This window comes from Enemella dayhoffiae, assembly GCF_002250625.1.
Lineage (GTDB): Bacteria > Actinomycetota > Actinomycetes > Propionibacteriales > Propionibacteriaceae > Enemella > Enemella dayhoffiae.
Genome location: NZ_NMVQ01000005.1, coordinates 1 through 113,257, shown reverse-complemented (window position 1 = coordinate 113,257; position 113,257 = coordinate 1). Strand labels below are relative to the sequence as shown.

Genomic DNA, 113,257 nt, shown 5'->3' with positions numbered 1-113,257 from the left:
CGGTGGTGTTCGGCCAGCGCGTTCAGGTCGCCGATCGCGGACAGGTCCGGTTGGTCCTCCCCCTCGATAGCAGCCAGCCACGGCCCCTTCGCCAGCACGAGGTTCCGCAACAACTGCCACAAAGTTTCCTCCGGCCCGTCCCAGGCCAAGCAGACGGCCCCCGGCAGACGTACCTGATGGAGTTGCGTTGCCGACAGGGATTGCGCCACCGACATCAGCGCACTCACATCCTCGCAGTCCTGACGGATCAGGATGCCGAGCACCGGATCACCCGCACCGCCCCCGGCCGCAGCGTCGACGTAGAGGGCCGTCGGCGAGTGGAAGTGGATCCCGTTCGGTGCGGACAGCCAGTGCCCGCGGCTGCTCGCGGGCGGCGTCTCGCTGGGGGCGAACCCGAACGCGCGCCGGTACGCCCGGGAGAATCCGTTCACGCTGTCGTAGCCGGCTCCGAACGCAGTCTCGGTGACGTTGGCGCCGCGCTGCAGCAGCCAGGCCGCGCGTTCGAGCTCGACCCGGCGACGCAGGGCCATCGGCGCCTCGCCGGCCAACCGGGTGACCTGGCGGCCGAAGTGGAAGGGCGAGGAGTGCGCCGCCGCGGCCATCTCGGTCAGGGAGGGCTCCGCATCGAGCACGGCGTCCAGGAGTTCTCGAAGGCGATCACGGCCGGTCATGTCAGCAAGTATCGGCTCCCGCGGGCTGTCCGCGCCCGACCGAAATTGCTCACCTGGCGCTGTGCCGCGCCGGCCGACCTCCGCTGGAGCGGTGCGTGCGCAGCAACTCCCGGGCGGTGAGTTCGTCGATCACCAGGTCGGTGGCGACGCGGGCGCGCAGCGCGGCGAGGGTGGCGCGTACCTTGTGCCCACCCGACACCACGCACACCCGGCGCGGAATACGTTGCAGCTCCGCCGGCGTCGGCCCAGACGCGCGGTCGTTGATGGCCAGGTCGGCGTACGACCCGTCGGCGCGCAGCAGCACGGTACACACGTCGCCCACCACACCGGCCGCCGCCAGTTCGGTCATGGTCACCTCGTCGAGATAGCCCGAGGTGTAGACGTGGCTGGCCTGCCGCCCGCCGAAGCTGCCCACCCCGAACAGCGCCAGGTCGCAGGACTGCTGACGCGCCAGCACTCCGGCGATGCTGCGCTCGCGCCACAGCGCCTGCTTGGTGCTGGCGAAGTCGAAGAAGGCCGGCACCGGAAACCAGTGCACCTCAGCGTCGAACGCCTCCGCGGCGGTGGCCAGAATGCTTTCGGAATAGGGAATCCCCGAGGTGGTCGAGTTGGCCGAGCCGTTCAGCTGGACGATCGCCGAGCCCGCCGCAGGCGTACGCCTCAGTCGTTGCGCCACCGCCGCCACCGTGGTGCCCCACGCCACGCCCAGACTGCCACCGGGGTGGACCAGCGACTCCACCAACCTGGCCGCTGCCGTGGCGATGTGGTCCAGCCGCTGCTCGGCCCCCGCGTTGGCGCGGGTCGGGACCAGGTGGGGGCGTACCCCGAACTCGCGACGCAGGCTGCCCGCCAGCTCGGAGTCGTCCCCGGGGCGGGGGGCCAGCGTGATCCGCACCCACCCCTCGTCCCGGGCGGTCGCCAGCAATCGGGACACCGTGGAACGGGACACGCCCAGCCGTGCGGCGATCGCCTCCATTGTCTCGTCCTGCAGGTAGTAGAGCTCGGCCGCCAGGTAGGCCTGATCCTCACGATCGCCCACGTCACCACCTCCCTTCTGCACGTTTGTGCAGAAGGCTTGCCCATTCGTGCATCATCGCACACGATGGTAACGGCAAAACCTGAGGAGGAGTAGTGGAGTCGACGAGCTTGAACCCGAAGTCCCGGCTGGCGGCACTGGCCGCCATGTCCGACGAGGAGGGCCTGGACGTGCTGGTGGTTGGCGGCGGGGTCACCGGCGCCGGTATCGCCCTCGACGCCGCGACCCGTGGCCTGCGCACCGGAATCGTGGAGATGCAGGACTGGGCCCAGGGCACCTCCTCGCGCTCCAGCAAGCTGGTGCACGGCGGGCTGCGCTACCTCTACAACCTCGACTTCGCGCTCGTGCATGAAGCTCTCCGGGAACGTGGTCTGCTGCTGTCGACCACCGCCCCGCACCTGGTCAAGGAGCAGCCTTTTCTGTGGCCGTTGAAGATGCCGGTGATCGAGCGTTCCTATTCTGCGGTCGGTGTCGGTCTCTATGACGTGATGGCGCGGGCGGGCGCGCAGGGGCATCCGGTTCCGGTGCAGCGGCACTACACCAGAAAGGGTGCCCTGGAAGCTTTTCCGGACATCCGCCCCGACCAGCTGACCGGCGCGATCCGCTATTTCGACGCCAGGGTTGACGATGCCCGCCTGGTGCTGGGACTGGTCCGCACGGCCGTCGGCTATGGGGCGTACGCCGCCTCCCGCACCCAGGTGGTGGATTTCCCCCGCAACGACCGCGGCCGGGTGACCGGGGCGGTGGTCCGCGACCTGGAGACCGGCACCGAGCACACGATCCGCGCCAGCCGAGTGATCAACTCCACCGGCGTGTGGACCGAGGACTCCGAGGAGCTCGCCAGCCGCGACCACACCCAGTCCGGCGAGGGGCTGAAAGTCCTGGCCAGCAAGGGAATCCACCTGGTCTTCCCGAAGGAGCGGATCAACGGAAGCACAGGGCTGTTCCTGCGCACCGAGAAGTCGGTGTTGTTCATCATCCCGTGGCAGCGCTATTGGATCGTTGGCACCACCGACACCGCCTGGCACCACTCGCGTCAATATCCGGTGGCCACCACCGCCGACATCGACTATATCCTCGAGCACGCCAACAAGGTGCTCTCCAGCAACCTGACCCGCGAGGACGTCATCGGCACCTACGCCGGGCTGCGTCCCCTGGTCCAACCCACCGAGGACACCGCAGGGGACGGGGAGACCAGCTCCACCAAGGTGTCCCGCGAGCACACCGTGGCCGAGGTCGCCCCGGGGCTGGTGGTGATCGCCGGCGGCAAGCTGACCACCTATCGCGCGATGGCCGAGGACGCCGTCGACTATGCCCTCGGCAGCCAGATGGCCAAGGCGCTCCCGTCGGTCACCGCCCGCACCCCGCTCGTCGGCGCCGCCGGCCTTGAGGCCGCCAGCCGCCGATTCGCCAACCAGGCTGGCGAATTCGGCTGGACCGAGGACCGTGTGGAGCACCTGCTCGGTCGCTACGGCACCGAGGTCGCGGTGCTGCTGGAGTTGATCGCTGAGCATCCCGAGTGGGCCGAGCCGCTGCCGAGCGCCCCGGCGTACCTCAAGGTGGAGGCCGCGTTCGCCGTGCTGCACGAGGGTGCGCTGCACCTGGCCGACATTCTCAACCACCGGATCCGGCTCGGCTTCGAGACCCGCGACCGGGGGGTCTCCGCGCTCGAGGACCTGTCCGAGGTGGTGGCCCCGCTGCTCGGCTGGGACGTCGAGACCGTCCAGCAGGAGCAACAGGCGTACGCCGCAGCAGCCGCGGCCGAGGCCGCGGCGGAGGCCCAACCCGACGACGCCAGCGCCGAGGCCGCCCGGCTGCGCGCACTTCCGGTCGCGGTCGGCTGATCCTCCGCCCGTGGACGAGTGTCCCGGAACAATCCGGATCCCCTCCCGAGGCGAACCCCACCCGTCGTAGGGTGCCGAAGGGCCCCGGAGCAAACCGATGAGCCTGCTCGAGCTGCCCCCACCCCTCGTCGCCTCTCTGAACAGTACCGGCCAGCAGCGGCCGGAGGGTGACGAGGCTGCCGCCTTCGGCTATGGCCAACGCTGGATGCACATGGGCGGCAAGGTCGGCCAGGCCACCGAGGAGGGCAGCGCGGCCTCCAAGCAGGTCACCGGCGAGAACGCGGGCAAGGCCGCGGATGCGTTCACCGACAAGGTGGGCGCCAAGGCCGGACTAGCCCTTCGACAGGCTCAGGGACCCTTCGACAGGCTCAGGGGTCTTCAGCCGGCCAGCGCCAGGGCGAACGGGAGCACCGCGGGGGCGCCGGCCAGGCGTACCTCCCGCGCGGCCACCGTCATGGTCCACCGCGAGTCGACCAGGTCGTCGACCAGCAGCACCGGCCCGCTCAGCCCGGCCAGCGCCGACCGTTGCTCGGCCGATAACTCGAACCGCTGCCACAGCGAGGCCAGCCGATAGGCGCTGTTGCCAGGACCCGGTTGCGGCAACTCCGGGCGTACCGCCAGTGTCCCCAGATCCGTCAACCGGCCCACCCGGGCCAGCCCCTCGGCCAGCGAGCGGACCAACCGGGGTCGCGACAGGGACCCGATCGAGAGCACCGCCACCGGCCGCTCGCCCCACCCCCACTCGCGCAGCACCTCGACGCAGGCCCGGGCCAGGTTGGCCGGCACCTCGGCGTCCACCGGGTTGCCCTGGTCGTCGTTGACGAACAGCGAACGCAGCGCGGCGCCGTGGCCGAGGTCGGTCAACCGGGCCACCGCGCGTCCCTCGGCGTACGCCTCCTCGGCCGGGATCCTGCCCTTCACCGGCACCGACAGCCGATCCATCCCGGACGGCCACTGGACCCTGGGCTCGATCGGTACACCGACCCGCGCCAGCCCGGCCTCGGCCTTCTCCACCCAGTCGGCCGGCACGTCGGCGGAGAACCAGACCGGCTCTCCGGCGGCCCGCTGACAGTTGTCGCAGCGTCCGCAGGCGGCGGCGGTGGGGTCGTCGAGTTGTCGGGTGAGGAACTCCATCCGGCAGGCCGAGCCGCTCTCATAGTCGAGCATCGCCTGCTGCTCGCGCTGGCGAGCCTCCTCGATCCGGCCGTAGCGTTCCTCGTCATAGCTCCAGTCGGTGCCGGTGCGCTGCCAGCCGCCGCCCACCTTCTCGACCGCCCCGTCGACGGCGAGCACCTTCAGCAGCAGTTCCAGCGGGGAGCGGCGCAGGTCGACCCGGGCCTCCAGCGCGCCGACGCTGAGCGGTTTGTCGGCCTGCTCGAGCGCGGTCAGCACCTGCCCCACCTTGTGCGGGGTGGGCATGGACACGGTGGCGAAGTAGTGCCAGATGTCGCGGTCCTCCACCCCGGGCAGCAGCAGCACGTCGGCCCGGTCGGTGGCGCGACCCGCGCGCCCCACCTGCTGGTAGTAGGCGACCGGTGAGCTCGGCGCGCCCAGGTGCACCACGAACCCGAGATCGGGTTTGTCGAACCCCATGCCGAGCGCACTGGTCGCCACCAGCGCCTTGACCCGGTTGTCCTGCAACGCCTGCTCGGCGGCCTCGCGCTCGGCCGGGTCGGTGCGTCCGGTGTAGGCCTTGACCGGAAGCCCTGCGTCGGCGAGCAGTCGGGCCGTGTCCTCGGCCGCGGACACGGTGAGCGCGTAGATGATGCCCGAACCCGGCAGCTCAGCCAGGTGGGCGAGCAGCCAGCCCAGCCGTTGCCGCGAGGTCTGCAGGGTGAGCACACCGAGCCGGAGTGAGTCGCGGGCGAGCGGACCGCGCAGGGTGAGCACTCGGTGCCCGCCGCCGCCGAGCTGTTCGGCGACGTCGGTGACCACCCGCTCGTTCGCGGTGGCGGTGGTGGCGAGCACCGGTACATCCGCAGCCAGGTCGGCGATCAGCTCCCGGATCCGGCGATAGTCGGGCCGGAAGTCGTGGCCCCAGTCGGAGATGCAGTGCGCCTCGTCGACCACCAGCAGCCCGAGCCGGTCGAGCAGGGCGGGCAGCACCGTGTCCCGGAAGCGCGGGTTGGTCAGCCGCTCGGGGGAGACCAGCAGCAGGTCGAGCTCGTCGGCGCGCAGCCGGTCGATCACCTCGTCCCACTCGGTCACGTTGGCGGAGTTGATCGCGGCGGTGCGTACGCCGGCCCGTTCGGCCGCGGCGACCTGGTCGCGCATCAGCGCCAGCAACGGGGAGACGATCAGCGTCGGCCCGGACCCGCGCTGGCGGCGCAGCAGGGAGGCGACGAAATAGACCGCCGACTTGCCCCAACCGGTGCGTTGCACCACCAGCACCCGCTGTCGCTGCTCGACCAGCGCCTTGATCGCCTCCAGCTGGCCGTCGCGGAAGGTGGCGTCGGGTCGGCCGGTGAGCCGGCGCAGCACCGTCAGGGCGTCGTCGTCGAGGTGGGGGGTGTCAGCCGTCATGGGTCCCAGTCAACCGGCCGGCACTGACATCGCCCCACGCACCCCGTCGGTTGTGGCAGCATCTGCACCATGATCGGGCCACGAATCCGCCAGGCCGGCGCCGCGGACGCGCTCCTGGTGGGGGCCCTCACGATCCAGGCTGCCCGCGCGGAGGGGCTGGACCCGGGACCGGGTTTCCTGGACCGATTCGCCGACGCGTGGCTGGAGTATCGCGATCAGCACCCGGCCTGGTGGGCCGAGCTCGACGGCCGGCACGCCGGACTGCTGCTGACCGCCCGCACCCGGCCGCTGCCGTGGCCCGGGCGTACCGGAGGGGGAGCGCTGCGCGCCGAGCGACTCTTCGTCCCCGCCGACCTGACCGGTCGCGGGGTGGACGAATCGCTGCGGGCCGCCGCCCGGGAGTGGGCGACGACCCGCGGCATGGACTGGGTCGACCTCGACGACTGAGCGCCCCGGTCAGCGCCGGTACGCCACCTCGCTGCCCTTCCAGCCCGCCAGCAGCACCGTGCCGATCGCCACCCAGATGAATGCCTGGGCACCCCAGACGAACGAACCAGCGGCGTTCAACGGGGTGAAGTTCAGGATCAGGTTGGTCAGGTGCAACCCCGCGTGTACGCCGATCGCGGGCCACAGCGAACCCAGCCGCAGCGCCATCGCCCCACCGCAGAACGCGAATGCCATCGCCATCACGACGTAGACGATCCGATCGACCACGGTTTCCTGGCCACCGTTGGAGATGATGTGCAGGGCGCCGAACATCACGGCCGAGACGACCAGGGCGAGGCGGGGGCGGGTGCGCAGGCAGTTCATCAACCAGCCGCGCCACACCAGCTCCTCCGGGATTCCCTGCAGCGCCACGCCGGCCATCGTCTGGCCGACGACGGCGGCGATCACCGTGCCCGCGGTCATGCTCTGCCACTGCGCCGGGGGAATCGGGGTGTGCTGGGCCAGATTGGCCATGGGAAGCAGCACCGTCGGCAGGACGACCGCGACCAGGCTGGCGGCCCAACCCAGGCCGAACAACCACCACGAGTCGCGGCTGGTCAGCCACCCGACGTCGCGGAGCCGCCCGCGCAGCACGAATCGGGTGGCCAACCACACCAGCAGCACGGCCGTGGCCAGAGTGAGCAGGGAACCCACCGACCGCAGGACAACCTGTCCGACGATCGATTTCTGGGCCATCCGCTCGACGCCGGGGATCAGCGTCACCGGAACGGCGATCACATAGTTGGCGAACATCATCACCGTCGCGAGCAGGACACAGACTGCGAACGGAAGACGACGGTGCAGAGCGCCGCGCTTCGTGGTCGGTTGGTCGGAGGCGAGTGATGGTTCGGCGATCGTCATGGTCTCAGTGTGGCCGCGCCGCAGGCGCCGGCGGACCTGTCCTCGGTCACCATTTCCGTGGTGGAGTGGTGACTCCAGTCATGACCGTGTCGAGTCTCCAGCCCCGTACGCTGGTGGGCATGGGCCTGTCGCGTCGAATGCTGGTGCTGCTCGATGTGCTGGTCGGGGTGCTGTCCCTGATCAACCTGCTGTCGGTTCTCTCCGCCACGGCACCGACGCGGTGGACCACCCCGGCCGGGGTGGCCGGCAGCCTGCTCACCGCCGGCTGCTGGCTGAGCTGGCGGCTGCGGCCGAGGCATCTCTGGTTGCAGTTGCTGGTCGTCGCCGCCGCGCTGGCCGCATTGGGCGGCGGCGGTGCGGTTCCGTTGCTGCTGACCCTCCTGGCGATCTGTCTCGTGGTGGCGGACGCGGGCCTGGGGCAGGGGGTGGTCGGCCTGCTGTTCTTCGCTGCGGTCGGGGCAGTGGCGATGTACCTGTGGGGTCGGGACTGGGAGAGCATCCTGCTCGAGTCGGTGGCGGCGGCAGTACTTGGCGGTCTGGGGTTGGTGCTCGGCCAACTGCTGCGGGAGTTGGAGTCCGAGCGCCGGACCAACCTGCGTCTGGTGACCGAACTGCGGGCCCGCCACGATGTGGAGAAGGAGCTGATGCTCGCCGACGAACGGTCTCGATCCGCCCGCGAGCTGCACGACGGGCTCGGTCACCGGCTGACCCTGATCGGGATGAGCCTCGAGTACGCCGAGCGCGTCCGGGAATCCGCTCCCGAGCAGGCGTTCGCCGAGGTGGGGCGGGCGCGCCAGCAGGCGAGCGAGGCGCTGGCGTACATGCGTCGCTGGGTGCGCGCGCTGAATCCGCCTCGTGAGACCGACCTGTCCGGAATCGCAGCCTTCGAAGCGATTGCGGACAGCTTCCGGGGGACGGGGCTGACGGTTCGGATCCGGCAGACCGGCAGCGAGTGCCCTCTCGGCCGGGAGGCGTCGCTGTTCGCCTACCGGCTGGTGCAGGAGGGGCTGACCAACGTGTTGCGGCACTCGGGCGCCGACGAGGTGGAGATCACCGTGCACTGGCAGCAGGAGGGGATCCGAATCGAACTGGAGGACAACGGTGCGGAGAGCGGAGCCCCCGAACTGTCCGGGGCGGAGCCCGGTTTCGGGTTGCGGTCGCTGGCCGAGAGGGCAGAGCAGTTGGGTGGCGGATTCTCTGCACGCGTGGCAGAACGGGGGGTACGCCTCAGCGGCGTCGTCCCGGCGGGGGCGGGGCGGTGACCCGCCTGCTCGTGGTCGATGATCAGCAGTTGCTGCGTCGCGGCCTGCGAATGCTGCTGGAGACGGCCGAGGGGCTCGAGGTGGTGGGGGAGGCATCGGACGGCCGTGAGGCGCTGGCCATGCTCCCACGCTGTTCCCCCGATGTCGTGCTCACCGACGCGCGGATGCCGGGGATGGACGGGTTGGAGCTGGTGTCGGCACTGCACACCAGCCACCCCGAGTTGCCGGTGCTGGTGCTGACCACCTTTGACGACGAGGAGATCGTGCTCGGCTCGCTCGGCGCCGGGGCGGCGGGATTCCTGCTCAAGGACGTGTCCACCGACCGGCTGGCCGAGGCCATTCGCGAGGTGGCCGACGGCGGCCTGGTGATCGATCCGCGGGTGGCCCGGATCGCCTTGTCCGGCGGCGATTCCGCTGCTCCAGAGGATCCGCTGGCGGTGCTCACCAGGGCCGAGCGGCTGGTTGGCGAGCGGGTCGCCAAAGGCATGACGAATGTCGAGATCGCAACCGATCTGGTGCTGGCCGAGGGCACGGTCAAGAACCACGTGTCCAATCTGCTGCGCAAGATGCAGCAGCGCGACCGGACTGGGTTGGCTCTCGCGCTCTATCGCGCCTTCAACGGATAGGACTCAGATTGGCAGTTTCTTGAAGATCGGCCGCGGGATGTGCTGCAGCACCAGCATCACCAGCTGGAACGGGGCCGGCGCCCAGGCGATCGCCTTCTTCTTCCGGGTGCCCTCGACGGCGATGGAGGCGACCTCGCTCTTGTCGACGGTCAGCGGGGCTTCCTTGAGGTGGTTGGACATCCGGGTGCGCACCTGACCGGGGCGGATCACCAGCACGCGCGGGCCGAACGGTTCGAGCGCCTCACCGAGGTTGGTGTAGAACCCGTCCAAGCCGGCCTTGGTGGAGCCGTAGACGAAGTTGGAGCGGCGCACCCGCATCCCGGCGGCCGAGCTCATGGCGATGATCTGGCCGAAGCCCTGGTCCTTCATCTTCTGCCCGAGCAGGACGCCGACCGAGACCGCTCCGGTGTAGTTGAGGTGGCAGGCGAAGACCGCCTTGGCCTGGTCCTGCCACAGCTCCTCGGGATCGCCGAGCATGCCGAAGGCGACGATGGCGACGTCGACGTCGCCACCGGCCCACGCCTGCTCGATCGTCGCCGGGTGGGAGGAGAAGTCGACCGCGTCGAAGTCGAGCCAGGTCACCTCGGAGGCGCCGGCGGCCCGCAGTTCGTTGATCGCGGCATCGCGCTGCGGGTCGTTGGCGAGCCCGGCGAGCACCACCTTGGCCGGCTGGCGGCCGAGGAATTCGGCACAGATGGCGAGCCCGATCTCCGAGCTGCCTCCGAGCAGCAGGATCTTCTGCGGGTTGCCGACGGCGTCGATCATGGGTTTCCTTTCGTCAGATCAGCTCGAGGCGACGAGCCATGTCGGAGGCGAAGACGGCGGTGGGGTCGACCTGGCGGCGTACCGTCACCCATTCGTCGGTGCGCGGGTACATCCGGCGGAAGTTCTGCGCCGACACCCGGGAATCCTTGGCGGTGTAGACACGTCCGCCGAACTCCATGATCTGCCGGTCGAGCTGGTTGCAGAACTCGCCGAGTCCCTTCTTGATCGGGAAGTCGACACACACGTTCCACCCCTCCATCGGGAAGGACAGCGGCGCCCGGTTGCCCGGCCCGAACAGCTTGAACACGTTCAGGAACGAATAGTGCCCCGAGGACTGGATGTCGCGGATCACCTGTTTGAACGGCTCGACCGCGTCGGTCGGCACCAATGTCTGATATTGCAGGAATCCCGCCGGACCCATCGCCCGGTTCCACTCTCCGAAGAGGTCGAGCATGTGATAGAACTGCGTCAAATTCTTGATCTTGTTCCGGTGGGTTCCGCCCATCCGGTAGTAGGCCTCACCGACCATCGAGAAGGTCAGCTTGTTGGCCAGCCCGTTGGGGAAGATGTCGGGGAAGGTGAGCAGGGTCGGCGCGTTGAACGCGAGCGGGTCCTTGGCCAGCTTCGGGGCAAACTCCTTCAGCTGATCCAGGGTGGCCAGGCTGCCGCGGGAGATCGCGGCCCGGCCGAGCTTCGGCGGCGCGGAGATCGCGTCGAACCAGGCCGAGGAATAGGTGTATTTCGACTCCGAACCGTCGCTGTGCAGCGCGATCGTCTCGTCCAGGGTGTGCGTCTGGTCGTCGTCGGCGAGAAAGTACGCCGTCTCGGTACGCGTCATCCGGAGCTTGGCGCGCAGGATGATGCCGGTCAGCCCCATCCCGCCGATCGTGGCCCAGAACAGGTCGGCGGTCGGGTCATCGGGTGAACCGTCGGGGGACAGCGTGAGCACCCGGCCGTCGGCGACCAGCAGCGACAACTCGGTGACGTGGTTGCCGAAGGAGCCCGCCGAGTGGTGGTTCTTGCCGTGGATGTCGTTGCCGATCGCGCCGCCGATGGTGACCTGCCGCGTACCCGGAAGGACCGGCACCCACAACCCGAACGGAAGAGCCGCCTTCATCAGCGTCTCCAGGTCGACGCCGGCGTCGAGGTCGACGATCGCCGTCGACCCGTCGATCGAGTGGATCCGGTTGACCGGGGTCATGTCGATCACCAGGCCACCCGAGTTCTGGGCGACGTCCCCATAGGAACGTCCCAGCCCGCGGGCGATCACGCCACGGCGCAGGTGGGACGGCTTGTCGGCGTTGGCGTCGGCGACCTGGGCAACGGCCGACGCGATCAACTCGACGTCGGGGGTCGACAGGACTTGGGCGGTGGTGGGGGCGGTGCGCCCCCAGCCCCACAGCGTGCGGGCCTCGGTGGGCAGGTTCATCGTGGACATCACCGACGAGGCTACTCCTTCGGCGCCGCCGGTTCAGACCGGCGCTCCAGACGCTGGTGAGGAACGGGCGTACGCCTCAGCGCAGGTCGACCCGCTCCGGGTGCCGGAAGTTCTTGCGCTCCAGCTCCTTGGTCTTGGCGTCCGCGGTGGCGCGCGCGATCGAGCCCTTGATCGTCTCGATGGTGGTCTGCGCCTGTTCGATCGTCCGCTCCGGGCCCTTCACCTTCTGGAGCTGGCCCTTGCCGACCAGCGCCAGGATGCCGGCGATGACGAACACCACCACGGCCATGATCACGAACCCCAGCGCGATCCAACCGGTCGGCGCCTTGAACAGCGCGGCGATGCCCAGCGCGCCGGCGATGAACAGCAGCGAGAGGCCGTTCATCGCGAAGTAGCCCGCGCCACCGAACAGTCCGGCGCCGACACCGGCGTGCTTCGCCGAGGGGACCAGCTCCGCCTTGGCGAGCGCGATCTCTCCCTGGACCAGCGCCTTGACATCCTCGCTGATCAGTTTTGCGACATCCGAGAGGCCATGCTGGGGCTGCGGCTCGTCGACATTCCGCGCGTTGTGTGGGTACGCCATGGCAGGAGACTATCAGCGCGGATGCACCCCCGCAGGGAGGTCTTCAGCCTCAGGAGTCCTGCTGCAGGGCAACGCGATGCGCCGTACGCCGACGCAGTCCGATCGCGGCCAGCACGCCGGCGATCGCCGAGGCGATCAGCACGGCGGCCTTGGCCTCCGACACCAGGTGTTCGTCGCCCACGAACGCCAGCTCGGAGACGAAGATCGCCACGGTGAAGCCGACCCCGGCCAGCATGCTCACCGAGAACACCTCCAGCCAGCGCAGGTCCGGGGCCAGGGTCGCCCGGGTGAAGCGGGCGGTCAGGTAGGCCCCGCCGAAGACGCCGATCGGCTTGCCGAGCACCAGGCCGAGCACGATGCCCAACCCCACCGGGGTGGTGAACACCTCGCGCAGGGCCGGCAGATTCACCGAGACGCCTGCGGACAGCAGTGCGAACATCGGTACCACGGCTCCCGCCGAGATCGGGTGCCAGAAGTGCTGCCAACGATCCGCCGGGTCGTGCGGATCCTCCGCTGTCGACCGGGTCAGCAGGCCGAAGAGCACCCCGGCGATGGTCGCGTGGACGCCCGAGGAGAGCATGCACCACCAACCGAGCACGAACAGCGGGACATACACCCAGCCCAGGTCGACCCGGCGGCGTTGCAGGAACCACCACACCCCGGCGCAGCCCAGCGCACCGGCGAGCCAGGCCAGGCTCACCCCCGAGGTGAACACGACCGCGATCACGATGATCGCGCCCAGGTCGTCGACGATGGCCAGGGTGAGCAGAAACGCCCGCAGGCTGGTCGGCAGCCGGGAGCCGACCGCGGCCAGGATGGCCAGCGCAAAGGCGATATCGGTGGCCATCGGGATCGCCCACCCGGTGGGTTTCCCGTCGCGGCCGACCAGGTTGGTGACCAGATAGATCCCCGCCGGGACGACCATCCCGGCGATGGCGGCCACCACCGGCACCAGCGCATCCCGCGGCCGGGACAACGACCCCGACACGAACTCCCGCTTCAGCTCCAATCCGGCGACGAAGAAGAAGACCGTCAACAGCCCGTCGGCCGCCCAGTGCTGCAGGTTCAGCGGCCCGAGGTAGGTGTGGCGTAAGCCCTCGTAGGACTCCGGCCCGAGGTTGGCCCACAACAGCGCGGCCACGGTCGCCGCCAGCATCAGCGCGCCGCCCACCGTCTCGCCGCGAAGCAACTCCGGCAGCACCCGCAGGTCGTCGGCCCCCAGCGCGCCGAACGTGAACAGGCGGGGGAGGCGGTCTCGGCGTGGCCGGTCGGGACGGTGCTGGTTCATGGGGCTCCAGAGCGAGTTCGAGGAGGGTCGTGAAGGGACTGCCGACCAGACTTCCCGGCGCACCGAGGGGCTACTCTACCGGCTGGCTATGGGGCGTACCAAGCGCGCGCGGCGGCCTTGACGCCGGTCACGTAGCGTGGGGGCGGTGAGTGGATCCGAGGTGCGGCCGAACCGGTCGAGGAGCCCTCACCGCCCCGAGATCCACGGTCTGCGGGGGTTCGCGATCGCGCTGGTGGTGATCTATCACATCTGGGGCTCCGGCCGGGTCTCCGGCGGGGTGGACGTGTTCCTGATGATCTCGGCCTACCTGCTGACCGGGTCGTTGCTGCGTCGCGGCCGGTCGTTCTCCTATCTGGACCACCTGCTGCGGCGGTTCCGGCGACTGGTGCCGTCGGCCGCCCTGGTGATCGTGGCGACCCTGCTGGGGGGCTGGCTGCTGCTGCCGCCCACCCGGTGGTGGGACCTGCTGGCGCAGGCGGAGGCGTCGCTGTTCTATCTGCAGAACTGGTTCCTGATCGCGGTGGCCACCGACTACACCGCCGGCAACCACGAGTGCGGCCCGCCGTGGCCACGGTGCTGGGCTGGGTCGGGCTGGTCGCGGTGGTGGTCGGCGGTCTGGTGGTCGGGCGGGCGGCGTTTCCCGGGCCGGCCGCGCTGTGACCGCTGCTGGCGGCCAGCCTGGTCCTGCTGGCGGGGCCAGCGACCACGCGCTGGCAGGCGGCGTCCCTGCTCGGCACCCGCGGGCGGCTATGCGCCCGGGGACACCAGGGTCAGCAACGACTGGCCGCCGCCGCTGGACCCCTGCGGTCCCGACATCACCGACCGCGTTCCGCTGTCGCAGTGCGGCCAGATCCGCAGCGAGCAGCCGACCCGGCGGGTGGCCGTGGTCGGCGACTCGCACGCGGCCCAGTGGAACACGGTGCTGATCGAGATGGCGCGGGAGCACCGCTGGGACCTGCTGGTGGTCGGTCGGCCGCGCTGCCGGATCGGAGTGCAGGCCGACTTCATCGATGCCGACTGTCGGTTGTACAACGAGCAGGTCAGTCGCTGGGTGCTGGAGGAGCGACCCGACGTGGTGTTCACCGTCGGCAGCCGGGCGCAGCCGGACGGGCCGGAGCTGGAGTCGGAAACCCTGGACGCTGCCGTCGAACCGTGGCTCGAGGCAGGGCTGCCGGTGCTGCTGATCCGGGACAATCCGCGCTGGGCGTTCAACATGCCCGAATGCGTGCAGCGTCACGGGACAGCAGCGTGCGCGACACCGGTGTGGGAGAAGCTCGGCCCGGCGTACCCGATCACCGATCGCGCCCGCGATGCGGGCGTACGCCTGATGGACCTGATCCCCTCGATCTGCCCCGGCGGGGAGTGCGCCGGGGTGATCGGTGGGGTGTACGTCTACATGGACGACAACCACCTCACCCGCGCGTACACCCAAACCATGCGGGAACGCTTCGAGGAGCAGTGGAACGACGCGCTCGGCTGGTGACCCTTACGGTCCCAGAGCCAGTCGAAGGGACGTGGCTTCGTACGGTCCCTGAGCCTGTCGAAGGGACGTGGCTTCGACAGGCTCAGCCAACGACAGGCTCAGCCAACGACAGGCTCAGCCAACGACAGGCTCAGCCAACGACAGGCTCAGCCAACATCGACCTACTTCTTGTCCAGATCCGCCTTGATCGTGTTCATCACCGACGAGTCGGTCAGCGTGGTGACGTCGCCGACCTCGCGGCCCTCGGCGATGTCGCGGAGCAGACGCCGCATGATCTTGCCGGAGCGGGTCTTCGGCAGTTCGTCCACGATCAGGATCTGCCGCGGCTTGGCGATCGGGCCGATGTCGTTGCCCACGTGGGTACGCAGTTCCTGCACCAGTTCCTCACCGCTGCCCTCGGCGCCGGACCGCAGGATGACGAACGCGACGATCGCCTGACCGGTGGTCTCATCGATGGCGCCCACCACGGCCGCCTCGGCGACCTTCGGGTGCCCGACCAGGGAGGACTCGATCTCTGCGGTGGACATCCGGTGGCCGGACACGTTCATCACGTCGTCGACGCGGCCGAGCAGCCAGATGTCGCCGTCGGCGTCCTTCTTGGCCCCATCGCCGGCGAAGTAGTAGCCCTGGTCGGCGAACCGCGCCCAGTAGGTGTCGACGTAACGCTGCTCCTCGTTCCACAGCGTCCGCATCATCGCCGGCCACGGCTTGGTCACGACCAGCAACCCGGTCTGATCGTCGCCGAGCGGTTTGCCCTCGTCGTCGACCACGTCCACCGAGATGCCGGGGACCGGGGTCATCGCCGCGCCGGGCTTGCCGGTGGCGACACCGGGCATTGGAGCGATCATGTGCATGCCGGTCTCGGTCTGCCACCAGGTGTCGGCGACCGGGCAGTTGTCGTGGCCGATGTGCTCGCGATACCAGTTGTACGCCTCGGGGTTGATCGGCTCGCCGACCGAACCCAGCATGCGCAGGCTGGACAGGTCGAACTTCTCGGGGATGTCGGCGCCCCACTTCATGAACGTGCGGATCGCGGTCGGCGCGGTGTAGAGGATGCTCACCTTGAACTTGTCGATGATCTCCCAGAACCGCCCCTTGTGCGGGGTGTCGGGGGTGCCCTCGTACATCACGCTGGTCGCGCCGTTGGCGAGCGGGCCATAGACGAGGTAGGAGTGTCCGGTCACCCAGCCGATGTCGGCGGCGCACCAATAGACGTCGGTCTCCGGCTTCAGGTCGAACGTGCCCCAGTGCGTGTACGCCGTGCCGACCAGGTAGCCGCCGGTGGTGTGCAGGATGCCCTTGGGCTTACCGGTCGAGCCGGAGGTGTACATGATGTAGAGCGGCTGTTCGGCGGGGAACATCTCGGCGGTGTGCTCGGTGGACTCCTGGCTCACCACGTCGTCCCACCACACGTCGCGGCCCTCGGTCATCTCGGTGTCCTGGCCGGTGCGCTTGACGACCAGGACGGAGCGGACGTCGGGGCACTTCTCCAGCGCCTTGTCGACGGCCGGTTTGAGGGCGGAGGGGGCGCCGCGGCGATAGCCGCCGTCGGCGGTGATCACCACCTCGACCCCGCAGTCGAGGATGCGGGTGGACAGGGCGTCGGCGGAGAACCCGCCGAACACGACGGTGTGCGGAGCGCCGAGCCGGGCGCACGCGAGCATGGCGACGACGGCCTCGGGGATCATCGGGAGATAGATGGCGACCCGATCGCCGGCCTTGACGCCGAGCTTGGTCAGCGCGTTGGCGGCGCGGCACACCTCGTCCTGCAACTCGGCGAAGGTGACCGAGCGGGTGTCGTCGGTGGGCTCACCCTGCCAGTGGATCGCCACCCGGTCGCCGTTGCCCGCGGCCACGTGCCGATCGACGCAGTTGACGGCGGCATTCAGGGTGCCGTCGGCGAACCACTTGGCGAACGGCGGGTTGGACCAGTCGAGGGTCTCGGTGGGTTCGGTGCCCCAGTCCAGCCGCTTCGCCTGCTCGGCCCAGAACGCCTCCGGGTCGGCCCACGACTTCTCCAGGGTCTCGGCGGTGACGTTCGCGTTCGCGGCCAGCTCGGCCGGCGGAGGGTAGCGGCGGTCGGTGTGGTCGGTCTCGGTCGCGTCGTTGCTCACCTGAACTCCTTGCTTCGGGGCAGAACTCCTGGCGGACCCGTGTTACGGGGGTCACACCTCTGGTTCGTCAGCCTACCCCCGAGCCCTCGGGCGCGCGCGGCGCGGTTGCCCACGCTGGCTGAGCGAGCGTCAGCGTCGAAGCCACTCGCGTTGTTCGAACCAGCCGTCAGGGTGGTGAGTTGTTGGTGGGTCCGCGGTAGCGGTGCAGCCGTTCGCGTCCGGTGTGGGCGGCGTCGAACAGCATCGCCCGGATCTTCTTTGTCGTCTCAGTGGGGTCATTCACCACATGTCAGGGCGGCGGTTTCCGCCAGGTCCCGTGGCAGCTGGCCCAGGCTTGTTGTCCGGCGGGGGTCATCCAGTGCAGGAGTCCGTTCTTGATCTGTTCGACCCGGAATCCGGCGTGGGTTTTCGCTCGGTGGGGGTGCGGGTGAACGGGGCGAGGTTGGTCTGGTGGGTGGGTCCTTCGGGCCATTCCCTGGTGTGGTGTTCACCACCTCCCCCGTGGGTGTGACCGCGGCGCCGTCGAACAGCGACGGGGACAGCAGCCGGCGGGCCCGGTCCGGGTGCGCGAGATGCCCGAGCGCATCGGCGCGCAGCGCTTCCCGCGAATCGGTCGCCCCGCCGGCGCGGAGGACGTCGGCAACCTTGTTCAGCGTGGCATCCAACTGCGCCGCGGCACCCGTGTCGAGGGTGCCTTCACCATGGGTGATGCCGGGGGTGCGGGACGGATGGAAGCTCACCCGCCGGCCAGCGAGGGAGGCTTGGCGGTGTTCTTCGGCGTCAAGCGGCAACGCGGCCCGGGTTTCGGTGACGTTGCTGATCTTCCCCGGTGTCCATCCCGGCAGCTTCGGCCCAAACTCGGAGTCGAACTGCCGCGCTTGTGGGAAGGACAGGTGCCGACAGGTGTGCTGCCACAGCACCGGATGCCGATGCCGCAGGTTCAACACCTCCGCGACCCCTCCAGCCTGATGATCGTCCCTGAGGGCGGGTTCCCCTCGACCCGTCCGGCATTGCTCCGCAGGCTCCGCATTGCCGGCCTGCTCGGGGAACGTAGGAGGCTTCGACTCGCAGGCTCGCTCAGCCAACGGAGGGCTGGGAACTGGAGGTTGGGCGCTGAGGTGGTGGAGGCGGAAAGGGCGTCGGGGCGTGGTCGGGCGTACCGAGCTGAAGCCCAGACCGGCGGCAGCGCAAACCCAGACCGCCAGCGAGGTGGGCGGGACGCCCTTTCCGCCGCAACCACCGGACGCAACCACAACCAGCAGGCTTCGACAGGCTCAGCCAACGTGGGGTGGCTTCGACAGGCTCAGCCAGCGTGGCGTTTCGACAGGTTCAGCCACCGTACGCCTCAGCCACCGCAGGAACCCGAGTGTCCGGGCGTCCGCCTAGGGTTGGGGGCATGGGGCAGCGGTGGTCGGTTGATCGGGTGGTGGCCACGGCGCCCGATTCGGCTTCCGAGGTCGCCGGCCGCAAGCTCGCCAACCCGGGCCCATGGTCCGAGGTCGGTCACGAGGGGGCGGTGCTGTGGGGTCAGTGCCGCGGGTCGGCGCGTACCCCGTATCGGGTGGTGGTGGACACCGACGCCCCGCGCTATGAGTGCAGCTGCCCCTCAACGAAGTTCCCCTGCAAACACGCCCTCGCCCTGCTCTTCCTGTGGGCCCAGGACCGACTGCCCGACGACGAGGCGGCGCCCCAGGCGTACGCCCGCAACTTCCTGGAACCGAGAAGCCCGGCCGAGCCCGCCGCCAAGGATCCCGAGGAGGTTCGCCGGGCCGCCGCCGAGCGCGCCCGTCAACGGGACGAACGGGTCGCCGTGGGGCTCGCCGAACTGCAGCAGTGGTTGGCCGACCAGGTGCGCACCGGTCTCTCCCGACTCGCCTCCAGTCCGGCCGAGTTCGATCAGCTGGCTGCCCGGATGGTGGACGCCCAGGCGCCCGGGGTGGCGCGCTGGATCCGTTCCCTGGAGACGATTCCGGCCACCGGCATGGGCTGGCCGGAACGGCTTTTGGCCGAGCTCGGCCAGCTCTGGTGGCTCGCCGAGGCGATGCGCAACCGAGCACACGCCACCGAACCCGAGTTGACCATGCTCCGCACCCATCTCGGCTATCCCGTGGCCAGCGCAGAGGTCCTCGCCGAGCCGGGGGTGCGCGACGACTGGGTGGTGTTCGGGTTGCACGACGCCGATGACGACGACCGGGTGCAGACCCGCCGGGTCTGGCTGCTCGGCCAACGCACCGGCCGCTATGCGCTGGTGCTGTTCTTCTCCGTCAACGGTGCCCCGTTCGAGATGACGATGGCGCCGGGGATGCTCCTCGACGCCGAGCTGCACTTCCACAACACGGCGCTGCCGCTGCGGGCCCTGGTGGGCAGGCGTTTCGACGACCCATTGCCCGCGGTGTCCAGCTGGCCGATGCTGGCGCACGACGTCGCCGGTCTCCGGGAGGCGTACGCCGCAGCGCTGGCGGTCGACCCGTGGCTGCGGCTGTGGCCAACGGCCATCCGCGGGCGGCTGGTCCACCTCGACGACGACTTCGCGCTGGTTGGGGATGACGGTTCCGCGGTCACCGTGGTCGGCCCGGAAACCTTGCTCTGGAGGGGATTGGTGGTGGTCGCGGGCGCCCCAGCCAACTGGCTCGGCGAGTGGGACGGCGCCGGGTTCAACCCGCTGGCTGTGGTCGACAACACCGCCACCGACGGCAGGCTGGTGGTCCTGTGAACGGGTTGCCGGGGCTGGTCGCAGCCGCCGTCGTCGGGACCGGGCGCCGAACCGTCGACTGGACGTCGGTCCCGCCGGCGTTGCGTGCGGGTGATGCCGCCGACGGCGATCCCGCCGTCGAGGTGCTCCGGGTCGCCGGGCGGGCCGCGGTGGCGCAACGAGTGACCGGCGGCTTGGTCGAGGCCACCAACATTCCGGCGGCACCCCCAGCGGAAACCCGCGCGGCACCGCCGTCCCGGTTCGTCCGACTGCTCGACGAGTCAATCGGCTCGCGTCGGGTCGAAGTGGTCGCCGAAGGGCTGACCCTGCTCGCGGACAATGCTCTGCGGCTCCCGATTGGCGCCCTGGTCGGCGTGCTCGAACTGGCTCGCTCACGCCGTGAGCTACGGCCACTGCTTCCGCCCGTGCTCGGCGAACGAGGAAGCTGGATGGCGCAGCAGAACCCGGCGTGGCGCTTCCTCGAGGTCACCCGGGCCGACCCAAACGACGATCAGGTGTGGAGCGAGGGAACCCTGGCCGAGCGCGTCACCTGGCTCACCGGACTGCGGTGTACCAACCCCGGCCGGGTCCGCGAACTGCTCGCCTCCGACTTCGCCGCCGAGCCCGCCGAGGCCCGCGCCGCCTTGCTCCGAGTCCTCTCCAGCGACACCCGGCCCGCCGACGAACAGCTGCTGGAGAAGGCTCTCGAGGACCGCAGTCAGACCGTGCGTACGCTGGCCCGCGAGCTGCTCCCACGAATCGTGGAATCCGCCTACGTGCAGCGAATCCGCAAGAGCGTGCGCCGCCGGCTGCGGCCCGGCGAAGACGGCTGGCGGGTCGACCTGAACGACTTCGACGCCGCCGAGCAGCGCGACGGGCTGACCGTCAACGGGCGCGACGGGGAAAAGTCGGCGATGGCGATCCTGATCGGTGCGCTACCCATCACCGACTGGCCCGAGCTGCTCGACACACCAGCCACCGACCTGGTCACCGCCGAGGTGACCGGTGGCCCGGGATTCGAAGCGGGGTTGACGATCGCGGCACTCCGTGAGGGCGACCCAGCGCTCGCGCTGGCGCTGCTGGGAGCCACCGATCGGCCCGACCCGGACCTCTTTGGGCTGGTGGGGCAGGCCGAGGCTGATCAGCTGATGGCTGGTTGGCTGAACGAGGATTCGCAACTGTGGCTGGATTGTCTGGCGGTGCGGGGCTGGTCGCCGGAGTTGAGTGAGCGAATCGCGCGGTGGCTGGAACGCGACACCTCGGCCAATGCCCGACTGCACGTCGTGCAGCTGTGCGCCACCCACACCCACCTGACCAGGGCCGCCGAGATGGCCGGTCACCTGCGTGGCCTGGCCCGCAGCGGCTGGACTGGCGCCCTGCAGAACAGAGCGCTGACTACGGCGCTGACGCTGGAGCTGCGCCGTGGATTGTTCGAAGCCTTGGAGCAGAGCACCAACGAGAGGGAGCGACGATGACCCAGACCGAGCCGATCGCCGAGGCCGAGCTGCTGCGCCCGCACGCCGAGCAGCAGTACGCCACCGAGCTGGCACACCTCGCCGAGGTCGACGACCGGCCGCGACCGGCGAACTGGCGGCTGTCCCCGTGGGCGGTGGTCACCTATCTGCTCGGTGGCGAGCTCAAGGACGGCACCGTGCTCACCCCGAAATACGTCGGCAGCAGACGGCTGATGGAGATCGCGGTGGCGACGTTGGCCACCGACCGCGCGCTGCTGCTGCTCGGCGTACCCGGCACCGCCAAGTCGTGGGTCTCCGAACACCTGGCCGCCGCCATCTCGGGCGAATCCACCCTGCTGGTGCAGGGAACCGCGGGCACGGTCGAGGAGGCGGTCCGCTATGGCTGGAACTATGCCCGGTTGCTCGCCGAGGGGCCGAGCGCCGCCGCCATGGTCGCCTCCCCGGTGATGACCGCCATGCGCACCGGCGCGATCGCCCGGATCGAGGAGCTGACGCGCATCCCGTCTGAGGTGCAGGACGGGCTGATCACCATCCTGTCCGAGAAGACGCTGCCGATCCCCGAGCTGGGTGAGCAGGTGCAGGCGGTGCACGGGTTCAACGTGATCGCCACCGCCAATGATCGCGACCGCGGGATCAACGACCTGTCCTCGGCGCTGCGGCGACGATTCAACACGGTGGTGCTGCCGCTGCCCGCCTCCGCCGAGGAGGAGGTGACCATCGTGACCCGCCGCGTCGCCGAGCTCGGCCGCAGCCTGGAGCTGCCGCCGATCGACGACGCCGCCACCGAGATCCGGCGGGTGGTGACCATCTTCCGCGAGCTGCGCGGCGGGGTCAGCGAGGACGGCCGCACCTCCCTGAAGGTCCCCTCGGGCACCCTGTCCACGGCCGAGGCCATTTCGGTGGTCACCAACGGGCTGGCACTGGCCGCCCACTTCGGTGACGGGGTGCTGCGGGCCGGTGACGTCGCCTCCGGAATCGTCGGCTCGGTGGTGAAGGATCCGGTCGCGGATTCCGTGGCCTGGCAGGAATACCTGGAGACCGTGGTACGCCGTCGCGACGGCTGGAAGGACTTCTATCGCGCCTGCCGGGAGGTCTGAGCGTGACCGCCGAACAGGTACGGGTGCTGGGCATCCGCCATCACGGACCGGGTTCGGCCCGCGCCGTCGTGCGGGCCCTCGACGCGCAGCAACCCGAGGTGGTGCTGATCGAGGGTCCGCCCGAGGCGGACGCGCTGGTCAGCCTGGTCGCCGAGCAGGACCTGACCCCTCCGGTCGCGCTGATGGCGTACGCGCCCGACGATCCCGGTCGCTCGGCGTTCTGGCCGCTGGCGGTGTTCTCCCCCGAGTGGCAGGCGCTGCGCTGGGCGGTACGCCGCCGCGTGCCGGTGCGGTTCATGGACCTGCCCGCGGCCACCGTGCTCGCTGCGGGCGACGAACCGGAACCCGAACCCGACCTGCTCACCTCCCGCGACGACGATGACGAGGCCGATTCCGCGGTGACCCACGGCGACCCGGTGCGCGACGATCCGATCGCCGTGCTCGCCCGGACCGCCGGCTATGACGACCCCGAGCGCTGGTGGGACGACGTGATGGAGCTGCGGGACGGCGAGGCGATCGACCCGTTCGACGCCGTCACCGAGGCGATGGCCGCGCTGCGTGAGGACCATCGCCCCCGTAGCGCCCGTGCCACCCGCGAGGAGGAGCGTCGCGAGGCGCACATGCGCAAGGTGCTGCGCGCCGAGCTGAGGGCCGGCCGGGAACGGATCGCCGTGGTCTGCGGCGCCTGGCACGCCCCGACGCTGACCGGGACCCTGCCCGCGGCGACTGCCGACAACAAGATCCTGCGCGGGCTGCCGAAACGCAAGGTGACGATGACCTGGGTGCCGTGGACCCATTCGCGGCTCAGCTTCACCTCCGGCTATGGCGCCGGGGTGGAGTCACCCGGTTGGTATCACCACCTGTTCACCGCCGGCGATGAGGTGGTCCCGCGCTGGCTCACCAAGGTGGCTGGGGTGTTGCGTGAGCACGACCTTCCCGTGTCATCAGCACACGTGATCGAGGCGGTACGCCTGGCCGAAACCTTGGCGGTGCTGAGGAATCGACCGCTGCCCGGGTTGAGCGAGGTCACCGACGCGACCCTGTCGGTGCTCTGCGACGGCAACCGGTTGGCGCTCGATCTGGTCACCCGGCGAGCGGTGGTGGGGGAGCGCCTCGGCACCGTGCCGGAGTCCGCCCCCGGCGTACCCCTGGACGCCGACCTGCGCCGGACCGCCCGCAGCCTGCGGCTGAAGTTCGAGGCCGAACCGCGGGAACTCACGCTCGACCTGCGCAAGGACAACGATCGCGCGCGTTCGCTGCTGCTGCACCGATTGCACGTGCTCGACATCGACTGGGCCGAACGGATCGAGGTCGGCACCACCGGCACCTTCAAGGAGGGTTGGGAGCTGTGCTGGCGTCCCGAGCTGTCGGTACGCCTGGTCGAGGCCTCGGTGTGGGGGACCACGGTCCCGGTGGCGGCCACCGCGCGTTTGCTGTCCCGCAAGGGTTCGCTGGCGCAGGTCACCGACGGGCTGGAGCAGGCGCTGCGGGCGGATCTGCCGGACGCGCTCGCTCCGCTGGTTCGGGCGCTCGACGAACGGGCCGCCGGAGACACCGACGTGAACCACCTGCTGGACGCGTTGCCGGCCCTCGCCCGGGCGCAACGCTACGGCGACGTGCGCGGCACCGACACCAGTGCGCTGACCGCCGTGGCCCAGGCCCTGCTGCAGCGCGTCTGCGCCGGACTGGGGCCGGTGGCCGGCGGCCTGGCCGAGGACGCGGCCCGGGAGCTGGCGCAGCGGATCGAGGCTGTGCACCAGGTGCTGGGTCTGCTGCCCCGCGGTCCCGGACACGACCTCTGGCCGGAATCCCTGCTGGCGTTGGTGGAGCGGGCCGACGTGCACGGGGTGCTGGCCGGCCGGCTGGTCCGGCTGCTCACCGACGCCGGCGAACTCTCCGCCGACGAGGCGGGGGACTGGCTGTCGCGTGCCCTCTCCCGGTCGGTGGCGGCGGTCGACAAGGCCGCCTGGGTGGAGGGTTTCCTGGGCGGCGGGGCGACCCTGCTGATCCACGACCGCCAACTGCTCGAGCTGCTGGACGACTGGGTGGGCCGACTCGAACCCGAGGAGTTCGACGACGTGCTGCCGCTGCTGCGGCGAACCTTCGGCGACTTCGCCCCGCCAGAACGCCGCGCCATCGCGCAACAGGCCTCCGAACTGGGCCGCACCGGACCGCGGCAGGAAACCGTAGCGGCCTTCGGAGACCTGGAGCTGGCCCACGCGGTCCTGGCCCGGCTCGACGCGCTGACCGGAGTCGCGCGATGACCGAGGAGCGGGCAAGGCGCTGGAGACTGTTGCTGGGTAGCGATCCCGAGGACGGCGACGGGACCGGCCTGTCCGGGCAGGACCAGGCACTGGACCGGGCGCTGGGCGCCCTCTATGACCGCACCCAGGCCAGCGACGGGTCCACCCGGCGCAGCGGGGGGCTCGGATCCTCGGCCCCGCGGATCACCAAGTGGCTCGGCGACATCCGCGGCCTGTTCCCCAACACGGTGGTCCAGGTGCTGCAGCGCGACGCGATGGAGCGGCTCGACCTGGCCACGCTGCTCCGCGACCCCGAGCTGATCGAGTCGATCGAACCGGACATCCACCTCGCCAGCACCCTGGCACAGCTCGGGTCGGTGCTGCCCGGGCAGGCACGGGCCGCCGCCCGGCGGGTCGTGCAGCGGGTGGTGGAGGACCTCGAACGACGGCTCGCCGAACCGACCCGGGCCGCCGCCCTCGGCGCGATCCGCCGCGGGACACGCACCCGCCGACCCAGACCGGCCGACATCGACTGGAACCGCACCATCGCGGCGAACCTCAAGCACTACCTGCCCGAGCACCGCACCGTGGTGCCACACCGGCTGATCGGGCACGGTCGGCAGACCGTCGGTGTGCAACGCGAGGTGGTGATCGCCCTCGACCAGTCCGGCTCGATGGCCGAGTCGGTCGTGTACGCCTCCATCTTCGCCGCGGTGCTGTCCACGGTCCGATCGTTGCAGACCTCGCTGGTCGCCTTCGACACCTCGGTGGTGGATCTCACCGACCGGCTCTCCGACCCGGTGGAGGTGATCTTCGGCGCCCAGCTCGGCGGCGGGACCGACATCAACCAGGCGATCGCCTATTGCGCCGAGCTGATCACCCGGCCGACGGAAACCCTGCTGGTGTTGATCAGCGACCTGTTCGAGGGCGGCAACGCGACCGATCTGGTACGCCGATTGCGCCAGCTGCGCGAGTCAGGGGTGACCGCGGTCTGCCTGCTCGCACTGGACGACTCCGGCAGCCCAGCCTACGACCACGACCTGGCCGGAATCCTGGCCCAGCTGGGAATCCCGTCGTTCGCCTGCACGCCGGATGTGTTCCCCGAGCTGCTCGAGGCGGCGTTGAGCGGGGCCGAGGTCGACCAGTGGGTGAGTCGGCACCTGGCCGAGCGAGCCACTCGGCCGGGTGCGGATCAGACGTAGGGCTGGCGCGGGTCGGTCTTCGACGAGCCGATCTGGTGCGTCCGGTGGAAATAGAACCGGTTCAGCAGCAGGGTGAGGATGCTCAACCCGACGCCGACCGCCATCAGGATGCCGGCCACCCAATAGTCCTTGGTCGCCCGGCCGGACAACGGGCTCGCCAGATAGGCGCACAGGATCGCGCCGAGGATCGGCAGCACCAGCGGGGTCTTGAAGTGATCGCGCTTGGTCGGCTCCTTGAACCGCAGGATCACCACGGCCACGTTGACCAACGTGAACACGCACAACAGCAGCAACGAGGTGGTGCCGCCGAGGGCGGACAGGTCGGCGAAGGCGATCAGCCCGAAGGCGAGCAGGGTGGTGAAGATGATCGCCACATGCGGGGTACGCCGACGCTTCAGCACCCGCCCCAGGGGGCCGGGGAGCACCTTCTCCCGCGACATGCCATAGAGCAGCCGCGAGGCCATCATCATGTTGATCAGCGCCGAGTTGGCCACCGCGAACATCGTGATCCAGGCGAAGACGGCGATCGGGAAGCCGGGCGCGCCGGCCTGCACCACCTTGAGCAGCGGGGTCTCCCCCTCACCCAGCTCCCTGGGCGGGACCAGGGTGACCGCCGAGATCGCAACCAGCACATAGATCACGCCGGTGATGCCCAGACCGATGAGCATGGTGCGCGGAAAGACCCGGACCGGGTCCTTGGTCTCCTCGGCCATGTTCACCGAGTCCTCAAAACCCACCATGGCGAAGAACGCGAGCGCCGTCGCGGCGGTGACGGCGCCGAAGGCGCTGCTGCCCTCGGGTGCGTGGAAGTCGGTCAGCATCGCCGGGTTGCCGAGCCCCTTGGTCAGGGCGAACAGCCCGACCCCGATCACGATCAGCAGTCCGGTCAGCTCGATCAGCGTGAGCACCACGTTGAGCTTGACCGACTCGCCCACCCCGCGCAGGTTGATCAGCGCGATCAGCGTCATGAACCCCAGTGCGACCAGCAGCACCATCCAGCCGGTCTTCTGGGTCACGCCCAGTGCGGCGAACAGGTTGCCGGCGAACGCCTTCGCCGCGCTCGAGGCGGAGGTGAGCCCGGACGCCATCACCGCGAAGGTGACCAGGAAGGTGATGAACTGGATGTTGAACGCCTTGTGCGTATAGACCGCCGCACCGCCCGCCTGCGGATACTTGGTGACCAGCTCCAGATAGCCGAAGGCGGTCAGCACCGCGACCAGAAAGGCGCACAGGAACGGCAACCACACCGCACCCCCGACCTGGGCCGCGACCTTGCCGGTCAGGGCGTAGATGCCCGTGCCGAGGATGTCGCCGACCACGAAGAGCAGCAACAGTCCGGGGCCGAGCACCCGGTTGAGCTCGGTCTTGTCCTCGGTGACAGGTTCTTTCGCCGTGGTGCTCATCTCGCTCCTGTTCGCCGGGGTCGTGTCCCATTTTGAACACGTCCGGCCGCGCGCGTACAGGGCCGATGCGGAACCGAGACCCTGTCGCACGGCGGCTCAGGACTCAGTGGGAGCCGTCGGCCGCGTCGCACGGCACGGGCGGCCAGTTCTGGTTCTGCAAAGACTCGTCCTTGCGCAGGTATGCCGCAGACACCCAGGTGCCGTCCTGCAGGTGCAGCCACATGTCGTTTCCGTTGACGTTGTCGCCGCGCACCTGGCACCGCGCCATCACCTGATGATTCGGGGGAAGCTCGGTCAACTGCGCGTCGCGGCTGGTGGGCCCGTTGCGCACGCTGAGCGGCGCGGTGGTCAGCCCGATACCGAACTCGGTGTCCGTGTTCGGGCAGGTCGCGGGTGCCTGGCCGACGCTGTCGACGTGGCGGGCCGAGACCCAGCCGTTGCCCTCGCTGAGGGCGTACCAGAGGTCGTTGCCGTCAATGGGGGTGCCCTTGGCCTGGCAGACCAGGGTGACGCGACTGCCTTCGGTGCGGTGGCCGATCTCGGCGGCGTGCGGGCTCGGGGCCTGACGCACGTTCACGCCCCAGGCGCCGACGACGACGCCCTCCGGGACCTCCGCCGCGTGGGCAGGGGTGCCGGCCAGCAGACCCCCCGCGGACGCGGCGGCGAGGCCAACCGCGGCGAGGGTCCGGCGTGCGTTGCTGGTGAACATGATCCAACTCCTTCGTGTTGGGGCTTCCTACTCAGGAGATCACCCGGGCAACGAAAAAGTTGCCTCAAAGGTGCAAACCCCGTCGAGAATCGTGCCTCTCCAAGAATCGAGTGCGCGGAGAATCCAGCGTGCGAACCCTCAGAATCGCATCGAGATGCGTAACCCCTCGGTCTCCATCGGCATGGTGAACTCGCTCTGGTCCACGAGGGCCCTGCGGCAGGTGGCCTGGAACGGCAGCAGCAGCGGTTCCGGCGGTCGGGCGGCGTCGTCATAGAGGGCCGCGACCCGGCCCAGCAGCTCGCTCAACCGGTCCTCGGGCAGCGCCGCCAGCGCCGGCCTCGATCGCACCATGCGCAGCAGTCCCTGCCGGTCGATCGGGATCCAGTTGCGGAACGACTTGACCTCGATCTGCGGGAAATAGGGCGAGCGCTCGAGCTCGGCGATGGTGTCGGTGCCGTATTCGCCCTGCATGGCGGTCGGGTCGTGTTCCTGCAGCAGGCGGGCGAACCGCTTCACCCAGGGCACGGTGTCGTCACGGCTGTTGAACACCACCGCCAGGTGGCCATCGGGTCGCAGCACCCGAGCGAACTCCGCCAGGGCGAGCCCGGGGGCGAAGCGGGTCAGCGATTCCTGCACCGTCACCACGTCGAAGCTGCCGGAGGCGAAGGGCAGCGATTCGGCCTGGGCGACCACGTGCATCCCACCGGGCAACCGGTCCGCGATGCGGCGTACCCGCTCTGGATTGCTGTCCACACAGCAGACCCGATGCCCGGCCCGGGCGATCATCGCGGCGAAGGAGCCGTTGCCGGACCCCACGTCCAGCACCCGTCGCTGATCCCCCGGCACCATCCAGTCGATGGCCGGTCCGGGATAGATCGTGCGACGCGGCTGCATGGGGCACACTCTATGAGGTGAGTGACCCCCTTGCAGATCTGGCGCGGCTGGAGGGCGTGCCGTCCGCGGTGGCCGCGGCCCGCGACGCCGTGGACGCCGTGCTGCGCGACCGTGGTCGGCGCGCCGTGCCCGCCGAGGACTCGGCCCGCGCCCTGCTCGCCGGGTCGCGGGCCAGCGCCGAGCTCGAGTCGGCCAAGCCGGAGGGGGACGTCTGGGCCCCCGGGTCGGTGCGGCTGTCGACCGAACTGGTCGAGTTGGCGACTTCGGTACGCCGCGCCCCCGGCCAGGTGCTGGCCCGGGCGCATTCCCTGCTCGCAAAGGGGGTGCTGCCCGACGATCGACTGGGTCGGGCCACCGCCGCCGAGCCGCTGAGCGACCTGTTCGGTCTGCTGACCCGGCCGACGAAGGCGCCGGCGGTGGTGCAGGCCGCGATCGCGCACGCCGAGGTGGCGCGGATCGCCCCCTTCGGCGGCGGTGACGGGGTGATCGCGCGGGCGGTGGAGCACATGGTGCTGATCGACGCCGGGGTGGATCCGCGGGCGGCGCTGGTGCCCGAGGTGGGGCACCTGGCCGCCGGGGCGGCGTACCAGCAGGGGTTGCGGCGCTATACCGAGGGTGGGGCCGGGGTCCGCGACTGGATCCTGCACTGCTGCCGGGCCCTCACCCGCGGCGCCGAAGAGTCCCCGCTCGGGGCGGCGCGACGGTTCCGCGACGACCGGATCTGACCGGGAAAGCTGCACTGTCCGGACATGGAAGTGGCACCTGCATGCGCGCAGGTGCCACATCCCACCTCAGTCCAGGTGACCAAGCGTGCACACTCTGTGTTGGCCCGATCAACGTCGGGTCGCAACAACCCACGAGATGGTTTGGTCGACGCGTGGGTACCTGGCTGCTGTGCAAGGATTCCTTGAATCATTTGTACGCCGGCCGCGGCGAAAAGGGAAGACCCCTGGCAGAGAATTGTTCCGAGCTGTGGCCGGGATCTGACAGCATTGTTGAAAACTTGTCGATCAGTCCGGCCGGGACGCGATCAGCAGCTGGCGCAGTGGGCCGCCGAGCTGCAGCTGCCGATCCTGTGCAGACACGAAACCCGCCGCCTGCATCAGCCGCAGGAGCTCGGCGACCGGGCGTACCCGGAAGCCGTGCTCGACGAACGGCATGGCCTCCATGGCGGCGGGGTCGGCGATGGCGACCACCAGTCGTCCGCCAGATCGAAGAACCCGATGGAGTTCGACGAACGCCTGGCCCAGGTCATCGACGAAATAGACCGTGTTGGCCGTGATCACCGCGTCGAAGGTCCCGTCCGGGACGGGCAGGTCGGCGAGTTCACCCTGCTCGACCAGCAGGCGTCCGGCCGAGACGTCTGTGGCGTACGCCCTGCGAGCACTGGCGATCATGGACCGCGAGATCTCGTACCCGTGCACCCGACCGGTCGGCCCGACCGCTGACAGCAGCAGGGGCAGCCCGACCCCACCCCCGAAACCGACGTCGGCGGCCACCTGACCCGGGCCGAGCCCGGCCGCCTCGATCGCGGACGCCACCATCGGTCGGTTGCCCTCGTTGAGGCGGTTCGCCGTGACCTTCCCGAGCACGCCCCGCGGGTGGGCGAGCTGGCTGGCCACGAGGCGATACCAGCGGTTCTCCAGACTCATGGGTGCATGGTCGCACCAGTCGGGCTCGATGGTGGCCTGCGGGAGGTTGTCCACAGGACCGGCGCAGGGGGGAGTTCTCCACAATCGGGCGGGCGCGGGTGCACGATTCGGCTGACTCCCGAGCACGGTGTGGACATGGCAACCACCCAGCGACCCCTGGTCGCGACGACCAACCCGCGGGTCCGCGACGCCGTGCTGTCCGCCATCGCCGCCGCCGGGCTCGAGGCCGACGTGGCCGAGGACGCCGACGCGCTGAAGGCGGCGGCCGACCCGACGGTGCTGGTGCTCGGGGTCGACCTGGCTCCGGCCGCTGCCCGGCTCGAGCTCCTCCGCCGGACTCGGGTGCGGTTGGTCGGTGAGACCGGCGACAGCGAACGGATGTGCGCCTGGTCCGCCGCCCTCGGTGCGGCGGTCATCACGCTGCCGGAGGGGTTGCGCTGGCTGACCGGCGCGCTGGCCGAGGCGCCACCGGGGGAGCGCGGCCGGGTGGTCGCGGTGCTCGGCGGGTCGGGGGGTGTTGGCACCTCCACGTTGACCGTCGACCTGGCCTGGCAGCTGGCGCGGCGCGGTCGCCGCGTGGCCGTGGTCGAGCTGGACCCGGGCGGGCCCGGTCTGGATCTGCTGCTGGGGCTGGAACGTGAACCGGGTTGGCGGTGGCCGGCGCTCGCCTCCGCCGCCGGGTTTCTCGGTGACCTGGCCGACCGGCTGCCGGGGGTGGACGGGGTCGCCGTCCTCGCCCGCGCCCGCGGTCACCATGCCGAGCCGGGCACGGCCGCGGTGCGCGCGGTGCTGCAGTCGTTGGCCCGGCAGCACCAGGTGGTGCTGCTCGATCTGGGGCGAGCCGTCGGCGGTCTCGCGGCCGAGGCGCTGGAGCACTGTGACGGTGGGTTGCTGCTGTGTCGCGGCACGGTGCCGGCCCTGGGGGCGGCGGTGGACCTGCTCGATCGGCTGGACACCCCGGTGCCGTTGGCGGCGGTGCTGCGCGGGTCTGCCGGGGACCGGTCCACGGTCGGTGAACTGCTGGGGATTCCTTTGCTGACAGCGCTTCCGGAGGATCACCGGGTGGCTTCGGCGGCCGATCTGGGCGAGGTGCCGGTGCGCGTTGCGGGCCGCGGCTGGCGGCGGGCGACGGCCACCCTGGTGGCGGAGCTGGCACCCGCGGAGGGGGAGCGATGAGCCCCGAGGAACTGGAACTGGTGCGCACCGAGCTGGTCCGGTTGGGCCGCTCACCGCTGCCGCCGGACGTGGCCGCGGTGATGCACCGGCTGGGGCTGCCGGTCAGTGACGCCGCCCTGGTGGACACGGTGGCCGCGCTGCGTCGCGACGCGGTGGGGGCCGGCCGGCTGGAGCCGCTGCTGCGGCTGCCGGGGGTGACCGACGTGCTGGTGAACGGGGCCGGCCAAGTGTTCATCGACCGGGGCGAGGGGCTGGAGCTGACCGAGGTGCGCTTCGACGGCGAGGACGAGGTACGCCGGCTGGCGGCGCGGATGGCCGCGGCGGTGGGCCGTCGCCTCGACGACGGGGTGCCGTTCGTCGACGCCCGGATGGCCGATGGGACCAGGCTGCACGCGGTGCTGGCGCCGTTGGCGCACCCCGGCACCTGCCTGTCGTTGCGGGTGCCGGCCGGGCGCCGGTTCCGGTTGGCCGACTGGGTGGCGGCCGGTTCCATCCCGGCGGCGGGGGCCGAGGTGCTGGCCGGGCTGGTGCGGGCCCGGGTGGCGTTCCTGGTCTCCGGTGGCACCGGAACCGGCAAGACCACGTTGCTGGCGTCGATGCTCGCCGAGGTACCGGCCGACGAGCGGTTGCTGGTGGTGGAGGATTCGCGGGAGTTGCAGCCCGATCATCCGCACTGCGTACGCCTGGAGGCGCGGGCGCCGAACGCCGAGGGGGCCGGAGCGATCCCGCTGAGTGACCTGGTTCGGCAGGCGCTGCGGATGCGCCCGGATCGGATCGTGCTGGGTGAGGTCCGCGGCGCCGAGTTGTGTGACCTGCTCACCGCGCTGAACACAGGTCACGAGGGCGGCTGCGGCACGGTACACGCGAACTCGGCTTCGGATGTACCGGCCAGGCTGGCCGCCCTGGCGGCCCTCGGCGGGATGGGTGCCGAGGCACTCCGGGCCCAGGCGGCCGCTGCCCTCGACGTGGTCGTGCACGTGCTCCGCGAGCGCGGCGCCGCGGGCCGGCCGGGGCGGCGCCGGGTGGCGACGATCCAGGTGCTCCAGGGGGACGGGCAGGGGCTGCGGATGCTGCCGGCCCTGGACTTCACCCCCGATGGTGAGCTGCGTACCGGTCGCGGATTTTCTGCGCTGCAGGAGTTGTGCGCCCGATGACCGATCCGCTGTCGGCGCTGGCGCTGCTGCTCGCGGCGCTGGCGGCGTGGGCACTGGTCGGACCCCGGGTACGCCGCGCCGAGGCCGTGCAACCGGACACCGGTCCGGTCCGCCACCGGTCTTCGCGACTGATCCTGACCGTCGCCGGTGCGGTGCTGCTGGTGCCGATCAGCTGGCTGATCGCCGGCGGCACGGTCGGCGTACTCGTCGGGGTCGCCGTGACCCTGGCCGGCACCGCCGCGGTGGTGACGCGCGGGCGGCTGCGCGAGCGGCGCCTGCTCCGAAGCCGGGTGGGCGTGGCGCGCGCAGCCGAACTGCTCGCCGGCGAGCTGACCCTGGGCAAGGTGCCCGCGGTGGCGCTGGCCGCCGCGGCCGAGGACGCCCCGGTGCTGCGCCGCGCGGCCGCAGCGGCCGGGGTGGGGGCCGAGGTGCCGGCGGTCTGGTTGGAGCAGGCGAGCGAACCGGGCAACGGCGACCTGCTCGGGCTGGCGCAGGCGTGGCAGGTGGCGACCCGCACGGGCGCCCCGTTGGGGCCAAGCCTGGCCCGGGTCGCCTCGGCGCTGCGCGAGGACGAGGACGTCCGCCGCACGGCCGCCGGTGAGCTGGCCGCGCCGCGGATGACCGGGGTGGTGCTGGCGCTGCTGCCGTTGGCGGGGATCGCGCTCGGCTATCTGATCGGCGGTGACCCGCTGGCGTTCCTGTTCGGGTCGCTGTGGGGGCAGCTGTGCCTGCTCACCGGCACCGTGCTCGCCGGGGCCGGACTGATCTGGACCGAACGACTCGGCGCGATCAAGGACGGCTGAGATGAGCACCCTCGCGATCTGGTTGGCGGCGATGGCGGCCGCCCTGCTGATCGGCCCGCAACCCTCCCGCCGGTTGCGCGCCTCGCGCAGCCCCGCTCGCGGTCCGACCTGGCTGCGGCCGCGGCCCGGAGCGCCGACGGCGCGAACCCGTTGGTCCCTCGGGATCGGGGCGGCCGTCGCCGTGGGCGTGCTGCTGCCGGGGTGGTGGGGGCTGTTGGTCGGGCCGCTGGTGATGACGGGTGTGGCCGTGCTGCTGGGTCGGCTGGAACCACCCACGGTGGCCAGGGCTCGGGAGCGGCGGATCAACGAACTGCCGCAACTGCTCGATCTGGTGGCCGGTTGTCTGGCCGCGGGCCTGCCGTTGCGGGGCGCGATCGGGGTGGTCGCCGAGACCCAGCAGGGACCGCTGGCCGAGGATCTGGCGGCGGTGCTGGCCAGCCTCGAGGTGGGGCGTTCGGAGTCGGAGGCGTGGACCCAGCTGGAAGCGGTGCCGGGGTGGCGCCTGGTGGCGCGCGACATCGCGCGGGCTGCCGGGGCGGGGACCGAGCTGGTGCAGGTGCTGCAGCGCCACGCCGATCGGGCGCGTCGGGATCGGGCCGCGCTCGCCCATCAGCGGGCGCGCACCCTCGGCGTACGCGGGGTGTTCCCGATGGCCGTCTGCTTCCTGCCGGCGTTCGTGCTGATCGGGATGGTGCCGATCGTCGGCTCCATCGTGTTCCGCGTGCTCGGCTGACGGTTTTCCACAGCCACTCGGCGATCCCGAGCGTTGTCCACAACCGGCCACCAGGCGGCGAACGATCACCGAGATTTCGCCCATGGTGCAGATGTCCGCGCAGCGGGCATCGGCCTCCCGCAGGGTTGGCCGCCGGGAAATCAAACCATCGAAGGGAAAACCCCATGTCCCAGAGCAATGTCGGCACCGAGCTCACCACCCTCGAGCCCATGCCGGAACTGACCCACGCGAACCGCCGCCGGCGGCGGCGCGACGAGCGCGGTGCGGCTGCCGTGGAATACGCGGTCGTCACCGTGGCCGCCGCCAGCATCGGCGGGGTGCTGATCAAGATCCTCACCGATCCGGCCATCCGCGACATCCTGCTGCGCCTGCTCATGGCGCTGATCGAGCACTTCATGAAGCTCGGCTGAACGACTCGCCCGAACCGACTCGCCCGAACCGAATCGCCCGAACCGAATCGCCTGAACCGAACCGAGTGTGCGACCGGGGGTGCGCGGCGGAGGATTCCCGCGTACCCCCGGGCCCACTCGACCCAGGAAAGACAACGACAGAAAGGAAATCCCATGTCTCAGGTGCAGATCAGACAGCATGACGAGCGCAGCGCGGCAGCGGTGGAGTACGCCGTCGTCACCGTGGCGGCGACCTCCATCGGCGGAGTGCTGCTGGGTTTGGTTCCCATCTACTATCCGCGTTTCCTGGAGTTCTTCGAGCGTCTGATCCTGGAACTGTTCAAGTGGTTCGGGCTCCTGTGACCGTCCGCCCCGCACGAGCCGAGCACTCCGAGCACGGCAGCTCGACCGTCGAGCTGGCGGTCGGTCTGATCGCGATCCTGTTGGGCGCGGCGGCCGGGGTGTGGCTGGTTCTCGTTGTGGTGCTGCAGATCCGCGTGGTCGACACCGCCGCCGAGATCGCCCGGCAGGAGGCCCGCGGCGATCGGGCGGCGGTGTCCCGGGCGGAGGCGGGCGCCCCTTCGGGGGCGTCGATCAGCCGCGGCCGCCAGGACGGCTTGGCGACGGTCACGGTACGCCTGGCAGTCAGGCCGCTGGCCGCGCTGCCGGCGGTCCCGTTGAGCAGCACCGCACGGGTGCTGCTGGAGCCGGGGGAGTGAACATGCACCGCGACCGAGGAGTCAGCAGCCTGCTGGTCTCGGCCGTCGTGCTGGTCGTCCTGGTGCTCGCCGGCGCCGGGAGCCTGATCGCCGGTTATGCGGTGAGCGCCCACCGCGCCCGCGGGGCCGCCGACCTGGCCGCAGTGAGTGCGGCCGGCCGGCACTCGAGCGGCGGCGAGGGGTGCCCGGCCGCCCGTCGGGTCGCTGAGGCACACGGTGCCAGCGTGCGCCGCTGCACCGAGGTGGGCGACCGGATCGACTTCGTGATCAGCGTCGAGGTGGCCGTGCCCGTCAGGGCACCGGCACCGGGTCTGCCGACCGAGGCCGTGGCTCGCGCCCACGCGGGGCGGCTGAACTGAGCGGGGCCGAGTCGAGCGGTGCCACTGAGCAGAACAGGCGCGCCAGCTCCAACGCGCCGCCGCGATCCAGGCCGCGATTGCCGTCGGGGCAGCGCGTGGCCAGCACACACCGGGGACACCCGGTGCCGCACTGGCAACGGCTCAGCCGATCGAGCACCGCCGCCAGCCACTGGTCGGCCAGCTCGGCACCCGCCGCCGACAACCCCGAACCGCCCGGCACCAGCTCGTGCAGCCCGATCCGCCAGGCGCCGGTCCCGGTGGGAGTCTCGGTCCACCCAGAGAGCGCCCGCGGATCACCGCGCAGCACGGTGCCGAGCAACCCGGTCAGGGCGTGTTCCAGCGCGTGCGCCGCCGCCCTGGCCCGGGCCGGGGTCCACTCGGGCACGGCCGAGGCCGGCAGTTCGAACCACACCGCGGTGGTGTCCAACCGCCGCTCTGGCATGGTCAGCGGGGTCTCGTCCCAGACCTGCCCGGTCACCTCGTCGAGCCGCAGAAATCCGGTCACCCGGCTGAGCACCCGGGCCGGGCCGTGTGCCACCACTCCGGCCCCCAGCGGCCGCTCCCGGCCGTGCAGCTCGGTCACCCGACTCTCGCTGCGGGCCACGGTCAGATAGCCCGGGCGGGCGGGGGCGGCGTACACCAGATCGTCAGCCGCCGCATCCTCGCTGACCAACCAGGTCTCCCCCTGGTGTCGATAGACCGCACCCGGATGCAGTTCGCGGTCGGCACGGGAGGTGTCCAGGGTGCCGATCACCCGTCCCGTCGCCGGCTCACACACCTCGACCTGCTGACCGCAGCTGCGCAGGTCGATCGAGTCCACGGCCCGATCCGGGCGGGTCCAGAACCAACCCGCCGCACGGCGTCGCAGCACGCCCCCGGCGGCCAGTCGATCGGCCAGGCCCACGCAACGCGCGCCGAACCATCGCTCGTCGTCCGCGGTCAACGGTTGCTCCTGGGCGGCGGCCGCCAACTGCGGCGCCAGCACCCGATCGGTGGGAGACGCCGGCGGGGGCGCGCCGGTCGCGCTCAGCAACTCATCGGGATGATCGCACCACCACGCATCCAGCGGGTTGTCCCCGGCCACCAGCACCGCCAGCCCCGGGCGCTCCCGCCGCCCCGCCCGCCCGATCCGCTGCCACAGCGCAGTCGGGTCACCCGGGTGACCGTCCAACAGCACCGCGTCCAGGCCGCCGACATCCACCCCGAGCTCCAGCGCGCTGGTGCTGGCGATTGCCAGCAGCCGCCGCTCGGCCAGCGCCCGCTCCAGGTCGCGTCGCTCGTGCGGCAGCAGACCGGCCCGATAGGCGGCCGCGCCGACCCCGGCGCGCCGGGCGTCCGCGGCGAGTTGCTCGGCGCGGGACCGCGACCCGACGAAGGCGCAGGTCTGCACCCCCTCGGTGGCCAGCCGTCCGAACAGCTCACCGACCGCCGACCGGGGATCCTCGGGCCGGCAGACCAGCAGTCGGGTCTCCGGCCGCGGGGCTCCGGACACGGTGACGCTGGCGACGGCCCCTCGATCCACCCCGGTCAGGGCCGACAGGGTCCCCGCCGGGTCGGCCAGCGTGGCGGACGCGCCGATCACCACCGGATCGGCGCCCAGGGCCCGACACAGCCGCCGCAGCCGCCGCAGCACCAACGACACCTGCATCCCGAACACACCCTGGTAGTGGTGCGCCTCGTCGATCACGACATAGCGCAGCGACTTCAGGAATCCCTGCCAGCGTTGGTGTCCGGGCAGGACCGAGCGGTGCAGCAGGTCGGGGTTGGTGAGCAGGAAGGTGGCGTGGTCGCGGGCCCAGGCCCGCTGCTCGGGGCTGGAGTCGCCGTCGAGGTCGGCGAACCGCCACGAGTCGATCCCCAACTCACCGCACACCCGCGCCTGGTCGTGCGCCAGCGCCTTGGTCGGGGCCAGATAGAGCGCCGTGTGTTCGCGTTTCAACAGCGCCTTCGGCGTACGCCGTCCGGGCAGGTCGGGCGAGGGCGGGGCCGAGGTCGGCGTACCACCCCAGGTGGCGGCCAGCACCGGCAGCAGGTAGGCCAGCGACTTGCCCGAGGCGGTGGGGGTGGCAACCATCGTCGGGCGCCCGGAATGGGCGTACGCCGCCGCCTCGGCCTGGTGCCGCCAGGGCCGCTCGAGACCGGCGCGCCGCAGTGCGGAGATCACCGGTTCCGGAGCCCAGTCGGGCCAGTCCACCGCCGCACCGGCCGACCCTGGACGGACCAGGGTGGCCCGCAGGTCGGGGTGCTCGGCGAGCCACGCGGGGATCATTCGTCCAATCTAGGCGGCGGCTCCGACACCGGCCGGTGATTCACGCCGATACCCCGGTTCTACCGGTGGTCGGCATGACATACTCCGGGGCAAACGTGACGGCCGTGGTCCGACCACGCCCCAGTCTGGAGGATCAATGGAGTCCCTCGAGGTACAGCTCGCCGGCGGCAACCTGACCATCGTCATCGTCATCGCGGCCATCGCAGCCGTGGCCATCGCGATGTCGATGGTCTTCCGGTCAGAGGTGTTGAAGGCCAACGACGGCACGGACAACATGCGCAGCATCGGCGTCGCCGTCCAGGAGGGCGCCGCGGCCTATCTGGGACGCCAGTTCCGCAGCCTGGGGATCTTCGCGGCGATCGCCTTCTTCCTGCTGCTCCTGCTGCCGGCCCACTCCGACTCCGGCACCAACCCGTGGCTGCTCCGTGGTGCCCGTTCCGTGGCCTTCCTGGTCGGTGCGGGCTTTTCGGCGCTGATCGGCTATCTCGGCATGTGGCTGGCGGTGCGCGCCAACGTGCGGGTCGCCGCCGCGGCCCGCGACCAGGGCCGTGACCCGGCGATGAAGATCGCCTTCCGCACCGGCGCGGCGGTCGGCATGGCCACCATCGGTTTCGGTCTGCTGGGTGCGGCGATCGTGGTGCTGATCTTCCGCGGTGACGCCCCGACCGTGCTCGAGGGATTCGGCTTCGGTGCCGCCATGCTGGCCATGTTCATGCGCGTGGGTGGAGGCATCTTCACCAAGGCCGCCGACGTGGGCGCGGACCTGGTCGGCAAAGTGGAGCAGAACATCCCCGAGGACGACCCGCGCAACGCGGCGACCATCGCCGACAACGTGGGCGACAACGTCGGTGACTGCGCCGGCATGGCCGCCGACCTGTTCGAGTCCTATGCGGTGACCCTGGTCGCCTCGCTGATCCTCGGCAAGGCCGCCTTCGGCAGTGCCGGGCTGGTCTTCCCGCTGCTGGTGCCGGCGATCGGTGTGATCACCGCCCTGATCGGGGTCTACATCACCCGGCCGCGGCGCGGGGAGAACGGGCTGCGCACGATCAACCGCTCCTTCTATTCCTCGGCGATCATCTCCGCGGTGCTGTGCAGCATCGCGGCCTTCGTCTTCCTGCCCGGCAGCTTCGCCGAGCTGGGCGGCACCGCCCAGTTCAGCGGCCCGATCGACGACCCGCGGATCGTCGCCCTCGGCTCGGTGCTGATCGGGATCGTGCTGGCCGCGATCATCCTGGCGCTGACCGGTTACTACACCGGCACCGAGGACCGACCCGTGCAGGACGTCGGGCGCACCTCGCTGACCGGTGCGGCGACCGTCGTGCTGTCGGGCATGTCGCTCGGCCTGTCCTCGGCCGTCTATACCGCCCTGGTGATCGCCGCCGCGGTGTTCGGCGCCTTCCTGCTCGGCGGAGCCGGAGTGGTCGGGCTGTTCGCGATCGCGCTGGCCGGTTGTGGACTGCTCACCACGGTCGGCGTGATCGTGGCGATGGACACCTTCGGCCCGGTCTCCGACAACGCCCAGGGCATCGCCGAGATGTCCGGTGACGTCGACGGTGAGGGCGCGCAGATCCTGACCGAGCTGGATGCGGTCGGCAACACCACCAAGGCGATCACCAAGGGCATCGCCATCGCGACCGCGGTGCTCGCGGCGACGGCGCTGTTCGGCTCCTACACCGACGCCATTGCCGGGGTGCTCAAGGAGGGCTACCAGACCTTCGTCAACCAGGCCGTCGTCTTCGACCCGGGCGTGCTGGTCGGTCTGATCATCGGTGCCTCGGTGGTGTTCCTGTTCTCCGGTCTGGCCATCTCGGCGGTGGGCCGCGCCGCCGGCGCGGTCGTGTTCGAGGTACGCCGCCAGTTCCGCGAGATCCCCGGGATCATGGAGGGCACCGGCCGTCCCGAATACGGCAAGGTCGTCGACATCTGCACCCGGGACTCGCTGCGTGAGCTGGCCACCCCGGGCATCCTCGCCATCTTCGCCCCGATCGCGGTCGGTTTCGGGCTCGGTGCCCCGGCCCTGGCCGGCTATCTGGCGGGTGCCATCGCCTGCGGCACGCTGATGGCGGTCTTCCTGGCCAACGCCGGCGGCGCCTGGGACAACGCAAAGAAGCTCGTCGAGGACGGTCACCACGGCGGCAAGGGCTCCGACGCGCACGAGGCCACGGTGATCGGTGACACCGTCGGCGACCCGTTCAAGGACACCGCCGGTCCGGCGATCAACCCGCTGATCAAGGTGATGAACCTGGTCGCCGTGCTGATCGCTCCGGCCGCGGTGTCGATGAGCCCGCTCAGCCAGTCCAGCTCCCCGATCCGCTACGCGATCGCCCTGGTCGCCGCCGCCATCGTGGTGGTCGCCGTGGTGATCTCGGCTCGCCGTGACATCGCCATCGCCGACAACGAGGAGCACCCCGGACTGGACGGTCTGCCCGGCAACCCCGACTGGGACTCGGCGGGTCACCGCGCCGCCGACCGCAGTGGTCCGTTCGAGGAGCTCAAGGCGGAGCACGAGGAGTATCAGTCGCACCCGCACTCCCACCTGCCGCACCGCGGTGAGGGCGGGTCCACCCGGGCCCAGCAGGAGGACTGACGCCCGGGAGCGCGGCGGCACCGGTTCGGCTTCGCCCCGCCCGGAGCATCGCGCTCGGCGGCGCTGCCCTCGGCGGGGCTGCCCAGCTCGCCCTGTTGCAGGGGATCTGGGCACCCGACCCGGGTGCCCTGGTGGCCGGGGTGGTGCACCTGACCGTGCTGCTGAGCCTGCTCGGCCGTCACGCGCCGCCGGTGCTGGGGCCCGCCGACGCCGTGACCCTGGTCCGGGCGGTGCTGGCCGGGGCGGTGCTGGCCCTGGTGATCGGTCACGGCCCGGTCTGGGCGATCGCGATCTGGGCCGGTGTCGCCCTGCTGCTCGACCTGGTTGACGGGCTGACGGCCCGACGTACCCGAACGGTGAGTGAGTTCGGCGCGCGTTTCGACCTGGAGTGCGACGCGTTCCTGGTGGCGGTGCTCAGCGTGGCCGCGGCCACGGCCGTCGGTCCGTGGGTGTTGGCCTGCGGAGCCCTGCGTTACCTGTGGTGGCTGGCCTCGCTGCGGTACGCCTGGCTGCGGGCTCCGCTTCCGGAGAGCCGGGCGCGCAAGCTGGTGGCGGCCGGCCAGGGCGTGGGCCTGCTCGCCGTGGCCACCCTGCCGCTGCCGACCCCCGCCGCGATCGCGGTGGCGGCGACCGCCCTGGGTCTGCTCTGCTGGTCCTTCGGCCGCGATCTCGGCTGGCAGCTGCGCCGATCGCGAGCGTGACTTCGGCGGCCGATCGACCTTGCCGGCCCGTAGGCTTGAGCGACTCCCGGCCGGGAGTCTCGTCAGACAGGAAGTGATTCATGCGTACCATCTCGCTCTCCCTCGCCGCTCTGCTCACCGCTGGACTGACCGGCTGCGGCGGGTCGACCCCGTCGACCTCGCAGGCGCCGACCACGCAGGCGCCGCCGCCGCAGACCAGCCAGGCCCCGACCAGCCAGGCGCCCACCACCCAGGCGACCTCGTCGACCCCGACGTCGCGGGCACCCAGCTCGGCCCCCGCGACGACCGGCAATCCCGGCGGCAACAGCTCCGCCGGCGGCAAGGACACCCCGGAGGCGAGCGCGGAGGCGTTCCTGCGCGGCTTCGGTAACAAGGACGGCAAGGCCATCTGTGACGTGATGGCGGTCCAGGGCCGACCGATGAACTCGATCGGGGCCGGGGAGATGTGCGCCAACCAGATGAACTCCACCATCAGCGGGATGGGAGCCGGTGGTGACCAGCTGAAGCAGGCGAAGGTGACCAACGTGCCCGTCAGCGGTGATACCGCCGACTACAGCAAGGCGACCTTCAGTCCGCAGCTGGGCAAGAGCATCCTGCAGACCTACAAGGGGCAGAAGATCGACGGGAAGTGGTACGTCGCGTTGGGCTGAGGCGTACGCCTGATTGTGCGTTCGTCCCCGCGCGGTGTCGCTTCTGGCTAGGCTGGCGCTGCAGCCACCACAGCGATCAGGAGCGCACCGATGGGCACCTACGCAGAGCAGTATCAGCGATCCCTCGACGACCCCGCCGGGTATTGGGGCGAGCAGGCGCAACGGGTGGACTGGATCCGCCGCCCGCGCGCGGTGCTCGACCGGGATTCCGGGCCGATCCAGCGGTGGTATCCCGATGCCACGTTGAACACCTGCTTCAACGCCCTCGATCGGCACGTGATCGCCGGGCGCGCCGATCAGGACGCGCTGGTGTTCCACTCCGCCATCACCGACACCCGGCGCAGCTATTCCTATGCGCAGTTGCTGGACCACGTGTCCCGGCTCGGCGGAGCGCTGCAGGGGATGGGGGTTGGCCCCGGTGACCGAGTGGTGATCTATCTGCCGATGATCCCCGAGGCGGTGATGGCGATGCTCGCCTGCGCGAGGATCGGGGCCGTGCACTCGGTGGTGTTCGGCGGCTTCGCCCCGGCCGAACTGGCGGTGCGGATCGACGACGCCAAACCCAAGGTGATCATCTCCGCCTCCTGTGGCCTCGAGGGGGCCCGGGTGATCGAATACAAGCCGATGCTGGACCGGGCGATCGACCGGGCCGAGCACAAGCCGGACGCGGTCATCATCGTGCAGCGCGAGCAGGCGACCGCGGAGCTGGTCGAGGGGCGTGACGTCGACTTCCGCACCGTGATGAAACCGGGAGCGTTCGAGCCCGCAGCGGCGGTCGAGGTGAAGGCGACCGATCCGCTGTACATCCTCTACACCTCCGGCACCACGGGAAAGCCGAAGGGCATCGTCCGCGACAACGGTGGTCATGCGGTGGCGTTGTGCTTCGCGATGAGCGAGATCTATGACGTGGGGCCGGGGGAGACCATGTTCACCGCCTCCGATGTGGGGTGGGTGGTCGGTCACTCGTTCATCGTCTACGGGCCCCTGCTGGCGGGGGCGACAACGGTGCTGTTCGAGGGAAAGCCTGTGGGTACGCCGGATGCGGGCACTTTCTGGCGGGTGGTGGCCGAGCACGGCGTCAAGGCGATGTTCACCGCCCCCACGGCGATGCGGGCGATCCGCAAGGTTGATCCCGAGGGTGCATTCATCGCCGAGCTGGACACCTCCAGCCTGAAGACCCTCTTCCTGGCCGGGGAGAGACTCGACCCGGAGATGTACGCCTGGGCGAGCGAGAAGCTGGGCGTACCCGTGGTGGACAACTGGTGGCAGACCGAGACCGGCTGGCCGATCGCGGCCAACCTGCGCGGGATGGAGCCGATGCCGATCAAGCCGGGCTCACCCACGGTGCCGGTGCCGGGCTATGACGTGCAGATCCTCGACGGGTCGGGGGAGCGGCTGCCCGCCGGCGAGGACGGGGCGATCGTGATCAAGTTGCCGATGCCGCCGGGCACCCTGGCCGGCATCTGGGGCGACGAGCAGCGCTTCGTCAGCTCCTATCTGTCGGCCTACCCGGGTTACTACCTCTCCGGCGACGGCGGCTGTCTGGACTCCGACGGCTATGTGTTCGTGATGGGGCGTACCGACGACGTGATCAACGTGGCCGGGCATCGACTCTCCACCGGCTCGATGGAGGCCGTGCTGGCGGCGCACCCGGCGGTCGCCGAGTGCGCGGTGATCGGGGTGGCCGACGCCCTGAAGGGGCAGCAACCGCGCGGGTTCGTGGTGCTCAAGGAGGGCGTCACCAAGTCCCCGGTCGAGGTGGTCAAGGAGTTGGTGCAGGCGGTCCGCGACGAGATCGGGGCCGTGGCGGCGCTGCGCCGGATCGACGTGGTGGCGGCACTTCCGAAGACCCGCTCGGGCAAGATCCTGCGCAAGACGATGCGCGAGATCGCCGACGGAAAACCCGGGTCGGTGCCCTCCACCATCGAGGATCCGCAGGTGGTCGAGGACCTGCGCGGGGTGCTGATGGCCACCGAGTGAGGGTCTCAGCAGCCGGACCGCGTCCGCCGACGTGGGAGGGTTGCGGAGGATTGGCGTACGCCTGCAAGGAGTACGCCGATGACGACGTTGCCGCTGATCGACCTGACCCGACTGGAACGGGGGCCCGCCGAGGCCGCCGCGCTGCGCGGCAACCTGCTCGCGGCCACCCACGAGTGGGGGTTCTTCCAGTTGACCGGGCACGGGATCGCCCCCGCCCGGATGACCGAACTGTTCGACCTGGCCCGATCCTTCTTCGCGCTGCCGGAGCAGCAGAAGCTGGAGATCGAGATGCTCAAGAGCGCACACTTCCGCGGCTACACCCGCACCGGGGGTGAGCTTACCGGCGGGCGGGTGGACTGGCGCGAACAGCTCGACGTGGCCGCCGAGCGCGAACCCGTCAGCGGAGGCCCGGCGTACCGGCGCCTGGAGGGTCCCAACCAGTGGCCGTCGGCCCTGCCGCAGCTGCGGGAGCATGTGGAGAGCTGGTCGGATTCGCTGTCCGCGCTCGGATTGCGGCTGCTCCACGAGTGGGCCGAGGCGCTCGGCGCGCGCCGTGACCTCTTCGATCCCGCCTTCGCCCACGACCCGAGCACGTTGATCAAGCTGGTCCGCTATCCGGGCCGTTCCGACGCGCAGCCGCGTCAGGGGGTGGGCGGTCACAAGGATCCGGGGGTGTTGACGCTGTTGCTGATCGATCCCGCCCCCACGCCCGGCTCGGGGCGGGTCAGCACCGGTCTTCAGGTGGAGCACGACGGTCGTTGGATCGACGTGGATCCGGTGCCGGGCGCCTTCGTGGTCAACATCGGCGAGCTGATGGAGGTGGCTACCAACGGCTATCTCAAGGCGACGATGCACCGGGTGGTGTCCCCGCCGGCCGGCTCAGTGCGGTTGTCGGTTCCGTTCTTCCTCAATCCGGCGCTGGACTCGAACATCCCGGTGATCGACCTGCCGCCGGAGCTCGCCGCCGCGGCGCCCGGGATCACCCAGGACCCGGCGAATCTGATCTCGGGGGTCTTCGGCGACAACGTGCTCAAGGCGCGGTTGCGGGCCCACCCGGACGTCGCGGCCCGACATCATCCCGATCTGGTCCGATGACGACGGTACGCCGGATCCCCAAGGAAAAAGGGAATCCGGCGTACCCGTGACGTTCGTTCAGTTGGCCTTCTCCTCGGCGATGGCGACCTCGCGCTTGACCTCGGAGTGCTTCTGCGGGACGACCGCGCACATCACGGCACCGAACAGGGCCACCCCGGCGAACACCCAGAAGGCGATCTTGCCGGCACCCGACGGGTCGGCGGCCGAGGCGAAGGCGCCGACGATGGCGCCGCCGATCACCGGGCCGAAGATGCCGCCGAGGCGACCGAAGCCGGCACACCAGGCCACGCCGGCGGCGCGGACGTTGGTCGCATAAAAGTTCGACACCTTGCCATAGATCAGCACCTGGGTGCCCAGGGTGCCGGTACCGGCGATGAAGATGAACGCGAACAGCACCGGATCCGGGAAGCGGAAGGTCATCCCGAACAGGGTGAGCGCGGCCAGCACGAAGGTGACCACGATCGTCTTCTGCGGGCCGAGATACTTGTCGGCCAGCCAGGCGGCGAGCAGCCCGCCGAGCACCGCGCCGGTGTTCAGCAGCAGCAGGAACAGCAGGGAATACTGCGACCCCTTGCCATAGCCCTGCATGATCCTCGGCAACCAGGTGTTCAGGCCGTAGGTCAGCAGCAGCCCGGAGAACGACATCATGCCTAGCAGGATGGTCGGCAGGGCGTACCGGCTGCCGAACAGCCCGGCGAAGCCGACCTTCTCCGTCTTCTGCTCGGTGTGGAGCTGGGCGTGGACACCCTCCAGCGCCACGCCGGTGCGCTCGGCGACCTTCTCGGCCTCGGCGTGCCGACCGCGCGCCTCGAGCCACTTGGGCGACTCGGGGATGAAGAAGAAGGCCAGCGGCAGCAGGGTGACCAGCGGGATGGCGCCGATCCAGAACAGGCCGCGCCAGCCGATCGGGGCGAGCAGGGCGAGCGCGATGACCGAGGCGAGCACGCCGCCGGTGGGGATGCCGGAATAGACGATCGCGTTGAACTGGTTCTTTCGGTCGGTCGGGGCGAACTCGGCCACCAGGGCGCCGAGGACGGCGAGCAGGGCGCCGAGGCCGATGCCGGTGGCGAGGCGCGCCACCGAGAAGAGCGCCAGGTTCGGCGACATCGCGGTGAGGCCCATCCCGATGGAGAACCAGGCGATGCTGCCCAGGACCAGGCGGCGGCGGCCGAGGTAGTCGCCGATGGCGCCGGCGGCCAGGGCGCCGATCATCACTCCGACCAGCGCATAGGAGCCGACGGTGCCGGCCTGGGCGGCGGTGATCGCCGTCTCGCCGATCTGGGACGGATCTTTCAGCCAGCCGGACACGATGGTGCCGAAGACGACGATGTCATAGCCGTCGAAGATGAGTGCGCCGCAGGCGATCGCGAGGATCGCATAGACGGCGCGGAGCTGACGCGGTGTGCGAGCGGCACTGGTGCCGGGGACGGCCGTGGCGGTCGGCACGGCTCCGCGGTGAACCGAGTTGTCGATGGACATGGTCTCCCTCAATGGGTCGTTGTGCCTGCGTTGGCACCCTGCCCACGAGGGTGACAGCGAACGAACCCAGGGGACCCGGGGCAATGCCCAGTACCCACCCCGGCCCCCCTTGGATGTGCCGTACGCCGGCACGTTGGCTGAGCGAGCGCAGCGAGTCGAAGACCCTAGGCGACGATTCCCTTGCCGGGGTTGAGGATGTTGTGCGGATCGAGCGCCCTCTTCACCGCGCGGTAGAGGGCGAGCACCTCGGGGGCCTGTTCGGCGGCCAGGCCGTCGAGCTTGAGCAGGCCGACCCCGTGCTCGCCGGTGACCGTGCCGCCCAGCTCGATCGCGGCGGCGATGATCTCGTCGAAGGCCGCCAGGGAACGCCGCTTCTGGTCCTCATCACCCTGGGCGGTCAGCATCATCGGGTGCAGGTTGCCGTCGCCGGCGTGGGCCAGGGTGGCGATCAGCACGTCGTGCCTGCGGCCGATCTCCTCGATCCTTCCGAGCATGGTCGGCACCTGGAACTTGGGGACGCAGACGTCCTCGGTGAGCAGGGGACCGAGCCGCTCCAGCGCCGGGTACGCCATCCTGCGCGCCGCGAACAGTGCGTCCCCCTCGGCGGAGTCCTCCGAGCGGACGGCGTAGGTCGCGCCGGCGTCGGTGAAGCACTGCACCATCTGCTCGGCCTCGGCGAGACCGGTGTCGCCCGGGGCGTCGGTACGCCCCAGCAGCACGACGTTCGCGTCAACGCTGAGCCCCATGTTGCGCCAGTCGTCGACGGCTTTCAGACAGTTGCGGTCCACCAGTTCCAGGGCCGATGGGGTGAGGCCGGCGGCGGCCACCGCCTCGACCGCCTTGCCCGCATCCACCATGGTGTCGAAGAAGCCGGCGACCGTGATCTCTTCGGCGCGCAGCGGGCGCAGGCGTACGGTGATCTCGGTCGCGATGCCGAGAGTGCCCTCGGAGCCGACCATCAGGCCGGTCAGGTCATAGCCGGCCACGCCCTTGGCCGTACGTCGCCCGATCCGGACCAGCTCGCCGGTGCCGGTCACCAGTTGCATGCCGAGCACGTATTCGCGAGTGACGCCGTATTTCACGCAGCACATGCCGCCCGCGTTGGTGGCCAGATTGCCGCCGATGGTGGACCACGGTGAACTGGCCGGGTCCGGCGGATACCAGAGGCCACTCTCGGCGACGTGATCGCGCAGGTGATCGTTGACCACCCCGGGCTGAACCACCGCGAGCCGCTCCAGCGGGTTGACCTCGAGCACCTTGTTCATCCGCTCGAGGGAGAGGATGACGCACCCGTCGATCGCGTTGGCCGCCCCGGACAGCCCGGTCCCGGCGCCGCGGGCGATCAGCGGGGTCTGGTGCTCGATGCACACCTGCACCACCGCCTGCACGTCCTCGGCGGTCCTGGCTCGGACCACCACCGCGGGCTTGCCGTAGGGCGCCCACTCGGCCTCGTCGTGGGCGAAGCTCTCCATCACGTCGGTGTCGGTGACGAGGCAGTCGTCCCCGACCCGGCGGCGCAGGTCGTCGAGCAGCATTGGTCCCTCCCGTGGTCGTGGGGTGAGCCTAATCCTTCGCCAGGTGGAGCGATATCGTTCCTGGATGCGCGAGACGGCGGCACGCCTGGCAGATCGGTTTCGGGAACTCGACTACACAGTCGATCCGGTGCTCTCCCGGATCGGCGCGGCGGGGCAGGCCGGTCTCGGGCGAAACTCGACGGTGGCGGCCGATCGCGCCCTGGCCGGTGCCGATGACGGGTTGGCGGCACTGGTCCGGTTGTTCCTGCTGCAGCAGGAGATCCCGGTTAGGGCTGCTCGGCAGGTGTTCGGTGGGGTTCTGGAAAACCTGTACGAGCAGGATTTCCTGGCCAGCATTGGGGACAGTTGTCGGGCTCGGGTGGACATCCGTCCGTACGCCAGCGAGGACGACGGTGCCTCGGGCTGGGTGGTCTCTGATCTGGCCAACGGGTTGGACTCGATCGCCGGGCCGCAGCACGGGGCGTACGTGCTGGGGGTCTCGCCGGCGTCCACCTCGCTGGCCCAGCTCGCCATCCGGGAGCCGGTGCGCTCGGCCCTCGACCTGGGTGCCGGCTGCGGCGTACAGAGTCTGCACCTGGCCCGGCACAGCGAACGGGTCGTCGCCACCGACCTCAACCCGCGGGCCAACCGGCTGGCCGAGTGGACGTTCGCGCTGAGTGGGGTGGCGGTGGAGCAGCGGCTCGGTTCGCTGTGGGAGCCGGTCGTGGGCGAGCGGTTCGACCTGATCGTCACCAACCCGCCCTACGTGATGAGCCCGCCGAGCGGTGAGCGACTCGTCTATCGCGAGGGATCGATGCCGGGCGACGGTCTGGTCGAGACGATCGTGCGGGGCGCCGTGGACCACCTCACCCCCGGGGGATCTCTGCAGGTGCTGGGAAACTGGGCGATCCTCGACCCGGACCACTGGGCCGACCGTCTGCAGGGCTGGATTCCCACGGGTTGCGACGCGCTGGTAATCGAGCGGGAACGGCTGGATCCTTTCGAGTACGCCGAAATTTGGCTGGCGGACGCGGGGCTGCTCGGGCGCGCGGACTATCTGCCGCGCTATCGCGAGTGGCTCGACTATTTCGACCGGCTCGGAATCACCGGGGTCGGGATGGGCTGGCTGCAGGTCACCAACAGTGGCAGCGCCGACCCGCAGGTGCGGATCGAGTCCTGGCCGCACGCGGTTCAGCAGCCGGTCGGCCCGGCGCTCGGGCAGTTCCGCGAGGCAGCGGCGTACGCCCGGCTCGGCGACGACGAGGTGCTGGCGACCAACTGGCGACTCGCCGAGGGGATCGACCAGGAAACCATCGGGGTGCCCGGCGCCCCCGACCCGCGGCACGTGGTGCTGCGCTCGACCCGCGGGCTGCGGCGGGCGGTCGAGGTGGACACCGCCCTCGGCGGAGTGCTCGGCGCGTGCGACGGCGACCTGTCGCTCGGCACCATCATCGACGCCGTCGCCGGGCTGCTGGAGGCCGACGCGACCAGCCTGCGCCGCGAGGTGCTGGCCCGGGTGCGCGAGTTGTTGATCACAGGGATGCTGGTTCGCTGACACCGTGGCGGGCACCGTTCATTGCGGGCCACGGACCGGGGCCGAGTGGTGCATCAGTCCGAACGCCGCCCACCCCTGCTCGACACGGGCCAACGAGCCATCGTCCGCTCCGGGTCGATCGTGGCCAGGCTGGCCACCACCGACTGCGCCATCGCCATCGCCCCGGTCAACGAGGCGAAGAAGGACGTGCCCTTGACAGTCGACGGCCATCGAGAATCGGCCGTGGGGCCGCGGGCCGTCCGCGAGGTTTCGCGGGCTGACTGGTGCGAACGCGCCGAGCATGTACGCTTCCGGGCGTACCGTCCCCGGTCCAGAAAGGCAATCGTGGCATCCCAGGCAGGTCTCCGTCGTCTCGTCATCGTCGAGTCGCCGACCAAGGCGTCCAAGATCGCGAGTTACCTCGGCGCGGGCTACGTCGTCGAGTCGAGCCGGGGCCACGTGCGCGACCTGCCGGAGGGCTCGGCCGACGTGCCGGCGAAGTACAAGGGTCAGCCGTGGGCGCGTACCGGGGTCGACATCGACAACGATTTCGAGCCGCTCTATGTGGTGACCGCCGACAAAAAGGCCACCATCCGCTCGCTCAAGTCCGCGCTGGCCGACGCCGACGAACTCCTGCTCGCCACCGACGGTGACCGCGAGGGGGAGGCGATCGCCTGGCACCTGCTGCAGGAGCTCAAGCCCAGGGTGCCGGCCCGCCGGATGGTGTTCCACGAGATCACCGAGCAGGCGATCCAGGAGGCGGTGGCCAACCCGCGCGAACTGGACATCGATCTGGTCGACGCCCAGGAGGCACGCCGAATCCTCGACCGGCTCTATGGCTATGAGGTGTCCCCGGTGCTGTGGCGCAAGGTCAAGCCGCGACTGTCGGCCGGGCGCGTGCAGTCGGTGGCCACCCGGCTGGTCGTCGATCGCGAGCGGGAGCGGATCGCGTTCCGCTCCGCCGGCTATTGGGATCTCGACGCGGTGCTCGACGCCGGCAGCGAGGCCGAGCCGCCCACCTTCTCCGCCCGACTCACCCAGGTCGGTGAGAAGCGGGTCGCGCAGGGCCGCGACTTCGACTCCCGTGGCAACCTGACCGGCAAGAACCTGGTGCACCTGGACGAGACCAACGCCCGCGCGCTGGCCGACGCGCTGCCGCAGGCGTCCTGGTCGGTGACCAGTGTCGAGTCCAGGCCCTACACCCGCAAGCCGTACGCCCCGTTCCGCACCACCACCCTGCAGCAGGAGGCCGGCCGCAAGCTCGGTTTCACCGCGCAGCGCGCGATGTCGGTGGCCCAGGACCTCTACGAGCGCGGCTTCATCACCTACATGCGTACCGACTCGGTCGCCCTTTCCAGTCAGGCGATCACCGCCGCGCGCAACCAGGTGCAGCAGCTGTTCGGCGCCAATTATCTGCCCGCCCAGCCGCGGGTGTACGCCTCCAAGGTGAAGAACGCGCAGGAGGCGCACGAGGCGATCCGCCCTTCGGGTGAGGTGTTCCAGACCCCCGCCCAGACCGGGCTCAGCGGGGACCACTTCCGGCTCTATGAGCTGATCTGGATGCGCACGATCGCCTCCCAGATGAAGGACGCCGAGGGTCAGACGGTGACCGTGCGCATCGAAGCGCGCGGGGCTTCGACAGGCTCAGCCAACGGTTCGACAGGCTCAGCCAACGGTTTGGGCTCCCTGCCCGAGGGTGCCGACTCGTGCACGTTCACCGCCTCGGGGCGAACGATCACCTTCCACGGCTTCCTGAAGGCCTACGTCGAGGCGATCGACGAGTCCCGCGAGGGCAGCACCTCCGACGACGCCCAGTCGCGGCTGCCGCAGCTGAGCCAGGGCCAGTCGCTGGCGGCCGAGGAGGTCACCGCCAACGGGCACGAGACCAAGCCGCCGGCCCGCTACACCGAGCCGTCGCTGGTCGCCAAGCTCGAGGAACTGGAGATCGGCCGGCCCTCGACCTATGCGTCGATCATCCGCACCATCACCAGCCGCGACTATGTGTTCAAGCGGGGTTCGGCGCTGGTTCCGACGTGGCTGGCGTTCGCCGTGACCCGGCTGCTGGAGGAGCACTTTCCGAAGCTGATCGACTATCGGTTCACCGCGACCATGGAGTCCGATCTCGACGAAGTGGCCCGCGGTGACATGGCGCGGCTGCAGGTGCTCAAGGACTTCTGGTTCGGCGCCGGGGACGCGGCCGGGCTGCACGCCCTGGTCAGCGAACTCGGGGAGATCGACGCCCGCAAGCTGTCCACCTTTGAGCTCGGTGACCTCGACTCCGGCATCGTGGTGCGGGTTGGGCGCTACGGCACCTATGTGGAGGGGGCGGAGGAGAAGCGGGCCAACGTCCCCGACGACCTGCCGCCGGATGAGCTCACGGTCGAGTACGCCAAGGAACTGCTCGCCAGGCCGATGGGTGAGGAGCGCGAGCTCGGCACCGATCCGGACAGCGGAAACGCTGTGGTGGCACGAAACGGGCGCTTCGGTCCCTATGTCACCGAGGTGCTCGGCGAGGACGCGCCCAAGTCGGCGAAGCCGCGTACCGGTTCGCTGTTCCGCAGCATGGACCTCGACACCGTCACCCTGGAGCAGGCGCTGCGGCTGATGAGCCTGCCGCGGGTGGTCGGCAAGGACGCCGAGGGCACCGAGATCACCGCCCAGAACGGTCGCTATGGCCCCTATCTGAAGAAGGGCACGGATTCCCGCTCCCTGGAGACCGAGGACCACATCTTCTCGATCACTCTGGAGCAGGCCGAGGCGATCTATGCCCAGCCCAAGCAGCGCGGCCGCGCCGCGGCCAAGCCGCCGCTCAAGGAGCTCGGCAACGACCCGGTCTCGGGCCGCCCGATGGTGGTCAAGGACGGCCGCTTCGGCCCCTATGTGACCGACGGGGAGACCAACGCCACCCTGCGCCGCGACGACTCGGTGGAGGCGATCACCCCCGAGCGCGGGGCCGAACTGCTGGCCGAGAAGCGGGCCAAGGGGCCGGCCAAGAAGGCCACCCGCAAGAAGGCGACCGCCAAGAAGGCTCCGGCCAGGAAGACGGCGGCGAAGAAGACCACCGCCAAGAAGGCTCCGGCGAAGAAGGCGGCGACCAAGAAGGCCCCGGCCAGAAAGACCGCCGCCAAGCAGAGCGACTGAGTCGGCGTACGCCTCAGCGGGCGCGCCGGGCGAACAGGCCCAGCAGCACCGCCAGAGCACCGGCGCCGGCCGTCAGGAACAGGGCTTGGTCCAGTCGCGCGCCGACCGCTGCGCCCAACGCCACCCCGACCACCGTCGCGGTCGCCATCGCGGTCATCGCCGTGGTCAGCGACTGCCGCGGTGCGGCCCGTTCGACCAGCGTGAATCCGCTGACCAGCAGCGGCCCGACGCCGACCCCGACGACCAGCGCCCCGAGGGCCAGCAGCGGCAGCGCTGAGGCGTACGCCATGGTGAGCGCCCCGCAGGTCAGGATCGCGCCGCCAGCCAGCATCCGCGGCCACAACGGACCCGGCAACCGACCCGCCAGCAGGGAGGCGACCGCGCTGCCCACCCCGACCAGGGCGTACACCGCCCCGGTCAGGCCGGGCCGCCCGGTCGCCTCGAAGTGCGCCGTCAGGCCGGTCTGGGTGGCGCCGAAGGCGGTGCCGACCGCAAGGCCGGCCGTCAGCGGCAACAGCATCCGTGACCACGGCAGCGGCCCGCGGCCCGAGGTGCCCGCCAGGGTCGGGTTGCGGAGCAGGAAAACCGCGAACGCACCCTGGCCCAGCACGGTGATCGCGATCACCGCGAGCAGCCCGGGCCGGGCGCCGAGCCCGCCGATCAGCGCGCCGCCCACCGCCGGGCCGAGCACGAAGCTCACCTCGTCCATCGCCGACTCGTAACCGAGCGCGCGGCCCATCAGCCGATCGGCACCCGCGCCGGTGCCGCGGTCGCGCACCAGCCGGGTCCAACGGCTGCGGGCCACCGCCGCCACCTGCGGGTTGGCCGCGCCGAGCAGGGCCGCGAGCAGCAACGTCGGGAGCTGATGACCGACGACCCGGATCAGCGCAACCATGCAGGCCACCTGGATCGCCGTGCAGCCGAGCAGGATCCGCAGCGGGCCGAACCTGTCCACCAGCCGCCCGACCAGCGGGGCACCGATCGCCGAGCCCACCCCGAGGGCGGCCACGGTGAGCCCCGCCAGGGCCAGACCGCCACCGGAACGGGTGACGAACAACAGCATGCCGAGCTGGATCATCGCCGCGGGCATCCGCCCGACGGCGGCCGTGAACAGGAAGGGTACGCCACCGATGCGGACCAGGCCGGTCGGCGGGCGCACATGAAGGTCGGTACTCATGGGATCTCCGGAAACGACTCAGGAGCACGCTCCCGACCTCGCCGCGTGCTCGTGTGACCCCTGGTATTGCCTCAAGTCTAACCGACGGCACCAGTGCACTAGTTTGGTGGCTGGCCGAGCAGGACTGGACGGAGCGGGTGATGGGCGAAACCGACGAGGTGCGATTCTTCGAGGTGCCCTGGCACGCCCAGGTCGGACGCCTGGTGAATCCCGAGCTCGGTCTGCGCAGCGTCGCCCTGCGCGGCGGGGAGAACGCCCCCTATGACCTGGATGTCACCGCGCTGGACGCCCCGGATCACCGGCTCGTCCGGGCCGGGATCTGGCTGGCGCACCGGGTGCTCGACGGCCGCGGCGAGTGGTATCTGGCGGCCGAGGGTTGGGAGCCGCACCTGCCGGCCGAGACGATCCAGCAGATGGGCCACGCCGACCTGCCCGACGAACTGGCCGACCTGGTCCGCCCGTTTCGCCGCGGCGCGGCGCTGGGACCGGTCGCCGCCCTGGCCTATCGCCGTGAGGAATACGCCCTGCGCGGCCCGGACACCGCCCTGGTCGCGGTGCTGCGCAACGAACAGGTGCAGATCCGCACCGGTGGGGTGACCACGGCCCGCTATCGACAGCTCACCCTGCGCGGCCAGCACGGTCGGCTGACCGGACGTCAGGTGGCCTGGCTGACCGGGACGCTGAGCGCGGTCGGTGCGATCCGGGTGGCGGAGTTCCCGTCGCTGGCGCAACGGCTGGGTGCCCCGGCGACCGGGTTGAGCGACCTGCCCGGACCGCGCAGCCGGAGCGCGGAGGATTCGCTGGAGAGCTATGTCGCGAGCCTGCTCACCGCCCGGCTGCGCCGCCTCACCCAGGCCGACCTGGCGGTCCGCGCCGGCCAGCCCGGGGCGGCCTCGGAGCTGATGGCCGAGCTGGTTGCGGTCCGCTCCCACCTGCTCGGGCTGGTGCCGCTGCTCGACCCCGGCTGGGTGGGCGATCTGGTCGGCGAGCTGGAGTGGGCCTCGCGGTTCCTGTCCGACCACACCGAGCTGACCGCCCGACCGGCCGAGTTGTCCGGGGAGCGCTATCTGCGGCTGCTCGACCGGCTGGTCCAGGCCGGCCGCGCCCCCGCGCTGGGGGATTCCGGGACCGAACCAGCCGGTCCCGTGCTCACCGCCACCCTGCGCCGCCGGTTGCGGGATCTGCGGCTGAGCCTGAAGGGGATCCGGGCCGAGGGTCCCGACCTGGTCTGGCTGCAGGCGCTGCAGGCCGCCGAACGACTGGTGGACTGCTGCGGCGTACAGGCCGATCAGGTGCGGGCGGTGAAACAGCTCCGCCGCCGGGCAAGCCGGCTCGCCGCGGCCCTCGCCGATTGCCTGGAGGCCCACCACGAGCGCGCCACCATCGACCTGGCGCCGATGACGCCCCAGCAGGCGTTCGAGGCCGGCCGGGCGTACGAACGGGTCGCGATGGCCGAGCACGACGCCCGGCTCGACGTGATCGACGAGTGGCCGGAGCTGGAGCGCAGGCTGCGCCGGCTCGGCAAGGAGCTGTGAATGACCGGCTGGTTCGTGGTGTTCGAGGGCGGGGACGGTGCCGGGAAGTCGACCCAGGTACGCCGACTGGTCGACTGGCTGACCGAACAGGGCCATGAGGTGGTGCTCACCCGCGAACCCGGCGACACCGAGCTCGGCCAGCAGGTGCGCGGAATCGTGCTCGACCCCAGCACCGGTGAGGTGGACCTGCGGGCCGAAGCCCTGCTGATCGCGGCCGACAAGGCGCAGCACCTGTTCCAGGTGGTACGCCCGGCGCTCGAGCGCGGCGCGGTGGTGGTGTGCGACCGCTATGTGGACTCGATGATCGCCTATCAGGGAGCGGGTCGGGGGCTGGGCACCGAACGGGTCCGTGAACTCGCCGACTGGGCGACCGACGGGTTGCGACCGGACCTGACCGTGCTGCTCGACGTCGACCCCGACGAGGCGGTGCACCGCAAGGAGGTGAAGGACCGGCTCGAGGGGCTGGGCGTCGAATTCCACACCAGGGTTCGAAATGCGTTCGTCGAGCTGGCCGCCGCCGAGCCGGATCGCTATCTGGTGCTGCCCGCCCGGCGCAGCCGCGACGAGATCTCCGCCGCCGTGACCACGCGGGTGGACGAGCTGGTGTCGGTGCCACCTGCGACGCTGGGCCGATGACGGACACCGCGACCACCGCCACCACCGCGCCGACCGGGGTCTGGGCCGACCTGGTCGGGCAGCAGCCCGCGATCGAGGTGCTGCGGCGCGCCGTCGCCGGGGCCAGGAACGCGATGAGCCACGCCTGGCTGATCACCGGGCCGCCGGGTTCGGGTCGCTCCAACGCTGGCCGGGCGTTCGCCGCCGCCCTGCAGTGCGAGCGCGGGGGCTGCGGGGAGTGCACGGCCTGCCGGACCGCCATGTCCGGGGCGCACCCCGACGTGACCCTGGTCCGCACCGAGATGTTGTCGATCGGGGTCGAGGAGGTCCGCGACCTCGTCCGGCGCGCGTCGATGAGCCCCACCCTGGGGCGGCGTCAGGTGCTGGTCGTCGAGGACGCCGATCGGGTCACCGAACGCGGCGCCGACGCCCTGCTGAAGGCGATCGAGGAGCCGGCCGCGCGGACGGTGTGGATCCTGTGTGCGCCCACCCCCGACGACGTGGTCGCCACCATCCGGTCGCGGTGCCGGCTGCTCACCCTGACCACCCCCAACCCGGCAGCGATCGCCGACCTGCTGATCCGCCGCGACGGGGTCGACGCGGCCATGGCGGCGTACGCGGCCCGCGCCTCGGGCGGTCACGTCGGGCGCGCCCGGGCACTGGCCCGCAACGAGGGGGCGCGGAACCGGCGACGCGAGGTGCTGCGGATCCCCAACTCGCTGACCGGATTGGCGGCCTGCCTGGAGGCCGCCGCCAACCTGGTCGAGGCGACCAACGAGGAGGCGGCCGCGGCGACGGCAGAGCTGGACTCCCGCGAGCGGGCGGCGTTGGAGGAGGCGCTCGGTTTCGGTACCAAGGGGGCCCGGCCGCGGCAGGCCACGGCCGCGCTCAAAGACCTGGAGGAGCAGCAGAAGGCCCGGGCCAAGCGGTTGCAGCGCGACGCCCTGGACCGGGCGCTGACCGAGTTGACCGGCTATTACCGCGATGTGCTGAGTGAGCAGACCCGGGCCGGGGCGGAGCTGGTGAATCCCGAGCTGGCCCGCGAGATCACCGGGCTGGGGCGGCGGTCCACCCCGGAGGCGACGCTGCGTCGGATCGATGCGCTGCTGGCCTGCCGGACCGCGATCGAGGGCAACGTGGCTCCGCTGCTGGCGGTGGAGTCGATGATGATCGCGCTGGTCGAGGCGGATCGCTGAGCCGTGTCGCTGCGCGGCGTACGCCGATCCTCGCGCTAACCTGCAAATGGTCGCCCGCGGCCCGCAACTTCCCCATCGTCGAAGGACTTCCCCATCATGAGCGTTCGCGACACCCTTCCCCGTTCCGGTTCGGAGCTCGACGAGACCCGACCGCTCGACCTGGACGGCATCAACGACCGCACGATTCAGCTCGGCACCAAGGGCCAGTCCGGCACCCACGGCTCGAGCCGCGTCGAGCCGGTGCCGGCCCCGCCGGCCGATGCCGCCGAGCGGCAGCGCCGCCGCCAGGAGCGTGACCAGGCGCTCGGCACCCGTCGCAAGGCGGTCGAGCCCGCGGCCGCGCCGGTCGCGCCGAAGCCGAAGCGCACCACCGACAAGTTCCTCGGCTCCTTCGGGCTGCTGATCCTGCGTCTGGTGACCGCCGGGATCATGGGCATCCACGGCTATGCCAAGGCGATGGACATCACCAAGGTGCAGCAGATGCTGAACGACACGATCATCCCCGAGCCGGTGATCATGAGCTATGTGCTGGCCGCCAGCGAGGTCGCGATCGCCGTCGCCCTGGTGCTCGGCATGCTGACCCGGCTCGCCGGCTTGGGCGTGGCCGCGATCGGCATCGGCGCCCTGGTGTTCGTGAAGTGGATCCAGAACCCGTTCACCGGCAACTCGCTGAGCGGCGAGCTGGAGCTGCTGCTCGGTGCGGTCGGCGTCCTGCTGCTGTGCGTCGGGGCCGGCGGGGCGAGCGTCGACGCCGCCTTCCGTCGCCGGCGCGCGGCCGCCAAGAACTGAACCACCGCGGCCGCCCCGCGTCCGCCTCCGGACGCGGGGCGCTCGCATGTTCGGGGGACGTGTGTGCGGGGCGGGCACCTAGATTTGGTGGCATGGGTTCCAAGGTCGCCGTCGCCGTGGCGGGTGCGCTGGCTGTGGCCCTGCTCGGCTGCAGCCAGCCCGGTCCGGTCCGCGATCCGTCCCTGTTCGGTACGCCGCAGCCCTCGGCCGACGCGACGGTGGCGAGCACCCCGAAGCCGACCGCCTCGGCCCCGCCCACCCCGACAGCGGCACCCAGCCCGATCTCCCCGGACCGGCCCAGGCTCCCGATCCCCGCGGTCGAGGTGCCCGGACTGGTCGCCCCGCCGCCGGGCTCGGGGGCGGCGCGCTATCAGCAGCAGCCGGTGGACTGGCGCCGCTGCACCCTGGGTCAGCGAGAGTTCGAGTGCGCCCGGGTGCTCGCCCCGTTGGACGCCGAGCGACCCGACGATCGGGCGGTCACCCTGCAGCTGCTGAAGGTGCCGGCCACCCGCGAACCGCGGCTGGGCACGATCTTCGTCAACCCCGGCGGGCCGGGGGAGGGTGGCACCGCCTTGGCGACCAACTTCCGGCGCAAGGGCCTGGAGCAGTTCGACATCGTCGGCTGGGATCCGCGCGGAACAGGGCGTTCCACGCCGGTGCGCTGTGCGGATCCGGCCGCCACCGACGCCTACCTGGCGGCCGACGGGTCACCCGACGACGAGGCCGAGCGCGCGGCGTACCGACAGCAGACACTGGACTTCACCCGCGCCTGCCTGGACGGCTCCGGGGAGCTGCTGCAGCACGTCTCCACGATTGACACGGTACGTGACCTGGACCTGCTGCGCGGGCTCGTGGGTGAGCAGAAACTGAACTATTTCGGCTATTCCTACGGTACCGCGATCGGGTCGCGATATGCCCAGCTGTATCCGGATCGGGTCGGGGCGATGGGCCTGGACGGGGCGGTCAACGTGACCGACGACCAGTCGGTGGTGCAGGCGATGGGGTTCGATCGGGCGTTGACCGCCTTCGCCGACTGGTGTGCTGCCGACGGGTGCAGCCTGGGTCGGGACCGGGCCGCGGTGCTCGCGTCGGTGACCTCGCTGTTCGACCGGGCCGATGCCGCAGCGATCCCCACCAACTCGGCGCGGTCGCTGACCCAGTCGAAGGCGGTGACTGGGGTGGTCTCGCTGCTCTATCGGAACCGGTCTGGTTGGCCGGATCTGCTGGCCGCCGTGGAGCAGGCCCGCGCCGGGGACGGGACCGCCCTGCTCGCCCTGGCCGATGCCTATGACGGGCGGAGCCGGACGGGTGCCTATCAGGGCCGGGTGTACGCCTTCGGCGCGGTGCGCTGCCTCGACCGCGCCGATCAAGGGTTCGCCGGGGCCGACGCCCGGGCCGCCCGGGAGGCGCAGCAGGCGCCGGTGTTCGGGCGCTATTTCGGGCCCGACTATCTGTGCCCGAGCTGGCCGGTGCCGCCCCGCCCGCCGGCCGGCCCGGTCGCGGCACCCGGAGTGACCGGGATCCTGGTGATCGGCACGACCGGTGACTCGGCCACCCCCTACGAGTACGCCCCCCGGATGGCGCGCGAAATCGGCTCGGCCCGGCTGCTCACCTACAGCGGTGAGGGCCATGCGGCGTACGGGGGCAAGTCGCAGTGCGTCGACGACGCGGTGGTACGCCTGTTCACCAGTGGGCCGCCGGCCGAGGATCTGACCTGCTGAGCTCAGCCCGCGCCGAAGCCCGCCTCGGTGAGCACCTGCCGCCCTCGTTCGGAGCGTACGAAGTCGGTGAACTCGGCGGCGGAGCCGGGCTGCGCGGACGCCTTCAGCACGGTGATCGGGTAGCGGTTGAGCACCTGCTCCGCCTCGGGGAAGTCGACCGCGGTCACCTTGCTGCCGGCCGCGCGGGTGTCGGTGCGATAGACGATCCCGGCATCCGCCTGCCCGCTGGTCACCTTGCCGAGCACGTCGCTCACGCTGTTCTCCTCGCTGACCGGCTTGAGAGTCACCCCGGCCGCACGGGCGACCTGCCCGGTGGCGTTGCCGCACGGGACCTGCGGGGCACAGGTGACCAGGCTCACTCGAGCCAGGTCGGCCAGACTCCTTATCTGCTTGGGATTCCCGGGGGCCGTAGCGATGGTCAGCCGGTTTGTGGCGAAGATGGTTGGTGGGGCCGAGATCAGTCCGGCATCGGTGGCCCGGCTCATCGTGGGCTCGTCGGCGGTGGCCAGCACGTCACCCGGCGCACCGTTCTGCAACTGCGCGAGCAGATCGGCGGAACCGCCGAACACCAGGCGTACCGTGCTGCCCGGGTGGGCGGCCTCAAAGTCGCTGCCGAGCTGGGTGAACGTCTTGTTCAGCGACGCGGCGGCGTACACGGTGATCGTCGAACCGCTGGTGGTGCGGCCGGGCTGGGGGCAGGCCGTCAGCGGCAGGACCAGGCTGGCCACGGCGGCGAGGAGGGCCGCTCTCGGTGAAGTGCGCACCCCAGGTTCCTATCGAAGATTCGCGTTCCGTGTAAAGGAACGCGCAGGACTGATTGTTTGAACGTTGAATCACAGGGTGTTATGATCTAATTGAACGATCAATCAAAAGGAGACTGAGATGAACACCCAGACCGCCGTGACCAGCCTGACCGACCTGCAGGGCAGCTACGCCCTCGACCCGTCGCACTCCTCGGTGAGCTTTGTCGCCCGCCACGCGATGATCACCAAGGTCCGCGGCTACTTCCCGAACTTCTCCGGCACCGCCCAGCTGGACGGCCAGAACCCGGCCGCCTCCTCGGTGCAGGTGGAGATCGACGTCAACTCCGTCGACACCCGCAGCGCCGATCGGGACGGCCACCTGCGCTCCGGTGACTTCTTCGATGTGGAGAAGTATCCGACCTGGACCTTCCGCAGCACCGACGTGAAGGTGACCGGCGGCAACGAGTTCGAGGTGACGGGTGACCTCACCATCAAGGACGTGACCCGTCCCGTGACCATCCCGTTCGAGTTCACCGGTGCCGCCCTGGACCCGTTCGGCAACCAGCGCGCCGGCTTCGAGGGTGAGGTCGACGTCAACCGCAAGGACTTCGGGCTGACCTGGAACGCCGCCCTCGAGACCGGTGGCGTGCTGGTCTCGGAGAAGGTGAAGCTCGTCTTCGAGATCTCGGCCATCAAGCAGGCCTGATCGAGCGCGTCTCCTGCACGGATTGGGGCCCCGGGATTCCCGGGGCCCCGTTCGGTGGCTGATCCCTACGGTGGCTGAGCCTGTCGAAGCCACCTCTGGATTTCAGTCGGCCAGGAAGTCGGCCACCAGCGAGCAGAACTCGTTGGCGTACTCGATCTGGGTCCAGTGCCCGCAGCGGCCGAAGATGTGCGCCTGGGCGTCGTCGATCCACTCCAGCATGGTGAGGCTGGTGGACAGCGGGATCACCTTGTCGTCGCGGCCGTGGATCAGCAGGGTGGGCGCGGTGATGCCGCGGATCGCCTGCTCCGGGTGCGCCATCGCGTCGACCCACCGCTGCCGGGGGGCGGGGAACATCCGCTCGAAGTCGGCCTGGGTGCGCAGACTGGCGGTGTAGCGGCCCTGCACCATCTCGTCGGTGATCAGGGAACTGTTGTACGCAAAGGTTTCCCGCATAAGTCGACCCATCGTCTCGGGGGAGGGCTGGTAGCCCCAGACCGCGTCGAGACCCTCGGTGAGCTCGAACGGTACGCCCACGCTGCCCATCAGGATCAGCCGGTTCACCCGCTCGGGGTGGTGGATGGCCAGCGCCAGCGCCATCGACCCGCCGAACGAGTTGCCGACCACGTCGACCTTGTCGAGTCCCTTGGCGTCGAGGAAGTCGACGATCTGCTGCAGCCAGACGTCTCGGGAGAACTCCAGTCCGTCGGGGATCTCGGTGTAGCCGAAGCCGGCCAGGTCGGGAGCGAGTACGCGGGCGTGCTCGGCCAGGGGTTGCATCACCAGGCGCCAGTTGGCGTACGCGCTGACGCCCGGGCCGGAGCCGTGCAGCAGCAGCAGCGGCGCACCACTGCCCAGGTCGTGGTGGTTGGTGCGGATGTCACCGGTCTGGACGTAGCTGCCGATCTCGGGATTCTCTGCGTTCATGGGATGATTATCCCGATAGTCGGTGGAGGCGGAAGGGGTCGTGCCGTCAGCCGGACCGCGACACAGCGCGCGGCTCGTATGACCCGGGCGAGCCGTTACGGTCTTGGTGTGCCGTTACGGTCTTGGTGTGCCGTTACGGTCTTGGTGTGAAGGAATGTGTCGCGCGCTATGAGCGGTTGGCACGTTCGGAGGCGTCGAGTTTCACGTGGGTCGGCGGCCAGGCTCGGGAGTTGGTGAAGAGACTGCTGCCCCCACCGCAGTCACCACTGCCGGAGCGAATGCGGCTCGCGGACTTCGCGCCGGTGGTCTACAACTGGGACGCCTGCAACGAGTTGGGCCTGCTGGCGTTGAGCCCACCAGCAGAGGAGGCGACCAAGGACTTCTTGCGTGCCAGTCGCCTGACCGAGACAGGCAAGGCGGGTTGCTACAACCGGTGGGGGACCACCAGTGCAATCGCCGGCCGGGTGATCGACGTCTGAGTGGCGGCCAATCAAGACCGACGTGTAATGGAGCCGCCTGGGGGAGTCGAACCCCCGACCTACTCATTACGAGTGAGTTGCTCTGCCTACTGAGCTAAGGCGGCGTGGTCGGCGGACCGACCGAGGGTCGAGTGTACCGGAGGGGCGCGGCGGTCGACAATCGAATCTGGCTGGCGACCATGATCATCGATGAGGGCCGGTGACGTCTGACCTGCAGTCTCTCCGGGCGGCGGGTTTGAAACCCAGTCCGACTGGGTTTGATCATGGACGATTTCGGAGACTGCAGGTCAGACGTCACGGCGCTTGGTTTGTGACTTGGCTTCGACAGGCTCAGCCAGCGTGGGGGTGGCTTCGACGGGTTCAGCCAACGTAGGCCTGCTCAGCCGGCGGAGGGGCGGAGTTCGCGTTTGAGGATCTTGCCGGAACCGTTGCGGGGGAGGGAGTCGGCGAACTCGATCGACTTGGGCACCTTGAACGGGGCCAGCCGCTCCCGGGCGTAGGCGGTGAGTTCCTCGACGGTCACCTCGCCCTTGGGGACGACGACGGCGTGGATGGCCTCGATCCACTTCGCGTCCGGTACGCCGATCACGGCGGCCTCGGCGACGGCGGGGTGGGAGAACAGCGCGTCCTCGACCTCGCGGGAGGCGACCATCACCCCGCCGGTGTTGATCACGTCCTTGATCCGGTCCACCACGAAGATGAACCCCTCCTCGTCCATCCGCACCAGGTCGCCGGAGTGGAACCAGCCACCGGCGAACGCCTGCTCGCTCTCCTCGGGCTTGTTCCAGTAGCCGGTGCACAGCTGAGGGGAGCGATAGACCACTTCACCCGGCTCGCCCACCGGCACGTCAACCCCCGACTCGTCGACCACCCGTAGCTCCACCAGCAGAACCGGCCGCCCCGCCGAGTCCGGCCGTTCGGCGTGCTCCTCGGGCCGCAGCACCGTGGCCAGCGGCGCGATCTCGGACTGCCCGAAGCAGTTGTAGAACCCCGAGTTGGGCATCTTCTGCTGCAGCCGCTCCAGCACCGGCCCCGGCATGATCGACGCGCCGTAGTAGCACTTCTCCACCCCGGCCAGGTCGAGCTCGTCGAGCGACTCGTGGTTGGCCATCGCCACCCACAGCGTCGGCGCGGCGAAGAAGGACCGGTGCCCGTCGCGCGACAGCCGCTGCAGCACGTCGGCCGGGTTGGGCGTCTCCAGGATCGTGTTGGTACCGCCGATCGCCAGCGACGGCATCACGAATACGTGCAGCTGCGCCGAGTGATAGAGCGGCATCACGTGCAGCGGGTTGTCGTCCGGTGCCAGATCCAGCGCCACCAGGCAGGAGAGATATTCCGAGACCAGCGCGCGGTGGGTCATCATCGCGCCCTTGGGCTTCGAGGTGGTGCCGGAGGTGTACAGCAGTTGCACCAGGTCGGCGTCGTTCACCTCCGGCAGCTCGTCGGGGAGGTCGCCGCTGCGGACCACGTCGAGGAAGGTCCCTTCGACAGGCTCAGGGAATCCTTCGACTCGCTCGTTCCGCGCTCGCTCGGGGAGCGTTTGGGGGCGCAGTGGCACCACCGGACCGGACCACACGCCGTCCAGGTTGCCGGCGAGGGCGGGGTCAGCCAGCACGATGGACGCCCCCGAATCCTCGATCAGATAGGACAATTCGCCACCGGTGAGCGCGAAGTTCAGCGGCACGTGCACCAGTCCGGCCCGGGCACAAGCCAGGAACGCGATCAGATAGGCGTCCGAGTTCTTCCCGTACGCCGCCACCCGATCTCCGCGCGACAACCCCTGCGACAGCAGGTACGCCGCCCCGCGGCTCACCGCCTCGTCCAGTTCCCGATAGGTCCACTGCCGATCACCGAACCGCACCGCGACAGCCTCCGGCGTACGCCCGGCGCTGCGGCGCAGCACCCCGTCGACGGTGCTGCTTCGTGGGTCGATCATGAGTTCCTCCTCAGGACGCGGGCGGCCACGCCCCAATCTAGAAGCCGCGGCCGCGACTGGATAGCCTCGGGAATCATGGAGTGGCTGCGATGAGTCCGATTCTGGCTGGCGTACTGGGACTGCTGATCGGGTTGCTGCTCGGCGGGGCGGGGGCGATCTTCTGGCTGCGGCCGCGGCTGCTGGCGGCACAGGCCGAGCTGGCCCGTGGTGAGGGCCAACGCGCGGAGCTGACCGCCGACCTGGCCGACCGCGACCAGCAGCTCGCCGACGCCGACCGGCGTCACGACGAGCTGGTCGGTCAGGCGGCCGAACAACTGCGCGCTCCGCTCGCGGTGCTCGGCAGCGAGCTGCAGGCGCTGGCCCCGGACGGTGACGACCCGCACCGCAGTGCTGCCGAGCGAGAGGTACGCCGGATCAACCGGCTGGCCGGCGACCTGACCACCCTGGCCAAGGTGCAGCGCGGCGACCTGGAGCTCGAGTCCACCGAGGTGGAGCTGAAGGCGCTGCTGACCGAGCTGACCGACCGACTGCGCCCGCAGTTCGAGGCCGCCGGCGGGACGCTGAGTCTGCTTCCCGGCGGCACCGCACGGGTGTACGCCGACCGGCGTCAGCTCTCCCAGGTGGTGATCAACCTGCTCGGCAACGCCCTCCAGGCGTGCGCCGACAAGCCGACCCCGGAGGTGATCGTCGGGGTCTCGCGGACCAGCATCGACGGCGCGCCGGTCGGCCGGATCACCATCACCGACAACGGCTGCGGGCTGTCGGCCGAGGAGTCCGAGCGGGTGTTCGAGCGGTTCCACCGTGCGCCGGGCTCCCGGCCTGGTCCCGGTGCGGGGCTGGGCCTGACCATCGCCCGCAGTGTGGTACGCGCCCAGGACGGCGAACTGCGGCTCAGCTCACCCGGGGTCGGCCGCGGCGCCACCGCCACGCTCACCCTCCCGCGAGCCGAGTGAGGCCAGTCAGGCGAGTCAGTCGCTGAGGCGTACGTCGTGCCAGCGGTGGCACCACCAGCGATCGCCGTCCACCGCCACCTCGACCACGGCCCCGACCGGCAGCGGATGCTCACGCACGAACGGGAGCGCCAGGTTGTCACAGTGCCGGGTCAGCCCGAGCTGCAGAATCCCGCCGTGGGAGACGACCAGGCTGGTCTCCCCGCGAGCGCCGTCGGCGATCTCCTGGATCACCTCGACGAACCGCCGATCCACGTCCGCCCCGGACTCGCCATAGAGCGTGGGCCCGAGATCGCCGATCAACCAACGCCCGAACACCTCGTCGGCCTCCGCCTGGGTGGCCGGCTGGCCCGGCATTTCCTCCTCCGGCAGCAGAAACTCGCGCAACCGGTCGTCGGGGCGGGAGATCAGCTTCAGCCCGCGGGCCAGGATGGCGGCGGTCTGCTCGGCGCGCAGCATGGTGGAGGACCACAGTCCCGCCAACCGCTCCCCGCGGAACTCGTCGGCCACCACGCCGGCCTGGGCGCGACCGGCCAGGGTGAGGGAACGCGGGAGCGCCTGATCCGCCTCGCCGTGGCGTACCAGGAGCAACCGGGCCGCACACTGCAGATCGCTCACCCGCGCCACACCTGACTGAGCCGGCCGCGGGACAGCTCCGACCACGGGCCGTCGACCTCCAGCACGGACAGCGTCGCGGTGGGATAGCCGCGCGCGATCGCCGCCAGCGCAGTGGGCTCGGAGTCGCCCTCGTCGGCGAGATCGTGGGCCAGCGTGGGTACGCCGGGTGCGTGCCCGACGACCAGCACCACCCGCGCCGAGTTCTCGCTCTCGGTGACGTGGCCGCGGATGGTGTCGGAACCGGCGTTGTACAGCTCGGCGACGAACTCGGGCTCGCGCTGGTTGAGCAGTTCCGCGGTCTGCCGGGTGCGCAGGGCGGGGGAGCAGATCAGGCGGTCCGCGCGGATCCCTTGCTCGGTGAGGAATTCGCCGACCCGGCGGGCCTGGTCACGGCCGGCGTCGGTGAGCGAGCGGTGCTCGTCAGAGCGGCCGGGCGCGAAATCCTCGGCCTGGGCGTGGCGCAGCAGCAGGAGCAACTTCGGGGTGTCGGACATCCGGGCCTCCTCGGTTGGGGCGTCCCCTCGAGCCTAGACGGCCACCCGTCCGCTCAGGTGGCCGGCTTGCGGGCGACCATCAGATCGCGGTTGATCGAGGAGTCCACCCGGTGCGAGAACTCCAACCAGGGTTGGCCCTGACAGACCTCGAGGCCGGCGCCGGTGAGCATCGCTGCGAGATCCTCCCGGGGCAGGCCCAGGGTGTTCCAGCTCAGGCCCAGCGCGCCCCCCGGTGCCAGTTGCCGGGACCAGCCGGGGATGGATTCGCGGAGCAGGCCCGCCGGGGAACGGTCCCGCTTGCCGGCCACCCCGACCACGTCGGAGCGCGACCCGTCCCTCGACCCGGGCGCTTCGCGCCCTGCTCGGGAACCGTGCACCACGCCGTAGGGGGCGTCGGTGACGATCAGCTCGAAGCGCCGCTTTCCGAACAGGGCTGGGGAATTCCGCGTGTCGCCGGTGAACACGGTGAGCTGGGCGCGGCGACCACCGGGCAGGGTGGCCGTGGCGTCGAACCGCTTGCCGAGCGACTTGCCGTCGCGGCGTACCGGAGTCGTGTCGGCGGTGTGCTTGAGTCGCTTGCGGCGCAACCAGGTCTTCCAGAACGCGGCCATCGCCTCGACCGACTTGGTGTCGGCCTCGACCCCCGCCGCGTCCAGGCCAGCGGACCAGGCGACGGAAGCAGTGGTTCCCCGCCCACACAGGGGATCCAGCACGGTCCAGGGGCGCTCGGGTGACGCGGTGACCTGGGAGAGGGTGACGTTCAGCAGCAGCCGGGTGAACTGCTCGTTGGTCTTGCCCTGATATTTCGGGATGGTGACGAAGTCGTCGTCCAGCTCGTCAACCTCGGGCAGCGCGATCGGGCGGAGGAAATCCTCGCCGACAACTTCGAAGAGGGCGAGGCGGGCCGACTGGCGGGCCAGCGTACGGAGCAGCCCGTCATCCGCCTCGGGCACGTCGAGGCCGAGGTAGTCGACGCCGGCGATCCGTTGTGGAGCAACGGAATCCAGCCCCGTGCAGACCGCCAGTTCGGCGGCGGCCAGCCGGTCCGCCGAGCCGGCGTACACCCGGTTGGCGGCCGGGGAGAGCAGCAGGAGCAGCCGCATCAATCAGATCAGCTTGTGGTGGTGCTCGAAGGAGGTCCCCTTGGCCCGCTCGAAGCTCTTCTGGATCTCGGCCTCGGCGTCGACGCGGCCGGCCCAGGTGGCGCCCTCGACGGACTTGCCGGGCTCCAGATCCTTGTACACGGTGAAGAAGTGCTCGATCTCCAGCACTGAGTGGGTCGGCAGGTCCTCGAGATCCTGCAGGTGGTCGCGGCGGTGGTCGTCGGTGGGGACGCAGATCACCTTGTCGTCACCGCCGGCCTCGTCGGTCATCCGGAACATGCCGATCGCCCGGCACTCGATCAGGCAGCCGGGAAAGGTCGGCTCCGGCACCAGCACCAGCGCATCGAGCGGATCGCCGTCCTCGCCCAGGGTGCCTTCGATGAAGCCGTAGTCCGACGGGTACTGGGTGGAGGTGAAGAGGGTGCGGTCGAGCCGGATCCGGCCCGTCGCATGGTCGACCTCGTACTTGTTCTTCTGCCCCTTGGGGATCTCGACGGTGACGTCGAAACGGATGCCCTTGGGCGGTTCGGACGCGTTCTGACCGCCCGGAGCCGAGTACTCTTCAGTCACCAGTGACCCTCTCTGTGTGTGTACGCCGCAGAGCCTACCGCGACCTCCGGGAGTGCGATGCCCACCAGCCCCAGCGCAAAACTGATGCTGCGTTCGGGGTTGCTGGTGCTGGTGATCGTGCTGATCGTGCTGGGTCTGGCCACCGGGTTGATCCAGTCGACCGCCCGGCGCGGGCTCTATGCCACGGGGCTGTGGGTGGACGGCGGAGCCAGCACCATCGACCCGAGCATCTTCGACCGCGACGACGGCCCCGCCGCGCTGCCACCCAAGCCGGCCGCACCCGTGCTGCCCGAGAGCAGCCCGCAGCCCGGCAGCAACCCCGCCCGCGTCGCCGAGCGGATCAACGCGGTCGGGCCGGTCGGCGGGCGCATGCTCGGCCGGGTGGTGGACGTGGCCAGCGGGCAGGAGTTGTACGCCCGGGAGGCGACCGGGGCGGGTACCCCGGCGTCCACGCTCAAGACCCTGACCAGCCTGGCGGCGCTGGAGGCGTACGGACCCGCGCACCGCTTCCGCACCACCGTGCGGCGGGACTCGGCCAACCCGGGGCGGGTCTATCTGGTGGGCGGCGGCGACCCCTATCTGCTGGCCGGGGAGCCGGTGGGCGGCAACGAGTCCGTGCTCACCCTGGCCCGGCGTACCGCTGAGGCGTTGCAGACCGCCGGGCCGACCGGTCCGGTCGAGGTGGTCACCGACGCCAGCTATTTCGGCGGCCCCACCTGGAATCCGGAGTGGATCCCCGCCTATCACGACTATGTGGCCGACACGACCGCGCTGTGGGTGAACGGGGCCCGGCGTACCAACAACTCGATCGGGCCGCGCGAGGCCGATCCGCCCCGGGCGGCCGGGAACGTGTTCGCCAATGAACTGCGCCGCCTCGGCGTCCCGGTGACCACCGTCAGCGCCGGGGTCGCCCCGCAGCCGGCCGCCGAGGTCGCCGGCGTGGATTCGCTGCCGCTGGAGAACATCGTCGAAGAGGTGCTGATCCACTCCGACAACGACGCCGCCGAGGTGCTGTTCCGCCACGTCGGGCGCAGCGGTGGGCGCGGCGGTTCGCTGGCCGACGCCCAGGCCGCGAGCCGGGAGATCCTGACCCGGCTCGGCGCCTGGAGCGAGGGGATGCGCCAGGTAGACGGTTCGGGGCTGGCCCGCAGCAACCTGGTCAGCCCGACCGCGCTGACCCGGGCGGTCCAGCTGGGCGTGGCTCCCGACCAGCCGAAGTTTCGCGCCCTGGCCACCGGGATGTCGGTCGCCGGTGTCGAGGGCACCCTCGGCGGCCGGTTCGTCGAGGAGGGCACCGCGCCGGGCCGCGGCCTGGTCCGTGCGAAGACCGGCACGCTGACCCAGGTGCACACCCTTGCCGGTTATGTCCGCGACGCCGACGGGGCGCTGTTGGCGTACTCGTTCATCGTCAACGGCGACCCTGATGACTATGGCACCCGGGTGTGGCTGGACCGCGTCACCGCGGCGGTGGCCAGCTGCGGTTGCCGCTGAGACCGGACGCGTACGCTCGAACCCATGACCGCCACCATCGCGCTGCCCCCGATCGACTGGGACGCGGCCACCGCGACCGGCGCCCGGCTCGTCCCGGTCGGCCCCAGGGTCACCCCCGGTGAGGCGGCCCAGCTGGTCGCCGAGCTGCGCGAGTGCGCCGTCCGCGCCCAGCCGCGGGTCCGCGAGACCGCGCGGATCGACGCGCCGACCGACACCGCGCCGGTGCTGGTGGTCGACCGGGCCAGCTGGGTCCGCGGGAATGTGGAGTCGACCCGGGGTTTGCTGGGTGGGTTGGGAGCCCCCGAGGACGGCACGAGCGGGTTCAGCGCGCGGGCCAGCGGGGCCGAGCTGGGCAGCGTGCTCGCCTGGTTGGGGACCAAGGTGCTCGGTCAATTCGACCCGTTCCACGAGCCCGCCGGCCGGTTGCTGCTGGTGGCGCCGAACGTGCTGCACGCCGAACGCCAGCTCGGCGTCGACCCGCACGACTTCCGGCTCTGGGTGTGCCTGCACGAGGAGACCCACCGGGTGCAGTTCACCGCTCATCCGTGGCTGCGCGAGCACCTGCGCGCCGAGGCGACCGGGCTGCTTCACAACCTGGACCTGACCACCCCCGCGCTCACCGACCTGCTGCGTCGCCTCCGCGAGGACGGCAACAACGTCACCCTGCTCGACCTGATCGGTCCGGACGCCGCAGCCACCCGCGGGGTGATCGAACGGGTCACCGCGGTGATGTCGCTGCTCGAGGGCCACGCTGACGTGGTGATGGACGAGGTCGGGCCGGCCGTGGTCGGTTCGGTGAGCCAGATCCGCCGCCGGTTCGAGCAGCGGCGCACCGGTCGCGGGGTGGACCGACTGGTCAGACGGCTGCTCGGGCTGGACCTCAAGCTGGCTCAGTATCGCGACGGCGCCCGCTTCTGCCGAGCGGTGGTCGACCGGGTCGGCTTCGACGGGTTCAACCGGGTGTTCGCGTCCGCAGAGGCGCTGCCCACGCTGGCCGAGATCCACGACCCGGGCGCCTGGCTGCGCCGCCAGGGATTCCCGGGGGTCGGCTGATGGCGAAGAAGGAACTCGGTCCGGCGATGCTGGAACTCGTCGCCGCCGTCGAGCGGGCCGTCGGCGAGCGCACCGCACCACTGCTGGTCGGCTGCTCCGGCGGCGCCGACTCGTTGTCCCTGGTCGCGGCCACGGCGGTGGTGGCCCGGCGCCGCGGCCTGCCCGCCCGCGCCGTAGTGATCGACCACGGGCTGCAGGAGGATTCGGCGGCCGGGGCCCAGAAGGCCGCCTCCCGTGCGGAGAAGGCGGGGTTGCCGGCCGATGTGGTCAAGGTCGAGGTCGGCGGGGACGGTGGCCCCGAGGCCGCCGCCCGGACCGCTCGGCACGCCGCCCTGGCCGCCGTCGCCGACGAACTCGGCGCCCTGGTGCTGCTCGGGCACACCCTCGACGACCAGGCCGAGACCGTTCTGCTCGGGCTGGCGCGTGGCTCGGGTTCCCGCTCGCTGAGCGGGATGGCGCGGGAACGGGACTGCTTCGTGCGGCCCTTCCTGGGCGTACGCCGGGAGGTCACCGAGGCGGCCTGTGCCGAGGTCGGCACCAAGTTCTGGAACGACCCGCACAACTCCGACGACGCGTACGCCCGGGTGCGGGTGCGCAAGAAGGTGCTGCCGCTGATGGAGGACAAGCTGGGCCCGGGGATCGCCGAATCGCTGGCCCGCACCGCCACCATGCTGCGCGACGACTCCGACCTGCTGGAGCGGCTGTCCCGGGAACAGGTCCCCGACTCTGCGCTCGCCGACCCGCTGCCGGTCGGCGACCTCCCCATCGAACCGGCCCTGCGCCGGCGGGTGCTGCGGCGCTGGCTGACCGCGCAGGGGGCCGAGCAGCCGGCGTACCAGCACGTGCTGGCGGTGGAGGCGCTGATCACCGACTGGCACGGCCAGAAGTGGGTCGACGTGCCCGGGCTGCGGGTGGGCCGAGGTGAAGATCAGTTGCTGGCTCTGCCAGACTGACCCCGTGGATTCCGGACACATCAGCAGCGACCTGACGAACGTTCTCTTCACCAAGGAGGACGTCGCCAACCGGCTGGCCGAGTTGGCCACGGAGATCGACGAGACCTACCGGGACCAGGATCTGCTGCTCGTCGGCGTGCTCAACGGCGCGGTGATGGTGATGGCCGACCTGTCCCGGGCGATGAGCATCCACTGCTCGATGGACTGGATGGCGATCTCCTCCTACGGCTCGGGCACCCAGTCCTCCGGCGTGGTGCGGATCCTGAAGGACCTGAACACCGACATCTCCGGGCGGCACGTGCTGGTGGTCGAGGACATCATCGACACCGGGCTGACGCTGAGCTACCTGATCTCCAACCTGCGCTCCCGCGAGCCCGCCAGTCTGGAGATCATGACCATGTTCCGCAAGCCGGAGGCCGCCGAGAACGCGGTGGACGTGAAGTGGGTCGGTTTCGACATCCCGAACGAGTTCGTCGTCGGCTACGGGCTCGACTATGCCGGGAAGTATCGCAACCTGACCTCGGTCGGCACCCTGTCCCCGCACGTCTACAGCTGACGGTTTGTGCAATCCTTCACCGAGACCTGCGCAGTGCGGGTCCCGGACGAGGGGTGTCGTACCCGGCCCTGACAAGACGACACCGCAGGAGTCGTCATGGCATGGATCATTCTCGTTCTCTCCGGTGTCCTGGAAGCCGTCTGGGCGACGGCGCTCGGCCGCTCGGAGGGGCTGTCGAAACTCGGGCCGTCGATCGTCTTCGGGATCACCGTGGTGCTGTCGATGCTCGGGCTCGGGTTCGCGATGCGGACGCTGCCGACGGGCACGGCGTACGCCATCTGGACCGGTATCGGCGCCTCGCTCACCGTGGCGTACGCCATGGCCACCGGCACCGAGGCGGTCTCGCTGCTGAAGATCCTGCTGATCATGGGGATCGTCGGCTGCGTGATCGGGCTCAAGCTGCTGCACTGACCGCTGCCCGGCGGCGGATGATTCGGGCATCTTGGGATCGCCCGGGTAAGGTCTGAGTGCTCACTCGACGCAATTTAGGTAGGTCATGAACCTCTCACGCATCTTCCGCGGGCCGGTGGTCTGGATCATCCTGGCGCTGCTCGCGCTGCTGCTCATCCTGGACTTCGCCAAGTCCGTGGACGGGTACAGCGAGAAGCCGACCTCCGAGGTGGTCGCCACGATCAACGGCAACCAGCACCTCAAGGAGGTGACGCTGATCGAGGGGGAGCAGCAGATCCGGGTGAACGTCGACGACAAGACCAAGATCAAGGCGTTCTGGGTCGGCCCGCAGTCCGGTGCCCTGGCCGAGCGGCTGCAGCAGCGCGCCGACGCCAAGACCCTGGACGCGTGGTCGGTGAAGGTGCCGCAGCCCGGCTTCCTGAACTATGTGCTGCCGAGCCTGCTGCCGTTCCTGCTGATCGGCATCGTCTTCTTCTTCCTGCTCAACTCGATGCAGGGCGGCGGCTCGCGGGTGATGCAGTTCGGCAAGTCGAAGGCCAAGGTGGCCAACAAGGACACCCCGAAGACCACCTTCACCGACGTGGCCGGCTGTGAGGAGGCGATCGAGGAGCTCGAGGAGATCAAGGAGTTCCTGTCCGATCCGCCCAAGTTCCAGGCCGTCGGCGCCAAGATCCCCAAGGGCGTGCTGCTCTATGGCCCGCCCGGCACCGGCAAGACGCTGCTCGCCCGCGCGGTCGCCGGTGAGGCCGGGGTGCCGTTCTATTCGATCTCGGGTTCGGACTTCGTCGAGATGTTCGTCGGTGTGGGCGCCTCCCGGGTGCGCGACCTGTTCGAGCAGGCCAAGGAGAACGCCCCGGCGATCGTGTTCATCGACGAGATCGACGCCGTCGGCCGGCACCGCGGCGCCGGCATGGGCGGCGGCCACGACGAGCGTGAGCAGACGCTGAACCAGCTGCTGGTCGAGATGGACGGCTTCGACGTGCGCGGTGGCGTGATCCTGATCGCCGCCACCAACCGGCCCGACGTGCTCGATCCGGCGCTGCTGCGGCCGGGGCGATTCGACCGGCAGATCCAGGTCGACGCCCCCGACATGCACGGCCGCACCGAGATCCTCAAGGTGCATGCCCAGGGCAAGCCGATCGCCTCCGACGTCGACCTCAAGTCGGTGGCGCAGCGTACGCCGGGCTTCACCGGTGCCGACCTTGCCAACGTACTCAACGAGGCGGCGCTGCTGACCGCCCGCAGCAACCGGAAGTTGATCTCGCGGGCCGACGTCGACGAGGCGATCGACCGGGTGATCGCCGGACCGCAGCGGCGTACCCGGTTGATGAACGAGCGGGAACGGCTGATCACCGCCTATCACGAGGGCGGCCACGCGCTGGTCGCCGCGGCCATGCCCGGCACCGACCCCGTGCAGAAGGTGACCATCCTGCCGCGCGGGCGGGCGCTGGGTTACACGATGGTGATGCCCGAGGACGACAAGTACTCCTCCACCCGCGGTGAGCTGCTCGACCAGCTCGCGTACATGCTGGGCGGCCGGGCAGCCGAGGAGCTGGTCTTCCACGACCCGACCACCGGTGCCTCCAACGACATCGAGAAGGCCACCAACGTGGCCCGGGCGATGGTCACGCAATATGGCATGTCGGATCGGATCGGCGCGATCCGGCTTGGCAAGGGTGATTCCGAGCCGTTCCTGGGCATGGAGATGGGCGGGGGCGGCAACCGCGACTATTCCGAGGAGGTCGCCGGGATCGTCGACGAGGAGGTCAAGACGCTGATCGCCAACGCGCATCAGGAGGCCTTCGACGTGCTGCACACCAACCGTGAGGTGCTCGATGAGCTGGTCCGTCAGCTGTTCGAGAAGGAGACCCTGGATCGGCAGCAGGTGGCCAAGATCTTCGAGCCGCTGCAGCGCTGGCCGAAGCGTCCGGCCTGGACCGGGTCGCCGACCCGGCAGCCGTCCGAGGTGCCGCCGGTCACTCCGCCCCAGATGAAGGGCGACGACCCGCTGGCCGAGCCACCGCAGCCGGCTGGTGGCGTACAGCTGCCGCCCGGGCAGACCGGCAGTTCCAGTCATCTGCCGCCGAACGAGCCCGGCCGGGGTACGCCCGGTGACGAGGGCCCGCGCGGACCGCAGGTCTCCGGCTGAACATGGCCAGGGTGCTGGTCCTGGGCGGCACCGGCGAGGCCCGGGAGCTGGCCGTCCGGCTACAGGACGCCGGCGTGTCGGTGGTGTCGTCGTTGGCCGGCCGGGTGAGCAACCCGGCGCTGCCGGTGGGGCCGGTGCGGATCGGCGGCTTCGGCGGGCCTGACGGGATGATGTCCTTCTTGTGGGACGAGCGGTTCGACGCGGTCTGTGACGCCACCCACCCGTTCGCCGCGAGGATCTCCGGCAACGCCGTCGAGGCGTGCGCCGCTGCGGGCGTACCGCTGGTGCGGCTGGTCCGGCCCGGCTGGGAGACCCGACCGGACGCCCGGGACTGGGTGTGGGTGGACTCGATGGCCGAGGCCCCGGCCGCGATGGAGCTGCTGGGGGAGCGGCCGTTCCTCACCTCCGGTCGGCAGGGGCTGGACCACTTCGCCGGCTGGCGGAATCGCTGGGCACTGGTTCGGGTGGTGGAGCCGCTGGAGGCGGGGGTGTGGCCGGCGTGGACGGTGCTCGTCGGTCGCGGGCCGTTCACCCTGGACGGGGAGCTCGCGCTGATGCGGGAGCACGACGTGGAGGTGCTGGTCACCAAGAACAGTGGGGGTTCGCTGACCGAGGCCAAGCTGGCGGCCGCGGCCCGACTCGGGGTGGCGGTGGTGATGGTACGCCGACCCGCCGAGTCCGCGGAGGTGCTGGTCGGCTCGGTGGACGAGGCGCTGGCGCTGCTGCCGGGGGCGCGGTGACCCGGCGCTCCCCGCTCGGCGGTCGGCGGCCGCGGCGGGAGGAGCTGGCCAGTTTCGTGGACGCCGGCATCGACGACGTGATCGGCGAGCGGGTGCGACTGCTCGTGGTCGGCATCAATCCCGGGCTGTGGACCGCCGCGGTGAACGCCCCCTTCGCGCACCCGGCGAACCGGTTCTGGCCGTCCCTGGCCGCCGCCGGGCTGATGTCGCACAAGGTGGACGCCGCCAGCGGACTGAGTGAGGCCGACGAGGCGGAGTTCACCGGTCGCGGGCTCGGGTTGACCAACCTGGTCGACCGGGCGACGGTGCGGGCCGATGAGCTGTCGAATGACGAGCTGATCGCCGGTCGGGAACGGCTGGAAACCCTGGTGGGGAAGCTGAAACCGGCGGTGGTCGCCGTGGTCGGGATCACCGCCTATCGGGTCGCGTTCGGCGAGAAGAAGGCCGTGCTCGGGCTGCAGGAGAAGCGCCTCGGTGGAGCGGAGCTGTGGGTGCTGCCGCAGCCCAGCGGCCTGAACGCCCACGCCACCCTGCCGGTGCTCACCGACTGGTGGCGGCGGGTGGGGGCCGCGGCTGGGATCTTGCCCGGCAACCCCTGAACCGTCCCGCGACAAGGGGGAACGCCAGTATTCGTACGGGTGTCTGATAGTGTCAGTGGTGGTCTTTTGCCTTGGGTTCGGTGGCTGGCGCGTTGGGCGCTCTGGAGGCTCTCCAGGGTGTGCTGCATTTGCTTGATCGGGTCCGTTCGGATCGTTCGGGGTTGGGGCCTGAGGAGCGGCTCGAGATCGTGGAGGCGGCGCGGTTGGCGTCTCGGCGGTTGAAGGCGTTGACGGCGGTGGTGGTCGCGGAGGCGGATGCGGCGGAGTCGTCGATGGTGGCGCGGGGTACGCCGATGACGTCGTGGTTGGCGTTGGATGCGGCGACCGATGCGAAGCAGGCCGCGGGGATGGTGTGGACCGGCAAGGAGTTGGGTGAGCTGCCGGTGGTGCGTGAGGCGGCGTTGCAGGGCGGGTGTCGGCGCGGCAGGGCCGGTTGATCGCGGGGGCGGTGCGGCAGGCGCCGGGGGATCTGAGCCCGGATCAGGTGGAGCGGGTGGCGGAGGATCTGGTGGCGCGGGCCGATGAGTTGACGCCGTCGCGGACACCGGCGTTGGTGCGGGAGGCGGTGGCTCGGCAGGTGCCGGGGCGGGTGGTGGAGTCGCCGCAGGAGCGGTTGGCGGCGCAGGCGCGGCGGGTGCGGGCCAGGCGGCATCTGCGGTTCGGTGCTGATGGGGATGGCGGGGTCGACATTCGGGGGAATCTGCCGGCTGCGGAGGCGGCGGGGGTGATGTCGGTGTTGGAGGCGGTGATGGCGGGTCAGTGGCGGGCGCGTCGGGAGGCGCGGGACCGGCTGGATCCGCGGGATGAGTCGACTCCGGATCAGCGGCGAGCGGACGCGCTGGTGGCGTTGTTGCAGCAGGGTGGGGCTGCTGGTGGGTGTGGGGCGGGGTTGCAGGTGTTCGTCACGATGCGGGCGGAGGAGCTGCGGACGCTCGCGGTTGCGGAGGGAGTGCTCGCGGACGGCACCGAGTTGTCGGCGGGGGAGTTGCGGCGGCTGTGTTGTGAGGCGGAGTTGATCCCGGTGGTGCTGGGTGGGGATTCGGAGATCCTGGATCAGGGTCGGGGGCGGCGGTTGGCGACGCCGGCGATCCGTCGGGCGTTGGTGGTGCGGGGTCGGGGTGTGTGTTTCCCGGGTGTGCGGCGCCGCCGGAGGTTTGTCAGTCTCATCATGTGCGGCCGCACGCTCGGGGTGGGGTGTGTTCGGTCGACAACTTCGTGTTGTTGTGTGACTTCGAAGCCAGTCCGAGCTCGCCGAGCAGCTCCTGGACACCACGGGCACGGGGATAGAAGGACGCGAAGGTCCGCAGGGCCTCTTCCACCGTGAGTCGCGGGATCACGGTCGCCTCCTGAAGCTGGGTGCCCATCCGTTCGGCCAGCCGGACGCGGTCGCGGATCGGGTCGAGGCCGAGCACCGCGACATCACCGGACGTCGGAGCATCCAGCCCCTGCAACTGGTTCAACAGCGTGGTCTTGCCAGACCCGTTGGGACGAGGAGTCCGAAGACTTGGTGTTCGTCGACGGACAGGTCGACGCCGTCCAACGCGCGCACCTTCTTGAAGTGCCGGTGGACGTCGCGGCAGAGGGGCGCGGGCATCACGCGCCTCCGGACGGAGCCGGGGCTTCCTGCATTCCTGTCATCAGGTCCCCGAGGGCCGAAGCAGGCATGATCACGATGCCGCGTTCGACATCGGCCAGCAGCAGCACCTGGTCGCCCGGCTGATAGCCGAAGAGCTCGCGCGCACCTTTGGGGATCACGATCTGGCCCTTCGGTCCAATCGTCAGAGTGGCCGCGAACTTCCCGCCGGGCGCTGGGCCCATCATTCCCGCCATGTCATCCTCCTACTAGTTCAACCAGTAGGAATAGTGGCACCACGGAGTGTGGCGGCCGTGAGGAAGTCGGTTCAGTTCGGCTGGCTCGGGGTGAGGGGCTTCTTGAGGCCGAGGTGGCTGGCGGTCCAGCCGTGGCGTTCATAGAAGCGGCGGGCGTCGGTGCGGGTGGCGTCGGTGGTGAGCTGGGCGAGGGTGGCGCCGCGGGCTGCGGCGTACGCCTCGGTCCAGGCGAGCAGCGCGCTGCCCAGGCCGGTGCCGCGGTGGGTGGCGGCCACGCGTACGCCCTCCAGCTGGGCACGCAGGGCACCGCCCCGGGACAGATTGGGGATCAGCGTGAGCTGCAGGGTGGCCACCACCGCACCCGCCTCGCGGACCACGATGAGGGTCTGCGCCGGATCGCGGTCGATCGCCGCGAACGCGCGCTGATAGGCACCCAGGTCGTTGCTCTCGCGGCCGGCGCCCAGCGGGTCGTCGCGGAGCAGGGCGATGAGCGCCGGTAGGTCCTCCGCACTCGCCCGCTGCACGGGGAGCTCGCGGTCGCCGAGGGGGAGTTGGCCCAGCGTGTGATCGGGGTGTGGGCTCGCGGCGGTGTGCAGGTCGAGCTCGGCCACCGCCCCGATCACCGTCGTCGCGGGCGGCTGAATCCCCGCCTGGACACACTTCTCGGCCAGGTCCGCCACGGTGCCGCGGATCACCCGCTGCTCGGGCAGGGCCGCATTCTCGACGGTGGCGGCCGGTGTGTCCGTCGGCATCCCGGCCTCCAGCAGGGCCGCGCAGATCTCCGGCAGTCGGAGCACGCCCATCATCACCACCAAGGTGGTGCCGCTGCGCGCCAGCGCCACCCAGTCGACATCGCTCCCTGGATGGCCGGGCGGCAGGTGACCCGACACCACAGTGAACCCCTGCGCCAGCCCGCGGTGGGTGACCGGAATCCCGACGGCGGCCGCGGCCGCGACCGAGGAGCTGATCCCGGGAATCTCCCGCACCGGTACGCCGGCCTCCTGGCAGGCGAGCGCCTCCTCGCCCCCGCGGCCGAACACGTAGGGGTCGCCGCCCTTGAGCCGGACCACCCGACGCCCCGCGCGGGCATGCTCGACCAGCAGCGCGTTGATTGTCTCCTGCGGAGTGAACTCCCCACGCGGGATCTTGCCGACCTCGATCAGCTCACAGCCCGCCGGCGCCTCGTCGAGCACGCTCAGCGGAGCCAGCCGGTCATAGAGGATCACCTCGGCCGCGCGGATCTCCCGCAACGCGGCCACCGTGACCAGGTCCGCGTCACCGGGGCCGCCGCCGACCAGCACCACCTGGCCGATACCGGAACCATCGTGAGTCATCGGGATTCCTTTCCGGCAACGGCTTCGGCGAACCGTTGGGCGAGCTGGGGGTGGCCGGCCCAGTGCAGGTGCAGATAGCTGGCGTGCAGGGTGGAGTTGGCGTGTCCGTCGGCGCGGCCGTCGAGCAGCCAGGCCGGCGGGCTTCCCGCGGCCGGGTGCATCGCGGTGCGGTGGAACTCGTGCCCGACCACGCGGGTGCCGGCCGGGCCGAGCAGCGAGTCCTGCGGCGCGATCCCGGTGCGGTAGCCGAGGGTGAGTCGGGCCTGCATGGCACCGGTGGCAGGCAGTACGCCGGCCATCGGGTGGTCGCCGAGTTTGCTGCCCAGGTAGAGCATCCCGGCGCACTCGGCCACGGTCGGCAGCCCCGCCAGCATCTTGGTGGAGATGTCGTGGCTGAGTGCCACGTTGCCGGCGAGCGCCTCGGCGTACACCTCGGGGAAGCCGCCGCCCAGATAGAGCCCGGCGGTCCCCTCGGGCAGCTGGTCGTCGCGCAGCGGGTCGAACTCCACCACCCGGCAGCCGGCCGCGGTCAGCAGTTCGTCGGTCTCGGCATACCGGAAGGTGAACGCCCGTCCGCCGGCGACCGCGACCACCGGCTCGTCGTCACTCACCCGGAAGACCTCCGTCTTGGCCGCCCACGGGGCACCGGCGAGCGGGGATGCCTTGCAGGCCAGGGATTCCACTGCGGGCAGGTCGATCGCCTCGGCGATCTCGTCGGCCAGTCGTTCCAGCACCTCGGCCGCCTCGTCCCGTTCGGCGACCGGGACCAGCCCGAGGTGCCGCGAGGGGGCGCTGACGCCCGCGTCGCGACCAAGGACCCCGAGCACCGGTACGCCGACCGACTCCATCGCCCGGGTGGCCTCGGCGGCGTGCCGGCTCGAACCGGCCTTGTTCAGGATCACCCCGACCACGTTGACCTCGGGGTCGAAGGTGGCCAGCCCGTGCACCCAGGCGGCCACGGTGCGTGAGGTGTGTGAGATGTCCACCACCAGCACCACCGGGGTGCGGGTGAGGGCGGCGACGTGGGCGCTGGAGCCGAAGCCGTCGCTGCCGAGCTTGCCGTCGAAGAGCCCCATCACCCCCTCGATCACCGCCAGGTCGGCCCCACCGGCATCGTGCAGCACGCCGGCGCCGTGCAGCAGCATCGGCGCGATCCGTTCGGTGCCGCAGAGCACCGGGTCGAGGTTGCGGCCGGGACGGCCAGTGGCCAGTCGATGATAGCCGGGGTCGATGTAGTCCGGCCCGACCTTGAACCCCGCGACGTCGCTGCCGCGGCGGCGCAGGGCGGCCATCAACCCCGAGGCGATGGTGGTCTTGCCGTGTCCGGACGCGGGGGCCGCGATCAGGAGCCGGGGGAGGTGGTGCTCCATCAGGCGGCCTCGTGGTGCGCCCGCACCGCCGCCACCAGCCGGTCGGCGGCCACCTCGGCCAGCGGCACGTGCTCGGCACCAAGGTGGGCGGCCAGGCGTACGCCGAGCCCCAGCCGGAAGCGACCGGTCTCGCAGTCCACCAGCAGCGAGGCCACACCGTCTTCACGCAACCGATCGGCCACCCGCTGTGAACGCGCCACCGCATCGGGCCCGGAGGTGGCGCGCCCGTCGGTGATCACCACCAGCAGCGGGCGGCGGCGCGGATCGCGGATCTTCTCCAGGCGCAGGGTTTCCGCGGCGCACCACAGCCCTTCGGCGACCGGGGTTCGCCCCCCGTGCGGCAGTTCCTCCAGCCGGCGGGCGGCGATGTCCACCGAGGAGGTGGGCGGCAGGGCCAGGGTGGCACCAGCCCCGCGGAAGGTGATCAGCCCGATCTTGTCGCGGCGCTGATAGGCGTCCAGCAGCAGCGACAGGGTGGCGGTCTTCACCTCCTGCATCCGGGCCCGGGCGGCCATCGACCCCGAGGCGTCCACGCAGAACAACACCAGGTTGGACTCGCGGCCCTCGGTGATCGCGTGCCGCAGATCCCTGCGCTGGAACAGAAGCCGCCCGGTACGTCCGCGGGAGACCTGGTGCTCGGCCGCGGCCCGGATGGTGGCCGGCAGGTGCACCGGACCCGATCCCCGGCGATCGGTCGAACCGACCCGCCGACCCCGGCTGGTCAGCGCCCGGCTGCGCCGACCCGCCTCACCGGCCCCCACCCCACGGGCGGTGAACAGCCGGGTGCGAAAGGCCGACTCGGCCCCCGCCACCCCCGTGGGGGCGGGAGCCGACGGCGAGGGATCGGCCGGTGCCTCGGCGGACTCGTCGGTGTTCGGGGAACGGTCCGCCGGTGCGGCCGGATCCTGCCCGCGATTGCTTTCCTGGCGGGAATCTTCGGGCCCACCGTGCGGCGGCTCACCCTGCCGCTGCCCGTCGCCCTCCGAACCGTCGGCAGGGCTCGAGTCCCCTGCATCCCCCGAATCGTCCGGCCCCTCCGGCTGGGGCGGCTCGGGCTCCGGCGGATCCTCACCCAGGATGCGATCCAGCAGTTCCTCGTCGAGTCCGGGGGCGTCGAATGGGTTGCGGCGGCGTCGGTGCGGCAGCGCCAGTCGGGCGGCGGCGCGGATGTCGGCGCGGGTCACCTGGTCGCGCCCGGCCCAGGCGGCGTGCGCCACGGCGGCGCGGGCGGTGACGATGTCGGCGCGCATCCCGTCCACCTCGAAGGCCGCGCACACCTCGGCGATCTTGAGCAGGGCGGCGGCCGACAGCTCCACCCGGCCGAGCGCCTGACGGGCGGCGGCGATCCGCTCCCGCAGCGCCCGCTGCTGGGCGGCGTACGTCTCCGCGAACCCGTGCGGATCGCTGTCGAACGCCATCCGCCGGCTGACCACCTCGGCCCGCAGGGCCGGGTCGCGCGGGGCCGCGACCTCGACGGTCAGCCCGAACCGGTCCAGCAACTGGGGGCGCAGCTCGCCCTCCTCGGGGTTCATCGTGCCGACCAGCACCATCCGCGCCGCGTGGGCGACCGAGATGCCGTCCCGCTCGACGATGCAGCGGCCCATCGCCGCGGCGTCGAGCAGCAGATCGACCAGGTGGTCGTGCAGCAGGTTCACCTCGTCCACATAGAGAATCCCGCGGTTCGCCGACGCCAGCAGCCCCGGCTCGAAAGCGGCCTGGCCGCTGCCCAGCGCCCGCTCCAGATCCAGCGAACCGACAACCCGATCCTCGGTGGCGCCGACCGGCAGCTCGACCAACCGGGCCGCCCGCGTGGTCCACTCGTCCTCGCCGACGGAGCCGTGCGGCCCGTCGGGGCAGGTCGGGTCGGGGGCGGCGGGGTCGCAGCCGAACCGGCAGCCGGTCAGCACCCGCTCGCTCGGCAACAGTTCGGCCAGCGCCCGCACCATGGTCGACTTGGCGGTGCCCTTCTCGCCGCGAACGAGCACGCCGCCGACCTGCGGGGAGATGGTGGTGAGCAGCAGGGCCAGGGCCATGTCCTCGGAGCCGACCACGGCGGCGAACGGATAGCTGGTGGTGCTGCTCAAGTGATCCTCCTCACGGGTCCGCGCCCGAGAACGTCGGCACCGGTACGCCCTCGCACCGGGGACGAGCGGCATAGGCCTGACTTCCACCCGTGGGTGGTCACAGTGGCGGGACCGCTCCGGAGTCGCACCGGATTCCTGCCCCTCGTCCGCGCCGATCATCCCACCACCGCACCGACGGTGTCGAACGCCCGGCCGCGGCGAGCGAGTAGGGTCGCGGGGTGATCGAAGTGATCGGAGTGGGCGCGGACGGCCTGGCCGGGTTGGCCCCGCGGCTGCGGGAGCGGATCGCCTCCGCCGACGTGGTGATCGGCAGCGAACGGCTGCTCGCCGAGCTCGCCGAGCCGCCTTCCACCTCCACGGACAGCCCCTCGACCCCGACGCTCGAACGGTGGCCGAGTCCCCTGCGGACCGGGATCGGTGCCCTGCTGCAACGCCACGCCGGCCGACGGATCGTGGCGCTGGCCAGCGGCGACCCGTTGCAGGCCGGGGTCGCCACGACGCTGATCAAGCTGCTCGGCGAGGACAAGGTGTACGTCCACCCGGCGATCTCCTCGGTCACCCTGGCCCGGGCGCGGATGAACTGGCCCGCCGAGCGCACGGTCGTGGTCCGCCTGGCCAGCTCGGACCCCAAGGAGCTGACCGCGCTGCGCCGCCAGCTCTATCCGGGGGCCCAGATCGTGGTGCTGTCGGCCGACCGCAGCAGCCCCGCCGCGGTCGCCGAGGAGCTGATGCGCTCGGGCTTCCAGTTCACGCAGATGGTCGTGTTCGGTGACCTCGGCACCCCGCACGAGTCACGCCAGGACACCTCCGCGGAGTGCTTCCGGCTCGATGAGGAGGTGCCTCGGCTGCACCTGATCTGCCTTCACGTGATCGGCCCGGGTACGCCGGCCAACTCGCTCGCTCCCGGCCTGCCCGACGACTGCTATCGCCACGACGGGCAGCTGACCAAGCGCCACGTCCGCGCCACCGCGCTGGCGATGCTGGAACCCACCCCCGGACAGCTGTTGTGGGATCTCGGCGCCGGAGCCGGGTCGATCGCGATCGAGTGGGCGCGCAGCCATCCCGACTGTCAGGCGGTGGCGGTGGAACGGGATCCGGTCCGCGCCGCCCAGATCGCGGTGAACGCGGAGCAGTTGGGTGCGACCGGCGTACGCGTGGTGACGGGGGACTCGGCCGCCGTGCTCGACGACCTGCCCGATCCGATCGCCATCTTCATCGGCGGCGGCGCCACCCCGGAGCTGATCAGCGCCTGCTGGCAGCGGATCGGTCAGGGCTGCCGGATGGTGGTGCACTCGGTCACCCTGGAGGGGGAGTCACTGCTGACCGCCTGCCAGCGCGAGTTCGGCGGAGAACTGTTCGAGATCCAGGTGTCCCGGGCCGAACCGCTCGGCGGGCTGTCCGGGTGGAAGCCCGCCCGGGCGATCCGGCAGTGGGTCGTCCGCATCCCACTGGAGGAATACGACGCATGACCGTCCATTTCATCGGCGCCGGGCCCGGTGCCGCCGACCTGATCACCTTCCGCGCGGCCGCGCTGATGGCGGCCAGCCAGGTGTGCGTCTATGCCGGTACCTATCTGGACGCCGAGGTGCTGCGGCACTGCGGCCCGGACACCGAACTGGTCGACTCCCAGCACCTGAACCTGGACGCGATCATCGAGGTGTGCGTCCGGGCCCACGCCGCGGGCAGGGACGTCGCCCGGCTGTGCTCGGGTGACCCGTCGGTCTATTCGGCGGTCGCCGAGCAGACCCGGCGGCTGGACGCGGCCGGCATCCCCTGGGACGTCTGCCCCGGCGTTCCGGCGTACGCCGCTGCGGCGGCCCTGGTGGGCCGCGAGTTGACCGTGCCGGAGGTGGCGCAGACGGTGGTGCTCACCCGCACCCAGCGCGACTCCACGAAGATGCCGTCGACCGAGACCCTGGAGCACTTCGCCGCCTCCCGGGCGACCCTGGTGCTGCACCTGTCGATCCGGCGTACCGCAGAGCTCGCCGAACGGCTGATTCCGTTCTATGGTGCGGATTGCCCGGTGGTCGTCGGCTCCCAGGTGAGCCAGCCCGACGAACTTGTGCTGCGCGGCACCCTGGCCGACATCGGCGCCCAGGTGAGCGAGGCGGGGCTCACCCAGGCGGCGGTGATCCTGGTCGGCGAGGCGTTGCGGGCGAGCGACTTCGTCGACTCGCACCTCTATTCGAGTCGGCGTCCCGCCTCCTGAGCGGGCGGCTCAACCGAGCAGCTTCAGCACCTCGTCGAGGGTACGCGGGGCCGGGCCGGGGGAGAGTCGTCCCGCCGCGCGCAGCCGGGCGGCGAGTTCGAGGGGCCATGGCCGGGTGAGTCGGGCGGCGCGCAGCAGGGCGTCGTCGGCGAGCAGGTCGATCGCCGGACCGGCCGTCACCACACCGTCGTGCACGATCGCCACCCGATCGGCCCAGGCCAGCGCCAACTGCACGTCGTGGGTGGACATCACCAGCGTGGATCCCTGTCCACGCAGCAGTTCCAGGGTCGCCACCAGCTCAGCCACGCCCTGCGGGTCGAGCCCGGCGCTCGGTTCGTCGAGCAGCAGCACCCGCGGTCGCATCGCCACCGCCCCGGCGATGCTCACCCGCCGCCGCTCACCGAAGGACAGCTGGTGCACCGGCCGCTCGCGCAGGTGGGAGATCCCGAGCAGGGCCAGTGCCTCGCCGACCCGCTCGCCGACCTCGGCCGGTGACAGCCCCAGATTCATCGGCCCGAAGGAGACGTCCTGGCCCACCTCGGCGGCGAACAGCTGGTCGTCCGGATCCTGCAGCACCAGCTGCACCAGCCGGCGGTGCGCCCGCAGGGCCGCCCGTCCGTGACGCAGCGGGGCATCGTCCACCAGTACCCGTCCCGAGCGTGGCCGCAGCGCCCCGGACAGCGCCTTCAGCAGGGTGGTCTTGCCCGAGCCGTTGGCGCCCAGCACCGCCCAGCGATGCTGCCCGTCGAGGGTCACCTCCGCCGCGGTGAGCACCGGGCCCGCGTCATAGCCGACCGTCACCCCGTCGAGTCCCAACCTCATGGACTCACCAGCCTCATCGGCTCACCAGTCTCATCGACTCACCACTCCGAGCACGACAAGACCCGCCAGCACCGCCAGGGTGATCGCCCGAAAACGCCATGAGCAGAGCTTTTGCGGTGACAGCGTTTGCAGGGACCCCTCGTGGCCACGGCCGGCCAGGCCGTCCTCCAACCGCCGGGCCCGGTTCCAGGAGTGCACGAGCAGCACGCTGGCCAGCAAACCGGCCGACCGCAGGCTGCGGGCGTACCCGTCGTGCCCGAGCCGGGCGGTCTGGGCCCGGTGCACCGACCCGGCCACCTGGGCGAGCACGAACAGCAGTCGATAGGTGAGCGCGGTGATCTCCAGCAGCGGTTCGGGGATGCGCAGCCGACGCAGGGCGTCGATCAGGTCGACCATCGGGGTGGTCACCGCCAGCAGCACCAGCGCCACCATCCCGGCGAATCCCCGTGCGGCAACGGTTCCCGCGCGCAGCAGCCCGGTCTCGGTGAGCGACAACGGACCCCAGTGCCACAGTGCGCCGGCCGGCGTACCCCCCAGCCCGATCGCCACGGACAACGCCCCCACCGCGATGAACCCGACCGGCGCCACCACCGCTCGCACGAACAACCCGATCCGCACCCGGGCCAACCAGACGGCCGCGACGAGCCCGATCACGGCCACCGCGACGGCGGTCGGCCACGGCGGCAGGGAGATGGTCACCAGCAGCAGGCCCCCACAGAGCAGGGACTTGTCGAGGACGCTGCGGTGGCGCCACGGGCTGGCCCAGGCGGCTCGGTCCAGGGCCGGTGAACTCATCTCAGGAGGTGGCCTCGCCCGAGTCGGTCACCGGAGGCGTACCCGATGCACGCTGCGTGGTTCCGGCCTCCGCCTGCGCGCGGCGGCGTCCGCGATAGTGCCCGAGTGCGAAACCGAGGACGCCCGCGCCGATCGCCGCCTGCAGGGCGAACAGCCCGGACTCGACCTCGGCACTGCCCGGTTCGAACAACGGGGTGAACCAGGGCCGATAACCGGGGTGGTTCTCCTCGATGTGTGAGGTGGCGGCGGAATCCGTGCCGGTGAAGGATTCCTCGCCCGAGCGGGGGGCGATCTGCATCGGTACCACGAACAGGGCGACCAGGGCGATCAGCAGCAGGCCGGTGACCAGGCGACGCTTCCCACGGTCAGACTGGATCGGCTCAGACATGGCTGGCCTCCTGCACCGGCTGCTTCTCGGCGAGCACGCCGAGCCGACGCAGCTCGGGCTGCGCGATCCGTTGCAGGGCACGGAAGAGCAGCACCCCGAGCACCCCCTCCGCCAGCGCCAGCGGCAGCTGGGTGAGCGCGAACAGGGAACCGAATTTCGCCAGCGCACCGGCGAAGCCGGACACCGGATCGGGCCAGGCCAACGCCAGCTGCACCGAGGTGACGCAATAGGTGGTCAGGTCGGCGAAGAACATGGCCAGGAACACCCCGACCAGCAGCGGCCCGCCCAGACTCCGGGTCAGCCGGAACGCCCCATAGGCCGCCCACGGGCCGGCGATCGCCATTGAGAACACGTTGGCGCCGAGCGTGGTCAGCCCGCCGTGGGCGAGCAGCAGGGCCTGGAACAGCAGCACGATCGTGCCCAGGAACGCCATCACGGGTGGTTTGAACAGCACCGCCCCGGCCCCGGTCCCGGTGGGGTGGGAGGAGGAGCCGGTGATCGACGGCAGCTTGATCGCCGACAGCACGAACGTGAACGCGCCCGCCGCGGCGAGCAGCAGTTTGGACTCCGGGTTTTCCCGGCAGGTGCGGATGACGGCGCGGGCCCCGTGCACCACGAACGGTGCCGAGGCGATGGTCCAGCCGGCGGCCTGCAACGGTGGCAGGAACCCTTCGGCGATGTGCATGTTTCTCCCATCTCGGGATTACGCGTCCCGATCGGATCGGTCGTGCCGAGTGAGTTCCTGACTCCCAGCGGTTCGCTGGTCACAGTGGCGCGACCGTGCCGGATTCTCACCGGCTTCCTGCACGCTCAGCACGAGGTTGTGAGCCCACCCTAGGCCATCGGACCGCGCGGCGCGAGTGGCGAGCGATGCGGCGGGGTCAGCGCACGAACCGGGGCGTCCACACCTGCCCGGCGGCGGTCGTGCGGGTGGCGCTGGCGCCGATCATCACCAGGCACTTCATGTCCACCGCCTCGGGATCGAACTCGCCGAGCGTGGTCACCAGCAGCGACTCCTCGGCCCGGCCGACGTCTCTCCCGACCACCACCACCGTGCTCGGGTCGCGGACCTCCAGCAGCACCCGGCGGGCCTCGGCCAACTGCTCGGGGCGGCTGCGCGAGCGCGGGTTGTAGAGGGCGATCACCAGGTCGGCCAGCGCGGCGTGGCGCAGCCGGTCGGCGACCACCGGCCACGGCTTGAGCCGGTCCGACAGCGAGATCACCGCGAAGTCGGCGCCGAGCGGGGCACCGGCCCGGGCGGCGACCGCCTGGGCCGCGGTCAGCCCGGGCAGCACCTCGACGGTGACCTCGGCGTACGCCGATTCCTCGGCCGCCTCGAAGACCGCCGACGCCATCCCGAACACGCCGGCGTCGCCGCCGGAGACGACGGCCACCCGGGCTCCGGAGCGGGCCAGCTCCAGGGCCTGGCGAGCCCGGTCCACCTCGACGGTGTTGCCCGAGGGGTGGCGTACCAGGCCGGGCCGCTGAGGCACCCGGTCGACATAGGGGGCGTACCCGATCACGTGCTCGACCTCGGCCAGCGCCGCCGACACCTCGGGGGTGATCCAGCGATCGGGCCCGGGTCCGAGCCCGATCACCTGCACCAGCCCGGTCGTCGCCGTGACCGCCGGCGCGGGGGCCGGGGCCGCCCGACCACCGGTGTCGGCGCGGCGGTCCGCGCCGGGCACCACGATCATCGAGAAATAGGGCACCTCGCCGGGGTCGACGTCGGCGACCCGCAGCACCCGTTCGTTGTCCCAGCTGGCCCGCTCGACATACCAGGCGTCCTCCAGCCGACCGGCCTGGCGCAGCGCCTCGCGTACGCCGGGGAAGGTGCGCCCCAGCTTCATCACGATCGCCGCGTCGGTCTGCGCCAGTCGCCAGGCCAGTTCGTCGACCGGCAGGGTGCCGGGCAGCACCGTCAACACGTCCTCGTGCCGCGACAGGCTGGTCGGGATCGCCGCGGTCGCCCCGGACAGCGAGGTCACCCCCGGCACGATGGTGATCTCGAAATCGGCGGAAAGCCTGTCGTGCAGGTACATCCAGGTCGAGAAGAACAGCGGATCACCCTCGGCCAGCACGACCACGTTGCGGCCCGCGCGCAGGTGGTCGGCGACCAGGGAGGCGGCGTTGTCATAGAAATCGGTCATCGCCCCGTAGTAGCCACCCGGATGATCGCTCACCCCGGTCGTCACCGGATAGCGCAGCAACTCCTCGACCACGCCCTCGCGCAGGTACGCCCCAGCGATCCGGCGGGCGTTGGAGACCCCGGAGGTGCCGGAGAAGTAGGCGACCACCTCGGCCTCGCCGATCAACCGGGCGGCCTTCACGGTGACCAGCTCGGGGTCGCCCGGACCGACCCCGACCGCGGACAGTCGGCCCGTCACGCCGGCATCTCATCGCGACGAGCCAACGCGTTCACCGCGGCGGCGGCCATCGCCGAGCCACCCCGGCGGCCGTGCACCACCAACCACGGCAGGTCGAGCGCGCTGTCGGCCAGCGCCCGCTTCGACTCGGCGGACCCGATGAAACCGACCGGTACGCCGATCACCGCGGCCGGGCGCGGACCGCCGTCGGCGACCAGCTCCAGCAGGTGGAACAGCGCGGTCGGGGCGTTGCCGATCGCCACCACAGCACCGGCGAGTTTCTCACCCAGCAAGGAGATCGCGGCGGCCGAACGGGTGGTGCCCCACTCGGCGGCCAGTTCGGCCGCCCGCGGGTCGCCGACCAGGCAGCGCACCTCGTTGCCGGCCGGCAGCCGACGCCGGGTGATCCCCGAGGCGATCATGGTCGCGTCGGTGAGCACCGGGGCACCCGCGGCCAGGGCGCTGCGGGCCGCGTCCACCAGCTGGGGGTGGAAGTCGATCGCCCCGGCGATCCCGGTATCCCCGGCGGCGTGGATGATCCGCACCGCGACCGTTGCCTCGTCCGCGCTGAACCGGCCCAGCTCCGCCTCCGACCGGATGGTCGCGAAGGAGCGCCGATAGATCTCCGCGCCCTCGGTGAGGTAGTCGTAGCGGCGCGCGGGCCGGACAGGGGGGCGGGCAGGAATCATGGGCGGGATTCTCGCACGACCGCGAGCACCTGGTCGGCGCTCTGGGGGGCGACGAGGTCGTGATGCTTCCGCCGCGGCGCCCCGCAGCGGCGCTCGCAGCCGGAGAGGTGCACCGGAAGCGCCGGGCGTCCGGGCAGCCGGTCGACCACCTCGCGGGCCAGGGGCAGGGTGGCGATGGCCGAACGCGCGCAGCCGGGCCGCCCGGTGCAGGCGCTCACCGAGCCCCACGGGTCGTCGGGGTCGACGCTGAGCCCGGCCGCGGCGAGCCGCTCGGGGTGGCCGGCGCCGACGGGGATGACGATGCTGCGCCACGGGGTGAGTACCACCTGTTCGGCGACCGCGGCCAGGGCGTCGGCCTGGTCCGGGGTGAGCCGACCCAGCGGCAGCCCGACCACCAGGTGCTCCTCGTGCACACCGGGCTCGGGCTGTGGCCCCGCCGCGGCCGCGGGGAGGCGTACCAGGCCTTCGGCCGGAACGGGGGAGTCCAGTTCGCGGACCTGCCAGGGCACCGGGTCCAACCCGGAGCGCAGCCGCTGGAACCGGCGGGCCAGCTCGAGCAGCGTCCCCACGGCCTCCCCCGGCGGCACCCGCAGCCCCACGTCGTGACCGCCCTGCCGGACCTCGGCGCGGTCGGCGGCGATGAGGCGGACGGCCAGGTCGAAGGGCTCGGTGATCACGTCACCGCGACCGTCGTCGAACACGAACAGGAACCGCCCGGGCAGCTCGGCCAGCTCGGGATTCGCACACAGGCGGCGATCCAGCTCGGTGACCAGCGGTTGTACATCGGCCAGGCCCCCGGCCAACCCGGTCAGCGGCGAGCAGACGATGTTGCGCACCCGCTCGTGGCTGGCCGAGGGCAGCAGGCCGCTGCTCAGCACGGCCGCACGGACCTCCTCGGGCACCGGATCGGGCAGGGCGCGCAGCTGCAGGTTGCCGCGCGAGGTGAGCTGCACGAACCCGGCCGGCGAGAGCCGGGAGAGCCGCTGCAGGGTGGCCGTGGCGATCCGCCCGCCGGGGGCCCGGAGCCGCACGATCTGCCCGTCCTCGGCGGCGAACGTGCGCAGCAGACCCGGGCACAGGTCGGCGCGTTCGCGGTCGGGGCTGATCGGGAGGGGGTTGGTCGGGGCGGGGGACATGCCATCGGACGATACTCCTGTCCGCCCGCTAGGCTGGCCCGGTCGTCGACCCAGGAACCCGGTGCGAATCCGGGACGGTCCCGCCACTGTGAGCGCCGCCACCGCGACAACGGGGTGGTGCGAGTCAGGAACTGCCGGCGACGCATCCGAATTCGGCCACCACGGGACGAGGATCCCGCGAGGAGTGCGTGTGACCACGATCTGCCTGCTGTCCACCTCAGACACCGACCTGCTGTCGGCGCGCGCCTGCGCCGCCGACTACAGCTTCGCCAACCCGACCCGGACCGGGCCCGAGCGGCTGGACCAGCTGCTGGTCGAGGCCGACCTGGTGGTGTTCCGGTTCCTCGGCTCGGTGCAGTCGCTGCCCGAGTCGTTCGAGCGGGTACGCCGCAGCGGTCGCCCGTTGGTGGTGCTGGGGGGCGAGCAGCTCCCGGACGCCAGCCTGATGGAACTGTCCTCGGTGCCGGTCAACGTGGCCGCCCAGGCGCACCTGTATCTGGCCCAGGGCGGCAACGACAACCTGGCCAACGTGCACGCGTTCCTCAGCGACACCGTGCTGCTGACCGGCGCCGGCTTCGGCCCGGTCACCGAGCAGCCGACCTGGGGGACCCTGCGTACGCCCGCCCCCGACACCGAGCGACCCCGGGTGGCGCTGCTGTTCTATCGCGCCCAGCAGGCCGCCGGGAACACCACCTACATCGAGGCGCTGGCCGACGCGGTCGATGCGGCCGGTGGGGTCGGCGTACCCGTGTTCGCCACCTCGCTCCGCGACGCCCCGGACGACCTGATCGAGCACCTGTCCGACTATGACGCGCTGGTCACCACCGTGCTCGCCGCCGGGGGCACCCGGCCGGCGTCGGCCCAGGCCGGCGGGGAGGACGAGGGGTGGGACGTGCGCGCCCTGGCCGGGCTGGACGTGCCGATCCTGCAGGCGCTGTGCCTGACCTGGGACCGCGCCAGCTGGGCCGCCTCCGACGACGGGATGAGCCCGCTGGATGTGGCCACCCAGGTCGCGGTGCCCGAGTTCGACGGGCGGATCATCGGGGTGCCGATCTCGTTCAAGGAAACCGATTCCGACGGACTGCCGCACTACGAGCCCGACCTCGAGCGGTGCCGGAGGATGGCCGAGCTGGCGGTGAACCACGCCAGGCTGCGGCACGTGCCGGTCGCGCAGCGGCGGATCGCGATCGTGCTCAGCGCCTATCCGACCAAGCACTCCCGGCTCGGCAACGCCGTCGGCCTGGACACCCCGGTCTCGCTGATCCGGCTGCTTGAGGGGATGCGGGCCGCCGGCTATCACGTGGGTGAACCGGGTGAGATCCCCGGCACCGGTGAGATCGCTGCCGTGGCAGGAGAATCGGAGGCGACCACCCGCGGCAACGCGCTGATGCACGGGCTGATCGCCGCCGGCGGGCAGGACCCGGAGTGGCTGACCAGCGAGCAACTCTCCGGGCAACCGGTGCGAATCCCCGCGGCGCGCTATCGGGAATGGCTGGGCGACCTGCCCGCCGACCTGGTGGAGGCGGTCACCGAGGCGTGGGGGGAGGCTCCCGGCGAGGTGTTCGTGGACACCGCCCGCGACAGCTCCGGGGAGCTGGTGGTCGCCGCGCTGCGGGCCGGCAACGTGGTGATCATGGTCCAGCCGCCGCGCGGGTTCGGCGAGAACCCGATCGCGATCTATCACGACCCCGACCTGGCGCCCACCCACCACTACCTGGCGGCGTACCGGTGGATCGAGCGGGAGTTCGGCGCGCACGCGATCGTCCACGTCGGCAAGCATGGCAACCTGGAGTGGCTGCCGGGCAAGAACCTGGCCACGTCGGCGAGCTGCGGCACCGACGCGGCGATCGGTTCGGTGCCGCTGATCTATCCCTTCCTGATCAACGATCCCGGCGAGGGCACCCAGGCGAAGCGGCGCGCGCACGCGGTGATCGTCGACCACCTGGTGCCGCCGATGGCCCGCGCCGAGAGCTACGGAGACCTGAACCGGTTGGAGCAGCTGCTCGACGAATACGGCAACGTCACGGCGATGGATCCGGCCAAGGCGCCGGCCCTGCGCCAGGAGATCTGGACGCTGATCCAGGCCGCCAAGATGGACCACGACCTCGGGCTCTCCGAGCGGCCCGACGACGACGCCTTCGACGACTTCATCATGCACGTCGACGGCTGGCTGTGTGAGGTCAAGGACGTGCAGATCCGCGACGGCCTGCACGTGCTCGCCCAGGCCCCCGAGGGCGAGGAGGAGGTCAACCTGGTGCTGGCCATCCTGCGCGCCCAGCAGGTGTTCGGTGGCGCCTCCGACGGCATCCCCGGGCTGCGGACCGCGCTGGGACTCAGCCCAGACTCGAGCGCCACCGCCGAGACCGACCGGGTCGAGGAGCTGGCGCGAGGGTTGGTGGAATCGCTGTCGGCACACGGGTTCCGGGCCGAGGCGGTCGAACAGGTCTGCGCCGACCTGCCGGCCGAGGCGGATCGCCACGGGGTGATCGCCTCGCTGAAGTTCGCCTGCACCGAGGTGGTGCCGCGGCTGCGGCGTACCAGCGAGGAGATCGCCGCGGTGCTGCACGCCCTCGACGGCGGTTACACCCCGGCCGGGCCGTCCGGGTCACCGCTGCGCGGTCTGGTCAACGTGCTGCCGAGCGGCCGCAACTTCTATTCGGTGGACCCGAAGGCGATCCCGTCGCGGCTGGCCTACGAGACCGGACGTGCGATGGCCGACTCACTGCTTGCCCGCTATCGCGAGGAATCCGGCGACTGGCCGCGCTCGGTCGGGCTGTCGGTGTGGGGCACCTCGGCGATGCGCACCTCCGGTGACGACATCGGTGAGGTGCTCGCCCTGCTCGGCGTGCTGCCCACCTGGGACGAGGCGTCGCGGCGGATCACCGGGCTCGAGGTGATCCCCGTCGCCGAGCTGGGCCGTCCCCGGATCGACGTCACCGTACGGATCTCGGGCTTCTTCCGCGATGCGTTCCCGCACGTGCTCGCCCTGCTGGATGATGCGGTACGCCTGGTCGCCGGTCTGGACGAGTCGGACGAGGACAACTTCGTCAGGGCGAACGCCGCCGCCGACCTGGCCGAGCACGGCGACGAGCGTCGCGCCACCACGCGCATCTTCGGCTCCAAGCCCGGTTCCTACGGGGCGGGCATCCTGCCGCTGGTGGAGGCCGGCAACTGGCGCACCGACGCCGACCTGGCCGAGGTGTACGCCACCTGGGGCGGCTTCGCCTACGGGCGTGGCCTCGACGGAATCCCTGCCAGGGAAACCATGGAGGCGAACTATCGCCGGATCCAGGTGGCCGCCAAGAACATCGACACCCGCGAGCACGACATCGCCGACTCCGACGACTACTACCAGTACCACGGCGGCATGGTCGCTATGGTGCGCTCGCTCACCGGGGCCGAGCCGAAGGCGTACGTCGGTGACTCGACCGCACCGGAATCGGTGCGCACCCGCAGCCTGAGTGAGGAGACCGCCCGGGTGTTCCGCGCCCGGGTAGTGAACCCTCGTTGGATTTCGGCGATGCAGCAGCACGGCTACAAGGGCGCTTTCGAGCTGGCGGCGACGGTCGACTACCTGTTCGGCTTCGACGCGACCGCCGGCGTGGTGCCGGATTGGATGTATGAACAGCTGGCGCAGTCCTATGTGCTGGAGCCCACGAACCAGGAGTTCATGCGCCGGGCCAACCCGTGGGCGCTGCGCGGCATCGTCGAAAAGCTGCACGAGGCCGCCGAACGCGGCCTCTGGCAGCACCCGGAGGATGAGCTGATGCAGCAGCTGCAGCAGGTCTATCTGGAGGTCGAGGGCGAGCTGGAGGAGTGAACCGGCTCAGCCGAGCGGGCGCAGCAGATAGGTGTCCATCACCCAGCCGTGCTCGGCGCGCAGACCCGCGCGCAGGCTGACCAGCTCGTCGATCACCTCGTCCAGGGCGCCGCTGCGCAGCACCTGATCCGGGCTACCCAGATAGGCACCCCAGAAGATCTCCAACCCTCGTCCGACCAGCTCGCGGCAGGTCAGGTGCCCGTCGAGCATCACCACCACGTCACCCAGCTCCATGCTCCACTCGGAGCGCAACCGGCGGCCGGTGGTGATGTGCACGGGGCTGCCGATCCGGTTCAGTGCGATCTGGTGGGCGGCGGCAAGTGCCTGTGGGGCGGAGATTCCCGGGATCACCTCCAGCTCGAAGTCGTACCCGAGCCCGCGGATGCGGTCGACGATGCGCAGGGTGGAGTCATAGAACGCCGGATCCCCCCAGACCAGAAATCCGGTGGTGCCGCTTTCCCCAGCAGGGTTTGCAGGGGCGAGCCGGTCGGCGTACGCCCGGGCCCGGGCGGCGTGCCACTCGGCCACATGGCCCAGATAGCCAGCCCCGTCCGCCCCCGGTCGTTCGGCCGAACGGTCACGCGGCGGGTCCGGCACCAGCACCACCTCGGCCTTCGGGGCATACCGGGAGATGAGCTCGGTGCGCAGCCGGACCAGTTCGGCGGTCTCCCCACCCTTGTCGGCCACCAGGAAGCGGTCGACCTCGCCGAGGGCGCGGACCGCCGCCAGGGTGAGCTGATCCAACCCACCGGTACCGATGCCGATCACCTTGACGCTGCGCACGGCGCCGATGCTAGTCGGCCCCGGTGAGTGCCAGCGCCACCAGCTGGCGCAGCAACCGACGCAGCCGAGCGGGGGGATAGCGCTCCGGCAACTGCAGCCCGGTCAGGGTCAGCCCGTCCACCCCGGCCAGCAGGCACTCGGCCGCATCGGCCGGCCGCGGCACTCCGGCGCCTGCCAGCATCCGTCGGGTGGCGTCGCGGACCAGGATGTGCACCTCGTCCGCGGCGGCGCGCAGCTCCGGCTGCACCCGGGAGCGTTCGACGAAGGCCAACCAGACCGCGCATTCGCGGCGCCGGGTGGCGTCCAACGGCAGCAGCTCGGCGAAGACGGCGGTCAGACCGCGGCCCACCGCCACCAGGTCGTGCGCGGCGTAGGCCCGGGACAGCGCGGGAGCTCGTGCGGCGATCCGGTTCTCCACCCGCCGCGTCATCTCCTCGGCAGCGGCCAACAGCAGATCGTCGTGGGAGGTGAAGTAGTGCCGGACCGATCCGACGTTGAGCCCTGCCTCGGTCGCCACATTGCGCAGTGAGGCCGACTCGATGCCACCGCGGTCGACCAGTCGGAAGACGGCCTCGACCACCTCGGCGCGGCGCTGCTCGGGGTCCACGATCTTCGGCACTGCGCCATCGTATCTCAGCCGTGCTACCCTCTTATTTATCTCGAGTGAGATAAAAAGGAGTTCGGATGAACACCACCTCCCGCCCCCGGGTGGCGGCCCTCGACGTCGCCCGCGGGATCGCGATCGCCGGAACCCTGGCCACCAACATCTGGATCTTCAGCCACGTCGGCGGCCTGATCGGTTATCTGAACCAGCCGACCAGCCTCGGCGCACCCGGCTGGCAGCAGGGAGCCGAACGGTTCGGGATGGCACTGGCGAACGGGAAATTCCTCGGCCTGCTGACGATCATGTTCGGCATCGGGCTGGCGATCCAGGCCGAGTCGGCCCGGCGCCGCGGACATCCCTGGCCCGGCGGCTATCCGGTGCGGGCAGCCCTGCTCTTCGCCGAGGGGTTGCTGCACTACCTGCTGATCGCCGAATTCGACGTGCTGATGGGATATGCGGTGGTGTCGCTGCTGGTCGCCAGGCTGGTGGTCGCCGCGCCGCGGATCCAGCGCGGCTGGATGATCGTCTGCGCGGCCGTGCACACCGCGCTCGTGCTGCTGGGCACCTGGGGGCTGGCGATCGCGGGTCCCGAGGAGCCCCGGCCGTTGGCGCCGAATCCCTACCGCGACGGCAGCTGGTGGGACCTGGTTGAGTTCCGGATCGATAACCTGCTGCTGTTCCGGCTCGAACCGGTGGCCATCTTCACGCTCTCGGTGGCGATGTTCCTGGCCGGCGCGTGGCTGTGGCGTTCCGGAGTGTTCGACGAACGCGGCCTCCGGCTGCGGCGCGGACTGATCGTGGTGGGTGCCGTGGCCGCCGTCGCGGACCTGACCCTGGCCATGCTGTGGCCGCCCTCGATCCTGGTCTGCCGCTATCTGCTGGCCCCGGTGGTGGCGTTCGGGCTGCTCGCCCTGATCGCCCAGCTGGTCCGCACCGGCCGCGGCTGGTGGTCTCGACGCGCCGCCGACGTTGGACGAGTGGCGCTGTCGGCGTACATCCTGCAGAACCTGATCTGCGGGTTTCTGTTCCAGGGCTGGGGGATCGGGCTCAACGCGATGCCGCCCACCCACAGGCTTCCGGTCACCGTTGCGGTCCAGCTGGGCGTCGTCGCGCTGCTGGCCGCTGCGGCGTACGCCTGGAACCGCCGGTTCGGCCGCGGCCCGGTGGAGTGGGTCTGGCACCGCGCCGCCGACCGGATCGCGGCGGGCCTGGGGCTGGGGCGCCAACACCCGGTGGAGGAGGTGTGAGCGCGTCCCTGCGACGGGCTGTCGTGACGACGCCGATTGCGGCTTATGCGGCGGCGATCGGCTGGGTGGCGATTCGGTTTCCCGCCGGGCTGCCCTCCTCGAGTGATCCCGGCGCGAGCTCCCAGCCGGTGTGGGCGACGGTCCTGCCGGCAGCAGTTGCCCTGATCGTCACCCGCTTCCTGCCGCTCCGCCCCGCGTGGGCACCCGAACCATCCACCGACCGGTCTCGGGGATGGGGCCTGGTCATCGTGCTGCTGATGGCTGAGCTCGGTTTCGTGCTGAGCGCCGGGTTGCCAAAATTCAACGCCGAAGCCGACTATCTGCTCTGGAAGGTGCTGCTGCCCGGTGCTCTGCTCTGGTGGGTGGGCCGCCGCCGGCCCTCGCCATCGGTCGACCTGGGGCCGCGGTCGGGCTGGCTGCTCGTGCCGGTGCTGGGATACCTGATCCTCACCCACGTCGGTCCGTGGGCGACGAGAATGGCTGCCCCCGGCGTCGACGCGGTCACCCTGGTTCTCGTGGCCGCGGTGACCGCGCTCACCGCGTGAGTGCTGGAAGAGGTGTTCTTCCGCCGGTGGCTGCAAACCAGGCTGGAGGTACTGAGCGGACCGATCCTCGGGCTGCTGGTCGCGGCGCTGGCGTTCGGGTTGATGCACCTGGGCAGTCACGGGCAGGGCTTGTGGTGGTGGCCCGACCGGGTGGCCGCGGTGGTCGCCCAGCAGGGCGTGGTCGGTCTGCTCCTGGGATACCTGTGGAGCCGCTACCGACGGCTCTGGCCGCCCATCCTGTTGCACATCGGGATCAACGGGCTGCCGGTGCTGGTCTTCCTGAGCGGCGGGTGAGCAACGTCGCTGAGGGCCACTATGCTCCGAGGATGCACGAATTCGACCACGCGCGCGTCAGTGCCGCGGTCCGCGAGATCCTGATCGGCATCGGGGAGGACCCCGACCGGGACGGGCTGAAGGCGACCCCCGATCGGGTGGCGCGGGCGTACGCCGAGATGTTTGCCGGGATGCGGCAAAACCCCGCCGAGATCCTCGGCACGACTTTCGACATCGCCCACGACGAGTTGGTGCTGGTCCGCGACATCGAGGTGTGGAGCTGCTGTGAGCACCACCTGGTGCCGTTCACCGGGGTTGCGCACGTGGGTTACATCCCCGCGCTCGAGGGGCGGGTGACCGGCCTGAGCAAGCTGGCCCGGCTGGTCGACACGTTCGCCAAGCGCCCGCAGGTGCAGGAGCGGCTGACCACCCAGGTCGCCGACGCGCTGGTCGAGCACCTCGACCCGCGCGGGGCGATCGTGGTGTTCGAGTGCGAGCACCTGTGCATGACCATGCGTGGGGTCCGCAAGCCCGGTTCGAAGACGGTGACCAGCGCGGTCCGCGGCCAACTGCTCAACCCGGCCACCCGGGCCGAGGCGATGAGCCTGATCTTCGACGGCCGATAGGCTGCCGGGGTGCCGTTGCCCCTGTTCGCTCCCGCCCCGACCCGGGTGATGGGCATCCTCAACGTCACCCCCGACTCCTTCTCCGACGGAGGAGACTTCTTCGACCATCAGCGCGCGATCGCGCACGGGCTCGCGCTGGTCCGGGCGGGCGCGCACCTGGTCGACGTGGGTGGCGAGTCCACCCGGCCGGGGATTCGGCGCACCGATGAGGCCGAGGAGTTGCGCCGCGTGCTGCCGGTGGTCGAGGCGTTGGCGGCGGCCGGGGTGGTCGTGTCGGTGGACACGATGCGGGCCGAGGTGGCGCGGCAGACCGTACGCCTGGGCGCCGCGGTGATCAACGACGTGTCCGGCGGGCTGGCCGATCCGGAGATGCTGCGGACCGCAGCCGAGCTCGGCGTCCCCTATGTGGCGATGCACTGGCGGGCGCACTCCACCACGATGGCCGCGGCCGCCCGCTATGACGACGTGGTCGCCGAGGTGCGCGCCGAGCTGCTGGATCGGGCGCGGCAGGCGCTGGCGGCCGGGATCGCCGCCGACAACCTGATCCTGGACCCCGGGATCGGGTTCGCCAAGACCGGTGAGCACAACTGGGGCCTCTTGCGGCGGTTGGACGTGTTCGCCGAGCTGGAGTACCCGTTGCTGGTCGGGGTGTCCCGCAAACGGTTCCTCGGTGAGTTGTTGGCCGACGCCTCCGGGCCGCGGCCTCCGCGGGAGCGGGACCAGGCGTCGGTGGCGATCACCACGCTGCTGGCCCGGCAGGGGGTCTGGGCCGTGCGTACCCACTCGGTGCGCGCCCACCGGGACGCGATCGCGGTCGCGGCTCGTTTCCGGTGAGTTTCCCGGCTGCGGCTAGGGTGTGCCTGCGGCGGCAGGGAGGAGGAGACGATGGACCTGATCTCGCTGACCGGGATCACCGGGTTCGGTCATCACGGCGTCTTCGCGCACGAGAAGCGGAACGGGCAGACGTTCATCGTCGACGTCCAGCTGGAGGTCGACCTCGCCGCTGTCGCCTCGAGTGACGACCTGGCCGACACGGTCGACTATGGTCACCTGGCCAACGCCGTCCATGCCGAGATCGGCGGACCCCCGCTCGATACCATCGAGGCACTTGCGGGCCGCATCGCGAACACCTGCCTGGCCGACCAGCGGGTCACCGGGGTCAGGGTCACGGTGCACAAACCCCAGGCCCCCGTAGAGGTTCCGGTGACCGACGTCTCCGTGACCGTGAGCAGGAGCAGATGATGACCCACCCCTTCGCTGTTGATGTCGACACCCTGAGCGGCATGCGCCCCCTGTCCACCGCCGTGTTCGCGCTCGGTTCCAACCTGGGCGACCGGCTGGAGAACCTGCAGGGTGCGCTGACCACCCTGCGCTCCACCCCCGACGTGATCGTCGTCGACGTGTCGCCGGTCTATGAGACCGAACCCGTCGGCGCACCCGAGGGCAGTCCGACCTTCCTGAACGCGGTGGTGGTCACCGAGACCACCCTGCAGCCGCGCACCCTGCTGGAGCGTGCACACGCGATCGAGGACGCCTACGGGCGCAACCGCGTCGAGCTCAACGGCCCGCGCACCCTCGATGTCGACCTGCTGATCGTCGGCAGGCGGGAGGTCTCCGACGAGCACCTCCAGCTGCCGCACCCGCGCGCCCACGAGCGAGCCTTCGTCCTGGTGCCCTGGCACGATGTCGACCCCGGCGCCAGCATCCCGGGCAAGGGGCCGATCGCCGACCTGCTCGCCCAGGTCGACACCTCCGGCGTACGCCGCCGCGACGACCTGACGCTGGAGGACTGAGCTTGGCCGACGAATCGCGGCTGGGGCTGACCCGACCCCGCGACCTCGGCATCGCCGTGCTCGTCGGCGCGGTCGGCGCCTGGCTGTTCGTCCGCAGCCTGGAGTGGCTCACCGGCCAGCCGCCGCAGCTGCCCTGGGTCGGTCCGCTGGTGCTCTGGTTCGTGGTCGCCCTGGTCGCTGGGCTGGCGTACACCACCTGGCGTCGGATCCAGACCCGGCGGGAGCGGATCGAACCCCAGCGTGCGGTCACCTTCCTCGCCTTCGGCAAGGCCAGCGCGGTCGGGGGTGCGGCGATCGCCGGAGGTTATCTGGCGTTCGCGCTGCTGTCGCTGGGACACCTCGAGGCAGAGGCGCCGCAGCAGCGGTTGGTGCGGGGGCTGGTCGCGGCCGTGGCCGGGGTGGGGATCGCGGTGGCCGGGTTGGCGCTGGAACGGGCCTGTCGGGTGCCCGATCCGCCCGAGGAGGATGACGCCTCGGCAACGAACGGTGGTCAGCCCGGCTGACGGTTTGCAACTTCTCAGTTGTCGCCCGCGTTTCTGCGGTCCGGGTCGGGTTCGCAGATCTAGGCTGACGCTCGTGAGCAGCAAGCAGCAGGGCCGGCGCAGCCGGGAAGTTTCGTCCTCGCACCGGCTGACCCAGGTCGTATTGACCGTCGGTACGGTGCTGGCGCTCGCCGCCGCCTTCGGCCCCCTCTGGGTGGCCCGGGTCGGTGTGGTGATCGCGGTCGTGGCCGCACTGCTGTCGGTTCGTTTCGCGCTGGCGGAGGTGCGTCAGGCGCGGGCGCAGCACCTGCGCGAGAAGGTCGACGCGCTGCGGGCGCACGGCGCCCAGCTGTCGGCCGAGCGTACGCAGAATCGCGAGGTGGTGGCCTCGCTGGCCGAGCACAACCACCGGGCCAACCGCCGGATCGTCGAGCTGCAGGGCCGGATCGGCTCCCTGCGCGCCGAGTTGTCAACCCTCAAGGGTGACCACGTCGCGGTGCAGAGCCGGTTGACCCAGCGCGACGAGCAGGTCGCCGAACTGCGCCGGGACCTGGCCACCCGCGAGGCCGAACTGGAGGCGCTGCGCGAGGTGGAGGACTCCGCCGAGGTGCTGGCGATGCCGCGGCACGCCGTGGCCGCCGACTGGGATGCGCTGCCCACCGCCGAGGACCTGTGGTCCGACGGTAACCACCCCACCGTGGTCGACCTGCAGCAACTCGCCTTCCCGCCGGTGGTCGAGGTGGAGGGCAAGAAGCAGGCCTGAGCGCTGCTGCTCGCGCTTTCCCGCTGGCGCGCTATTTGGCGACGTCGCCGATCACATAGCCGACCGACGCCAGGGTCGTCTCGACCTGGTCGGCCGGACAGCCGAGCAGGATGCTCTCCAGCGCCGCCACATGGTGGAAGGACGGGGTCCGCAGTTTCATCCGCCACGGGGTCTTCCCGCCCCGGGAGACCACGCGTACGCCGGCGCGACCGAGCGGTGCCTCCACCGCCGTGAACGTCTCGGCCTCGGGGAGCTTGATGATCTTGGGCAGCTTCACCGCGACCGGGCCGGTCGGCAGCCGCTCGCAGCACGCGGTGATCAGCGCGGCCGAGCGGTCGAGCTCGGCGCTCAGCTGGGCAAAGCGGGATGCGGCGTCGCCGCTGTCGGGGGCCTGCCGGGCGGGAATCAGGGCGGCCAGCTCGGCGTACGCCAGATAGGGCGCGTCCAGCCGGAGGTCCAGGCGTACGCCGCTGGCGCGCGCCAGCGGACCGGAAAGGCCGAAGGAGTCGACCTGTCCGACGGTCACGGGGGTGACGCCGGCGCCGACGGACTGCTCGTCGAGGTGGGCGCGCAGGTCGTTGGCCAGGTCGGCGAGCTCGGCGCAGAGGGCTCGCTCGGCGTCCAGCCAGCCGGTATCGGGGTCGCAGGCGAGGCCGCCGAGGCGGTTGGCCATCGGGTGGATCCGGTTGCCGGTGAGCACGCGGGTCTGTTCGTGCAGGGCCTCCCGGCCGGCCCTGACCCGCGCGGTCAACGGCCCGCTGGTCCGCGCGACCCAGCTCAGGAAGCCGAGGTGGCTGAGCGCGCGGGTGTGCTCGGCCAACAGGGTGCGCAACCAGGTGGCGCGGGCGGGCGGTTCGAGGCGGAGGAGTTCTTCGAAGCACAGCACGGCGGCCAGCTCGCCCGAGAAGGGGGCCTGCCAGTCGTGCCGGTCGGCCAGCATCAGGATCTGCCGCAGATCGCGCACCTCGAACAGCTTTTCCGCACCGCGATGCATCGCCCCGGGCGAGATCCGCGCGCTGGTGATCACATCGTCGGAGGTGCCCAGGTGCAGCTCCAGCAGCCCGGCGCGGGTCGGGTGGTCCAGGCCCAGATCGAGCAGCACCGTGTGGTCGGTCCGCGGCACCCCGGCGGAGAGGGCCCCGACAAGGATGCGTTGCTGCTGCTCGGTCACCGGGTCATTGTGCCAGCGCCCCATTCTGCGTCCCCGCGGCACGCGGCTTCCCCTTGGGTGTGGTGTCCCGCTGTGCACTCTTGATCGCGTGGGGAGATCAGGAGTGCATCGGTCTGGGGTGCCACCTGGTGGGCGATGAGCCAGAAGGGGCCGAAGCGCGCGGGGTCGCGGAGGACGGCGTGCTGGGAGCGGCGGGTGAGTGCATCCAGGCCGGCTCCGGCCGAGGCGGGTTCGGGGAGGTCCATCAACTGGTGCAGGGCGAGGCGACGGCAGCCGAGTTGCTCCACTTCGGCGGCCAGGGAGTCGACCGCCACCGCGGCGGTCAGGTTGGTGCGGTCCGCGTCCTCGGGGGTCGGTGTGACGGCACGCCCGGCCCGGAAGCCCGTGAAGCTGCCCTCGGCGGGGCGGGTCGCCAGGGTGTGGCCGTAGTCGACCGTCACCAGCGTGCTCCCCGCGGGCAGGCGGGCGGCCCACCAGGCCCAGGCGCGGTCGCGGGTACGCCCCACCTCGCGACGTGCTCCGCTCGGCCACCAACGATCCAGCCAGTCGCGGTCCGCGTCTTCGAGTTCGGTCGAACCGTCGCCGAGCACGTGACACGGCAGGTCGTCCAGCCACTCGATCGCGATCAGGAGTACCCGCCCGGACAGTTCCCCGACCAGTTGCGTCAGCTCCCCGGACCAGCACTCGGTCCGAGTGTCCCAGGCCCCCGCCCACCACCGGGGGTCTGCCGGCCCACCCGAAACGGCGGGGGGTCGCAGGTCGACACCGTCCAACCGGGCCGCCGGCCACATCCGCCCCAGTTCGGCGAGCAGGATGCCCTCGCCCGTGCCCACCTCGATCACCCGGTCGGGCGGCTCCACCAGGACGTTGCGGATCGTCTCGGCCAGGGCGGTCGGGCACAGGCTGCTGGGGGTGTCGAAGTGCCCGCTCGGCGCGTTGGTGGCCCAGAAGGCGGAGTCGGACCAGGCGGCGTACCAGTTCGTGGGCACCGGGACAGCCTAGTGAGCGATGCGGCCGACCTGTGACTTCGTCTGCTGAATGGCGGGGTTCTTCGGTCGCTTCGTGGCGGGGTCAGGTGACGCCGATGACCAGGGTGCTCTGTGCGGCTTCGATGACGTCGTTGGTGATGGTGTCGAGTTCGTTGATCTTCAGGACCCGCTGGATCTGGGGGAAGAGGCGTTCGAGGAGCCGGAAGTTGCCGCGGGTGATCCGTGCGATGGCTGCGATGGCTTGGGCGTCGGTGAAGTCGTCGGGGTCGAGGGTCTTGCCGAGGGATCGCCAGTGCCGCTCGAGGACGAACAGCAGTTCGTCTTGTCCCAGGGGCCGGTACTGGTGGGCGAAGCCGACTCGGCTGTAGAACTGGGGGTAGTGGCTGAACTGCTTCTCCAGGCCGGGCATGCCGATCAGGATCAGGGCGATGTCGTCGCGGTCGTAGCGATCGCGCAGCAGTTCCAGAGCGGCGGGACGCAGTCGTTCGGCCTCGTCGACGATGATCAGTTCCACGTAGTTCCTGCCGTGTCGCCATCCCCAGGCCTCGGGAGTGGCCGTGCCGGGAGGTACGAGGTGCTGCTCGATGCACATGTTGGTGCGGGTGATGGCTTGGGTCAGCTCGTCCTTCAGGGTCCGCGGGGTGGTGAGCACGCTGGGGGTGTAGAGCACGGTGCGGCTCCGGTTCAAGGCGGCGTAGATCTTGGCGTCGTTGTCGGAGCGCGGCCCCCAGTAGGTCAGCAGGTCGTGAGCCTTCTCGTAGTGTGCGTAGCGGCGCGCGGAGAGTGTCTTTCCTACGCCGGCTGATCCGAAGCACAAACCGATGGTGTGCCCGCGGCGCACGGCGTCGGCGAACTCGGTGAAGCGGCGGTGCTCCTTGGTGACGATGAAGCGCTGGCTCACCTGAGGTCCTCCTTGTAGATCTTCAACGCCGACCTCGGCGCCGGAGTCGGTGCTTCGGTGATCCGTGGTGTCTCGGTAGGTGCGGCCACGAGGGCGATGCGTTCGTTGATGCCGGCTCGCAGCGCTCGGCGGCGGGCGTTGCGCGCGGCCTGGATCTCCTTGAGGCTGACCTTCTGGTCGTGGTGTTCTTGGTTGACGGCCTTGCAGACGAATTCGTCGTGATCGAAGACGCGGATTTCGGTGATGTCGCGGGGGTCGTAGCGGATCACGACCGAGCGTCCGACGTAGCCGGCCAGAGTTGGCGAGACGTAGCGCAGGCCCTGGAAGCGGATGCCATCGCGGCGCACGACGCGGGTCTTGGCGACGGTCAACAGCAGTCTGTCGAGGTCTTCCAGGGTCTCGGGCATTCGGGGCAGCCAGCCATCGGCGATCCACGCGCTGCGCGGGGAGGTTCCGAGCTCGCTGTGCGTGCGGTCGTTGTAGGTGGCCACGAACGCCTCCAGGGCGCTATCGAGGGCGGCCAGGGACAGCTTCGGTGTCGGCCAGGGGTGCCCTTCGGTGATGTGTCCGGGCAGGGTGGCGAGTAGCTCGGTGTTGATGGTGCCGAAGAACCGCTCGATCTTGCCCCGTCCCTGGGGTCGGGCGACGGTGGAGTGGATCAATCGGATGTGGAGGTCGACGGCGGTGTGGGCGAGCTGGTCACTGGTGAAGTCGCTGCCGTGGTCGACGTAGAGCACGTCGGGCAGGCCGCACATCGGCCAGGCCGGGTCGGTCTTGTGCCAGATCGCTTGGCGCAGCGCCAGGGCGGTGTTCATCGCCGACGGTGCGCCCAGGAAGACTGTGTAGCCGCAGACCGCCCGGGAGCAGTCGTCGAGGATCGTTGTCAGCCATGGCCGTGCGGGCTTGCCGTCGGTGCCCACCACCAGGATGTCGAGCATGGTGTGATCGGATTGCCACATCGCGTTGGGCAGCTCTGCTTGCCGGCGTAGCACCAGCTCGTGCTTGTCGCGGTAGGACGCTGCGCCCTCCAGGGCGAGGGTGACCATGCCGGGATCCAGGGTCCGCACGATGTCCCACACCACCGAGTAGGAGGGGACCGGCCACCTCCGGGCGGCGCAGATGCCCGTGACTTTGCGATGGATCGTGGCGATGGCCGGCCGCGGCTTGCTCAGTGCCAGGCCCTCGATCAGGTCGACGAGGTCGGGCGGAAGGCGGCGGGAGCCGGCGTCCGCTCGTGAGGCTGTCTCCAGTCCGGCGTAGCCGTCGGCGCGGTAGCGGGCGTGCCAGCGCTCCAGGGTCCGCAGCCCTACATCGGTCTCGCGAGCTAAGCGCGCGAGGGGCACCTGGTCCTCGACGTGGAGCCTGAGGATTCGCCACCGCGCTCGAGCGTCCACGACGCACCTACTGCAAGGCGTTCTCGCGCCCGCGCTCGGCGCGCTGAAGGGCGCGGTAGACCGTGGAGCGGCCCACGCTGAACAGCTCGGCCAGCTCGCCCACGGTGTGCTCGTCGGCAGCATGTAGCTGGACGAGGTGAGCTTCTTGCCGGGGGGTGAGTTTCGGTGACTTCCCGCGCAGCCGGCCCTTGGCCTTGGCGACCTTCATCCCCTCGCGGGTGCGGGCACGGATGAGGTCGGCTTCGAACTCGGCGACCATCGCCAGCACGTTGAACAACAGTTTCCCCATCGGGTCGGTCGGGTCGTACACCGATCCGGCGATGCTCAGCTTCACTTCCCGCGCCGCGAGGTCGTCGGCGATCTGGTGGGCATCACGGACCGAACGCGCCAGCCGATCGAGCTTGGTGACCACGAACGTATCGCCGTCCCGACAGGCAGCCAGCGCCTGCCGCAGGCCCTCACGGTCGGCGTTGCGGCCCGTGAGCCCGTGATCGACGTAGATGCGCTTGGGATCGACGCCGAACGCCGCGAGTCCGTCACGCTGCGCAGTCAGGTCCTGCTCGTCGGTGGAGACTCGGGCATAGCCGACCTTCAAGGGGGACATGCTCCCCAGTGTGTCATATAGCCTCCCTTCACCGGACAGTTCACCGGACGGGTCTTACGGGACAGCCCGCCTGTGACCTTCGCCGGTAAATGGCGGTGTTCTGTCGATGCTCCGTGGCGGCTTTAGTTGGTGGTACCGATGACAAGCGTGGTCTGGCCGTCCGTGGTCGAGAGTCCTGCCGCCGATGCGAGGGCGGCAGTGTCATCGTCAGCAGCTGAGGTGTCCTCGTCGACGTAGCCAGATCTCCAGGGGAATGGTCGTCAGTGGCGGTACCGCGGCGATGATCGAGAGAGCTGTGACCCGCCATGGCCACCGCAGGGTGATGGCGGTGATGAGCGCTATGGCGAGGTAGATGAGGAACATGCCGCCGTGCAGGGCGCCGAAGATGCTGACACCGACGTCGGTTGTGCCCGTCACGTACTTGAGGAACATCCCCGCGAGCAGACCAGCCCAGGTGAAGGCTTCGAGAAAGGCCGCGACGATGGAGACTCTTGCCACAAGCGGAAGTCCATAACGCTGCTGGGTGCTTACGCTCATTGGTTCGCCTCGTTGCTCGGGAGTTCGTCTGCGTCCGCGACGGAGCGGGCGAGGTGCTCTGCCAGCGCGGCGCGCAGCTTGTGGTGTAGTGGGATCGCGCCGACGGATTCGCTGAGCCAAAGACCGTCGGCAGCGAGGTAGGCGACCATCTTCTGCAGTGCCCGAGGGTCGGTCGGGTCGATGCTGGCGGGGTCGGGGACCCAGCGAGTGATGACTCGTTTCCACGGCTTGCTGAGCTCGCTGTCGGTGCTCGCTTCGAGCATAAGCAGTAACTCCGCGCCGGTGGCGCCGCGGGCGCTGACTCGGGCATAGGCGGCGAGTCGCTCATCCTGCGATGCCTCATCCGGGTCCTTGCCCAGTGCGTGGATCATCTCCTCGTCCCAGTGCTGGGCTTGATGTTCGTGCAGCGCGAGCATCATGGCGTCCTTCGAGGGGAAGTGGTAGAGCAGCCCGCCTTTGGTGAGTCCGGAGGCGGCGGCGACGGATTCGTACGTGAGCGCCGTGACGCCGTCGGTCTCGACAACGCTGAGGGCGGCCTTGAGGATCGTGTCCCGTTTACTGGTCCGCATGGGCGGTCCTTTCTCGGTCAGTGCTCGGAGTGCAGCTGTGACTGGGTGCCAGGCAGGTACCGGCGCAGAAGCACTCCGGTGATGACTGCGCCCACCGCGAGAACGACTGCGACGACCAGCATCACAACGAGGTAGGCGGAGTCGAAAGCCGTCGCCGCCGCCTGGAGGATCTCTGCGTCACCCTGCGCAGCAGCCTGTGCCTCAGCGATGCTGTTGCCAGCCGCGTCCGGGGCGCCGTCGGGTAGAACGACGCGGGCGCTGTAGATAGCCGTGAGCAGGCTCCCGAGCACGGACACTGCAATGAGGCTGCCGAACTCGTAGGAGACTTCTTCGATCGAGGCGGCCATGCCTGCTCGGCGCACCGGCACGTTCCCGATAATCGCGGTGGAGGCGACCGCCAAGGCGGCTCCGATACCAGCTCCGGTCAACAGCAGTCCGAGGATCAGCACGCCGAAGGACGACTGGAATCCGATGACCGTCACCACGACGCCGCCGGTGGCGAAGGCGAGACCGCCGGTGATGAGCGCGAGCAGTCCGGTGCGGTGCAGGAACGCGCCCCCCAGGAGCGCTGTCGGCAACGTGCCCACGGCGATCGCGGCGACCAAGAGCCCAGCTTCCAGCGGGCTGAATCCGGCGACCTGCTGGAATCGCTGCGTGGTGACGAGCTGGATGCCCCCGATCGCGAACATCGCGAACGACGCGGCCAGCACTCCGGCAGTGAACGCCGGGTTGCCGAAGATGGAGAACTCCAACAGAGGTTGCTCCATACCTCGCTGACGGCGCACGAACAGCCAGAACCCGATGGCAGCAACGAGCAGCGCAACAATGATGGTCGTTGCCGAGGGCGGCGCGTGGCCGATCTCTTTGATGGCCATCACCGTTCCGACAAGCCCGATCATCACCAAGATCGAGGAGATGGCATCCCATCGCTTCGAGGGATCCGGGTCGTTGGCCGGGCGGATCAGCCAGGTAGCGACCAGCGCCAGCACCACAACGGGCACGTTGATCAAGAACACCGAGCCCCACCAGAAGAACTCAAGGAGTGTGCCGCCAATAATCGGGCCGAGGGCGAACGCGATGACCGACATACTTCCCCAGACCGCGATGGCGATATTGCGCTCACGCTCGACCGTGAAAGTGGTGCGGATCAGCGCCAGGGTGGCCGGCATCATCGCTGCCGCACCGACAGCGAGCACAGCACGCGCAGCGATCAGGACCTCGGGTGACGGAGCGAACGCTGCCAGCAGGGAAGCCAGTCCGAAGATCACCAGACCGACAACAAACATCCGCGTGTGGCCGATGCGATCCCCCAGGGTTCCGCTGCCCAGCAACAGCCCCGCCATCACCAGGGGGTAGGCATTGATGATCCAGAGGTTCTGTGTGTTCGAAGCCTGCAGTTCCTCAGTCAGCGTCGGCAGGGCCGTGTAGAGAATCGAGTTATCCAAGGTGATCAGCAGCAGACCTGCTCCAACCGTCACCAGCAGCGACCAGCGTCGCCTCTTCGTCATCGCGGACATGCGCGTCTTCCCCTCGTCGTGAACGACATAACTGTACCGGATGGATGGTGTAGTTAAGTCGACGGAGGGAGAGACTCACGGCGCGCGCTATGCATGGCGTGCGGGCGGCGAAGCTTGGAAGGTTTTAGAGCGAAGGCGCGGCACTTCGATGCAGGCAAAACCGGACGAGCTGGTGCCTCAGTTGGGTACAGGTTTATGAGACTTTCAGCGGGTGGTCGGCCTCAGGTTCGCTTCCTGCGTGAACGCGCTCTCGGGATTGTCTTGCGAAGTCGTCTCGACGGAAAGTGCCTCAAGGCGGTGACTTCCAGGACTTTCTGCACCATGCTGGGGGTATGAGGCTTCTGGGATATACGCGGGTGAGCACGGCGACGCAGGACGCGCAGCTGCAAGTCGATGCGCTGGTGGAGGGCGGGGTGCAGAAGCGGGACGTGTTCTCCGATGTGACCTCGGGTAGCCGGACCGCGATCGAGCGACCGGGGATGAAACGTCTGCTGGACTACGCCGAGGACGGCGACACGGTGGTGGTGTGGCGCATCGACCGGCTGGGCCGGTCCCTGCTCGACGTCCTGAATACGGTCACGCTGCTGCGCGGCCAGGGCGTGAAGATCAGATCGGTCTCGGACGGGATCGACCCGGAGACGACATCGGGCCGGATGATGCTGGGCATGCTCGCGACCCTGGCCGAGTATGAGCGCGAGCTGATCACCGAACGCGTCAATGCGGGGATCGCCGCGGCGAAGCAGAACGGCACCCGCTTCGGCCGACCCCCGGTCGACCCGGCCGTGATCGCGGAGAAGCTCGAAATCGCGGGCGATGCCCGCGCGAAGGGCCGCACCGCCGAGGACGCCGCCCGACTCGTCGGCTGGTCCCGGGCGACGCTCTATCGCCATCGGCAGGCGGCCCGTGCCCGCGAGGCCGTCGCCGAGCAGGTGTGAGGTGGACGGGCCGGCGCGGTGGCGCATCCTGCGGCTGCACGTCGAGGACGGTATCCCGCTGAGCGCCCTGGCCCGGGAGACCGGGATCAGCCTGCGCACCCTGGAGCGCTGGCACGCCCGCTACCGTGCCGACGGGTACGCGGGCCTGGAGACAGGCCAGCGCTCGGACGCCGGCGCCCACCATCTGCCCAGGGAGCTCGTGCGGTTGATCGAGGGCCTGGCGCTCAGCAAGCCCCGGCCCGCGATCGCCACGATCCACCGCAAGGTCACCGACATCTGCGGTACCCGAGGGTGGCCGGTGCCTTCCTACGGGGTGGTCCGCTCGATCGCGGGTGCCCTCGATCCGGGCATGGTCACCCTCGCCCTGGAGGGCGCGGCGTCCTACCGGGACAAGCACGAACTGGTGCTGCGCCGGCACGCCGAGCAACCGAATGCGATGTGGCAAAGTGACCACACGCTGCTCGACATTCTCGTGGTGGGCACCGACGGCAAACCAGTCCGCCCCTGGCTGACGACGATCCTCGATGACTGCTCCCGCGCGATCTGCGGCTACACCGTCTTCCTGGGTGCGCCGTCCGCGATGAACACCGCCCTGGCGCTGCGGCAGGCTATCTGGCACAAGAGCGACCCCGCGTGGCCGATGTGCGGGCTGCCGGACGTGCTCTATGTCGACCACGGCAGTGACTTCATCAGCCGCCACCTCGCCGGCACCGCTGTTGACCTGCACATCCGGCTGATCCACTCCACCGTCGCCCGTCCCCAGGGCCGGGGCAAGATCGAGCGGTTCTTCGGCACCGTCAACACCGAGCTTCTCGCTGACCTGCCCGGCCACATCACCGAGGGCCATCCCGCGCCGACGCCGAAGCTGTCCCTGGCCGAGCTCGACAGCGCGGTGGAGGGGTTCGTGGCCACCTACAACGACCGGACCCACAGCGAGCTCGGCGCCTCGCCGCGCACCGCGTGGATCGCCGAGGGCTGGCTGCCGCGCATGCCCGAGAGCCTGGAAGACCTCGACGGGCTGCTGCTCACGGTCGCCCAGTCCCGGGTGGTGCGCCGTGATGGCATCCGCTTCCAGGGGCTGCGCTACGTCTCCCCGACGCTGGCCGGCTACGTCGGACGGCCGGTGGTGATCCGCTACGACCCGCGCGATATCACTGAGATCCGCGTGTTCGACCACGACGAGTTCCTGTGCAAGGCCGTCAACCAGGACCATCACGACGAGAAGATCAGTCTCAAGGAGATCCAGGCTGCCCGCAACGCGCGCCGTCGCGCCCTGCGCCAAGGCATCAATGAACGCATTGCCGTCGTAGCCGCGCACACCACTGAGACGCCATCGACAGCCGAGCCGCCAGCCCCAGCACCGAAGCGGAAGCTGAAAGTCTACAAGGAGGACTTGAGGTGAGCCAGCGCTTCATCGTGACCAAAGAGCACCGCCGCTTCACCGAGTTCGCCGACGCTGTCCGCCGCGGCCACACCATCGGTCTGTGCTTCGGACCGGCCGGGGTGGGCAAGACACTCTCCGCGCGCCGCCACGCCCACTGGGAGAAGGCCTATGACCTGCTGACCTATTGGGGTCCGCGCGCCGACAGCGACGCCAAGATCTACGCCGCCCTCGCTCGGAGTCGTACCGTGCTCTACACCCCCAGCGTGCTCACCACCCCACGGGTGCTGAAGGATGAACTCGACCAGGCGATCACCCGCACCAATATCTGCATCGAGCAGCATCTGGAGGCAGTCGGTCAGATCACCCCGCAGACGTGGGGCCGACGGCACGGCAGGAACCACGTGCAGCTGGTCATCGTCGATGAGTCCGAACGGCTCCGCCCCACCGCGCTGGAGCTGCTGCGCGATCGCTACGACCGCGACAACATCGCCTTGATCCTGATCGGCATGCCCGGCCTGGAGAAGCAGTTCAGCCACTACCCGCAGTTCTACAGTCGTGTCGGCTTCGCCCACCAATACCGGCCCCTGGGCACGGACGAGCTGCTGTTCGTCCTCCAGCGCCACTGGCGCTCCCTGGGCAAGACCCTCGACCCCGAGGACTTCACCGACGCGCAAGCCATCGCTTCCATCACCCGCATCACCCGCGGGAACTTCCGACTGCTGGAGCGGCTCTTCCCGCAGATCGAGCGCGTCCTGAAGATCAACGAGCTCGACACCATCACCAACGACGTCATCGAAGCCGCCGCCAGCACCCTCGTCATCGGCACCACCTGAACAAAGACCGCCACTGAGCATCGACAGAACACCGCCATTTAACAGCGAAAGTCACACAGCCCGCCAGGCGTGCCGTCGTTCCTCTCGATAAGTAGCGGTGGTGTCCGGTGAGGGTTCCCCTTACGGGCATGCGATCTGGGCTGACGCCTGTGACCGAGTGTTCAGTGCGCGTTGTATAGTTCAGTCCATGCTGACTATTGCTTCGCGTCTCGACGTGATGAACCGCCTGGGTCGTGCACTGGCCGACCCCACTCGATCCCGGATCATCTTGACCCTGCTCGACCATCCCGCTTACCCGGCGGAACTGGCCCGAGATCTGGACCTGA

At 70.5% G+C, this 113,257-nt stretch carries 105 protein-coding genes, 1 tRNA gene, 3 pseudogenes and 4 riboswitches (1 of these 113 cut by a window edge); of the genes and pseudogenes, 60 read left to right on the top strand and 49 right to left on the bottom strand.

Features of this window, described 5'->3' with window-relative positions; translation table 11 throughout:
• On the bottom strand, positions 1–671 hold the 5' portion of the coding sequence (locus CGZ93_RS04965) for a helix-turn-helix transcriptional regulator (RefSeq protein ID WP_094363049.1). It extends 262 nt beyond the left edge of the window; the window shows 671 of its 933 coding nt (coding positions 1–671); its start codon is at positions 669–671; the stop codon falls past the left edge of the window.
• A gap of 49 nt (positions 672–720) precedes the next feature.
• On the bottom strand, positions 721–1,710 hold the full coding sequence (locus tag CGZ93_RS04960; protein ID WP_094363048.1) for a sugar-binding transcriptional regulator: 990 nt from the start codon (positions 1,708–1,710) through the stop codon (positions 721–723).
• Positions 1,711–1,802: 92 nt separating this feature from the next.
• Between CGZ93_RS04960 and CGZ93_RS04955 the strand changes: the two genes are divergently transcribed.
• Positions 1,803–3,551 carry a glycerol-3-phosphate dehydrogenase/oxidase gene (locus CGZ93_RS04955; protein WP_324252432.1) on the top strand — a complete coding sequence of 583 codons (1,749 nt, stop codon included), beginning with the start codon at positions 1,803–1,805 and terminating at the stop codon, positions 3,549–3,551.
• A 378-nt stretch (positions 3,552–3,929) separates the two neighbouring features.
• Here CGZ93_RS04955 and CGZ93_RS04950 read toward each other — a convergent pair whose 3' ends face one another.
• Positions 3,930–6,074 (bottom strand): RecQ family ATP-dependent DNA helicase, encoded by a 2,145-nt coding sequence (locus tag CGZ93_RS04950; RefSeq protein ID WP_094363047.1) that lies wholly within the window; start codon positions 6,072–6,074, stop codon positions 3,930–3,932.
• 69 nt (positions 6,075–6,143) lie between these two features.
• On the opposite strand from CGZ93_RS04950, the gene CGZ93_RS04945 reads away from it, so the two are divergent.
• Positions 6,144–6,521, top strand: coding sequence for a hypothetical protein (locus tag CGZ93_RS04945; RefSeq protein WP_094363046.1), 378 nt, complete (start codon positions 6,144–6,146; stop codon positions 6,519–6,521).
• Positions 6,522–6,530: 9 nt separating this feature from the next.
• On the opposite strand, the gene CGZ93_RS04940 is transcribed toward CGZ93_RS04945, so the two are convergent.
• Positions 6,531–7,421: a CPBP family intramembrane glutamic endopeptidase gene (locus CGZ93_RS04940; protein ID WP_094363045.1), complete on the bottom strand. Its 891-nt coding sequence runs from the start codon at positions 7,419–7,421 to the stop codon at positions 6,531–6,533.
• Positions 7,422–7,540: 119 nt separating this feature from the next.
• Here CGZ93_RS04940 and CGZ93_RS04935 point away from each other — a divergent pair, with 119 nt between their 5' ends.
• Both CGZ93_RS04935 and CGZ93_RS04930 read left to right on the top strand, forming a co-directional pair.
• Positions 7,541–8,683, top strand: coding sequence for a sensor histidine kinase (locus tag CGZ93_RS04935; protein WP_176451634.1), 1,143 nt, complete (start codon positions 7,541–7,543; stop codon positions 8,681–8,683).
• On the top strand, positions 8,680–9,309 hold the full coding sequence (locus CGZ93_RS04930) for a response regulator (protein ID WP_094363043.1): 630 nt from the start codon (positions 8,680–8,682) through the stop codon (positions 9,307–9,309). The genes CGZ93_RS04935 and CGZ93_RS04930 overlap by 4 nt, the downstream gene beginning before the upstream one ends.
• A 3-nt stretch (positions 9,310–9,312) precedes the next feature.
• Here CGZ93_RS04930 and CGZ93_RS04925 read toward each other — a convergent pair whose 3' ends face one another.
• The 4 genes from CGZ93_RS04925 to nhaA form a co-directional block, all read right to left on the bottom strand.
• Positions 9,313–10,074 (bottom strand): decaprenylphospho-beta-D-erythro-pentofuranosid-2-ulose 2-reductase, encoded by a 762-nt coding sequence (locus CGZ93_RS04925; RefSeq protein ID WP_094363042.1) that lies wholly within the window; start codon positions 10,072–10,074, stop codon positions 9,313–9,315.
• 13 nt (positions 10,075–10,087) lie between these two features.
• On the bottom strand, positions 10,088–11,512 hold the full coding sequence (locus CGZ93_RS04920; protein ID WP_176451633.1) for an FAD-binding oxidoreductase: 1,425 nt from the start codon (positions 11,510–11,512) through the stop codon (positions 10,088–10,090).
• Positions 11,513–11,588: 76 nt separating this feature from the next.
• Positions 11,589–12,095, bottom strand: a complete 507-nt coding sequence (locus tag CGZ93_RS04915) for a phage holin family protein (protein WP_094363041.1) — start codon at positions 12,093–12,095, stop codon at positions 11,589–11,591.
• A gap of 49 nt (positions 12,096–12,144) precedes the next feature.
• Entirely contained in the window at positions 12,145–13,383 is a 1,239-nt protein-coding gene (gene nhaA, locus CGZ93_RS04910; protein WP_094363040.1) for a Na+/H+ antiporter NhaA, read from the bottom strand.
• Positions 13,384–13,528: 145 nt separating this feature from the next.
• Here nhaA and CGZ93_RS04905 point away from each other — a divergent pair, with 145 nt between their 5' ends.
• Positions 13,529–14,866: an acyltransferase family protein gene (locus tag CGZ93_RS04905; RefSeq protein ID WP_141211084.1), complete on the top strand. Its 1,338-nt coding sequence runs from the start codon at positions 13,529–13,531 to the stop codon at positions 14,864–14,866.
• A 161-nt stretch (positions 14,867–15,027) separates the two neighbouring features.
• On the opposite strand, the gene acs is transcribed toward CGZ93_RS04905, so the two are convergent.
• Positions 15,028–16,980, bottom strand: coding sequence for an acetate--CoA ligase (gene acs / locus CGZ93_RS04900; RefSeq protein ID WP_094363038.1), 1,953 nt, complete (start codon positions 16,978–16,980; stop codon positions 15,028–15,030).
• 275 nt (positions 16,981–17,255) lie between these two features.
• Complete coding sequence (locus CGZ93_RS18275) at positions 17,256–17,927, bottom strand: DUF222 domain-containing protein (protein WP_176451632.1); 672 nt, start codon at positions 17,925–17,927, stop codon at positions 17,256–17,258.
• Between the two features lie 449 nt (positions 17,928–18,376).
• Between CGZ93_RS18275 and CGZ93_RS04895 the strand changes: the two genes are divergently transcribed.
• Genes CGZ93_RS04895 through CGZ93_RS04875 form a run of 5 tightly spaced genes read left to right on the top strand, consistent with a single transcriptional unit; the run spans position 18,377 to position 25,689 of the window.
• On the top strand, positions 18,377–19,693 hold the full coding sequence (locus CGZ93_RS04895) for an SWIM zinc finger family protein (RefSeq protein ID WP_094363037.1): 1,317 nt from the start codon (positions 18,377–18,379) through the stop codon (positions 19,691–19,693).
• Positions 19,690–21,147 (top strand): DUF5691 domain-containing protein, encoded by a 1,458-nt coding sequence (locus tag CGZ93_RS04890; protein WP_094363036.1) that lies wholly within the window; start codon positions 19,690–19,692, stop codon positions 21,145–21,147. The genes CGZ93_RS04895 and CGZ93_RS04890 overlap by 4 nt, the downstream gene beginning before the upstream one ends.
• Entirely contained in the window at positions 21,144–22,244 is a 1,101-nt protein-coding gene (locus tag CGZ93_RS04885; protein WP_094363035.1) for an ATP-binding protein, read from the top strand. The genes CGZ93_RS04890 and CGZ93_RS04885 overlap by 4 nt, the downstream gene beginning before the upstream one ends.
• Before the next feature lie 2 nt (positions 22,245–22,246).
• Positions 22,247–24,508, top strand: coding sequence for a DUF5682 family protein (locus CGZ93_RS04880; RefSeq protein ID WP_229117207.1), 2,262 nt, complete (start codon positions 22,247–22,249; stop codon positions 24,506–24,508).
• Positions 24,505–25,689: a VWA domain-containing protein gene (locus CGZ93_RS04875; protein WP_094363033.1), complete on the top strand. Its 1,185-nt coding sequence runs from the start codon at positions 24,505–24,507 to the stop codon at positions 25,687–25,689. The genes CGZ93_RS04880 and CGZ93_RS04875 overlap by 4 nt, the downstream gene beginning before the upstream one ends.
• On the opposite strand, the gene CGZ93_RS04870 is transcribed toward CGZ93_RS04875, so the two are convergent.
• The 3 genes from CGZ93_RS04870 to CGZ93_RS04860 form a co-directional block, all read right to left on the bottom strand.
• Positions 25,680–27,092, bottom strand: coding sequence for an APC family permease (locus CGZ93_RS04870; RefSeq protein WP_094363032.1), 1,413 nt, complete (start codon positions 27,090–27,092; stop codon positions 25,680–25,682). The genes CGZ93_RS04875 and CGZ93_RS04870 overlap by 10 nt on opposite strands.
• Positions 27,093–27,195: 103 nt before the next feature.
• Positions 27,196–27,801, bottom strand: coding sequence for an SH3 domain-containing protein (locus CGZ93_RS04865; protein ID WP_094363031.1), 606 nt, complete (start codon positions 27,799–27,801; stop codon positions 27,196–27,198).
• 138 nt (positions 27,802–27,939) lie between these two features.
• On the bottom strand, positions 27,940–28,695 hold the full coding sequence (locus CGZ93_RS04860; protein WP_094363030.1) for a class I SAM-dependent methyltransferase: 756 nt from the start codon (positions 28,693–28,695) through the stop codon (positions 27,940–27,942).
• 17 nt (positions 28,696–28,712) lie between these two features.
• Here CGZ93_RS04860 and CGZ93_RS04855 point away from each other — a divergent pair, with 17 nt between their 5' ends.
• Positions 28,713–29,420: a Fic family protein gene (locus tag CGZ93_RS04855; RefSeq protein WP_094363029.1), complete on the top strand. Its 708-nt coding sequence runs from the start codon at positions 28,713–28,715 to the stop codon at positions 29,418–29,420.
• 285 nt (positions 29,421–29,705) lie between these two features.
• Here CGZ93_RS04855 and CGZ93_RS04850 read toward each other — a convergent pair whose 3' ends face one another.
• Positions 29,706–30,347 carry a class I SAM-dependent methyltransferase gene (locus tag CGZ93_RS04850; RefSeq protein ID WP_094363028.1) on the bottom strand — a complete coding sequence of 214 codons (642 nt, stop codon included), beginning with the start codon at positions 30,345–30,347 and terminating at the stop codon, positions 29,706–29,708.
• A gap of 135 nt (positions 30,348–30,482) precedes the next feature.
• Here CGZ93_RS04850 and ssd point away from each other — a divergent pair, with 135 nt between their 5' ends.
• From ssd to CGZ93_RS04815, 8 genes are all read left to right on the top strand, one after another.
• Positions 30,483–31,523, top strand: a complete 1,041-nt coding sequence (gene ssd, locus CGZ93_RS04845; protein ID WP_176451631.1) for a septum site-determining protein Ssd — start codon at positions 30,483–30,485, stop codon at positions 31,521–31,523.
• Positions 31,520–32,677, top strand: coding sequence for a TadA family conjugal transfer-associated ATPase (locus CGZ93_RS04840; RefSeq protein ID WP_094363026.1), 1,158 nt, complete (start codon positions 31,520–31,522; stop codon positions 32,675–32,677). Before ssd ends, CGZ93_RS04840 begins: the two co-directional genes overlap by 4 nt.
• Positions 32,674–33,480: a type II secretion system F family protein gene (locus tag CGZ93_RS04835; RefSeq protein WP_141211082.1), complete on the top strand. Its 807-nt coding sequence runs from the start codon at positions 32,674–32,676 to the stop codon at positions 33,478–33,480. The genes CGZ93_RS04840 and CGZ93_RS04835 overlap by 4 nt, the downstream gene beginning before the upstream one ends.
• 1 nt (position 33,481) lies before the next feature.
• Entirely contained in the window at positions 33,482–34,213 is a 732-nt protein-coding gene (locus CGZ93_RS04830) for a type II secretion system F family protein (RefSeq protein WP_094363024.1), read from the top strand.
• 164 nt (positions 34,214–34,377) lie between these two features.
• Entirely contained in the window at positions 34,378–34,623 is a 246-nt protein-coding gene (locus CGZ93_RS04825) for a DUF4244 domain-containing protein (RefSeq protein ID WP_094363023.1), read from the top strand.
• 153 nt (positions 34,624–34,776) lie between these two features.
• Positions 34,777–34,965, top strand: coding sequence for a DUF4244 domain-containing protein (locus tag CGZ93_RS04820; protein WP_094363022.1), 189 nt, complete (start codon positions 34,777–34,779; stop codon positions 34,963–34,965).
• Positions 34,962–35,321 carry a TadE family type IV pilus minor pilin gene (locus CGZ93_RS18770; protein WP_171197345.1) on the top strand — a complete coding sequence of 120 codons (360 nt, stop codon included), beginning with the start codon at positions 34,962–34,964 and terminating at the stop codon, positions 35,319–35,321. Before CGZ93_RS04820 ends, CGZ93_RS18770 begins: the two co-directional genes overlap by 4 nt.
• Positions 35,322–35,323: 2 nt before the next feature.
• Positions 35,324–35,680: an Rv3654c family TadE-like protein gene (locus CGZ93_RS04815; protein ID WP_094363064.1), complete on the top strand. Its 357-nt coding sequence runs from the start codon at positions 35,324–35,326 to the stop codon at positions 35,678–35,680.
• Here CGZ93_RS04815 and CGZ93_RS04810 read toward each other — a convergent pair.
• Positions 35,613–37,949: a DEAD/DEAH box helicase gene (locus CGZ93_RS04810; protein WP_094363021.1), complete on the bottom strand. Its 2,337-nt coding sequence runs from the start codon at positions 37,947–37,949 to the stop codon at positions 35,613–35,615. The genes CGZ93_RS04815 and CGZ93_RS04810 overlap by 68 nt on opposite strands.
• 136 nt (positions 37,950–38,085) lie before the next feature.
• Here CGZ93_RS04810 and CGZ93_RS04805 point away from each other — a divergent pair, with 136 nt between their 5' ends.
• The 5 genes from CGZ93_RS04805 (at position 38,086) to CGZ93_RS04785 (ending at position 44,962) form a co-directional block, all read left to right on the top strand.
• Positions 38,086–40,536: a sodium-translocating pyrophosphatase gene (locus tag CGZ93_RS04805; RefSeq protein WP_094363020.1), complete on the top strand. Its 2,451-nt coding sequence runs from the start codon at positions 38,086–38,088 to the stop codon at positions 40,534–40,536.
• 95 nt (positions 40,537–40,631) lie between these two features.
• Complete coding sequence (locus tag CGZ93_RS04800) at positions 40,632–41,237, top strand: CDP-alcohol phosphatidyltransferase family protein (protein WP_229117206.1); 606 nt, start codon at positions 40,632–40,634, stop codon at positions 41,235–41,237.
• Between the two features lie 80 nt (positions 41,238–41,317).
• Positions 41,318–41,887, top strand: a complete 570-nt coding sequence (locus CGZ93_RS04795; RefSeq protein WP_094363018.1) for a hypothetical protein — start codon at positions 41,318–41,320, stop codon at positions 41,885–41,887.
• Between the two features lie 90 nt (positions 41,888–41,977).
• Positions 41,978–43,867: an acetate--CoA ligase gene (locus tag CGZ93_RS04790; RefSeq protein WP_094363017.1), complete on the top strand. Its 1,890-nt coding sequence runs from the start codon at positions 41,978–41,980 to the stop codon at positions 43,865–43,867.
• A gap of 78 nt (positions 43,868–43,945) precedes the next feature.
• Entirely contained in the window at positions 43,946–44,962 is a 1,017-nt protein-coding gene (locus CGZ93_RS04785; protein ID WP_094363016.1) for an isopenicillin N synthase family dioxygenase, read from the top strand.
• A 57-nt stretch (positions 44,963–45,019) separates the two neighbouring features.
• On the opposite strand, the gene CGZ93_RS04780 is transcribed toward CGZ93_RS04785, so the two are convergent.
• Complete coding sequence (locus CGZ93_RS04780; RefSeq protein WP_094363015.1) at positions 45,020–46,441, bottom strand: MFS transporter; 1,422 nt, start codon at positions 46,439–46,441, stop codon at positions 45,020–45,022.
• Positions 46,442–46,605: 164 nt separating this feature from the next.
• Entirely contained in the window at positions 46,606–47,976 is a 1,371-nt protein-coding gene (locus tag CGZ93_RS04775; protein ID WP_094363014.1) for an FAD-binding oxidoreductase, read from the bottom strand.
• A gap of 64 nt (positions 47,977–48,040) precedes the next feature.
• Here CGZ93_RS04775 and CGZ93_RS04770 point away from each other — a divergent pair, with 64 nt between their 5' ends.
• A complete protein-coding gene (locus CGZ93_RS04770; protein ID WP_094363013.1) occupies positions 48,041–49,510 on the top strand; it encodes a DUF7059 domain-containing protein in 1,470 nt (489 codons plus the stop codon).
• A 324-nt stretch (positions 49,511–49,834) separates the two neighbouring features.
• Positions 49,835–52,630 (top strand): type I DNA topoisomerase, encoded by a 2,796-nt coding sequence (topA, locus tag CGZ93_RS04765; RefSeq protein WP_094363063.1) that lies wholly within the window; start codon positions 49,835–49,837, stop codon positions 52,628–52,630.
• A 13-nt stretch (positions 52,631–52,643) separates the two neighbouring features.
• Here the strand turns inward: topA and CGZ93_RS04760 are convergent, their stop codons facing one another.
• Positions 52,644–53,807 (bottom strand): MFS transporter, encoded by a 1,164-nt coding sequence (locus CGZ93_RS04760; RefSeq protein ID WP_141211081.1) that lies wholly within the window; start codon positions 53,805–53,807, stop codon positions 52,644–52,646.
• A gap of 140 nt (positions 53,808–53,947) precedes the next feature.
• On the opposite strand from CGZ93_RS04760, the gene CGZ93_RS04755 reads away from it, so the two are divergent.
• The 5 genes from CGZ93_RS04755 (at position 53,948) to CGZ93_RS04735 (ending at position 59,663) form a co-directional block, all read left to right on the top strand.
• On the top strand, positions 53,948–55,342 hold the full coding sequence (locus CGZ93_RS04755; RefSeq protein WP_094363011.1) for a hypothetical protein: 1,395 nt from the start codon (positions 53,948–53,950) through the stop codon (positions 55,340–55,342).
• Positions 55,343–55,978, top strand: a complete 636-nt coding sequence (gene tmk, locus CGZ93_RS04750) for a dTMP kinase (RefSeq protein WP_094363010.1) — start codon at positions 55,343–55,345, stop codon at positions 55,976–55,978.
• Positions 55,975–57,153 carry a DNA polymerase III subunit delta' gene (locus CGZ93_RS04745; protein ID WP_094363009.1) on the top strand — a complete coding sequence of 393 codons (1,179 nt, stop codon included), beginning with the start codon at positions 55,975–55,977 and terminating at the stop codon, positions 57,151–57,153. Before tmk ends, CGZ93_RS04745 begins: the two co-directional genes overlap by 4 nt.
• Before the next feature lie 96 nt (positions 57,154–57,249).
• Entirely contained in the window at positions 57,250–57,942 is a 693-nt protein-coding gene (locus tag CGZ93_RS04740) for a DoxX family protein (protein ID WP_094363008.1), read from the top strand.
• A 92-nt stretch (positions 57,943–58,034) separates the two neighbouring features.
• A complete protein-coding gene (locus CGZ93_RS04735) occupies positions 58,035–59,663 on the top strand; it encodes an alpha/beta hydrolase (RefSeq protein WP_094363007.1) in 1,629 nt (542 codons plus the stop codon).
• A 2-nt stretch (positions 59,664–59,665) separates the two neighbouring features.
• Here the strand turns inward: CGZ93_RS04735 and modA are convergent, their stop codons facing one another.
• The gene (modA, locus tag CGZ93_RS04730) at positions 59,666–60,427 is read right to left on the bottom strand and encodes a molybdate ABC transporter substrate-binding protein (protein WP_094363006.1); all 762 of its coding nucleotides are present in this window, start codon (positions 60,425–60,427) and stop codon (positions 59,666–59,668) included.
• A gap of 118 nt (positions 60,428–60,545) precedes the next feature.
• On the opposite strand from modA, the gene CGZ93_RS04725 reads away from it, so the two are divergent.
• A complete protein-coding gene (locus tag CGZ93_RS04725) occupies positions 60,546–61,112 on the top strand; it encodes a YceI family protein (protein WP_094363005.1) in 567 nt (188 codons plus the stop codon).
• 102 nt (positions 61,113–61,214) lie between these two features.
• Here CGZ93_RS04725 and CGZ93_RS04720 read toward each other — a convergent pair whose 3' ends face one another.
• Complete coding sequence (locus CGZ93_RS04720) at positions 61,215–62,036, bottom strand: alpha/beta fold hydrolase (RefSeq protein WP_094363004.1); 822 nt, start codon at positions 62,034–62,036, stop codon at positions 61,215–61,217.
• A 230-nt stretch (positions 62,037–62,266) separates the two neighbouring features.
• Here CGZ93_RS04720 and CGZ93_RS04715 point away from each other — a divergent pair, with 230 nt between their 5' ends.
• The gene (locus tag CGZ93_RS04715; RefSeq protein ID WP_141211080.1) at positions 62,267–62,515 is read left to right on the top strand and encodes a hypothetical protein; all 249 of its coding nucleotides are present in this window, start codon (positions 62,267–62,269) and stop codon (positions 62,513–62,515) included.
• A 28-nt stretch (positions 62,516–62,543) separates the two neighbouring features.
• Here the strand turns inward: CGZ93_RS04715 and CGZ93_RS04710 are convergent.
• Together CGZ93_RS04710 and CGZ93_RS04705 are read right to left on the bottom strand one after the other, a co-directional pair.
• Positions 62,544–62,619: transfer RNA gene (locus tag CGZ93_RS04710), tRNA-Thr, on the bottom strand.
• A 275-nt stretch (positions 62,620–62,894) separates the two neighbouring features.
• Positions 62,895–64,451, bottom strand: a complete 1,557-nt coding sequence (locus CGZ93_RS04705) for a fatty acyl-CoA synthetase (RefSeq protein WP_094363002.1) — start codon at positions 64,449–64,451, stop codon at positions 62,895–62,897.
• 89 nt (positions 64,452–64,540) lie between these two features.
• On the opposite strand from CGZ93_RS04705, the gene CGZ93_RS04700 reads away from it, so the two are divergent.
• Positions 64,541–65,404 carry a sensor histidine kinase gene (locus tag CGZ93_RS04700; protein WP_094363001.1) on the top strand — a complete coding sequence of 288 codons (864 nt, stop codon included), beginning with the start codon at positions 64,541–64,543 and terminating at the stop codon, positions 65,402–65,404.
• Positions 65,405–65,419: 15 nt separating this feature from the next.
• On the opposite strand, the gene CGZ93_RS18765 is transcribed toward CGZ93_RS04700, so the two are convergent.
• The 4 genes from CGZ93_RS18765 to CGZ93_RS04680 are packed head-to-tail and all read right to left on the bottom strand — an operon-like array spanning position 65,420 to position 68,129.
• Entirely contained in the window at positions 65,420–66,019 is a 600-nt protein-coding gene (locus CGZ93_RS18765; protein WP_171197317.1) for a histidine phosphatase family protein, read from the bottom strand.
• Positions 66,016–66,513, bottom strand: coding sequence for a SixA phosphatase family protein (locus tag CGZ93_RS04690; protein ID WP_094362999.1), 498 nt, complete (start codon positions 66,511–66,513; stop codon positions 66,016–66,018). The genes CGZ93_RS18765 and CGZ93_RS04690 overlap by 4 nt, the downstream gene beginning before the upstream one ends.
• A gap of 53 nt (positions 66,514–66,566) precedes the next feature.
• On the bottom strand, positions 66,567–67,619 hold the full coding sequence (locus CGZ93_RS04685) for a TRM11 family SAM-dependent methyltransferase (RefSeq protein ID WP_094362998.1): 1,053 nt from the start codon (positions 67,617–67,619) through the stop codon (positions 66,567–66,569).
• A complete protein-coding gene (locus tag CGZ93_RS04680; RefSeq protein WP_407643927.1) occupies positions 67,620–68,129 on the bottom strand; it encodes an inorganic diphosphatase in 510 nt (169 codons plus the stop codon).
• Between the two features lie 114 nt (positions 68,130–68,243).
• On the opposite strand from CGZ93_RS04680, the gene dacB reads away from it, so the two are divergent.
• The 10 genes and pseudogenes from dacB to CGZ93_RS20020 all read left to right on the top strand — a co-directional run.
• Positions 68,244–69,677 carry a D-alanyl-D-alanine carboxypeptidase/D-alanyl-D-alanine endopeptidase gene (gene dacB, locus CGZ93_RS04675; RefSeq protein WP_094362996.1) on the top strand — a complete coding sequence of 478 codons (1,434 nt, stop codon included), beginning with the start codon at positions 68,244–68,246 and terminating at the stop codon, positions 69,675–69,677.
• A gap of 24 nt (positions 69,678–69,701) precedes the next feature.
• Complete coding sequence (locus tag CGZ93_RS04670) at positions 69,702–70,730, top strand: zinc-dependent metalloprotease (RefSeq protein ID WP_094362995.1); 1,029 nt, start codon at positions 69,702–69,704, stop codon at positions 70,728–70,730.
• Positions 70,730–71,683: a tRNA lysidine(34) synthetase TilS gene (tilS, locus tag CGZ93_RS04665; RefSeq protein WP_094362994.1), complete on the top strand. Its 954-nt coding sequence runs from the start codon at positions 70,730–70,732 to the stop codon at positions 71,681–71,683. Before CGZ93_RS04670 ends, tilS begins: the two co-directional genes overlap by 1 nt.
• A 4-nt stretch (positions 71,684–71,687) precedes the next feature.
• Positions 71,688–72,239 carry a hypoxanthine phosphoribosyltransferase gene (gene hpt, locus CGZ93_RS04660; RefSeq protein ID WP_094362993.1) on the top strand — a complete coding sequence of 184 codons (552 nt, stop codon included), beginning with the start codon at positions 71,688–71,690 and terminating at the stop codon, positions 72,237–72,239.
• Positions 72,240–72,259: 20 nt separating this feature from the next.
• Positions 72,260–72,325: riboswitch (guanidine-III (ykkC-III) riboswitch) on the top strand.
• Between the two features lie 10 nt (positions 72,326–72,335).
• Complete coding sequence (locus CGZ93_RS04655) at positions 72,336–72,650, top strand: DMT family transporter (protein ID WP_094362992.1); 315 nt, start codon at positions 72,336–72,338, stop codon at positions 72,648–72,650.
• A gap of 85 nt (positions 72,651–72,735) precedes the next feature.
• Entirely contained in the window at positions 72,736–74,799 is a 2,064-nt protein-coding gene (ftsH, locus tag CGZ93_RS04650) for an ATP-dependent zinc metalloprotease FtsH (protein ID WP_094362991.1), read from the top strand.
• Positions 74,800–74,801: 2 nt separating this feature from the next.
• On the top strand, positions 74,802–75,539 hold the full coding sequence (locus CGZ93_RS04645) for a cobalt-precorrin-6A reductase (protein WP_094362990.1): 738 nt from the start codon (positions 74,802–74,804) through the stop codon (positions 75,537–75,539).
• Complete coding sequence (locus CGZ93_RS04640; RefSeq protein ID WP_094362989.1) at positions 75,536–76,138, top strand: mismatch-specific DNA-glycosylase; 603 nt, start codon at positions 75,536–75,538, stop codon at positions 76,136–76,138. Before CGZ93_RS04645 ends, CGZ93_RS04640 begins: the two co-directional genes overlap by 4 nt.
• A gap of 119 nt (positions 76,139–76,257) precedes the next feature.
• Entirely contained in the window at positions 76,258–76,575 is a 318-nt protein-coding gene (locus CGZ93_RS04635) for a hypothetical protein (RefSeq protein ID WP_141211079.1), read from the top strand.
• A pseudogene (locus CGZ93_RS20020) lies at positions 76,551–77,189 on the top strand (DUF222 domain-containing protein); the annotation flags it as partial. The gene CGZ93_RS04635 and the pseudogene CGZ93_RS20020, both read left to right, overlap by 25 nt.
• Before the next feature lie 115 nt (positions 77,190–77,304).
• Here CGZ93_RS20020 and CGZ93_RS04625 read toward each other — a convergent pair.
• From CGZ93_RS04625 to CGZ93_RS04605, 6 genes and pseudogenes are all read right to left on the bottom strand, one after another.
• Positions 77,305–77,718 (bottom strand): ATP-binding cassette domain-containing protein, encoded by a 414-nt coding sequence (locus CGZ93_RS04625; protein WP_267489713.1) that lies wholly within the window; start codon positions 77,716–77,718, stop codon positions 77,305–77,307.
• 13 nt (positions 77,719–77,731) lie between these two features.
• Positions 77,732–77,968: an AbrB/MazE/SpoVT family DNA-binding domain-containing protein gene (locus CGZ93_RS04620; RefSeq protein ID WP_229117204.1), complete on the bottom strand. Its 237-nt coding sequence runs from the start codon at positions 77,966–77,968 to the stop codon at positions 77,732–77,734.
• A gap of 71 nt (positions 77,969–78,039) precedes the next feature.
• Positions 78,040–78,492, bottom strand: coding sequence for a GNAT family N-acetyltransferase (locus tag CGZ93_RS19280; RefSeq protein WP_267489712.1), 453 nt, complete (start codon positions 78,490–78,492; stop codon positions 78,040–78,042).
• A gap of 39 nt (positions 78,493–78,531) precedes the next feature.
• Positions 78,532–79,302 (bottom strand): annotated as a pseudogene (gene cobA, locus CGZ93_RS04615) (uroporphyrinogen-III C-methyltransferase); the annotation flags it as partial.
• A complete protein-coding gene (locus CGZ93_RS04610) occupies positions 79,299–80,672 on the bottom strand; it encodes a cobyrinate a,c-diamide synthase (RefSeq protein ID WP_094362986.1) in 1,374 nt (457 codons plus the stop codon). The gene CGZ93_RS04610 and the pseudogene cobA, both read right to left, overlap by 4 nt.
• Positions 80,672–82,705 (bottom strand): VWA domain-containing protein, encoded by a 2,034-nt coding sequence (locus CGZ93_RS04605; protein WP_407643926.1) that lies wholly within the window; start codon positions 82,703–82,705, stop codon positions 80,672–80,674. The genes CGZ93_RS04610 and CGZ93_RS04605 overlap by 1 nt, the downstream gene beginning before the upstream one ends.
• Before the next feature lie 110 nt (positions 82,706–82,815).
• A riboswitch (adenosylcobalamin (AdoCbl) riboswitch) is annotated at positions 82,816–82,904 on the bottom strand.
• A gap of 70 nt (positions 82,905–82,974) precedes the next feature.
• Between CGZ93_RS04605 and cbiE the strand changes: the two genes are divergently transcribed.
• Together cbiE and CGZ93_RS04595 are read left to right on the top strand one after the other, a co-directional pair.
• Positions 82,975–84,225 carry a precorrin-6y C5,15-methyltransferase (decarboxylating) subunit CbiE gene (cbiE, locus tag CGZ93_RS04600; RefSeq protein ID WP_094362984.1) on the top strand — a complete coding sequence of 417 codons (1,251 nt, stop codon included), beginning with the start codon at positions 82,975–82,977 and terminating at the stop codon, positions 84,223–84,225.
• Positions 84,222–84,965, top strand: a complete 744-nt coding sequence (locus CGZ93_RS04595) for a cobalt-precorrin-4/precorrin-4 C(11)-methyltransferase (protein WP_094362983.1) — start codon at positions 84,222–84,224, stop codon at positions 84,963–84,965. Before cbiE ends, CGZ93_RS04595 begins: the two co-directional genes overlap by 4 nt.
• A gap of 9 nt (positions 84,966–84,974) precedes the next feature.
• Here the strand turns inward: CGZ93_RS04595 and CGZ93_RS04590 are convergent, their stop codons facing one another.
• The 7 genes from CGZ93_RS04590 to CGZ93_RS04560 all read right to left on the bottom strand — a co-directional run bounded on the left by CGZ93_RS04590 (position 84,975) and on the right by CGZ93_RS04560 (position 91,161).
• Positions 84,975–85,787: an energy-coupling factor ABC transporter ATP-binding protein gene (locus tag CGZ93_RS04590; protein ID WP_094362982.1), complete on the bottom strand. Its 813-nt coding sequence runs from the start codon at positions 85,785–85,787 to the stop codon at positions 84,975–84,977.
• 30 nt (positions 85,788–85,817) lie between these two features.
• The gene (cbiQ, locus tag CGZ93_RS04585) at positions 85,818–86,582 is read right to left on the bottom strand and encodes a cobalt ECF transporter T component CbiQ (RefSeq protein WP_094362981.1); all 765 of its coding nucleotides are present in this window, start codon (positions 86,580–86,582) and stop codon (positions 85,818–85,820) included.
• 1 nt (position 86,583) lies between these two features.
• Positions 86,584–86,970: an energy-coupling factor ABC transporter substrate-binding protein gene (locus tag CGZ93_RS04580; RefSeq protein WP_094362980.1), complete on the bottom strand. Its 387-nt coding sequence runs from the start codon at positions 86,968–86,970 to the stop codon at positions 86,584–86,586.
• Positions 86,963–87,655, bottom strand: coding sequence for an energy-coupling factor ABC transporter permease (locus CGZ93_RS04575; RefSeq protein WP_094362979.1), 693 nt, complete (start codon positions 87,653–87,655; stop codon positions 86,963–86,965). Before CGZ93_RS04575 ends, CGZ93_RS04580 begins: the two co-directional genes overlap by 8 nt.
• A 2-nt stretch (positions 87,656–87,657) precedes the next feature.
• A riboswitch (adenosylcobalamin (AdoCbl) riboswitch) is annotated at positions 87,658–87,800 on the bottom strand.
• A 51-nt stretch (positions 87,801–87,851) separates the two neighbouring features.
• Entirely contained in the window at positions 87,852–89,357 is a 1,506-nt protein-coding gene (gene cobJ, locus CGZ93_RS04570; RefSeq protein ID WP_094362978.1) for a precorrin-3B C(17)-methyltransferase, read from the bottom strand.
• The gene (locus CGZ93_RS04565; RefSeq protein ID WP_094362977.1) at positions 89,354–90,025 is read right to left on the bottom strand and encodes a precorrin-8X methylmutase; all 672 of its coding nucleotides are present in this window, start codon (positions 90,023–90,025) and stop codon (positions 89,354–89,356) included. The genes cobJ and CGZ93_RS04565 overlap by 4 nt, the downstream gene beginning before the upstream one ends.
• Positions 90,022–91,161 carry a hypothetical protein gene (locus tag CGZ93_RS04560; protein ID WP_094362976.1) on the bottom strand — a complete coding sequence of 380 codons (1,140 nt, stop codon included), beginning with the start codon at positions 91,159–91,161 and terminating at the stop codon, positions 90,022–90,024. The genes CGZ93_RS04565 and CGZ93_RS04560 overlap by 4 nt, the downstream gene beginning before the upstream one ends.
• A 51-nt stretch (positions 91,162–91,212) precedes the next feature.
• Positions 91,213–91,295, top strand: a riboswitch (cobalamin riboswitch).
• A gap of 56 nt (positions 91,296–91,351) precedes the next feature.
• Between CGZ93_RS04560 and cobN the strand changes: the two genes are divergently transcribed.
• The gene (gene cobN / locus CGZ93_RS04555; protein WP_094362975.1) at positions 91,352–94,981 is read left to right on the top strand and encodes a cobaltochelatase subunit CobN; all 3,630 of its coding nucleotides are present in this window, start codon (positions 91,352–91,354) and stop codon (positions 94,979–94,981) included.
• A gap of 6 nt (positions 94,982–94,987) precedes the next feature.
• Here cobN and cobF read toward each other — a convergent pair whose 3' ends face one another.
• Complete coding sequence (gene cobF, locus CGZ93_RS04550) at positions 94,988–95,764, bottom strand: precorrin-6A synthase (deacetylating) (protein WP_094362974.1); 777 nt, start codon at positions 95,762–95,764, stop codon at positions 94,988–94,990.
• Between the two features lie 10 nt (positions 95,765–95,774).
• Positions 95,775–96,383 (bottom strand): TetR/AcrR family transcriptional regulator, encoded by a 609-nt coding sequence (locus tag CGZ93_RS04545; RefSeq protein WP_094362973.1) that lies wholly within the window; start codon positions 96,381–96,383, stop codon positions 95,775–95,777.
• A gap of 65 nt (positions 96,384–96,448) precedes the next feature.
• On the opposite strand from CGZ93_RS04545, the gene CGZ93_RS04540 reads away from it, so the two are divergent.
• The 9 genes from CGZ93_RS04540 to CGZ93_RS04500 all read left to right on the top strand — a co-directional run bounded on the left by CGZ93_RS04540 (position 96,449) and on the right by CGZ93_RS04500 (position 102,097).
• Positions 96,449–97,615, top strand: coding sequence for a DUF418 domain-containing protein (locus CGZ93_RS04540; RefSeq protein WP_094362972.1), 1,167 nt, complete (start codon positions 96,449–96,451; stop codon positions 97,613–97,615).
• A 23-nt stretch (positions 97,616–97,638) separates the two neighbouring features.
• Positions 97,639–98,160, top strand: coding sequence for a hypothetical protein (locus CGZ93_RS04535; protein WP_094362971.1), 522 nt, complete (start codon positions 97,639–97,641; stop codon positions 98,158–98,160).
• Positions 98,161–98,454: a CPBP family intramembrane glutamic endopeptidase gene (locus CGZ93_RS04530; RefSeq protein ID WP_094362970.1), complete on the top strand. Its 294-nt coding sequence runs from the start codon at positions 98,161–98,163 to the stop codon at positions 98,452–98,454.
• A 32-nt stretch (positions 98,455–98,486) separates the two neighbouring features.
• Complete coding sequence (gene folE / locus CGZ93_RS04525) at positions 98,487–99,059, top strand: GTP cyclohydrolase I FolE (RefSeq protein ID WP_094362969.1); 573 nt, start codon at positions 98,487–98,489, stop codon at positions 99,057–99,059.
• 48 nt (positions 99,060–99,107) lie between these two features.
• Positions 99,108–99,893 carry a dihydropteroate synthase gene (folP, locus tag CGZ93_RS04520; RefSeq protein WP_094363061.1) on the top strand — a complete coding sequence of 262 codons (786 nt, stop codon included), beginning with the start codon at positions 99,108–99,110 and terminating at the stop codon, positions 99,891–99,893.
• Between the two features lie 51 nt (positions 99,894–99,944).
• Positions 99,945–100,301 carry a dihydroneopterin aldolase gene (gene folB / locus CGZ93_RS04515; protein ID WP_094362968.1) on the top strand — a complete coding sequence of 119 codons (357 nt, stop codon included), beginning with the start codon at positions 99,945–99,947 and terminating at the stop codon, positions 100,299–100,301.
• Positions 100,298–100,852, top strand: a complete 555-nt coding sequence (gene folK, locus CGZ93_RS04510; RefSeq protein ID WP_407643925.1) for a 2-amino-4-hydroxy-6-hydroxymethyldihydropteridine diphosphokinase — start codon at positions 100,298–100,300, stop codon at positions 100,850–100,852. The genes folB and folK overlap by 4 nt, the downstream gene beginning before the upstream one ends.
• 2 nt (positions 100,853–100,854) lie before the next feature.
• A complete protein-coding gene (locus tag CGZ93_RS04505; protein WP_176451630.1) occupies positions 100,855–101,355 on the top strand; it encodes a DUF3180 domain-containing protein in 501 nt (166 codons plus the stop codon).
• Positions 101,356–101,428: 73 nt separating this feature from the next.
• A complete protein-coding gene (locus CGZ93_RS04500; RefSeq protein WP_094362965.1) occupies positions 101,429–102,097 on the top strand; it encodes a hypothetical protein in 669 nt (222 codons plus the stop codon).
• Between the two features lie 31 nt (positions 102,098–102,128).
• Here CGZ93_RS04500 and CGZ93_RS04495 read toward each other — a convergent pair whose 3' ends face one another.
• The 8 genes from CGZ93_RS04495 to CGZ93_RS04460 form a co-directional block, all read right to left on the bottom strand.
• Positions 102,129–103,268 (bottom strand): NADH-quinone oxidoreductase subunit D-related protein, encoded by a 1,140-nt coding sequence (locus tag CGZ93_RS04495; protein ID WP_176451629.1) that lies wholly within the window; start codon positions 103,266–103,268, stop codon positions 102,129–102,131.
• Positions 103,265–104,257 carry a class I SAM-dependent methyltransferase gene (locus CGZ93_RS04490; protein ID WP_094362963.1) on the bottom strand — a complete coding sequence of 331 codons (993 nt, stop codon included), beginning with the start codon at positions 104,255–104,257 and terminating at the stop codon, positions 103,265–103,267. The genes CGZ93_RS04495 and CGZ93_RS04490 overlap by 4 nt, the downstream gene beginning before the upstream one ends.
• An 82-nt stretch (positions 104,258–104,339) precedes the next feature.
• The gene (locus tag CGZ93_RS04485) at positions 104,340–105,158 is read right to left on the bottom strand and encodes an AAA family ATPase (RefSeq protein ID WP_037161208.1); all 819 of its coding nucleotides are present in this window, start codon (positions 105,156–105,158) and stop codon (positions 104,340–104,342) included.
• The gene (locus CGZ93_RS04480; protein WP_094362962.1) at positions 105,155–106,552 is read right to left on the bottom strand and encodes a Mu transposase C-terminal domain-containing protein; all 1,398 of its coding nucleotides are present in this window, start codon (positions 106,550–106,552) and stop codon (positions 105,155–105,157) included. The genes CGZ93_RS04485 and CGZ93_RS04480 overlap by 4 nt, the downstream gene beginning before the upstream one ends.
• Before the next feature lie 7 nt (positions 106,553–106,559).
• Positions 106,560–107,147 carry a recombinase family protein gene (locus CGZ93_RS04475; RefSeq protein WP_006215039.1) on the bottom strand — a complete coding sequence of 196 codons (588 nt, stop codon included), beginning with the start codon at positions 107,145–107,147 and terminating at the stop codon, positions 106,560–106,562.
• 216 nt (positions 107,148–107,363) lie between these two features.
• Positions 107,364–107,693, bottom strand: a complete 330-nt coding sequence (locus CGZ93_RS04470) for a DUF3817 domain-containing protein (protein WP_141211077.1) — start codon at positions 107,691–107,693, stop codon at positions 107,364–107,366.
• Entirely contained in the window at positions 107,690–108,262 is a 573-nt protein-coding gene (locus tag CGZ93_RS04465) for a TetR/AcrR family transcriptional regulator (RefSeq protein ID WP_094362961.1), read from the bottom strand. Before CGZ93_RS04465 ends, CGZ93_RS04470 begins: the two co-directional genes overlap by 4 nt.
• 17 nt (positions 108,263–108,279) lie before the next feature.
• The gene (locus CGZ93_RS04460) at positions 108,280–109,779 is read right to left on the bottom strand and encodes an MFS transporter (protein WP_094362960.1); all 1,500 of its coding nucleotides are present in this window, start codon (positions 109,777–109,779) and stop codon (positions 108,280–108,282) included.
• 332 nt (positions 109,780–110,111) lie between these two features.
• Between CGZ93_RS04460 and CGZ93_RS04455 the strand changes: the two genes are divergently transcribed.
• The 4 genes and pseudogenes from CGZ93_RS04455 to CGZ93_RS04440 form a co-directional block, all read left to right on the top strand.
• Positions 110,112–110,714 carry a recombinase family protein gene (locus CGZ93_RS04455; protein WP_017836496.1) on the top strand — a complete coding sequence of 201 codons (603 nt, stop codon included), beginning with the start codon at positions 110,112–110,114 and terminating at the stop codon, positions 110,712–110,714.
• 1 nt (position 110,715) lies between these two features.
• Positions 110,716–112,116: a Mu transposase C-terminal domain-containing protein gene (locus CGZ93_RS04450; RefSeq protein WP_017836497.1), complete on the top strand. Its 1,401-nt coding sequence runs from the start codon at positions 110,716–110,718 to the stop codon at positions 112,114–112,116.
• On the top strand, positions 112,113–112,931 hold the full coding sequence (locus CGZ93_RS04445) for an AAA family ATPase (protein WP_094362959.1): 819 nt from the start codon (positions 112,113–112,115) through the stop codon (positions 112,929–112,931). The genes CGZ93_RS04450 and CGZ93_RS04445 overlap by 4 nt, the downstream gene beginning before the upstream one ends.
• A gap of 187 nt (positions 112,932–113,118) precedes the next feature.
• Positions 113,119–113,257 (top strand): annotated as a pseudogene (locus CGZ93_RS04440) (Cd(II)/Pb(II)-sensing metalloregulatory transcriptional regulator CmtR); the annotation flags it as partial.

Excerpts from the sequence above, each read along its gene's own strand:
- CGZ93_RS04460 (WP_094362960.1), bottom strand. The coding sequence starts at position 109,779 with ATGTCCGCGATGACGAAGAGGCGACGCTGGTCGCTGCTGGTGACGGTT.
- CGZ93_RS04580 (WP_094362980.1), bottom strand. The coding sequence starts at position 86,970 with ATGTCTGAGCCGATCCAGTCTGACCGTGGGAAGCGTCGCCTGGTCACC.
- CGZ93_RS04770 (WP_094363013.1), top strand. The coding sequence starts at position 48,041 with ATGCGCGAGACGGCGGCACGCCTGGCAGATCGGTTTCGGGAACTCGAC.
- CGZ93_RS04895 (WP_094363037.1), top strand. The coding sequence starts at position 18,377 with ATGGGGCAGCGGTGGTCGGTTGATCGGGTGGTGGCCACGGCGCCCGAT.
- CGZ93_RS04725 (WP_094363005.1), top strand. The coding sequence starts at position 60,546 with ATGAACACCCAGACCGCCGTGACCAGCCTGACCGACCTGCAGGGCAGC.
- CGZ93_RS04870 (WP_094363032.1), bottom strand. The coding sequence starts at position 27,092 with ATGAGCACCACGGCGAAAGAACCTGTCACCGAGGACAAGACCGAGCTC.
- CGZ93_RS04785 (WP_094363016.1), top strand. The coding sequence starts at position 43,946 with ATGACGACGTTGCCGCTGATCGACCTGACCCGACTGGAACGGGGGCCC.
- CGZ93_RS04825 (WP_094363023.1), top strand. The coding sequence starts at position 34,378 with ATGTCCCAGAGCAATGTCGGCACCGAGCTCACCACCCTCGAGCCCATG.
- CGZ93_RS04740 (WP_094363008.1), top strand. The coding sequence starts at position 57,250 with ATGAGCGTTCGCGACACCCTTCCCCGTTCCGGTTCGGAGCTCGACGAG.
- tmk (WP_094363010.1), top strand. The coding sequence starts at position 55,343 with ATGACCGGCTGGTTCGTGGTGTTCGAGGGCGGGGACGGTGCCGGGAAG.
- cbiQ (WP_094362981.1), bottom strand. The coding sequence starts at position 86,582 with ATGAGTTCACCGGCCCTGGACCGAGCCGCCTGGGCCAGCCCGTGGCGC.
- folP (WP_094363061.1), top strand. The coding sequence starts at position 99,108 with ATGGGCATCCTCAACGTCACCCCCGACTCCTTCTCCGACGGAGGAGAC.
- CGZ93_RS04700 (WP_094363001.1), top strand. The coding sequence starts at position 64,541 with ATGAGTCCGATTCTGGCTGGCGTACTGGGACTGCTGATCGGGTTGCTG.
- CGZ93_RS04925 (WP_094363042.1), bottom strand. The coding sequence starts at position 10,074 with ATGATCGACGCCGTCGGCAACCCGCAGAAGATCCTGCTGCTCGGAGGC.
- CGZ93_RS04470 (WP_141211077.1), bottom strand. The coding sequence starts at position 107,693 with ATGAGCGTAAGCACCCAGCAGCGTTATGGACTTCCGCTTGTGGCAAGA.
- CGZ93_RS04620 (WP_229117204.1), bottom strand. The coding sequence starts at position 77,968 with ATGGCGGGAATGATGGGCCCAGCGCCCGGCGGGAAGTTCGCGGCCACT.
- CGZ93_RS04540 (WP_094362972.1), top strand. The coding sequence starts at position 96,449 with ATGAACACCACCTCCCGCCCCCGGGTGGCGGCCCTCGACGTCGCCCGC.
- CGZ93_RS04560 (WP_094362976.1), bottom strand. The coding sequence starts at position 91,161 with ATGTCCCCCGCCCCGACCAACCCCCTCCCGATCAGCCCCGACCGCGAA.
- CGZ93_RS04605 (WP_407643926.1), bottom strand. The coding sequence starts at position 82,705 with ATGGCCCTGGCCCTGCTGCTCACCACCATCTCCCCGCAGGTCGGCGGC.
- ssd (WP_176451631.1), top strand. The coding sequence starts at position 30,483 with ATGGCAACCACCCAGCGACCCCTGGTCGCGACGACCAACCCGCGGGTC.
- CGZ93_RS04735 (WP_094363007.1), top strand. The coding sequence starts at position 58,035 with ATGGGTTCCAAGGTCGCCGTCGCCGTGGCGGGTGCGCTGGCTGTGGCC.
- folB (WP_094362968.1), top strand. The coding sequence starts at position 99,945 with ATGGACCTGATCTCGCTGACCGGGATCACCGGGTTCGGTCATCACGGC.
- CGZ93_RS04940 (WP_094363045.1), bottom strand. The coding sequence starts at position 7,421 with ATGACGATCGCCGAACCATCACTCGCCTCCGACCAACCGACCACGAAG.
- CGZ93_RS04690 (WP_094362999.1), bottom strand. The coding sequence starts at position 66,513 with ATGTCCGACACCCCGAAGTTGCTCCTGCTGCTGCGCCACGCCCAGGCC.
- dacB (WP_094362996.1), top strand. The coding sequence starts at position 68,244 with ATGCCCACCAGCCCCAGCGCAAAACTGATGCTGCGTTCGGGGTTGCTG.
- CGZ93_RS04745 (WP_094363009.1), top strand. The coding sequence starts at position 55,975 with ATGACGGACACCGCGACCACCGCCACCACCGCGCCGACCGGGGTCTGG.
- CGZ93_RS04915 (WP_094363041.1), bottom strand. The coding sequence starts at position 12,095 with ATGGCGTACCCACACAACGCGCGGAATGTCGACGAGCCGCAGCCCCAG.
- CGZ93_RS04935 (WP_176451634.1), top strand. The coding sequence starts at position 7,541 with ATGGGCCTGTCGCGTCGAATGCTGGTGCTGCTCGATGTGCTGGTCGGG.
- CGZ93_RS04790 (WP_094363017.1), top strand. The coding sequence starts at position 41,978 with ATGGGCACCTACGCAGAGCAGTATCAGCGATCCCTCGACGACCCCGCC.
- CGZ93_RS04465 (WP_094362961.1), bottom strand. The coding sequence starts at position 108,262 with ATGCGGACCAGTAAACGGGACACGATCCTCAAGGCCGCCCTCAGCGTT.
- CGZ93_RS04820 (WP_094363022.1), top strand. The coding sequence starts at position 34,777 with ATGTCTCAGGTGCAGATCAGACAGCATGACGAGCGCAGCGCGGCAGCG.
- CGZ93_RS04950 (WP_094363047.1), bottom strand. The coding sequence starts at position 6,074 with ATGACGGCTGACACCCCCCACCTCGACGACGACGCCCTGACGGTGCTG.
- CGZ93_RS04565 (WP_094362977.1), bottom strand. The coding sequence starts at position 90,025 with ATGATTCCTGCCCGCCCCCCTGTCCGGCCCGCGCGCCGCTACGACTAC.
- CGZ93_RS04780 (WP_094363015.1), bottom strand. The coding sequence starts at position 46,441 with ATGTCCATCGACAACTCGGTTCACCGCGGAGCCGTGCCGACCGCCACG.
- CGZ93_RS04655 (WP_094362992.1), top strand. The coding sequence starts at position 72,336 with ATGGCATGGATCATTCTCGTTCTCTCCGGTGTCCTGGAAGCCGTCTGG.
- CGZ93_RS04860 (WP_094363030.1), bottom strand. The coding sequence starts at position 28,695 with ATGCAGCCGCGTCGCACGATCTATCCCGGACCGGCCATCGACTGGATG.
- ftsH (WP_094362991.1), top strand. The coding sequence starts at position 72,736 with ATGAACCTCTCACGCATCTTCCGCGGGCCGGTGGTCTGGATCATCCTG.
- CGZ93_RS04885 (WP_094363035.1), top strand. The coding sequence starts at position 21,144 with ATGACCCAGACCGAGCCGATCGCCGAGGCCGAGCTGCTGCGCCCGCAC.
- CGZ93_RS04850 (WP_094363028.1), bottom strand. The coding sequence starts at position 30,347 with ATGAGTCTGGAGAACCGCTGGTATCGCCTCGTGGCCAGCCAGCTCGCC.
- CGZ93_RS04805 (WP_094363020.1), top strand. The coding sequence starts at position 38,086 with ATGGAGTCCCTCGAGGTACAGCTCGCCGGCGGCAACCTGACCATCGTC.
- CGZ93_RS04455 (WP_017836496.1), top strand. The coding sequence starts at position 110,112 with ATGAGGCTTCTGGGATATACGCGGGTGAGCACGGCGACGCAGGACGCG.
- CGZ93_RS04875 (WP_094363033.1), top strand. The coding sequence starts at position 24,505 with ATGACCGAGGAGCGGGCAAGGCGCTGGAGACTGTTGCTGGGTAGCGAT.
- folE (WP_094362969.1), top strand. The coding sequence starts at position 98,487 with ATGCACGAATTCGACCACGCGCGCGTCAGTGCCGCGGTCCGCGAGATC.
- tilS (WP_094362994.1), top strand. The coding sequence starts at position 70,730 with ATGGCGAAGAAGGAACTCGGTCCGGCGATGCTGGAACTCGTCGCCGCC.
- CGZ93_RS04945 (WP_094363046.1), top strand. The coding sequence starts at position 6,144 with ATGATCGGGCCACGAATCCGCCAGGCCGGCGCCGCGGACGCGCTCCTG.
- CGZ93_RS04830 (WP_094363024.1), top strand. The coding sequence starts at position 33,482 with ATGAGCACCCTCGCGATCTGGTTGGCGGCGATGGCGGCCGCCCTGCTG.
- nhaA (WP_094363040.1), bottom strand. The coding sequence starts at position 13,383 with ATGAACCAGCACCGTCCCGACCGGCCACGCCGAGACCGCCTCCCCCGC.
- CGZ93_RS04755 (WP_094363011.1), top strand. The coding sequence starts at position 53,948 with ATGGGCGAAACCGACGAGGTGCGATTCTTCGAGGTGCCCTGGCACGCC.
- CGZ93_RS04705 (WP_094363002.1), bottom strand. The coding sequence starts at position 64,451 with ATGATCGACCCACGAAGCAGCACCGTCGACGGGGTGCTGCGCCGCAGC.
- CGZ93_RS04670 (WP_094362995.1), top strand. The coding sequence starts at position 69,702 with ATGACCGCCACCATCGCGCTGCCCCCGATCGACTGGGACGCGGCCACC.
- CGZ93_RS04795 (WP_094363018.1), top strand. The coding sequence starts at position 41,318 with ATGCGTACCATCTCGCTCTCCCTCGCCGCTCTGCTCACCGCTGGACTG.
- folK (WP_407643925.1), top strand. The coding sequence starts at position 100,298 with ATGATGACCCACCCCTTCGCTGTTGATGTCGACACCCTGAGCGGCATG.
- CGZ93_RS04835 (WP_141211082.1), top strand. The coding sequence starts at position 32,674 with ATGACCGATCCGCTGTCGGCGCTGGCGCTGCTGCTCGCGGCGCTGGCG.
- CGZ93_RS04760 (WP_141211081.1), bottom strand. The coding sequence starts at position 53,807 with ATGAGTACCGACCTTCATGTGCGCCCGCCGACCGGCCTGGTCCGCATC.
- CGZ93_RS04575 (WP_094362979.1), bottom strand. The coding sequence starts at position 87,655 with ATGCACATCGCCGAAGGGTTCCTGCCACCGTTGCAGGCCGCCGGCTGG.
- CGZ93_RS04610 (WP_094362986.1), bottom strand. The coding sequence starts at position 80,672 with ATGGAGCACCACCTCCCCCGGCTCCTGATCGCGGCCCCCGCGTCCGGA.
- CGZ93_RS04810 (WP_094363021.1), bottom strand. The coding sequence starts at position 37,949 with ATGATCCCCGCGTGGCTCGCCGAGCACCCCGACCTGCGGGCCACCCTG.
- CGZ93_RS04920 (WP_176451633.1), bottom strand. The coding sequence starts at position 11,512 with ATGTCCACGATGAACCTGCCCACCGAGGCCCGCACGCTGTGGGGCTGG.
- CGZ93_RS04775 (WP_094363014.1), bottom strand. The coding sequence starts at position 47,976 with ATGCTGCTCGACGACCTGCGCCGCCGGGTCGGGGACGACTGCCTCGTC.
- CGZ93_RS04815 (WP_094363064.1), top strand. The coding sequence starts at position 35,324 with ATGCACCGCGACCGAGGAGTCAGCAGCCTGCTGGTCTCGGCCGTCGTG.
- CGZ93_RS04720 (WP_094363004.1), bottom strand. The coding sequence starts at position 62,036 with ATGAACGCAGAGAATCCCGAGATCGGCAGCTACGTCCAGACCGGTGAC.
- CGZ93_RS04595 (WP_094362983.1), top strand. The coding sequence starts at position 84,222 with ATGACCGTCCATTTCATCGGCGCCGGGCCCGGTGCCGCCGACCTGATC.
- CGZ93_RS04645 (WP_094362990.1), top strand. The coding sequence starts at position 74,802 with ATGGCCAGGGTGCTGGTCCTGGGCGGCACCGGCGAGGCCCGGGAGCTG.
- CGZ93_RS04840 (WP_094363026.1), top strand. The coding sequence starts at position 31,520 with ATGAGCCCCGAGGAACTGGAACTGGTGCGCACCGAGCTGGTCCGGTTG.
- CGZ93_RS04865 (WP_094363031.1), bottom strand. The coding sequence starts at position 27,801 with ATGTTCACCAGCAACGCACGCCGGACCCTCGCCGCGGTTGGCCTCGCC.
- CGZ93_RS04590 (WP_094362982.1), bottom strand. The coding sequence starts at position 85,787 with ATGAGGTTGGGACTCGACGGGGTGACGGTCGGCTATGACGCGGGCCCG.